Origin of the sequence: Pseudomonas fluorescens (assembly GCF_902497775.2) — a bacterium.
Taxonomy (GTDB): Bacteria; Pseudomonadota; Gammaproteobacteria; order Pseudomonadales; family Pseudomonadaceae; genus Aquipseudomonas; species Aquipseudomonas putida_F.
This window is the reverse complement of record NZ_OZ024668.1, coordinates 612,263-727,605: the sequence shown is the minus strand read 5'-3', so window position 1 is coordinate 727,605 and position 115,343 is coordinate 612,263. Positions and strand designations below refer to the sequence as shown.

The 115,343-nt window shown below is 61.6% G+C and carries 99 protein-coding genes, 1 tRNA gene and 1 pseudogene (2 of these 101 running past the window's edge); 54 read left to right on the top strand and 47 right to left on the bottom strand.

The genetic code is table 11. The features are described from left to right. The 4 genes from F8N82_RS03450 to F8N82_RS03435 form a co-directional block, all read left to right on the top strand. Positions 1-470, top strand: partial view of an RnfABCDGE type electron transport complex subunit G gene (locus F8N82_RS03450; RefSeq protein WP_038999122.1) — the 3' portion only. The gene continues 148 nt to the left of window position 1, outside the view; the window shows 470 of its 618 coding nt (coding positions 149-618); its start codon lies beyond the left edge, outside the window; the stop codon is at positions 468-470. Continuing rightward, positions 463-987: an Rnf-Nqr domain containing protein gene (locus F8N82_RS03445; protein ID WP_038999121.1), complete on the top strand. Its 525-nt coding sequence runs from the start codon at positions 463-465 to the stop codon at positions 985-987. The genes F8N82_RS03450 and F8N82_RS03445 overlap by 8 nt, the downstream gene beginning before the upstream one ends. A 4-nt stretch (positions 988-991) precedes the next feature. Further along, positions 992-1,630, top strand: a complete 639-nt coding sequence (gene nth / locus F8N82_RS03440) for an endonuclease III (RefSeq protein WP_038999119.1) — start codon at positions 992-994, stop codon at positions 1,628-1,630. Positions 1,631-1,735: 105 nt separating this feature from the next. After that, a complete protein-coding gene (locus tag F8N82_RS03435; protein ID WP_038999118.1) occupies positions 1,736-1,912 on the top strand; it encodes a PA3496 family putative envelope integrity protein in 177 nt (58 codons plus the stop codon). 62 nt (positions 1,913-1,974) lie between these two features. On the opposite strand, the gene F8N82_RS03430 is transcribed toward F8N82_RS03435, so the two are convergent. Next, the gene (locus tag F8N82_RS03430) at positions 1,975-2,601 is read right to left on the bottom strand and encodes a response regulator transcription factor (RefSeq protein WP_038999116.1); all 627 of its coding nucleotides are present in this window, start codon (positions 2,599-2,601) and stop codon (positions 1,975-1,977) included. A gap of 453 nt (positions 2,602-3,054) precedes the next feature. On the opposite strand from F8N82_RS03430, the gene F8N82_RS03425 reads away from it, so the two are divergent. Next, a complete protein-coding gene (locus F8N82_RS03425) occupies positions 3,055-3,582 on the top strand; it encodes a hypothetical protein (RefSeq protein WP_224793710.1) in 528 nt (175 codons plus the stop codon). Positions 3,583-3,650: 68 nt separating this feature from the next. On the opposite strand, the gene F8N82_RS03420 is transcribed toward F8N82_RS03425, so the two are convergent. Then, the gene (locus tag F8N82_RS03420; RefSeq protein WP_038999115.1) at positions 3,651-4,868 is read right to left on the bottom strand and encodes an argininosuccinate synthase; all 1,218 of its coding nucleotides are present in this window, start codon (positions 4,866-4,868) and stop codon (positions 3,651-3,653) included. A gap of 129 nt (positions 4,869-4,997) precedes the next feature. Further along, complete coding sequence (locus F8N82_RS03415; RefSeq protein WP_038999114.1) at positions 4,998-5,951, bottom strand: flagellar protein MotY; 954 nt, start codon at positions 5,949-5,951, stop codon at positions 4,998-5,000. Between the two features lie 130 nt (positions 5,952-6,081). Here F8N82_RS03415 and pyrC point away from each other — a divergent pair, with 130 nt between their 5' ends. After that, positions 6,082-7,125: a dihydroorotase gene (gene pyrC, locus F8N82_RS03410; RefSeq protein ID WP_038999113.1), complete on the top strand. Its 1,044-nt coding sequence runs from the start codon at positions 6,082-6,084 to the stop codon at positions 7,123-7,125. Positions 7,126-7,181: 56 nt separating this feature from the next. Further along, on the top strand, positions 7,182-7,793 hold the full coding sequence (rnt, locus tag F8N82_RS03405) for a ribonuclease T (RefSeq protein ID WP_267954172.1): 612 nt from the start codon (positions 7,182-7,184) through the stop codon (positions 7,791-7,793). 60 nt (positions 7,794-7,853) lie between these two features. On the opposite strand, the gene F8N82_RS03400 is transcribed toward rnt, so the two are convergent. Beyond that, entirely contained in the window at positions 7,854-8,456 is a 603-nt protein-coding gene (locus F8N82_RS03400) for a peroxiredoxin (RefSeq protein ID WP_010221038.1), read from the bottom strand. A gap of 234 nt (positions 8,457-8,690) precedes the next feature. Between F8N82_RS03400 and F8N82_RS03395 the strand changes: the two genes are divergently transcribed. After that, entirely contained in the window at positions 8,691-8,909 is a 219-nt protein-coding gene (locus tag F8N82_RS03395) for a bacterioferritin-associated ferredoxin (RefSeq protein WP_010221037.1), read from the top strand. Between the two features lie 198 nt (positions 8,910-9,107). Continuing rightward, the gene (gene bfr / locus F8N82_RS03390) at positions 9,108-9,578 is read left to right on the top strand and encodes a bacterioferritin (protein WP_010221036.1); all 471 of its coding nucleotides are present in this window, start codon (positions 9,108-9,110) and stop codon (positions 9,576-9,578) included. A 72-nt stretch (positions 9,579-9,650) separates the two neighbouring features. On the opposite strand, the gene grxD is transcribed toward bfr, so the two are convergent. Next, positions 9,651-9,986 (bottom strand): Grx4 family monothiol glutaredoxin, encoded by a 336-nt coding sequence (gene grxD / locus F8N82_RS03385; protein WP_038999109.1) that lies wholly within the window; start codon positions 9,984-9,986, stop codon positions 9,651-9,653. 92 nt (positions 9,987-10,078) lie between these two features. Then, complete coding sequence (locus tag F8N82_RS03380) at positions 10,079-12,187, bottom strand: molybdopterin oxidoreductase family protein (RefSeq protein WP_038999108.1); 2,109 nt, start codon at positions 12,185-12,187, stop codon at positions 10,079-10,081. Between the two features lie 378 nt (positions 12,188-12,565). Here F8N82_RS03380 and argF point away from each other — a divergent pair, with 378 nt between their 5' ends. Both argF and F8N82_RS03370 read left to right on the top strand, forming a co-directional pair. Beyond that, on the top strand, positions 12,566-13,486 hold the full coding sequence (gene argF, locus F8N82_RS03375; protein ID WP_038999106.1) for an ornithine carbamoyltransferase: 921 nt from the start codon (positions 12,566-12,568) through the stop codon (positions 13,484-13,486). Then, the gene (locus tag F8N82_RS03370) at positions 13,483-14,592 is read left to right on the top strand and encodes an ABC transporter ATP-binding protein (RefSeq protein WP_038999105.1); all 1,110 of its coding nucleotides are present in this window, start codon (positions 13,483-13,485) and stop codon (positions 14,590-14,592) included. Before argF ends, F8N82_RS03370 begins: the two co-directional genes overlap by 4 nt. Positions 14,593-14,694: 102 nt before the next feature. Here the strand turns inward: F8N82_RS03370 and F8N82_RS03365 are convergent, their stop codons facing one another. Both F8N82_RS03365 and ybaK read right to left on the bottom strand, forming a co-directional pair. Continuing rightward, complete coding sequence (locus tag F8N82_RS03365; protein ID WP_038999104.1) at positions 14,695-15,474, bottom strand: PhzF family phenazine biosynthesis protein; 780 nt, start codon at positions 15,472-15,474, stop codon at positions 14,695-14,697. A gap of 93 nt (positions 15,475-15,567) precedes the next feature. After that, entirely contained in the window at positions 15,568-16,038 is a 471-nt protein-coding gene (ybaK, locus tag F8N82_RS03360; protein ID WP_038999102.1) for a Cys-tRNA(Pro) deacylase, read from the bottom strand. 283 nt (positions 16,039-16,321) lie between these two features. On the opposite strand from ybaK, the gene F8N82_RS03355 reads away from it, so the two are divergent. The 11 genes from F8N82_RS03355 to F8N82_RS03305 all read left to right on the top strand — a co-directional run bounded on the left by F8N82_RS03355 (position 16,322) and on the right by F8N82_RS03305 (position 28,493). After that, positions 16,322-17,173, top strand: coding sequence for an MIP/aquaporin family protein (locus F8N82_RS03355; protein WP_038999100.1), 852 nt, complete (start codon positions 16,322-16,324; stop codon positions 17,171-17,173). 67 nt (positions 17,174-17,240) lie between these two features. Beyond that, positions 17,241-18,740 (top strand): glycerol kinase GlpK, encoded by a 1,500-nt coding sequence (gene glpK / locus F8N82_RS03350; RefSeq protein ID WP_038999099.1) that lies wholly within the window; start codon positions 17,241-17,243, stop codon positions 18,738-18,740. 126 nt (positions 18,741-18,866) lie between these two features. Then, complete coding sequence (locus F8N82_RS03345) at positions 18,867-19,622, top strand: DeoR/GlpR family transcriptional regulator (RefSeq protein ID WP_010221027.1); 756 nt, start codon at positions 18,867-18,869, stop codon at positions 19,620-19,622. 183 nt (positions 19,623-19,805) lie between these two features. Further along, complete coding sequence (glpD, locus tag F8N82_RS03340; RefSeq protein ID WP_038999098.1) at positions 19,806-21,344, top strand: glycerol-3-phosphate dehydrogenase; 1,539 nt, start codon at positions 19,806-19,808, stop codon at positions 21,342-21,344. Positions 21,345-21,663: 319 nt separating this feature from the next. Continuing rightward, positions 21,664-22,596: a glutamate/aspartate ABC transporter substrate-binding protein gene (locus tag F8N82_RS03335; RefSeq protein ID WP_038999097.1), complete on the top strand. Its 933-nt coding sequence runs from the start codon at positions 21,664-21,666 to the stop codon at positions 22,594-22,596. Positions 22,597-22,695: 99 nt separating this feature from the next. After that, complete coding sequence (locus F8N82_RS03330) at positions 22,696-23,442, top strand: amino acid ABC transporter permease (RefSeq protein ID WP_038999095.1); 747 nt, start codon at positions 22,696-22,698, stop codon at positions 23,440-23,442. Beyond that, a complete protein-coding gene (locus tag F8N82_RS03325) occupies positions 23,439-24,107 on the top strand; it encodes an ABC transporter permease subunit (RefSeq protein ID WP_167336616.1) in 669 nt (222 codons plus the stop codon). Before F8N82_RS03330 ends, F8N82_RS03325 begins: the two co-directional genes overlap by 4 nt. Then, the gene (locus F8N82_RS03320) at positions 24,104-24,838 is read left to right on the top strand and encodes an amino acid ABC transporter ATP-binding protein (protein ID WP_038999092.1); all 735 of its coding nucleotides are present in this window, start codon (positions 24,104-24,106) and stop codon (positions 24,836-24,838) included. The genes F8N82_RS03325 and F8N82_RS03320 overlap by 4 nt, the downstream gene beginning before the upstream one ends. A 65-nt stretch (positions 24,839-24,903) precedes the next feature. After that, complete coding sequence (locus F8N82_RS03315; RefSeq protein WP_038999091.1) at positions 24,904-26,811, top strand: sensor histidine kinase; 1,908 nt, start codon at positions 24,904-24,906, stop codon at positions 26,809-26,811. Continuing rightward, positions 26,808-28,133, top strand: a complete 1,326-nt coding sequence (locus F8N82_RS03310) for a sigma-54-dependent transcriptional regulator (RefSeq protein ID WP_038999090.1) — start codon at positions 26,808-26,810, stop codon at positions 28,131-28,133. Before F8N82_RS03315 ends, F8N82_RS03310 begins: the two co-directional genes overlap by 4 nt. A 33-nt stretch (positions 28,134-28,166) precedes the next feature. Further along, positions 28,167-28,493, top strand: coding sequence for a GlpM family protein (locus F8N82_RS03305; protein ID WP_162195932.1), 327 nt, complete (start codon positions 28,167-28,169; stop codon positions 28,491-28,493). Between the two features lie 44 nt (positions 28,494-28,537). Here the strand turns inward: F8N82_RS03305 and F8N82_RS03300 are convergent, their stop codons facing one another. Next, positions 28,538-29,530, bottom strand: a complete 993-nt coding sequence (locus tag F8N82_RS03300) for an alpha/beta fold hydrolase (RefSeq protein ID WP_038999087.1) — start codon at positions 29,528-29,530, stop codon at positions 28,538-28,540. A gap of 213 nt (positions 29,531-29,743) precedes the next feature. Between F8N82_RS03300 and F8N82_RS03295 the strand changes: the two genes are divergently transcribed. Then, entirely contained in the window at positions 29,744-35,236 is a 5,493-nt protein-coding gene (locus F8N82_RS03295; protein ID WP_150776761.1) for a dermonecrotic toxin domain-containing protein, read from the top strand. A gap of 43 nt (positions 35,237-35,279) precedes the next feature. Here F8N82_RS03295 and metE read toward each other — a convergent pair whose 3' ends face one another. Then, positions 35,280-37,589, bottom strand: coding sequence for a 5-methyltetrahydropteroyltriglutamate--homocysteine S-methyltransferase (gene metE, locus F8N82_RS03290; protein ID WP_038999083.1), 2,310 nt, complete (start codon positions 37,587-37,589; stop codon positions 35,280-35,282). A 111-nt stretch (positions 37,590-37,700) separates the two neighbouring features. Between metE and metR the strand changes: the two genes are divergently transcribed. Next, positions 37,701-38,618, top strand: a complete 918-nt coding sequence (metR, locus tag F8N82_RS03285) for a transcriptional regulator MetR (protein WP_038999082.1) — start codon at positions 37,701-37,703, stop codon at positions 38,616-38,618. A 3-nt stretch (positions 38,619-38,621) separates the two neighbouring features. Here metR and F8N82_RS03280 read toward each other — a convergent pair whose 3' ends face one another. Both F8N82_RS03280 and F8N82_RS03275 read right to left on the bottom strand, forming a co-directional pair. Further along, positions 38,622-39,260: a LysE family translocator gene (locus tag F8N82_RS03280; protein WP_038999081.1), complete on the bottom strand. Its 639-nt coding sequence runs from the start codon at positions 39,258-39,260 to the stop codon at positions 38,622-38,624. Positions 39,261-39,282: 22 nt separating this feature from the next. Further along, complete coding sequence (locus F8N82_RS03275) at positions 39,283-39,696, bottom strand: NUDIX hydrolase (RefSeq protein WP_038999080.1); 414 nt, start codon at positions 39,694-39,696, stop codon at positions 39,283-39,285. 138 nt (positions 39,697-39,834) lie between these two features. On the opposite strand from F8N82_RS03275, the pseudogene F8N82_RS27495 reads away from it, so the two are divergent. Together F8N82_RS27495 and F8N82_RS03265 are read left to right on the top strand one after the other, a co-directional pair. After that, positions 39,835-39,970 (top strand): annotated as a pseudogene (locus F8N82_RS27495) (hypothetical protein); the annotation flags it as partial. A gap of 452 nt (positions 39,971-40,422) precedes the next feature. Beyond that, complete coding sequence (locus F8N82_RS03265) at positions 40,423-42,042, top strand: FMN-binding glutamate synthase family protein (RefSeq protein ID WP_038999078.1); 1,620 nt, start codon at positions 40,423-40,425, stop codon at positions 42,040-42,042. Between the two features lie 12 nt (positions 42,043-42,054). Here F8N82_RS03265 and F8N82_RS03260 read toward each other — a convergent pair whose 3' ends face one another. The 3 genes from F8N82_RS03260 to F8N82_RS03250 all read right to left on the bottom strand — a co-directional run bounded on the left by F8N82_RS03260 (position 42,055) and on the right by F8N82_RS03250 (position 44,904). Further along, entirely contained in the window at positions 42,055-43,476 is a 1,422-nt protein-coding gene (locus F8N82_RS03260) for a glucosyltransferase domain-containing protein (protein WP_338918972.1), read from the bottom strand. 91 nt (positions 43,477-43,567) lie between these two features. After that, a complete protein-coding gene (locus F8N82_RS03255; protein WP_038999076.1) occupies positions 43,568-44,533 on the bottom strand; it encodes a glycosyltransferase family 2 protein in 966 nt (321 codons plus the stop codon). After that, positions 44,530-44,904, bottom strand: coding sequence for a GtrA family protein (locus F8N82_RS03250; protein ID WP_038999075.1), 375 nt, complete (start codon positions 44,902-44,904; stop codon positions 44,530-44,532). Before F8N82_RS03250 ends, F8N82_RS03255 begins: the two co-directional genes overlap by 4 nt. 261 nt (positions 44,905-45,165) lie before the next feature. Between F8N82_RS03250 and F8N82_RS03245 the strand changes: the two genes are divergently transcribed. Then, on the top strand, positions 45,166-46,290 hold the full coding sequence (locus F8N82_RS03245; protein WP_038999073.1) for an OpgC family protein: 1,125 nt from the start codon (positions 45,166-45,168) through the stop codon (positions 46,288-46,290). Between the two features lie 113 nt (positions 46,291-46,403). Here the strand turns inward: F8N82_RS03245 and F8N82_RS03240 are convergent, their stop codons facing one another. After that, positions 46,404-47,825 (bottom strand): amino acid permease, encoded by a 1,422-nt coding sequence (locus F8N82_RS03240; protein ID WP_038999072.1) that lies wholly within the window; start codon positions 47,823-47,825, stop codon positions 46,404-46,406. Between the two features lie 437 nt (positions 47,826-48,262). On the opposite strand from F8N82_RS03240, the gene F8N82_RS03235 reads away from it, so the two are divergent. Continuing rightward, positions 48,263-51,397: a transglycosylase domain-containing protein gene (locus F8N82_RS03235; protein ID WP_038999071.1), complete on the top strand. Its 3,135-nt coding sequence runs from the start codon at positions 48,263-48,265 to the stop codon at positions 51,395-51,397. Here F8N82_RS03235 and F8N82_RS03230 read toward each other — a convergent pair. Beyond that, entirely contained in the window at positions 51,394-51,894 is a 501-nt protein-coding gene (locus tag F8N82_RS03230; protein WP_038999069.1) for a C40 family peptidase, read from the bottom strand. The two genes, F8N82_RS03235 and F8N82_RS03230, sit on opposite strands and share 4 nt — an antisense overlap. A 224-nt stretch (positions 51,895-52,118) precedes the next feature. Here F8N82_RS03230 and F8N82_RS03225 point away from each other — a divergent pair, with 224 nt between their 5' ends. Both F8N82_RS03225 and F8N82_RS03220 read left to right on the top strand, forming a co-directional pair. Further along, a complete protein-coding gene (locus F8N82_RS03225) occupies positions 52,119-52,691 on the top strand; it encodes a PadR family transcriptional regulator (RefSeq protein WP_038999068.1) in 573 nt (190 codons plus the stop codon). Beyond that, entirely contained in the window at positions 52,688-53,458 is a 771-nt protein-coding gene (locus F8N82_RS03220; protein WP_038999066.1) for a siderophore-interacting protein, read from the top strand. The genes F8N82_RS03225 and F8N82_RS03220 overlap by 4 nt, the downstream gene beginning before the upstream one ends. A 9-nt stretch (positions 53,459-53,467) precedes the next feature. Here F8N82_RS03220 and F8N82_RS03215 read toward each other — a convergent pair whose 3' ends face one another. Together F8N82_RS03215 and F8N82_RS03210 are read right to left on the bottom strand one after the other, a co-directional pair. After that, on the bottom strand, positions 53,468-54,103 hold the full coding sequence (locus tag F8N82_RS03215) for a Pr6Pr family membrane protein (protein WP_224793711.1): 636 nt from the start codon (positions 54,101-54,103) through the stop codon (positions 53,468-53,470). 22 nt (positions 54,104-54,125) lie between these two features. After that, positions 54,126-54,347, bottom strand: coding sequence for a VF530 family DNA-binding protein (locus F8N82_RS03210; protein ID WP_010220998.1), 222 nt, complete (start codon positions 54,345-54,347; stop codon positions 54,126-54,128). Between the two features lie 197 nt (positions 54,348-54,544). On the opposite strand from F8N82_RS03210, the gene F8N82_RS03205 reads away from it, so the two are divergent. From F8N82_RS03205 to lon, 4 genes are all read left to right on the top strand, one after another. Beyond that, positions 54,545-56,605 carry a TonB-dependent receptor gene (locus F8N82_RS03205; protein WP_038999063.1) on the top strand — a complete coding sequence of 687 codons (2,061 nt, stop codon included), beginning with the start codon at positions 54,545-54,547 and terminating at the stop codon, positions 56,603-56,605. A gap of 341 nt (positions 56,606-56,946) precedes the next feature. Continuing rightward, the gene (locus tag F8N82_RS03200; protein ID WP_095162250.1) at positions 56,947-58,305 is read left to right on the top strand and encodes a carbohydrate porin; all 1,359 of its coding nucleotides are present in this window, start codon (positions 56,947-56,949) and stop codon (positions 58,303-58,305) included. 30 nt (positions 58,306-58,335) lie between these two features. Next, positions 58,336-60,744 carry a glucose/quinate/shikimate family membrane-bound PQQ-dependent dehydrogenase gene (locus F8N82_RS03195; protein ID WP_038999062.1) on the top strand — a complete coding sequence of 803 codons (2,409 nt, stop codon included), beginning with the start codon at positions 58,336-58,338 and terminating at the stop codon, positions 60,742-60,744. A 133-nt stretch (positions 60,745-60,877) separates the two neighbouring features. Continuing rightward, positions 60,878-63,301: an endopeptidase La gene (lon, locus tag F8N82_RS03190; protein ID WP_038999061.1), complete on the top strand. Its 2,424-nt coding sequence runs from the start codon at positions 60,878-60,880 to the stop codon at positions 63,299-63,301. Between the two features lie 63 nt (positions 63,302-63,364). On the opposite strand, the gene F8N82_RS03185 is transcribed toward lon, so the two are convergent. The 3 genes from F8N82_RS03185 to F8N82_RS03175 are packed head-to-tail and all read right to left on the bottom strand — an operon-like array spanning position 63,365 to position 66,585. Beyond that, positions 63,365-64,357: a hypothetical protein gene (locus F8N82_RS03185; RefSeq protein WP_141231053.1), complete on the bottom strand. Its 993-nt coding sequence runs from the start codon at positions 64,355-64,357 to the stop codon at positions 63,365-63,367. A 42-nt stretch (positions 64,358-64,399) separates the two neighbouring features. Next, on the bottom strand, positions 64,400-65,410 hold the full coding sequence (locus F8N82_RS03180; RefSeq protein WP_038999058.1) for an alpha-xenorhabdolysin family binary toxin subunit B: 1,011 nt from the start codon (positions 65,408-65,410) through the stop codon (positions 64,400-64,402). Positions 65,411-65,421: 11 nt separating this feature from the next. Beyond that, on the bottom strand, positions 65,422-66,585 hold the full coding sequence (locus F8N82_RS03175) for an alpha-xenorhabdolysin family binary toxin subunit A (protein ID WP_038999057.1): 1,164 nt from the start codon (positions 66,583-66,585) through the stop codon (positions 65,422-65,424). Positions 66,586-66,706: 121 nt separating this feature from the next. Here F8N82_RS03175 and F8N82_RS03170 point away from each other — a divergent pair, with 121 nt between their 5' ends. The 3 genes from F8N82_RS03170 (at position 66,707) to cmoB (ending at position 68,887) form a co-directional block, all read left to right on the top strand. Further along, the gene (locus tag F8N82_RS03170; protein WP_038999056.1) at positions 66,707-67,105 is read left to right on the top strand and encodes a protease inhibitor I42 family protein; all 399 of its coding nucleotides are present in this window, start codon (positions 66,707-66,709) and stop codon (positions 67,103-67,105) included. 85 nt (positions 67,106-67,190) lie between these two features. Beyond that, positions 67,191-67,934 carry a carboxy-S-adenosyl-L-methionine synthase CmoA gene (cmoA, locus tag F8N82_RS03165; protein WP_038999055.1) on the top strand — a complete coding sequence of 248 codons (744 nt, stop codon included), beginning with the start codon at positions 67,191-67,193 and terminating at the stop codon, positions 67,932-67,934. Beyond that, positions 67,931-68,887 (top strand): tRNA 5-methoxyuridine(34)/uridine 5-oxyacetic acid(34) synthase CmoB, encoded by a 957-nt coding sequence (cmoB, locus tag F8N82_RS03160; RefSeq protein WP_038999054.1) that lies wholly within the window; start codon positions 67,931-67,933, stop codon positions 68,885-68,887. The genes cmoA and cmoB overlap by 4 nt, the downstream gene beginning before the upstream one ends. A 72-nt stretch (positions 68,888-68,959) precedes the next feature. Here cmoB and F8N82_RS03155 read toward each other — a convergent pair whose 3' ends face one another. The 5 genes from F8N82_RS03155 to F8N82_RS03135 form a co-directional block, all read right to left on the bottom strand. Beyond that, positions 68,960-69,166, bottom strand: coding sequence for a hypothetical protein (locus F8N82_RS03155; RefSeq protein ID WP_038999053.1), 207 nt, complete (start codon positions 69,164-69,166; stop codon positions 68,960-68,962). Between the two features lie 98 nt (positions 69,167-69,264). Next, complete coding sequence (locus F8N82_RS03150) at positions 69,265-70,593, bottom strand: OprD family porin (protein WP_095162246.1); 1,329 nt, start codon at positions 70,591-70,593, stop codon at positions 69,265-69,267. Between the two features lie 100 nt (positions 70,594-70,693). Then, positions 70,694-73,858: a CusA/CzcA family heavy metal efflux RND transporter gene (locus F8N82_RS03145; RefSeq protein WP_038999052.1), complete on the bottom strand. Its 3,165-nt coding sequence runs from the start codon at positions 73,856-73,858 to the stop codon at positions 70,694-70,696. Positions 73,859-73,871: 13 nt separating this feature from the next. After that, the gene (locus F8N82_RS03140) at positions 73,872-75,086 is read right to left on the bottom strand and encodes an efflux RND transporter periplasmic adaptor subunit (RefSeq protein WP_038999051.1); all 1,215 of its coding nucleotides are present in this window, start codon (positions 75,084-75,086) and stop codon (positions 73,872-73,874) included. A 37-nt stretch (positions 75,087-75,123) separates the two neighbouring features. Next, a complete protein-coding gene (locus F8N82_RS03135) occupies positions 75,124-76,377 on the bottom strand; it encodes a TolC family protein (protein WP_052251638.1) in 1,254 nt (417 codons plus the stop codon). A 204-nt stretch (positions 76,378-76,581) separates the two neighbouring features. Here F8N82_RS03135 and F8N82_RS03130 point away from each other — a divergent pair, with 204 nt between their 5' ends. Then, entirely contained in the window at positions 76,582-77,256 is a 675-nt protein-coding gene (locus F8N82_RS03130) for a heavy metal response regulator transcription factor (RefSeq protein ID WP_038999049.1), read from the top strand. After that, entirely contained in the window at positions 77,253-78,644 is a 1,392-nt protein-coding gene (locus F8N82_RS03125; RefSeq protein WP_038999048.1) for a heavy metal sensor histidine kinase, read from the top strand. Before F8N82_RS03130 ends, F8N82_RS03125 begins: the two co-directional genes overlap by 4 nt. A 121-nt stretch (positions 78,645-78,765) precedes the next feature. Here the strand turns inward: F8N82_RS03125 and pdxJ are convergent, their stop codons facing one another. The 10 genes from pdxJ to rpoE form a co-directional block, all read right to left on the bottom strand. Continuing rightward, on the bottom strand, positions 78,766-79,491 hold the full coding sequence (gene pdxJ, locus F8N82_RS03120) for a pyridoxine 5'-phosphate synthase (protein WP_371857259.1): 726 nt from the start codon (positions 79,489-79,491) through the stop codon (positions 78,766-78,768). A gap of 63 nt (positions 79,492-79,554) precedes the next feature. Further along, positions 79,555-80,238, bottom strand: a complete 684-nt coding sequence (recO, locus tag F8N82_RS03115; protein WP_038999046.1) for a DNA repair protein RecO — start codon at positions 80,236-80,238, stop codon at positions 79,555-79,557. A gap of 57 nt (positions 80,239-80,295) precedes the next feature. After that, on the bottom strand, positions 80,296-81,198 hold the full coding sequence (gene era, locus F8N82_RS03110) for a GTPase Era (RefSeq protein WP_038999045.1): 903 nt from the start codon (positions 81,196-81,198) through the stop codon (positions 80,296-80,298). After that, entirely contained in the window at positions 81,191-81,880 is a 690-nt protein-coding gene (gene rnc / locus F8N82_RS03105; RefSeq protein ID WP_010220977.1) for a ribonuclease III, read from the bottom strand. The genes era and rnc overlap by 8 nt, the downstream gene beginning before the upstream one ends. A 247-nt stretch (positions 81,881-82,127) precedes the next feature. Continuing rightward, positions 82,128-82,982 carry a signal peptidase I gene (gene lepB / locus F8N82_RS03100; RefSeq protein WP_038999044.1) on the bottom strand — a complete coding sequence of 285 codons (855 nt, stop codon included), beginning with the start codon at positions 82,980-82,982 and terminating at the stop codon, positions 82,128-82,130. Positions 82,983-82,987: 5 nt separating this feature from the next. Then, entirely contained in the window at positions 82,988-84,787 is a 1,800-nt protein-coding gene (lepA, locus tag F8N82_RS03095; RefSeq protein ID WP_038999043.1) for a translation elongation factor 4, read from the bottom strand. A gap of 193 nt (positions 84,788-84,980) precedes the next feature. Continuing rightward, positions 84,981-86,411 (bottom strand): DegQ family serine endoprotease, encoded by a 1,431-nt coding sequence (locus F8N82_RS03090; RefSeq protein ID WP_038999042.1) that lies wholly within the window; start codon positions 86,409-86,411, stop codon positions 84,981-84,983. 171 nt (positions 86,412-86,582) lie between these two features. Next, positions 86,583-87,548 (bottom strand): MucB/RseB C-terminal domain-containing protein, encoded by a 966-nt coding sequence (locus tag F8N82_RS03085; RefSeq protein ID WP_038999041.1) that lies wholly within the window; start codon positions 87,546-87,548, stop codon positions 86,583-86,585. A gap of 12 nt (positions 87,549-87,560) precedes the next feature. Next, positions 87,561-88,151 carry an RseA family anti-sigma factor gene (locus F8N82_RS03080; protein ID WP_038999040.1) on the bottom strand — a complete coding sequence of 197 codons (591 nt, stop codon included), beginning with the start codon at positions 88,149-88,151 and terminating at the stop codon, positions 87,561-87,563. Positions 88,152-88,182: 31 nt separating this feature from the next. Beyond that, a complete protein-coding gene (rpoE, locus tag F8N82_RS03075) occupies positions 88,183-88,764 on the bottom strand; it encodes an RNA polymerase sigma factor RpoE (RefSeq protein ID WP_010220971.1) in 582 nt (193 codons plus the stop codon). A 432-nt stretch (positions 88,765-89,196) separates the two neighbouring features. Between rpoE and nadB the strand changes: the two genes are divergently transcribed. Next, a complete protein-coding gene (gene nadB / locus F8N82_RS03070) occupies positions 89,197-90,813 on the top strand; it encodes an L-aspartate oxidase (protein ID WP_038999039.1) in 1,617 nt (538 codons plus the stop codon). Here the strand turns inward: nadB and F8N82_RS03065 are convergent. Next, entirely contained in the window at positions 90,782-91,234 is a 453-nt protein-coding gene (locus tag F8N82_RS03065; RefSeq protein ID WP_095162241.1) for a protein YgfX, read from the bottom strand. The two genes, nadB and F8N82_RS03065, sit on opposite strands and share 32 nt — an antisense overlap. Continuing rightward, complete coding sequence (locus F8N82_RS03060; RefSeq protein ID WP_095162238.1) at positions 91,218-91,472, bottom strand: succinate dehydrogenase assembly factor 2; 255 nt, start codon at positions 91,470-91,472, stop codon at positions 91,218-91,220. Before F8N82_RS03060 ends, F8N82_RS03065 begins: the two co-directional genes overlap by 17 nt. Before the next feature lie 165 nt (positions 91,473-91,637). Here F8N82_RS03060 and F8N82_RS03055 point away from each other — a divergent pair, with 165 nt between their 5' ends. Continuing rightward, positions 91,638-92,579 carry a YgfZ/GcvT domain-containing protein gene (locus tag F8N82_RS03055; protein ID WP_038999037.1) on the top strand — a complete coding sequence of 314 codons (942 nt, stop codon included), beginning with the start codon at positions 91,638-91,640 and terminating at the stop codon, positions 92,577-92,579. Positions 92,580-92,634: 55 nt separating this feature from the next. After that, a complete protein-coding gene (locus F8N82_RS03050; protein ID WP_038999035.1) occupies positions 92,635-93,441 on the top strand; it encodes an HDOD domain-containing protein in 807 nt (268 codons plus the stop codon). On the opposite strand, the gene F8N82_RS03045 is transcribed toward F8N82_RS03050, so the two are convergent. Continuing rightward, the gene (locus F8N82_RS03045; protein ID WP_038999034.1) at positions 93,438-94,817 is read right to left on the bottom strand and encodes a sensor histidine kinase; all 1,380 of its coding nucleotides are present in this window, start codon (positions 94,815-94,817) and stop codon (positions 93,438-93,440) included. The genes F8N82_RS03050 and F8N82_RS03045 overlap by 4 nt on opposite strands. Next, entirely contained in the window at positions 94,810-95,481 is a 672-nt protein-coding gene (locus F8N82_RS03040; protein ID WP_038999032.1) for a response regulator, read from the bottom strand. The genes F8N82_RS03045 and F8N82_RS03040 overlap by 8 nt, the downstream gene beginning before the upstream one ends. 201 nt (positions 95,482-95,682) lie before the next feature. Here F8N82_RS03040 and F8N82_RS03035 point away from each other — a divergent pair, with 201 nt between their 5' ends. From F8N82_RS03035 to F8N82_RS03015, 5 genes are all read left to right on the top strand, one after another. Further along, positions 95,683-96,972 carry an OprD family porin gene (locus F8N82_RS03035; RefSeq protein ID WP_338918602.1) on the top strand — a complete coding sequence of 430 codons (1,290 nt, stop codon included), beginning with the start codon at positions 95,683-95,685 and terminating at the stop codon, positions 96,970-96,972. 34 nt (positions 96,973-97,006) lie between these two features. Beyond that, positions 97,007-97,987, top strand: a complete 981-nt coding sequence (locus F8N82_RS03030; RefSeq protein ID WP_038999028.1) for a Bug family tripartite tricarboxylate transporter substrate binding protein — start codon at positions 97,007-97,009, stop codon at positions 97,985-97,987. Positions 97,988-98,058: 71 nt separating this feature from the next. Beyond that, on the top strand, positions 98,059-98,517 hold the full coding sequence (locus tag F8N82_RS03025; RefSeq protein WP_038999026.1) for a tripartite tricarboxylate transporter TctB family protein: 459 nt from the start codon (positions 98,059-98,061) through the stop codon (positions 98,515-98,517). 1 nt (position 98,518) lies between these two features. Beyond that, entirely contained in the window at positions 98,519-100,033 is a 1,515-nt protein-coding gene (locus F8N82_RS03020; RefSeq protein WP_038999024.1) for a tripartite tricarboxylate transporter permease, read from the top strand. Further along, on the top strand, positions 100,026-101,057 hold the full coding sequence (locus F8N82_RS03015; RefSeq protein WP_038999023.1) for an AbrB family transcriptional regulator: 1,032 nt from the start codon (positions 100,026-100,028) through the stop codon (positions 101,055-101,057). The genes F8N82_RS03020 and F8N82_RS03015 overlap by 8 nt, the downstream gene beginning before the upstream one ends. Before the next feature lie 47 nt (positions 101,058-101,104). Here the strand turns inward: F8N82_RS03015 and F8N82_RS03010 are convergent, their stop codons facing one another. The 4 genes from F8N82_RS03010 to ung all read right to left on the bottom strand — a co-directional run bounded on the left by F8N82_RS03010 (position 101,105) and on the right by ung (position 108,212). Then, positions 101,105-103,213 carry an autotransporter outer membrane beta-barrel domain-containing protein gene (locus F8N82_RS03010; protein ID WP_150776764.1) on the bottom strand — a complete coding sequence of 703 codons (2,109 nt, stop codon included), beginning with the start codon at positions 103,211-103,213 and terminating at the stop codon, positions 101,105-101,107. Between the two features lie 197 nt (positions 103,214-103,410). Continuing rightward, positions 103,411-105,393: a hypothetical protein gene (locus F8N82_RS03005; protein ID WP_038999022.1), complete on the bottom strand. Its 1,983-nt coding sequence runs from the start codon at positions 105,391-105,393 to the stop codon at positions 103,411-103,413. A gap of 96 nt (positions 105,394-105,489) precedes the next feature. Further along, positions 105,490-107,415 (bottom strand): hypothetical protein, encoded by a 1,926-nt coding sequence (locus F8N82_RS03000; protein ID WP_150776765.1) that lies wholly within the window; start codon positions 107,413-107,415, stop codon positions 105,490-105,492. Positions 107,416-107,519: 104 nt separating this feature from the next. After that, on the bottom strand, positions 107,520-108,212 hold the full coding sequence (gene ung, locus F8N82_RS02995; protein WP_038999019.1) for a uracil-DNA glycosylase: 693 nt from the start codon (positions 108,210-108,212) through the stop codon (positions 107,520-107,522). Positions 108,213-108,338: 126 nt separating this feature from the next. Here ung and F8N82_RS02990 point away from each other — a divergent pair, with 126 nt between their 5' ends. Continuing rightward, complete coding sequence (locus F8N82_RS02990; RefSeq protein WP_038999018.1) at positions 108,339-109,448, top strand: enoyl-CoA hydratase/isomerase family protein; 1,110 nt, start codon at positions 108,339-108,341, stop codon at positions 109,446-109,448. Positions 109,449-109,456: 8 nt separating this feature from the next. On the opposite strand, the gene F8N82_RS02985 is transcribed toward F8N82_RS02990, so the two are convergent. Then, on the bottom strand, positions 109,457-109,810 hold the full coding sequence (locus F8N82_RS02985) for a hypothetical protein (protein WP_052251637.1): 354 nt from the start codon (positions 109,808-109,810) through the stop codon (positions 109,457-109,459). Between the two features lie 213 nt (positions 109,811-110,023). Between F8N82_RS02985 and F8N82_RS02980 the strand changes: the two genes are divergently transcribed. From F8N82_RS02980 to F8N82_RS02960, 5 genes are all read left to right on the top strand, one after another. Next, positions 110,024-111,502 carry a sensor domain-containing diguanylate cyclase gene (locus F8N82_RS02980; RefSeq protein WP_038999017.1) on the top strand — a complete coding sequence of 493 codons (1,479 nt, stop codon included), beginning with the start codon at positions 110,024-110,026 and terminating at the stop codon, positions 111,500-111,502. Between the two features lie 8 nt (positions 111,503-111,510). After that, a complete protein-coding gene (locus F8N82_RS02975; protein ID WP_038999016.1) occupies positions 111,511-111,732 on the top strand; it encodes a cysteine-rich CWC family protein in 222 nt (73 codons plus the stop codon). Between the two features lie 27 nt (positions 111,733-111,759). After that, complete coding sequence (locus F8N82_RS02970; RefSeq protein ID WP_038999015.1) at positions 111,760-112,452, top strand: pseudouridine synthase; 693 nt, start codon at positions 111,760-111,762, stop codon at positions 112,450-112,452. 323 nt (positions 112,453-112,775) lie between these two features. Beyond that, positions 112,776-113,660, top strand: a complete 885-nt coding sequence (locus F8N82_RS02965; protein ID WP_038999013.1) for an alpha/beta fold hydrolase — start codon at positions 112,776-112,778, stop codon at positions 113,658-113,660. Positions 113,661-113,817: 157 nt separating this feature from the next. Then, positions 113,818-113,891 (top strand) — tRNA-Gly (locus F8N82_RS02960). Positions 113,892-113,949: 58 nt separating this feature from the next. Here F8N82_RS02960 and F8N82_RS02955 read toward each other — a convergent pair. Beyond that, positions 113,950-114,354 carry a DUF2388 domain-containing protein gene (locus tag F8N82_RS02955; protein ID WP_052251636.1) on the bottom strand — a complete coding sequence of 135 codons (405 nt, stop codon included), beginning with the start codon at positions 114,352-114,354 and terminating at the stop codon, positions 113,950-113,952. A gap of 148 nt (positions 114,355-114,502) precedes the next feature. Between F8N82_RS02955 and F8N82_RS02950 the strand changes: the two genes are divergently transcribed. After that, positions 114,503-115,343, top strand: partial view of a SulP family inorganic anion transporter gene (locus F8N82_RS02950; RefSeq protein ID WP_052251635.1) — the beginning only. The gene runs 902 nt beyond the window's last position; 841 of the gene's 1,743 nt are visible here — the first part of the coding sequence; it begins with the start codon at positions 114,503-114,505; its stop codon lies off the right edge, out of view.

Genomic DNA, 115,343 nt, shown 5'->3' with positions numbered 1-115,343 from the left:
TGCCAGCACAGAGCTACGACAACCAACCGCTTCAGCAGCCCCTGCACCTGGGCGCCGCCGCCCTTGATCACAGTCGCCTGCTCGCAGGCTTTCTGGCGACCCTCAAGGGCCAACCCCACGCCGTTGTACTGCATAGCCAGACCCAGGGCTATGGCGGCCGGCTGGACCTGCTGATTGCCATTGATGGGGGTGGTCGCCTGATCGGCGTCAAGGTGTTGCAGCAACAAGAAACCCCAGGCCTGGGCGGCCAGCTGGTTGAGCCCGGCAATACCTGGCTGCAAGGTTTTGTCGGCAGCATCCGGCAAACCATGCCGGATGCGGCCTGGGCGCTCAAACGTGACAGCGGCCAGTTCGATCAACTGGCCGGCGCCAGCGTCACCTCCCGCGCAGTCATTCAGGCGACTCACGATGCCCTGCGCTATTTCGACGAGCATCGCCAACAGCTGCTCACTGGAGGCAACGATGAATAGGCAATGGCTCGCGGCCGTAAGCCTGGCGCCCCTGCTGGGAGCCACCCAGACATTGCTGCAGGCCAGTGCCATTGCGCTGCTGAGCGTGCTGATCATCGGCCTGCACCGGCTGTGCATGACACCGCTGCGCAAGCTGCTGAACACCAGCTACAGCCTGTTCGCCAGCGTGCTGCTGGCAGCCTTGCTGGTCACCTGCCTGGAGCTGGGCCTGCGCGCCTGGGCTTTGCCGCTGGCGTTGACCCTGAGCCCCTATCCGGCGTTGATCGCCGTACAATGCCTGGTATTCGAGTTAGCCCTGGGTCACGATGCCCGCTGGCGTAGCGCTGCAACCACACTGGCAGTATTTGCCTCGCTGTGCATTGCCATGGGGCTAACGCGCCAGTTGCTGGGCGAGTCAGCCAACCTGCGTCTGGCCAGCTTGTCGCCCGGCGCCCTGATTCTCCTGGGCCTGATACTGGCCCTGTATAACCGGGTTTGCCAACGGCGAGCCCCTTCACGTCGTCAAGGAAAGCTTTGACCCCATGAATGCCGCCAAACGCCTGGAAATCTTTCGCAGGCTGCATGAAGACAACCCCGAGCCGAAAACCGAGCTGGCCTACACCAACCCTTTCGAACTGTTGATTGCAGTCATCCTCTCGGCCCAGGCTACCGACGTCAGTGTGAACAAGGCCACGGCCAAACTGTACCCGGTCGCCAATACCCCGGAAGCGATCTACGCGCTGGGCGTTGAAGGTCTGTCGGCGTACATCAAGACCATCGGCCTGTACAACAGCAAGGCAAAAAACGTCATCGAAACCTGCCGCTTGCTGGTCGAACAGCATGGCAGCCAGGTACCGGAAACCCGCGAGGCGCTGGAAGCCCTGCCCGGGGTTGGCCGCAAGACCGCCAACGTGGTGCTTAACACTGCCTTCCGGCAAATGGCCATGGCCGTCGACACGCATATCTTCCGGGTCAGCAACCGCACCGGGATCGCGCCGGGCAAGACCGTTCTGGAGGTCGAAAAGGCCTTGATGAAGTTTGTGCCCAAGGCTTATCTGCTCGATGCCCACCACTGGCTGATCCTGCATGGGCGCTATGTATGCCAGGCGCGCAAACCCCGTTGCGGAAGTTGCCGGATCGAAGATTTGTGCGAGTACAAGCAGAAAACCTCGGACGATTGAGCGGATAGTGAAAACACGGCTCAGCCGATTGAAAAAATCTTTTTTACCCGGTCAAAATTTCTCGCTATAAGGTGCGCCAATGGCCCTCTTGGCTTGGAGTGACTTATGAGCACCGATAAAGAAGACCTGGATGTAGATGTAGTAGACGACATCGACCCGGTAGATGAGGAACCTCAGGTTGAAGTGGCGAAAACCAACCTGAGCAAACGCCGCACCATCGATAACCTGCTGGAAGAGCGTCGCCTGCAGAAACAGCTGGCTGACTACGACTTCGATCTCTAAAGGATCGATACCGATGAAGCACAAAAGCCTCCTAGCTGGAGGCTTTGTTGTTTCTGGGCATTTCAAACCAGGCCGTTGCGCTGGGCCAGTTCGATCAGGTCGACCAGCGAGCGAGCATTGAGCTTGAGCAACAGACGAGTTTTGTAAGTGCTGACCGTCTTGTTGCTGAGGAACATGCCGTCGGCGATTTCCTTGTTGGTCTTTCCCCGGGCAAGCTGCTGCAGAACCATCATCTCCCGACCCGACAGACGCTCGACCATGTCCGCCTCGCTCGAGCCGCCAAGGTTCGAGCGCACGGAATGCAATGCCTGATTGGGGAAATAGCTGTAGCCGCACAGCACCGCTTTTATGGCACTGAGCAATTCGGTGGGATTCTGCTGTTTACAGACGTAGCCCGCTGCACCCGTCTGCATGCAGCGCATGGAAAAATGCCCTGGTGCCTGGGTGGTCAGCACCAGCACCTTGATACAGGCATTGTTGGCGGTCAGCCTGGCCATCACTTCAAGGCCGTCAAGCTTGGGAATGCCGATGTCCAGAATGACGATATCGGGACCATGCTCGCGCGCGAGCTGCAATGCGTCCACACCGTTATCGGTTTCGGCAATGACTTCGTAACCATGCCGCTCCATCAATATACGTACAGCCAGGCGAATGACCGGATGATCATCCACGATCAGGACTTTATTCATGGGCAAAGTATTCATGGAAATCCATTTGTTCGCTGTTCTATTTTGAGTTCGCACAATAGCCTAGTTATACGACATATCGTATTGCGCTGCTAACAACCAGATGCACACAAGGACACCACCTACAAGCTTCAGGGAATTTTCCTACAAACCAGGCGAGCCATTAACTCTAGAAAAGTCATCCCCGACCGACATCTCAAGCCAGTTAAATGCGTCTTGAACAAAGGTAGCACTAGAAAAAGAAACCGCCTATGAAACCCGGCCTTAATATATGAAGGAAAAGTCCTATAGCGCTGTTTGATAAAAACACTAACATCCTGCAATGTAAAACTGTCTTACATGCTTCACGGGATACTTTACCAACCGGAGAAATGCGCCACGCTGCCTGCCCCCCAGACAGGCATGCTAAACCTGCAGCAATATAGAACCGGCGTCGCTGAGCGCAAGGGTAACTGCATGAGTAAAATCGAGCCGAAAAGCCCGCTGACGATCATTGCGATCTTTGCTGGCATCATCGAAGCGTCGGCGCTAGCCTCTCTGCCGTTTCTCGGGGAGGACAGCCAGGGTATTTACACGTGGTTTCTGGTGGGGTTCCCATTCTTCCTCACGGTATTGTTTTTTCTGACTTTGAACTTCAATTACAAATCCCTTTATTCTCCCGAAATCAGCGACTCATCTGCAGTCGACCTGCCTGCGCCTGCGCCGATAGCACTTCAGATTGAATCCCCTCCCAGCGACGTCGCCGACACGTGTTCGCCAAACACGCCTGTTGAAAGGGTTAATGCCTTACATGTGCTTCCAGATATTTCGGAGTTGAGCACGGTGACCATTGAATTTCGCGGTCCTGCTGCAAGCCAATTAATAGAATACTTCGCACTACAAGCAATTAAGCCCACGCGCTTGCCTTGCAACAAGTGGATCTTGAGCAACCTCGACACGGGCGCGCAAATCACCCTGACGAGGCAATCGATGAACAAGGCCTAACGCTACCTGCTGCCAATCGACAGGCAAAAAAAACCCCGGCAAGCCGGGGTTTCTTCGAACAACAAGCATCAGACCAGCTTGCGGCCCTTGTTGGCTGCAATACGCATGCGCAGGGCATTGAGCTTGATGAAGCCCGCTGCATCCGCCTGGTTGTACGCGCCGCCGTCCTCTTCGAAGGTGGCAATGTTGGCGTCGAACAGCGAATCGTCGGACTTGCGGCCAGTGACGATGACGTTGCCCTTGTACAGCTTCAGGCGCACGACGCCGTTCACGTTGACCTGCGAAGCGTCGATCATCTGTTGCAGCATCAGACGCTCCGGGCTCCACCAGTAGCCGGTGTAGATCAGGCTGGCGTACTTGACCATCAGCTCATCTTTCAGGTGAGCGACTTCGCGGTCCAGGGTGATCGACTCGATCGCCCGGTGGGCGCGCAGCATGATGGTACCGCCAGGGGTTTCGTAGCAGCCGCGGGACTTCATGCCGACGTAGCGGTTTTCAACGATGTCCAGGCGACCGATGCCGTTCTCGCCGCCAATGCGGTTGAGGGTGGCCAGTACGGTGGCCGGCGACATTTCAACGCCGTCCAGGGCAACGATGTCGCCGTTGCGGTAGGTCAGTTCCAGGTAGGTTGGAACGTCCGGGGCGGTTTCTGGCGACTTGGTCCAGCGCCACATGTCTTCTTCGTGCTCGGTCCAGGTATCCTCCAGCACGCCGCCTTCATAGGAGATGTGCAGCAGGTTGGCGTCCATCGAGTACGGCGACTTTTTCTTGCCGTGGCGCTCGATCGGAATACCGTGCTTCTCGGCGTAATCCATCAGCTTTTCACGGGACAGCAGGTCCCATTCACGCCATGGCGCAATGACCTTGACGCCTGGCTTGAGCGCGTAGGCGCCCAGCTCGAAACGGACCTGGTCGTTGCCTTTGCCGGTGGCGCCATGGGAAATGGCATCGGCGCCGGTTTCGTTGGCGATTTCGATCAGGCGCTTGGCGATCAGCGGACGAGCGATGGAAGTACCCAGCAGGTACTCGCCTTCGTAGACGGTGTTGGCACGGAACATCGGGAACACGAAGTCGCGTACGAACTCTTCGCGCAGGTCATCGATGTAGATTTCCTTGACGCCCATGGCCTGAGCCTTGGCGCGGGCCGGTTCGACCTCTTCGCCCTGTCCCAGGTCAGCGGTGAAGGTCACCACTTCACAGTTGTAGGTATCCTGCAGCCACTTGAGAATCACCGAAGTATCAAGGCCGCCGGAATACGCCAGTACGACCTTTTTTACGTCCGCCATGCCATCACTCCACGGGGTTGTACGGAAAGCCGTCGATTCTACCGGCCTTGCGACAAAATTTACAGTGGGGCGACAGCTTGTGACGACAAAGCGACAGGAACTGTCGAGAGCGCGACGGACGGTCGCACCTCAGGACTTGGTAGCGGGCTTCCCGGAGTCGGCTGCACCAGCAGGTGCGACCGGCGGTTTGGCTGCAGGTTCTGCGGGCTTTTCGGCCGGCTTTTCAACAGGCGTGACCCGATCGAGCTGAATGTTCACCCGGCGGTTGCGCGCGCGATTGGCTGCGCTGTTGTTGCGCGCCAGTGGATAACGCTCGCCGTGGAAGCGCACGGTGATCTGCTCTTCGCCAATGCCGTGGGCCTTGAGGTACTCCATCACCGCCAGCGCCCGGCGCCGCGACAGGTCGCGGTTGGTCAGGCGGTTGCCGCTGTTGTCGGAGTGGCCATCGAGCTCGATATGGTTGACGCTCGGATCGGCCTTGAGAAAGTCGAGGATCACGTCCAGCCTCGCCCGGGCATCGGCATCCAGGTCAATGCCACCGCCTGGAAAGCCGACCCGGGCCTGACGCACCTGGTCATAGTTCATCGGCAAGAGTTTTGCCGCACAGGCCTGGTAGTCGCCGTAGGCCTTGTTGAATTTGACCGGCAACACCCGCACTTCCATGGTCCGCCCGGCTTCACCGGCATAGTTGCGCACCACGGTGCTGCGGCCATCGAGCAAACCGTTGATCAGGCGGCTGGCCTGGCCCTGGGTGCTGGTAAAGAGTACGCCGCTGCGGGCCATGCGCACCGCACCGAGGTTGATGTCGCCACGCCCGGGCTGCCACGGCGCAGCCGCCGCCAGCAAGGTGGCGGAACCGGCACCCAGTACATTGCTGCTTGAGCGCAGCTGGAAAGTCGGCTGCTCGCCGGCGCGACGAACGAATTCGCCGCTGCCGAAATCGGCAATGGGTTGAACCAGCCGACATTCGAACTGATCGCCTTCAACCTTCCACTCGATGTTCTCCAGACGGGTCTGGAAGGTGAGTGCCATGGCGGGCATGCTGGCAAACACACTGAGCAGGGCTAGATAACGCTGGCGCACGGGCGGCTCCACAGATTTTCACGGTATACCTGCACGCTATCGGTCAAGCGCGGCAAAACTTGATAGCGAGTGCTCGCAACCGGCTTTTCCGGTAGCATTCACCTTGAGTTCGACCCGCCTGGAATCCCCAATGTCCGACCGCCTGACCCTCCTGCGTCCCGACGACTGGCACATCCATCTTCGTGATGGCGCTGTATTGCCGCATACCGTCGGCGACGTTGCGCGCACCTTTGCCCGCGCAATCATCATGCCCAACCTGGTACCACCGGTGCGCAACGCCGCCCAAGCCGGTGCCTACCGCGAGCGCATCCTGGCCGCACGCCCTGCCGGCAGCCGTTTCGAGCCGCTGATGGTGCTGTACCTCACCGACCTCACCCAGCCTGAGGAAATCCGCGCAGCCAAGGCCACCGGTTTTGTCCATGCCGCCAAGCTCTACCCGGCCGGCGCGACGACCAACTCCGATTCCGGCGTGACCAGTGTCGACAAGATCTTCCCGGTGCTCGAAGCCATGGCCGAGGTCGGCATGCCGCTGCTGGTGCACGGTGAAGTGACGCGCAGCGAGATCGACGTGTTCGACCGCGAGAAGCTGTTCATCGACGAGCACCTGCGCCGCGTGGTCGAGCGCTTCCCGACCCTCAAGGTCGTGTTCGAACACATCACCACCAGCGACGCCGTGCAGTTCGTCAACGAGGCCCCGGCCAACGTTGGCGCGACCATCACCGCCCAGCACCTGCTGTACAACCGCAACCACATGCTGGTGGGCGGTATTCGTCCGCACTTCTATTGCCTGCCGATCCTCAAGCGCAACACCCACCAGGTGGCCTTGCTGGACGCTGCCACCAGTGGCAGCAGCAAGTTCTTCCTCGGTACCGACTCGGCGCCCCATGCCCAGCACGCCAAGGAAGCCGCCTGTGGCTGTGCCGGCTGCTACACCGCCTATGCCGCGATCGAGCTGTACGCCGAGGCATTCGAGCAGCGTAACGCGCTGGACAAGCTCGAGGGCTTTGCCAGCAAGCACGGCCCGGACTTCTACGGCCTGCCGCGCAACACCGATACCATTACCCTGGTCCGCGACAGCTGGACCGCCCCAAGCAGCTTGCCGTTTGGCGAGCAGACCGTTATCCCGCTGCGCGCCGGTGAACAACTGCGCTGGCGCCTGGAGGAAACCGCGTGAGCGAAGATCAGTACGAAGACGACCAGGAAGGTCATGGCGGCGGTCCGCGCCATCCAATGGCTGAACGCTTTCGCGGTTACCTGCCGGTAGTGGTCGACGTTGAAACAGGCGGTTTCAACAGCGCTACCGACGCCCTGCTGGAGATCGCCGCAGTCACCATCGGCATGGACGAAAAAGGCTTCCTGTTCCCGGAACACACCTATTTCTTCCGCGTCGAGCCGTTCGAAGGCGCCAACATCGAGCAGGCCGCCCTGGAATTCACCGGGATCAAGCTCGACCACCCGCTGCGCATGGCCGTCAGCGAAGAGTCAGCCCTGACCGACATCTTCCGTGGCGTGCGCAAGGCGCTCAAGGCCAATGGCTGCAAACGGGCGATCCTGGTCGGCCATAACAGCAGCTTCGACCTGGGCTTCCTCAATGCCGCCGTGGCCCGCCACGACATGAAACGCAACCCGTTTCATCCGTTCTCCAGCTTCGACACCGCCACCCTGGCCGGCCTTGCCTATGGCCAGACCGTTCTGGCGCGGGCCTGCCAGAGCGCCGACATCGACTTCGATGGCCGTGAGGCGCACTCGGCGCGTTACGACACCGAGAAGACTGCCGAGCTGTTCTGCGGCATCGTCAACCGCTGGAAAGAAATGGGCGGCTGGCAGGACTTCAACGACTGAAGCCATACCGCGCGCATAAAAAAACCGGCCATCAAGGCCGGTTTTTTTATGCCTGTTACATTACAGCTTGCCAGCGTTCTCGCTCAGGTAAGCAGCAACGCCTTCTGGCGAAGCGGTCATGCCCTTGTCGCCTTTTTTCCAGTTGGCAGGGCAGACTTCGCCGTGCTCTTCGTGGAATTGCAGGGCGTCAACCAGACGCAGCAGCTCGTCCATGTTACGGCCCAGTGGCAGGTCGTTGACGATCTGCGAGCGGACAACGCCCTTGTCGTCGATCAGGAAGGCGCCACGGAAAGCCACGCCGCCTTCGGACTCTACGTCGTAGGCCTTGGCGATGTCGTGCTTCATGTCAGCAGCCATGATGTACTGGACCTGACCGATGCCGCCGGCATTGATCGGGGTGTTGCGCCAGGCGTTGTGGGTGAAGTGCGAGTCGATCGACACGGCGATCACTTCAACGTTGCGCGCCTTGAATTCAGCCATGCGGTGGTCCAGAGCGATCAGCTCGGACGGGCAGACGAAGGTGAAGTCCAGCGGGTAGAAGAACACCAGGCCATACTTACCTTTGATGGCCGAAGCCAGGTTGAAGCTGTCGACGATTTCGCCGTTGCCCAGAACAGCTGGAACGGTGAAGTCCGGGGCATTTTTGCCAACGAGTACGCTCATGCGATATCTCCTGATGGGGTGGAATCATCCTGCGCAGGCCAGCATGCAGCGGCCCGGCATCGAAATGGCCGACCATCATACACCGCCCGACGCTGCTCGCCGAGTTTCAGTCCGAATGCTCGACAAACTGCCGCCGGTCGCTCTAGCCCGGCCGTTGCAGAAAGAGTTTTGACAAGCATTCTCATTAACATTAAGCTTCTTCGCATTGAGCCTTAACCAGCGATGGTCAGCCCTATGTATGTGTGTCTTTGTGTTGGTGTGACCGACGGACAGATCCGCGATGCGATCTATGAAGGATGCTGCAGCTACAAGGAAGTCAGAAGCGCCACCAACGTGGCAAGCCAGTGTGGCAAATGTGCCTGCCTGGCCAAACAGGTAGTGCGTGAAACCCTCACCGAGCTTCAGGTCAGCCAGGCTGCCCTGCCCTATCCTGTAGAATTTACTGCAGCATAATTCAGCGAATTCCAAGAACCGGACCCAGTGTCCGGTTTTTTTATGCCTGTAATTCAAGTAGTTAGGGGATTAACGCGGAACACAAACATTCTTATTCCGATTAATTTTCATTTATTATTCAATAACTTAGGTTTGACAGTAGAAGTTGCGAGGCTCAGACTTGCCTTTATAGACACACTTATAGGGCAGGACCCCATCATGAAAGGCGACGTTAGCGTCATCCAGCATCTCAACAAGATCCTCGGAAACGAGCTGGTCGCAATCAACCAATACTTCCTGCATGCACGCATGTACGAGGACTGGGGTCTGGAGAAGCTCGGCAAGCACGAGTACAAAGAATCCATCGAAGAGATGAAACACGCTGACAAACTGATCAAGCGCATTCTGTTCCTCGAAGGCATCCCCAACGTCCAGGACCTGGGCAAGTTGCTGATCGGTGAACACACCAAGGAAATGCTCGAGTGCGACCTGAAGATCGAGCAAAAAGGCCTGGTCGACCTCAAGGCCGCCATTGCTCACTGCGAGACCGTTGGCGATTTCGGCAGCCGTGAGCTGCTCGAAGACATCCTCGAAGCCGAGGAAGAGCACATCGACTGGCTGGAAACCCAGCTGAGCCTGATCGACAAGATCACCCTGGAGAACTACCTGCAGTCGCAGATGGGCGAGTAAGTTCGCCCCCCCTGCCCTACAGGTACAAAAAAGCCCCGCATTGCGGGGCTTTTTTTTGACCAAACCTGGGAATCAGGCCTTGGCTGCCTCAGCCTTGGCTGCAGCATCCTTGATCAGGGTCTGCAGTTCGCCGTTGGCGAACATCTCAGCCATGATGTCGGAACCGCCAACCAGCTCACCGCCAACCCACAGTTGTGGGAAGGTCGGCCAGTTGGCGTACTTTGGCAGGTTGGCGCGGATTTCCGGATTCTGCAGGATATCCACGTAAGCGAATTTCTCGCCGCAACCCATCACGGCTTGCGCCGCCTTGGCCGAAAAACCGCACTGCGGGGCATTCGGCGAGCCTTTCATGTAAAGCAGAATGGTGTTGTTGGCAATCTGCTCTTTGATTGTTTCGATGATATCCATGAAGCACCTCGCGGCTGAACTTTCCGACCTGGTTGTCGGCACGGTGACGCATTGTATCGGAAAGCCGAGCTGGACGCTCGGCCTTGCCGATATCAGGCCGCAACGACCTGCACCGGCACGCCGTTGAGCGCCGCATTGCCCGACACCGCATCCAGCTGACGCTCATCGGTGAGGTCGTTGGCGCTGGCGCCGGGCTGGCCCTGGGCGATCTCCATGCGCACCCCGGCACGGGCATGGCCGAAACCATGGGGCAGGCTGACCACCCCCGGCATCATGTCGCTGCTGGCCTGCACCTCGACCTCGATTTCGCCGACCCGTGAGCTGACCCGCACGCGCTGGCCGTCCTGCAAATGGCGCCCGGCCAGATCGTCCGGATGCATCAGCAATTGATGCCGGGGTTTGCCTTTCACCAGGCGATGGTAGTTGTGCATCCAGGAGTTGTTGCTGCGCACATGGCGACGCCCGATCAGCAGCAGTTGATCCGCCGCCAGCGGCGACTGCCCGGCAAAACGCTGCAGGTCACCGAGGATCTCCTGCGGTGCGGCTTGAATCCGTTGGTTGGCGGTTTTCAGGCGCGCAGCAAGGTTGGGCTGCAGCGGCCCCAAGTCGATGCCATGGGGATGCTGGTCGAGGGTCTCAAGCGACAGTTTGAACGCCGAGGCGTCGCCGTAGCGACCCTGGCGCAGGCCGATATCGATCATCTGCGCGGGCGCCAAGGTTGGCTTCAACGGCTTGTCGCTGAGGGCGGCAAAGGCCTTGGCCAGGCCGACGAAAATTTCCCAGTCATGCAAGGCGCCTTCGGGTTTGGGCAGGATGGCCCGGTTGAAGCGACTGACATTGCGTACTGCGAACAGGTTGAAGGTGGTGTCGTAGTGATCGTTCTCCAGTGCCGACGTGGACGGCAGGATCAGGTCGGCGTAACGGGTGGTCTCGTTGATGTACAGGTCGATGCTGAGCATGAACTCAAGGCCGTCCAGGGCCCGCTCCAGTTGCCGACCGTTGGGCGTGGACAGCACCGGGTTACCGGCGACCGTCACCAGCGCGCGAACCTGCCCCTCCCCTTCCACCAGCATCTCTTCGGCCAGGGCCGCCACCGGCAGTTCGCCGCCGTACTCGGGCAGCCCGGAGACCCGGCTCTGCCAGACATTGAAATGCCCGCCTGAAGTACTCGCCACCAGATCCAGCGCAGGCTCGGTACACAGCGCGCCACCGACGCGGTCGAGGTTGCCGCTGACCAGATTGATCAATTGCACCAGCCAATGGCACAAGGTGCCGAAGGCCTGGGTCGAGACGCCCATGCGCCCGTAACAGACCGCCTTGTCGGCGGCGGCGAAATCCCGGGCCAGCTGGCGAATCACCTGGGCGTCGACGCCGCACAGCGGGCCCATGGCCTCGGCGCTCAAGGGTGCGATTGCCGCTTGCACCGCGTCCAGTCCGTCGACCGGCAGTGCCGATTGGCGGGTCAGGCCTTCGGCAAACAAGGTGTTGAGCAGGCCGCACAGCAGCGCCGCATCCCCGCCAGGACGGATGAACACATGCTGGTCGGCCATGGCTGCGGTCTCGCTGCGGCGCGGATCGACCACCACCAGTTTGCCGCCACGGGCCTGGATCGCCTTGAGGCGCTTCTCGACGTCCGGCACGGTCATGATGCTGCCGTTGGAGGCCAGCGGGTTGCCACCCAGGATCAGCATGAACTCGGTGTTGTCGATGTCCGGGATCGGCAGCAGCAGGCCATGACCGTACATCAGGTAGCTGGTCAGGTGATGCGGCAGCTGGTCTACCGAAGTGGCGGAGAAACGGTTACGGGTCTTGAGCAGGCCGAGGAAGTAGTTGCTGTGGGTCATCAGCCCGTAGTTGTGCACGCTCGGGTTGCCCTGGTAGACGGCCACGGCGTTCTGCCCGTGAGCCTGCTGCACAGCCCAGAGCTTGTGCGCGGCCAGTTCGAAGGCCTCTTCCCAACTGATCGCCTGCCAGCTGTCGCCGACGCGCTTGTGCGGCGCACGCAGGCGATCCGGGTCGCTCTGGATATCCTGCAAGGCCACCGCCTTGGGGCAGATATGGCCGCGGCTGAAGCTGTCCAGGGGGTCGCCCTTGATCGAGGTGATGCGCGGGGCGGCGTCGGGCTCGTGGGTGATTTCCAGGGTCAAGCCGCAGATGGCTTCACATAGATGACAGGCACGGTGATGCTGGGTCTTGTTCATGGCCACCTCTTGCTCGGGTGTCTGGGATCGACTGACTATGAGCCTGAGCCGGCCGGGCTACCAGTGAGGTTTGTCGCGTGAATCTTCGGGCATCAGGCGCAGCGATTCAGCCCAGACCCGCTGACCGGGTTTGCCAAGGCGCTGGCAGGCAGTGTAAAACCCTTGCGTAACGTATAAAAAAAGCTTCTGTCCAATGGGTTACGACACTGCCTGAAACATCGGCGACGAAACCCCCTCTTGGTATGACGCGACATTTAATTATAGTATTGCGTCTTCTCCTAATTCGTCGCCCCGTGCGGCTTTCGCCGCAGGTCACTTCCGTTGTTTTGAAAAACCGGTATGGCTGATCTGCGGTCTGTTGCAAAAAGGTAGTCAAAAATGAGCGCTAGGCACTTTCTCTCCCTGATGGATTTCACACCCGAAGAACTGCTCAGTGTGATCCGTCGAGGTATCGAGCTGAAGGACCTGCGTAACCGCGGCGTACTGTTCGAACCGCTGAAAAACCGCGTACTGGGGATGATCTTCGAAAAGTCCTCGACCCGCACCCGCCTGTCGTTCGAAGCCGGCATGATCCAGCTCGGCGGCCAGGCCATCTTCCTCTCGCCACGGGACACCCAGCTGGGCCGTGGCGAGCCGATCGGCGACTGCGCCATCGTCATGTCGCGCATGCTCGATGCGGTGATGATCCGCACCTTTGCCCACAGCACCCTGACCGAATTCGCCGCCAATTCGCGGGTGCCGGTAATCAACGGCCTGTCCGACGACCTGCACCCATGCCAGCTGCTGGCTGACATGCAGACCTTCCTCGAGCACCGCGGCGCCATCCAGGGCAAGACCGTGGCCTGGATCGGCGACGGCAACAACATGTGCAACAGCTATATAGAAGCGGCCATCCAGTTCGACTTCCAGCTGCGCATCGCCTGCCCGGCCGAATTCGAGCCCAATGCGCAGTTCCTGGCCCAGGCCGGTGACCGCGTGCAGATCTTCCGTGAACCCAAGGATGCGGTGCAGGGTGCCCACCTGGTGAGCACCGATGTCTGGACTTCCATGGGTCAGGAAGAGGAAACTGCACGGCGTCTGGCCTTGTTCGCGCCTTACCAGGTAACCCGCGAACTGCTCGACCTGGCAGCACCCGATGCCCTGTTCATGCACTGCCTGCCCGCTCATCGCGGCGAGGAAATCAGCCTGGACCTGCTCGACGACCCCCGTTCGGTCGCCTGGGACCAGGCCGAAAACCGCTTGCATGCACAGAAGGCGCTTCTCGAATTTCTTGTTGAACCGGCCTATCACCACGCATGAGTCAACCTTTACTGCTTAACCTGCGCGAGCTCGCCTGTGGCTATGGCGAGCAGCGCATCGTCCAGAACCTCAACCTGCACCTGAACGCCGGCGACATCGGTTGCCTGCTGGGCTCCTCAGGCTGCGGCAAGACCACCACCCTGCGCGCCATCGCCGGTTTCGAACCGGTGCACGAAGGCGAGATCCAGCTGGGCGGCGAAGTCATCTCCAAGGCCGGCTTCACCCTGGCCCCGGAGAAACGCCGGATCGGCATGGTGTTCCAGGACTACGCGCTGTTCCCACACCTGACCGTGGCCGAGAACATCGCCTTCGGTATCGGCAAGCACCCGCAACAGCGCCAGGTGGTCGAAGAGATGCTCGAGCTGGTCAAGCTCGGCGGCCTGGGCAAACGCTACCCTCACGAGCTTTCCGGTGGCCAGCAGCAACGTGTGGCCCTGGCTCGCGCGCTGGCACCCGAACCGCAACTGCTGCTGCTCGATGAACCGTTCTCCAACCTCGACGTCGAGCTGCGCCGGCGCCTGAGCCATGAAGTGCGCGATATCCTCAAAAGCCGGGGCACCAGTGCGATTCTGGTGACCCACGACCAGGAAGAAGCCTTCGCCGTCAGTGATCATGTCGGCGTGTTCAAGGAAGGTCGCCTGGAGCAGTGGGATACCCCCTACAACCTCTACCACGAGCCGCTGACGCCGTTTGTGGCCAGCTTCATCGGCCAGGGCTATTTCATTCGTGGCCAACTGACCACCCCGGAATCGGTACGCACCGAGCTCGGTGAGCTGCGCGGCAACCGTGCCTACACCCTGACGCCCGGCAGCGCCGTGGATGTGCTGCTGCGTCCGGACGACATCATCCATGCGCCGCACAGCGAGCTAAAAGCACTGATCGTCGGCAAGAGCTTCCTCGGTGCCTCGACCCTGTATCGCCTGCAACTGCCGACCGGCAGCCAGCTCGAAGCGATCTTCCCGAGCCACAATGACCATCAGGTCGGTAGCGAAGTGGGGATTGAAGTAGCAGCGGATCACCTGGTGGTGTTTGCGGTGCCTGGCAGTGTGGCGGCGCAACTGCCGGTGCCGGAGAACGGCGTTCGCCGGTACAGCTCGGCGGTATGAGGTAAGGTCAATCGCGGGTCAAGTCGAGTCGCCGCACCGCCGCTCCTACATTGACCTCTGCAGGAGCGGCGGTGCGGCGACTCGACTTGACCCGCGATGCTTCTAAATCATCAAAACCCCACTGGCGACAAGCCTGGCATGCCCGGCAATCTTCACCCGCTCGCCCTCCAGCCGGCAGAACAGCTCCCCGCCACGACTCGAACACTGGAATGCGCGTAGCTCGCTCTTGCCCAGGCGCTGCGCCCAATACGGGATCAGGCTGCAGTGGGTGGAGCCTGTCACCGGGTCTTCAGGGATGCCGATACCCGGCGCAAAGTAGCGCGACACAAAATCGTGCTCGATACCCGGCGCGGTGACGATCACCCCCAGCCCTGGTAGCTGCGCCAGCGCCGCCATGTCCGGCGTACAGGCACGCAATACCTGCTCGGATTCAACCCGCACCAGCAGCTCGCTGGTTTTCCACACCTCCAGCACCGGGCAGCCCAGGGCCTCGGCCACCGGCAGCGCTTCATGCAAGGGTTGCGGCTCGACCCGCGGGAAATCCAGCTGCAAGCGCTCGCCCTCACGGCTTACGCTCAGCGGGCCGGATTTGCTTTGGAACAGCAGCCGCTCACCCGGCACTTTATAGACCTCCAGCAGCACATGAGCGCTGGCCAGGGTCGCGTGACCACACAGCGGCACTTCGGTGCTCGGGGTGAACCAGCGGATCTGCCAGCCTTCGACATGGGGGACGACGAAGGCGGTCTCGGCGAGGTTGTGCTCGGCGGCGATCTGCTGCATCAGCTCATCGGTGAGCCAGCTGTCCAGGCGATAGACCATGGCCGGGTTGCCGGCAAAGGGACGGTCGCTGAAGGCATCGACCTGGTGGAATTCAAGCTGCATGGGGCGCATCTCTCAGTGGCAGGGCACAGAGCATGCCCGCCAGGCGGCAAAGGCCGACAGAGACAGAATCAAGCTATTTTCAGCATACAGATGTCAGACACGGCCAATGACGGCGAATTTGCCCTGGGTATGCTCGGCCAGCACCGCAGCGGCCAGCTCGACTTCCAGGCCCCGGCGGCCAGCGCTGACGAAAATTGTTTCAAAGGATTGGGCAGTTTCATCAATGAAGGTGCGCAGGCGTTTTTTCTGCCCTAGCGGGCTGATCCCGCCCAGCAGGTACCCGGTTGAGCGCTGAGCCGCCGCCGGATCGGCCATTTCGCACTTCTTAACCCCGGCAGCATGGGCCAGGCCCTTCAGATCCAGACTACCGACCACCGGCACTACCGCCACGAGCAACTCGCCCTTTTCGCTGCTGGCCAGCAAGGTCTTGAACACCCGCGCAGGCTCAAGGCTGAGCTTCTCCGCCGCTTCCAGGCCGTAGGACGCAGCCTTGGGATCATGTTCATAACTGTGGATGTGGTGTTCGGCGCGAACCTTTTTCAGCAGATCCAGGGCGGGGGTCATGCAGGACTCCAAGCAGAAGGGTGAATGCCATTTCGCGGGTTACTTTAGGGCAAAACCCCAAGTTCAACCAACGCCCATCACCGTCACCAATAGTCAGATTGTGAATGGTGGTTCACTTTCGACCTTTGACATAAGCGTTTCTTGTCTATATTTTTTCGATTCTGAATATAGCCATGCCCCGATAAGGTGCATTTTCTGCCGCCGCCCGACCGAAATGGGGATTTCTGTCGGGTTTTTGTCGAGCGCTCACTGCGCCTCACAACAACAAGAACCGAGGTAACGAATGACGACTGCTCTGCGACAACCAACACTATCAAGCCAGTGCATGGCCGAATTTCTCGGCACCGCGCTGCTGATCTTTTTCGGCACCGGTTGCGTCGCTGCGCTCAAGGTGGCGGGTGCCAGCTTTGGCCTGTGGGAAATCAGCATCATCTGGGGCGTTGGCGTGAGCATGGCGATCTACCTGACCGCCGGGGTTTCCGGCGCGCACCTGAACCCGGCTGTGAGCATCGCCCTGTGCCTGTTCGCCGGTTTCGAGAAGCACAAACTGGCGTTCTACATCGTTGCCCAGATCGCCGGCGCCTTCTGTGGCGCGGCGTTGGTTTACACGCTGTACAGCAACCTGTTCTTCGATTTCGAACAAGCCCACGAAATGATCCGCGGCAGCCAGGCCAGCCTGGAGCTGGCCTCGGTGTTCTCCACCTATCCGCACCCGGCGCTGTCCACCGGTCAGGCTTTCCTGGTCGAAGTGATCATCACCGCCGTGCTGATGGCGGTGATCATGGCCCTGACCGATGACAACAACGGCTTGCCGCGCGGCGCCATGGCGCCCCTGCTGATCGGCCTGCTGATTGCCGTGATCGGTAGCGCCATGGGGCCACTGACCGGCTTTGCGATGAACCCGGCGCGGGACTTCGGGCCCAAGCTGATGACTTTCCTCGCTGGCTGGGGCGAAGTTGCCTTTACCGGCGGTCGTGATATTCCCTATTTCCTGATTCCGATTTTTGCGCCGATCATAGGAGCGAGCCTTGGGGCCGCCCTGTACCGCGGTGTGATCGCCCGCAACCTGCCGGTTGCCGAGAGCGAAAGCGCCCAGACCGACGCCAACCCTCAGGGCAAGCCCCAGGCATCCTGATGCCTGCAGTGGCGAGCCCGGCTCGCCCCGCCCTGATCTCCACCCTATTTAGTGCAAGGCCAACGACATGACAGACACCCAGAACAAGAACTACATCATTGCCCTGGACCAGGGCACGACCAGTTCGCGGGCCATCATTTTCGACCGTGATGCCAACGTGGTTGGCACTTCGCAGCGCGAATTCGCACAGCATTACCCACAAGCCGGCTGGGTCGAGCACGACCCGATGGAAATCTTCGCCACCCAGAGCGCGACCATGGTCGAAGCGCTGGCCCAGGCCGGCCTGAGCCACGATCAGGTCGCCGCCATCGGTATCACCAACCAGCGTGAAACCACCGTGGTCTGGGACAAGGAAACCGGCCGTCCGGTGTACAACGCCATCGTCTGGCAATGCCGACGCAGCACCGAAATCTGCGAGCAGCTCAAGCGGGACGGCCTGCAGGAATACATTCGCGAAACCACGGGCCTTGTCACCGACCCGTACTTCTCCGGCACCAAGCTCAAGTGGATCCTCGACAACGTCGAAGGCGCCCGCGAACGTGCAGAGCGTGGCGATCTGCTGTTCGGTACCGTCGACAGCTGGCTGATCTGGAAATTCTCCGGCGCCAAGGTGCACGTCACCGACTACACCAACGCCTCGCGCACCATGCTCTTCAATATCCACACCTTGCAGTGGGACGAGAAGATGCTCAAGGTGCTGAACATCCCTCGGCAGATGCTTCCCGAGGTGCGCAGCTCCTCCGAAGTCTACGGTCGCACCAAGAGCGGCATCGCCATTGCCGGCATCGCTGGCGACCAGCAGGCCGCGCTGTTCGGCCAGATGTGCGTGGAGCCCGGCCAGGCCAAGAACACCTATGGCACCGGCTGCTTCCTGCTGATGAACACCGGCGACAAGGCAGTCAAATCCTCCCACGGCCTGCTCACCACCATCGCCTGCGGCCCGCGCGGCGAAGTGGCCTACGCCCTGGAAGGCGCGGTGTTCAACGGCGGTTCCACCGTGCAGTGGCTGCGTGACGAGTTGAAGATCGTCAATGACGCCCACGACACCGAGTACTTCGCCTGCAAGGTCAAGGACAGCAACGGCGTGTACCTGGTACCGGCCTTCACCGGCCTCGGCGCCCCGTACTGGGACCCGTACGCCCGTGGCGCGCTGTTCGGCCTGACCCGTGGGGTCAAGGTCGATCACATCATCCGCGCCGCGCTGGAGTCGATCGCCTACCAGACCCGTGACGTACTCGACGCCATGCAGCAGGACTGCGGCCAGCGCCTGAGCGAGCTGCGAGTCGATGGTGGCGCGGTTGCCAACAACTTCCTCATGCAGTTCCAGGCCGATATCCTTGGCACCTGCGTCGAGCGCCCACAGATGCGCGAAACCACCGCCCTCGGCGCCGCCTACCTGGCGGGCCTGGCCTGCGGCTTCTGGAGCAGCCTGGATGAACTGCGCGGCAAGGCAATCATCGAGCGCGAGTTCACCCCGCAGCTGGACGAAGTGCAAAAAGAGAAGCTGTACGCCGGCTGGCTGAAGGCAGTGGATCGCACCCGCGATTGGGAACCGCACGAAGAGTAAGCAGTAGAAGCAAGCTGTAAGCCGCAAGCTGCAAGTGCGTAAGACGCGAATCATCTTGTGGCTTGCAGCTTGTAGCTTGAGCTGTTTTCATGGCGCAATTTGCCCGGCTGCCCCAAAGGACCGCCCATGAATCTGCCCCCTCGCCAACAACAAATCCTCGAACTGGTTCGCGAACGCGGCTATGTCAGTATCGAAGAAATGGCGCAGTTGTTCGTCGTCACTCCGCAAACCATCCGCCGTGATATCAACCAGCTGGCGGAGGTCAACCTGCTACGCCGCTACCACGGTGGCGCGGCCTACGACTCCAGTATCGAAAACACCGCCTACGCCATGCGCGCCGACCAGATGCGCGATGAAAAGCAGCGTATTGCCGAGGCGATTGCCGCGCAGATTCCCGACCACGCCTCGCTGTTCATCAACATCGGCACCACTACCGAATCCATTGCCCGCGCCCTGCTCAACCATAACCACCTGAAAATCATCACCAACAACCTGCACGTGGCGTCGATCCTCAGTGCCAAGGATGATTTCGAAGTGCTGCTGGCCGGCGGCAATGTGCGCCGTGACGGCGGCGTGGTGGGTCAGGCCAGTGTCGACTTCATCAACCAGTTCAAGGTCGACTTCGCCCTGGTCGGCATCAGTGGTATCGATGAAGACGGCAGCCTGCTGGATTTCGACTACCAGGAAGTACGGGTATCCCAGGCGATCATCGCCAATGCCCGCCAGGTGATCCTGGCCGCCGACTCGAGCAAGTTCGGCCGTAACGCCATGGTGCGCCTGGGCTCGATCAGCCTGATCGACTGCCTGGTGACCGACCAGGCGCCGGTACCGGCCCTCACCCAGTTGCTCAATCAGTACAAGATTCGCCTCGAAGTGGTCTGAGCCGGCGCAAGCTGCCATCGCAACGGTGGCAGCTCGAATGTTCGTTATTTTTCATTTATTTGTCATCTGATCAGTATTTTCTACGGGAAGTGACTGGCGAGCGGCATTTTGTTGCGCTAGTATTTTCGAAAGTGAACATTAATGTTCAGATTCGATGTCGGAAAGACCTTCAGGAGGCCACCCGTGTCCCAATCCAGCTTGCCATCGCCCGCCCTTGCCGAAATCTATGACCTCGCCGTAATCGGCGGCGGCATCAACGGTGTGGGGATTGCCGCCGATGCAGCCGGACGCGGTCTTTCAGTGTTCCTTTGCGAAAAGGACGACCTGGCCAGCCACACCTCCTCGGCCAGCAGCAAGCTGATCCACGGTGGCCTGCGCTACCTCGAACATTACGAATTCCGCTTGGTGCGCGAAGCCCTGGCTGAGCGCGAAGTGCTGCTGGCCAAGGCGCCACATATCGTCAAGCCTATGCGCTTCGTGCTGCCGCATCGCCCGCACCTGCGCCCGGCCTGGATGATCCGCGCCGGCCTGTTCCTTTACGATCACCTGGGCAAGCGCAAGCAGCTCGGCGCCTCCAACAGCCTGCGTTTCGGCCCGGGCAACCCGCTCAAGCCTGCGATCACCCGCGGTTTCGAATACGCCGACTGCGCCGTGGACGACGCCCGCCTGGTGGTGCTCAACGCCATGGCCGCCCGTGAAAAAGGCGCCGATATTCGTACCCGCACGCGCTGCATCAGCGCCTGCCGGGTCGATGGGGTGTGGAACGTGCAGCTGGAAAACGCCGACGGCAGCCAACAGTCGATCCAGGCCCGCGCCCTGGTCAATGCGGCAGGCCCATGGGTAGCCAAGTTCATCCAGGACGATCTCAAACTCGACGCACCGTACGGTATCCGCCTGATTCAGGGCAGCCACCTGATCGTGCCGAAGCTGTATGACGGCGAACATGCCTACATCCTGCAGAACGAAGACCAACGCATCGTCTTCGCCATTCCGTACCTGGAACGCTTTACCCTGATCGGCACCACCGACCGCGAATACACCGGCGACCCGGCCAAAGTGGCAATCACCGAGGGCGAGACCGATTACCTGCTCAAAGTGGTCAACGAGCATTTCAATCACCAGCTCAGCCGTGCCGATATCCTCCACACCTACTCCGGTGTTCGCCCGCTGTGCAACGACGAATCGGACAACCCGTCGGCCGTCACCCGCGATTACACCCTGGCACTGTCGGCCAGCACCGGCGAAGCGCCGCTGCTGTCGGTGTTCGGCGGCAAACTGACTACCTACCGCAAACTGGCCGAGTCGGCCATGGCGGAACTGGCGCCGTTCTTCACCCAGATGCGCGGCAGCTGGACTGCCACCGCGCCACTGCCGGGCGGTGAAGACATGAGTACCCCACAGGCGCTGGTCGATGCCCTCCTGGCCCGCTGTGGCTGGTTGCCGGCCGAAATCGCCAAGCGTTGGGCACGCACCTACGGCAGCCGCGTCTGGCGCCTGCTGGAAGGCGTACAGGGCCCGGAAGACCTGGGCGAAGCCATTGGTGGCGGCTTGTTCACCCGTGAAGTGGACTACCTGTGCAGCGAGGAATGGGCGGTGAATGCCGACGATATCCTCTGGCGCCGCAGCAAGCTGGGCCTGTTCACCACCCCAGCTGAGCAACAGGCATTGCAGGAGTACCTTCAACGCCTGGAACTGAACCGCACACGCGTGCAGGCTGCCTAGTAGCCGACAAGCATCGCGGGGCAGGCCCGCTCCTACAAATAGGGTAGGAGTGGGCTTGCCCCACGACGAGCGCAATTAGTCGGTTTTCCGAACGAAAAGCCCCGCCTCATTCGGCCACCCGGACGAACCCTACCTTCCGCACATCGTCAAAAAAAATTAATCCCCCGGTTTTTCATGGCGTTATGATCGAAATCAGGGCTTGGCACGAGTCATGCTCTACACTCAGTACCCGAATGCGCAAACCGCTTCATTGCAGTGTTCGCTGAACGAAAGAGCCCGCCAACGGCTCCATAAAAAAAACAACGTCGAGGAAATTTTGATGCGTATCGTTCCCCATCTGTTGGGCGCCGCTGTTGCGGCCGCTTTGATCAGCACGCCAGCCTTCGCTGCCGAACTGACCGGCACCCTGAAAAAGATCAACGAGTCGGGCACCATTACCCTGGGGCACCGCGACGCTTCCATTCCGTTCTCCTACATCGCCGACGCTTCGGGCAAACCCGTCGGTTACTCCCATGACATCCAACTGGCAATCGTCGAGGCCCTGAAAAAGGACCTGAACAAGCCAGACCTGAAGGTCAAATACAACCTCGTCACTTCCCAGACCCGTATCCCGCTGGTACAGAACGGCACCGTTGACGTCGAGTGTGGCTCGACCACCAACAACGTCGAGCGTCAGCAGCAGGTTGCCTTCTCGGTCGGCATCTTCGAAGTCGGTACCCGCCTGCTGACCAAAGCAGAAGACGGCAAGCCGGAAAACGCCAAGTACAAGGACTTCGCGGATCTGGCCGGCAAGAACGTGGTCACCACCGCCGGTACCACCTCCGAGCGCATCCTCAAGGCCATGAACGCCGACAAGCAGATGAAGATGAACGTCATCTCTGCCAAGGACCATGGCGAGTCGTTCCAGATGCTTGAGTCCGGCCGTGCCGTGGCATTCATGATGGACGACGCCCTGCTCGCCGGTGAAATGGCCAAGGCCAAGAACCCCAAAGGCTGGGCCATCGTCGGCACCCCGCAGTCCTATGAAATCTATGGCTGCATGGTCCGCAAAGACGACCCGGCGTTCAAGGCAGCGGTCGACAAGGCCATTGTCGGCCTCTACAAGTCGGGCGAGATCAACAAGATCTACGACAAGTGGTTCAACCAGCCTGTCCCACCTAAAGGCCTGAACCTGCAGTTCCCGATGAGCGACGAGCTCAAGGCGTTGATCGCCAATCCTACCGACAAAGCTGCAGACGAAAAGAAGTCCTGATCCCCAGCTAGTTAGTGTCTAACCTTTCATCCGAGGGCGCCTTGCGCCCCCGGATGCTCGAAGGTGCCCGTGAAACAACTGATCTGAGGGGAGATCCCGATGAATTACAACTGGGACTGGGGCGTATTCTTCAAGTCCACTGGCGTGGGCAGCGAAACCTATCTGGACTGGTATATCACCGGCCTGGGCTGGACCATCGCCATTGCCATCGCCGCCTGGATCATCGCATTGCTGCTGGGTTCGGTACTCGGCGTCATGCGTACTGTCCCGAACCGTCTGGTATCGGGGATAGCCACCGCTTATGTGGAACTCTTTCGTAACGTACCGCTGCTGGTGCAGCTGTTCATCTGGTACTTCCTGGTGCCCGACCTGCTGCCAGAGAACCTGCAGGAGTGGTACAAGCAAGATCTCAACCCGACCACCTCGGCGCTGATCAGCGTGATCGTCTGCCTGGGCCTGTTCACCGCGGCGCGGGTCTGCGAACAGGTGCGTACCGGTATCCAGGCACTGCCGCGCGGCCAGGAAGCCGCCGCCCGCGCCATGGGCTTCAGCCTGCCGCAGGTGTACTGGAACGTGCTGCTGCCGCAAGCCTACCGGATCATTATTCCGCCGCTTACTTCGGAATTCTTGAACGTATTCAAGAACTCCTCGGTGGCCTCGCTGATCGGTCTGATGGAGTTGCTGGCGCAAACCAAACAGACCGCCGAGTTCTCGGCCAACCTGTTTGAAGCCTTCACCCTGGCAACCCTGATCTACTTCACCCTGAACATGGGCCTGATGTTGCTGATGCGCCTGGTCGAGAAGAAAGTCGCCGTGCCCGGCCTGATCTCCGTGGGAGGTAAATAATGGACTTCAGTGGAATCATCCCTGCCCTGCCGGGCCTGTGGAATGGCATGGTCATGACCCTGCAGCTGATGGTCATGGGTGTTGTCGGCGGTATCGTGCTTGGCACCATCCTGGCGCTGATGCGCCTGTCGTCAAGCAAGCTGCTGGCGAATGTGGCCGGCGCCTACGTCAACTACTTCCGTTCCATCCCGCTGCTGCTGGTGATCACCTGGTTCTACCTGGCGGTGCCATTCGTGCTGCGCTGGATCACCGGCGAAGACACCCCGATCGGGGCGTTCACCTCCTGCGTCGTGGCGTTCATGATGTTCGAGGCGGCGTATTTCTGTGAAATCGTCCGCGCCGGCGTGCAGTCGATCTCCAAGGGCCAGATGGGCGCCGCCCAGGCCCTGGGCATGACCTACGGCCAGACCATGCGCCTGATCATCCTGCCCCAGGCCTTTCGCAAGATGACTCCGCTGCTGCTGCAGCAGAGCATCATCCTGTTCCAGGACACCTCGCTGGTCTACACCGTCGGCCTGGTCGACTTCCTCAACTCGGCACGGGCCAGTGGCGACATCATCGGGCGCTCCAACGAGTTCCTGGTATTTGCCGGCGCCGTGTACTTCGTCATCAGCTTCTCCGCTTCCTTCCTGGTCAAGCGTCTGCAGAAAAGGATAACCGTATGATCTCCATCAAGAACGTCAACAAGTGGTACGGGGACTTCCAGGTTCTGACCGACTGCAACACCGAGGTCAAGAAAGGCGAAGTGGTTGTCGTCTGCGGCCCGTCGGGCTCGGGCAAATCGACCCTGATCAAGTGCGTCAACGCTCTGGAACCCTTCCAGAAGGGTGACATCATCGTCGACGGCACCTCGATTGCCGACCCCAAGACCAACCTGCCCAAGCTGCGCTCGCGGGTCGGCATGGTGTTCCAGCACTTCGAACTGTTCCCGCACCTGACCATCACCGAGAACCTGACCATTGCCCAGCGCAAGGTATTGGGCCGCAGCGAAGCCGAAGCGACCAAGAAGGGCCTGGCCCTGCTTGAGCGCGTCGGTCTCAGCGCCCACGCCAAGAAGCACCCGGGGCAACTGTCCGGTGGTCAGCAACAGCGTGTGGCGATTGCCCGCGCCCTGGCCATGGACCCGATCGTCATGCTGTTCGACGAACCGACCTCGGCACTGGACCCGGAAATGGTCAGCGAAGTGCTGGATGTCATGGTCCAGCTGGCCAACGAAGGCATGACCATGATGTGCGTAACCCATGAAATGGGCTTCGCCCGCAAGGTTGCCAACCGGGTAATCTTCATGGACAAGGGCAACATCATCGAAGACTGCACCAAAGAAGAGTTCTTTGGTGACCAGAGCGTGCGCGACGAGCGTACCCAGCACTTCCTCAGCAAGATCCTGCAACACTGAGGTCACAGCGCTGCTTGTCCGGTGTATGCCGGGCAGGCAGCGCTGTTAGTTACCGGGCTACTGTGATGAAATGCGACCCTACGCTCTTTCGCCCTACCAAGCCTGCCCTTGCCGTGAAACCCCGTCTGATCCGCCAACTGCTGTTACCGCCACTGATCATCCTGCTGATGATCGGCCTGGGCGTGGCCGGCTTCATGATCAGCGAACACAACGGCATCCGCACCTTGAGCGAGAACGGCGAGCGCCAGCTCGAGCTGCACGCGCGCGCGGTCGAGAGCGAGATCAGCAAGTACACCTACCTGCCGAGCTTGCTGGAGCTTGAAAACAGCGTTTCCAGCCTGCTCACCGAAGCCGATGGCGAACACCGCCAGGCGGTCAACGAATACCTTGAAGGCCTGAACCGGCGCAGTCGCAGCCGGGCGATCTTTGTCCTCGACACCACCGGCCGGGTCCAGGCCACCAGCAACTGGCGTGATGTCGACAGCTTCCTCGGCGAAGACCTGTCGTTCCGCGCCTATTTCCAGGACGCCGTGCGCGGTCAACCCGGGCGCTTCTACGGCATCGGCAGCACCACCGGCGAGCCGGGCTACTTCCTTGCCCACGGCCTGGAAGAACACGGCAAGATCATTGGCGTGGCGGTGATCAAGGTGCGCCTGGAAGCCATGGAGGAACGCTGGCAACGGGCCCGTCTCGAAGCGTTTGTCAGCGACGAGAACGGCATCATCATCCTCTCCAGCGACCCCGCGCGGCGGCTCAAGTCGGTGCGCCCGCTGACCCCGGAGATCAAGGAGCGTCTGGCGCGCAGCCTGCAGTATTACTGGTGGCCGCTGAATGAACTGGAGCCGCTGTCGCGGGAGAAAATCGCCGACGGTGTCGAGAAGCTGAGCTTTCCGGCCAATGCCGAGCTGGGCGATGGCCGCCGCGAAGTGGCGTATCTGGCGCAAACCCGGCGCCTGAGCGACACGCCCTGGCACTTCACCCTGCTCACGCCCTTGCAGGACCTGCGCCGCGAATCCATGGTCCAGGGCATCCTGGTCGGTGTGGCCTTTGCCTTGCTGGCGATCCTGCTGATCGCCTGGAACGAACGGCGCAAGGTGATTGCCACCCGCCTGGCCGCCCGTGAAGCGCTGGAAGAGGCCAACAGCCAGTTGGAGCGCAAGATCGCCGAGCGCACCGCCGACCTGCGTGCCAGCAACGAGCGCCTCAAGGGCCAGATCCGCGAGCGCCGGCATGCCGAACAGACCCTGCGCCACGCCCAGGACGAACTGGTCCAGGCCGGCAAACTGGCCGCCATCGGCCAGATGTCGACCAGCATCGCCCACGAACTGAACCAACCGCTGGCGGCCCTGCGCACTTTGTCGGGCAACAGCGTGCGCTTCCTCGAACGCGGCGCGCTGGAAACCGTCAGTACCAACCTGCGCACCATGAACGATCTGATCGACCGCATGGGCCGCATCACCGCCAGTCTGCGCTCCTTCGCCCGCCGCGGTGAAGACAGCGGCAAGGCCTCGCTGGCCAAGGCTGTCGAGGCCAGCCTGCAGGTGCTGGGCAACCGCATCGCCGGCTGTCACCTGCAGTTGCACAGCAACTACGAAGACCAGAAGCTGGCCATCGACCAGACCCGCCTGGAGCAGATCCTGGTCAACCTGATCGGCAACGCCCTCGATGCCATGGCCGCGCAACCCATGCCGCAATTGTGGCTGGAAGGCGAACTGCAGGGCGACAAGTACCGCCTGCGCGTACGCGACAACGGTCACGGCATCGATGACGAAGCGCGCAAGCACCTGTTCGAACCGTTTTTCACCACCAAACCAGGAGAGCACGGCCTGGGCCTGGGCCTGACCCTGTCTGCCAGCCTCGCCGCCGCCGCCAAGGGCAGCCTCAGCGTCGAACACCCCGCCACGGGCGGTACCGCGTTCGTGCTCAGCCTGCCGCTGGTCCATGCCCCCACAGAATCAGCCGAGTCCCTATGAACCAAGCGCCCCTTACCGTCCTGATCGTCGAAGACGACCCGCATGTGCTGCTCGGCTGCCAGCAGGCGCTGGCCCTGGAAGACATCGCCTGCGAAGGTGTCGGCAGCGCCGAAGAAGCCCTGCAGCGCATCGGCGATGACTTCGCCGGCATCGTCGTCAGCGATATCCGCCTGCCCGGCATCGATGGCCTGGAACTGCTCAGCCGCCTGAAAGCCCGCGACCGCAGCCTGCCAGTGGTGCTGATCACCGGCCACGGCGACATCGACATGGCGGTCGGTGCCATGCGCAACGGCGCCTACGACTTCATGGAAAAGCCCTTTGCCCCGGAACGCCTGGTCGAAGTGGTACGCCGCGCCCTGGAGCAACGCGGCCTGTCCCGCGAAGTGTTTGCCCTGCGCCGCCAACTGGCCGGGCAGAGCACGCTTGAGGGGCGGATCATCGGCCGCTCGCCGGCCATGCAGAATCTGCGCGAACTGATCGCCAACGTCGCCGATACCTCGGCCAACGTCCTGATCGAAGGCGAAACCGGTACCGGCAAGGAACTGGTCGCCCGTTGCCTGCACGATTTCAGCCGCCGCCAGGGCGCGCCATTTGTCGCGCTCAACTGCGGCGGCCTGCCGGAAAACCTGTTCGAAAGCGAAATCTTCGGCCACGAGGCCAACGCCTTTACCGGCGCCGGCAAGCGCCGGATCGGCAAGATCGAACACGCCAACGGCGGCACCCTGTTCCTCGACGAAGTCGAAAGCATGCCACTGAGCCTGCAGATCAAACTGCTGCGCGTGCTGCAGGAGCGGACCCTGGAGCGCCTGGGCTCAAACCAGAGCATTGCTGTCGATTGCCGGGTGATCGCCGCAACCAAGTCCGACCTCGACGCCCTGGGCCAGAGCGGGCAGTTCCGTAGCGACCTGTATTATCGCCTGAACGTGGTGACCCTGGAGCTGCCGCCGCTGCGCGAGCGCCGCGAAGACATCCTGCAACTGTTCGAGCACTTCCTGCAGCAGTCGTCATTGCGCTTCGACCGGGAGACCCCGCAACTGGACAGCCAGACCCTGTCGCGACTGATGGCCCACGACTGGCCAGGCAACGTGCGCGAACTGCGCAACGTCGCCGAGCGCTATGCCCTGGGTCTGCCCGCCTTCAAAAAGGCCGGGGCCAGCGCCAACCAGGGGCTGGGCTTTGCCGAAGCGGTCGAAGCGTTCGAGCGCAACTTGCTCAGCGATGCCCTGCAGCGCACCGGCGGCAATCTCAGCCAGGCCAGTCAGGAGCTGGGCATGGCCAAGACCACGCTGTTCGACAAAGTGAAAAAGTATGGCCTGGGCTGACCAGCCGCTGAAACGGGACAAGACGTGGACCTGATACTCAAAGCCTGCCTGGGTGCTGCCGTGGTGGTGATCCTTGCCGCCCTGGCGAAGACCCGCAACTACTACATTGCCGGCCTGGTGCCGTTGTTCCCGACCTTCGCGCTGATCGCCCACTACATTGTCGGCAAGGGCCGATCGCTCGATGACCTGAAGACCACCATCCTGTTCGGCATGTGGTCGATCATCCCCTACTTCGTCTACCTGGCAGCGCTGTACCTGCTGGTCGATCGCCTGCGCCTGGAAGCTTCGCTGGCCCTGGCGGCCGTGGCCTGGCTGGTGGCAGCGACGGTGTTGGTAAGTGTCTGGGTCAGGTTGCATTGACAGGCTGACTTCATCGCGGGGCAAGCCCGCCCCTACACCTGCGATCAGTACACCGCGACATGGGTGTCCGCCAGCCGTTGCGTCTTCAGATACGGCAACACCGCGCCCAGCAGCGGCCCCTTGAATTGCTCCTGAAAACGATGGGCCAGGCCCGGAATCAACCGCAGCTGGCTGCCCTTGATATGCGCTGCCAGGTGCACGCCATGCATCACCGGCAGCAGCGGGTCCGCGGTGCCATGCACCACCAGGGTCGGCAGGCGCAGGCTGTTGAGCAACTCGACCCGGCTCTGCTCAGCCAGGATCGCCATGATCTGGCGCTTGACCCCTTCGGGATTGAAGGCGCGGTCATAGGCAATCGCCGCCTGCTCGAGCAGCGCCTGGCGATCATCCTTGACCTCGGGGCTGCCGAGGGCGGCCAGCAGGTCGGCCTGCTGCTCAAGCGCCACCTCGCGATTCGGCGCACCGCGCCGGGCCAGCAACTGCACCAGCGCCGGGCTGGGCGCCGGCAAGCCCTGGGCACCGGAACTGGACATGATCAGGGTCAGGCTCTCGACCCGCTGTGGCGCCAGCGCGGCCAGGTGCTGGGCGATCATTCCGCCCATGCTCACCCCCAAGACATGAAAGCGCTGCACCTGTAGGGCATCCATCAGCCCCAGGCCGTCTTCGGCCATGTCGTTCAAGGTATATGGCGCGGCCACCGGCAGGCCGAGCTTGTAGCGCAGCAGCTCGAAGGTCAGGTTGGCGCTGTTGGGGGCCTGGTTCCAGCTGGACAGGCCGACATCACGGTTGTCGTAGCGGATCACCCGAAAGCCCTGCTGACACAAGGCAACTACCACTTCATCGGGCCAGTGGATCAGTTGCCCGCCCAGGCCCATGACCAGCAGCAAAGCCGGGTCCGAATCGCGGCCGATGCTCTGATAGGCCAGGCTGACCTGCGCCAGAGCAGCCCTTTCAATCGGCACATTGACGTCGCACCGTTCCCCGGCAAACGAAGTAGTTACGCATATCAGCGCCAGAAAAAATAAAAAAAACCGCATGAGCCAAACACCAGAATGCAAATCCCCAGTAGAGCGCGAGTCTGATGAAGTTCGTTCAAGCGCGCTGCCACAGTGGCATGACAGTTTGATGAACCCCGCCCAACGGTAGCCCCACCCTCCATAGATAAATAACACCCCCGCCATCGCCCGCCGGCTTCAAATCAATGCCCACGCGGGCACTCCGGCCTGCTGTTCGCCACAAGGAACCGTGCGATGACCGAAAATATCCCCCTTCACCTTCACGCCAGTAGGCTTGAGTTCAAACCTGTCTCTGCTCAGTATTTTTCCCAGAATGAAGCTCTTTTGCATGACGCCACGCAGCGCTGGAGAGACAGCCACGAACAACTGCAACAGCTACTGGCAGGTGTACCGGCCATTCGACCAACGATCAAAGACCTGATCACCCAGCGCTGGGCGCTTGACGGGGATGAGGCGGGGCTGCGCTTCACGACCGGCCACAGTGTCAGCCTGACCGAGGCCACTGCCTTCGTGTTGCAGTATCCGCAGCTCGACGTATCGCTCGATACCGAGGCCACAGTGTTCGGCATCAGTGCCAGCCATGCATGGGCCGGATCGACGCCCAGGCAGATTCTCGAACACCTCAAGACATTGGGCGTGAGCGACGCATTGGCCACGCAATGGGACGCTTACTGGGCTGCCAGAGCCAACGGCACAAAGCGCTCCCGGCGCGACCAGATCGACCGGGTGTACCGCGAGCACTTTCACGCGGCCGCGGACGCCGCACTCGCCAGCGGCACGCTCAATAGCGAGCAGATGAAGCTGGTCACGGCCACCCTCGATACCCCAGAAGGCATTGCCAAACTCGACAATGAAAGGGTGTACCTGGAAACCCTGAGCATACGCCTGATGGACCACACCACCCGGCTGATGCCCGGTGCGCTGGTACTGAGCTATGACAGCGACACCTTCACTGATCAGCTGCTCTACCTGCCTTCCCGCCAGCCAACCTTCCAGGCCTTTGCCGACCGCCAGAGCCTGGAACAGTACCTGATGGCGCAACGGCTCAACCTGTGGCCTTCGACCAGCGACCAGCCAGACCGCGGCCTGCTACCCGACTATCTGCTGCACGATGACGGGTTCACCACGCCCGTGTCCAAGCTGCTCGATCACTACCGCCTTGGCAGGCTTGAAGCCCTTGAGCCAGCGGGAGGCGACATCCTCGATGACATCGATGTCGCGCCTCTGGCCGGCGCTGATGCGTTCGACAGTCAACGTCGCGAATCGCTCACAGCCGCTACCCCTGCGCTGCCAAAGCTGGATGACTCACAAACCGAGCGCCTGCCCGCCACCTACGCCTTCGGTGCGTTGACCAATGATGTGCCGCTCGCCATCCGCCAGGCGGCAATCAGGCATCAACTCAAGCGCATGCAAGACCTGGCCGACCAGGAAAACCAGCACGATTACGAACAACTGGCAACAAAGCTTGAAACCCTGAGCAAGGCTCGGGAAAGTGCCTCCCAGGCCGCAACGTCCTACTTGCTTACGTCTGCACTGATCGCTGTACGTACACAACCTCAAGCGCTTTACGACACTCTGAAAACAGCCCGTCTGGACGCTTTACGAGCCGAAGCGTGCATACAGTTTCTGCTCAAGCAGATTACCGATGAGGAAAAAAACCTCATCGATGTCGTCATCGACACACCCATCGCCACACAACGTGACGACATCGATATCACCGTCTATGCCGTTGGCTTGAGCCTGACCGAAGAGTCCACCAACAGCCAGGTCATTCATCGTCAGGGGCTGGATGGCGTTCTACTGATAACCCGCGAACCACGCCTGGCATCAGCACAGCCCTCGTGGCTGCTCTACTGGCCAGGCCTCCAAGGCGGCCTGCAGCGTTTTGCCTCGCGCGCCGCAGTTGAGCGCGACATGTTCGCTATCGCAGCAGACGACAAAACGCTCGCCCTGACCCTGACCAAAGTGTCGGGAGATCCCTTCGAGTACGGCCTGCAGGAGCAACTGGCAAACTGCGAAAAACAGGCCCAGGCGCTGCATCAGCAATATCCTGGCGCGACAGCAAGCGAAGATCGTGCGCAGCATCTCGGACAACTGCGCCAGCAAACCCTTGATGCACTTTGCGTCCATGAGCATGCCGCCAGGAGCGCCGCCTACGAGCAAATGCTGGAAGAACAGCAGAGCCTTGGCCTGACACGCAACATCCCACAGTGGATGATGCGCCTTGATGTCACCCAGCGCCTGCAACTCAAGCCGCTGCTGCAAGGCTTCATGGTCGCTGCCCGGCGCTCGCAGACCTATCAGGATCTAGCCTTGCCCGCCCGCGAGGAGTTCTCTAAACCAAGGGTCGCCACCCGCCTTCGCGATGATTTTGAGCTGACGGGCAACGTCGAGGTCACCATTGACCTACCTGATTCGGTCTCAATGATCACTGAAATCATCGAAGGTTCTGGCGCACCTGGAGTGCCCCACAGACAGGTTCTACAAGCCAGCGAGGAACGCGGCAAGCAGTCGTTGCAAACCCTGGCATTGAACAATATCGATGATGACCTCAAAGCGCGCCTTGGCTTCATGCACGTTGAGGTGAGCGGTTCCGATCAGGCTGAGCGGGACAAGGTGATGGCCGGTATCAACGTGACCTATCTGACTTCGCTAGTCAGCGATCTGGACCTGAGCGGCAACTACGAAACACACATACTCAGCGCATTTCGCGGAGCATACCGCGAGGAAGCCTTTGCCCACGAATACCGTCTCGAATGTCTGTACGAGCCCCTTCGGCTGATGCTCGAAATCCATGCCTGGGCCGCACTGCATAGCGGCATGATCACCCCTCTGGGCAAGGCGATCTTCGACGTTGCCATCAACGCCGACTCGACCCAGGCATACTCGCCTGACGGCAAACAGATTACCCTGCTCCCTGCCCGTCTGGAGACGGGCGGCACTGGAACTCCCGGGTTGAGCGTGACCCTGTCAGGGGTGACCTTCATTCACGAGCAACACTCAGGCATCACGTTGCTGTATCTACCGGATAGCCCCGACGGCGTACTTGTTCGCCAATACTCGAGCCGTGAGCTAGCCCGTCAAGACCTGTTCAACCTCACCCTGAACGCCACATTCCGCAGCTACCTGGTGGGCCGTGCGATTCATGGCGACAGCGCTACACTCCTGAGCCGCCTGAACCAGGCCCATCTCAATCGCTTTGATGGCTTCGTTGGCATCGGCAGCGCCTGGCCGGCCACCACATCACTGAAAGCCCACCTGTGCGACGCGCACATGGGCCGGCTGATCGAAGCCAACCGCGCCACCTCCCGTTCCAATACAGACCTGTACCTGGAAACCGTCGCGCTGAAAAGCGGCATGATGTTCAACTACATCAAGATGGCGATAGGTTTCGTGCCTCTGATCGGCACCGTGGTGCCGTTGTATGACGCCTGGACCAGCGCCAACCTGGCGACCGCAGCTTTTCTGCGTGGCAGCGTTCAGCAGGGTATAGATGAATTGCAATCCACCGTGTATTCACTGGTCGATGTGTTCACCAGCGTCCTGACCGATACGGCGGAAATCGCCGGCCTGCGAGCCCTGGCACGCCAGCGGCAACTGAAAAGCCTGGCCCTGACACGCGACAACCCGCGTGTGGGCCGCAGGCTCGCGCAACAACCCCGCACTGCGGCACAACGCTTTGAAGGCTATGAGTATCAGGAGGCGCTCGACCTCCGCGCCATCGCCCCGGGTACGGGTATCTATCGCGGCGTCTATCGACATGCAAAAGGCGACTTCATCATCAGCCACGGGCGCAACTACCAGGTGCAGTTCGACACCGCACGCCATACCTGGCGGCTTGTCGGCAAAGGCTATAAACAGCCCATCGCGCTGGACTTCGTCGGGCGCTGGGATACCCATGGGGTTATCTATGGCACCAATATTGTCAGCCCGGTGGCTGGCGGGGGGGGCGTGATCGGGCGGCTGGCAAATACCGCCGATCCCTTCTTGCCGCAAGCCATGCGCAATCTATTGCCGGACTGGTGGAAAAACCATCGAACGAACCGCAGAAAGGACTTGCGGGATGCATCAACCAGTGCGTTCAACAAACTGGCCATCACCCACAACACTTTAGGCTCTCTCCAGGTAGCCGAGCTGTCGCCAACTCAACTGCTACCAACCAAGCAGTCCTACATTGACTTAATTGAAAACACCAAGCAAACGCTGAACGCGCTAAAAGCGACGTACTCACCAGAACTCGAATCCATCTACCCCGGCGAGCATATCAAAACCAAAAACGCCGCGATTGAAATCATCAGTCAGCGCACCTTCAACCTCCTTGATATCAACAACCGGCTGATCGCTAGAAACCAGAAGGCAATACGACGTCTGAATACCGCAATGGGCGCTGAGCAACGCGATGAGTTTCTGGCACTTGTCCGTGAAAACGTACAGTTTCTGAACGACAGAGAACTCGCAATCAACAACCTCTCGCCGTTGATCGCAGAACACTCCATCCCGAGAATTCGTAACAAGTACAACGACGTCTGCTCACGGGCCCTCACTGTCAACCACCACACCGTAAAATCCAACGAGCTATTGGGCCTGGTCTACATACCCCGCGAGGTGTCCGATACATCACACGCCATTTTTGCTAGCCGGTTGTCCGCCACAGAGCGCCAGTTCAGCAGGGCGCTGAGCAATCACTATCAACTGCATAAACTGACCCGTCCAGCCGATGTCTCTACCGCCCTGGATTCCATACTCAATGCATATCAACAGTTTCGTAGGCGACTCAGCGGTTGGGCCGAGTCCCATCCGCAGTACTTTGACCGCCGCTATATCGGACAGCTTGAGGACAGTATTGATGCGCTGATCCAACTCGGTCAGAGAAAACGCAAGCAGGTGTCAACCTCTGCACCCGGACACTCGGCTCCTTCAGGTTCCGAGCCGCGTACTGCACGGGTTTTTGAAACCGAAGACAACCAGACGCTCGTCGGGGTTGAGTCTGCCCGTACCAGCAGCCAACCTCGCCGTTTTACCGTGACCGGGCCTGGTGAGGTAGCAGAAACCTACATCGAGGGGCGTGGGGGTAAATGGAAACTGGAGTCGCCGCCGGCCAGCACTCCCGAGCCCGCGTTCAACCAACGGCAGTTGGAGGTAGAGGCACAGGAGGCGCTGACAACATTTGACAACACAGCGCGCAGGTTGAATCAGCAACTTCCCTCACATTGGCTGCCAGCCGACATCGAAGACATGCTGGTCGGCTTCGCCGACCAATTGGAAGGCCGTGCCCATGCTCTGGAACAAACGCCCCTTGCCACAACGCTCAGGCACAAAGCCCAGGCATTGCGCGACACCGGCCAACAATTGCGCATCCGGCAAACCCTGGCCAGTACTCAACCCAACGAGGGCCATTTGGCCTACCTCATTGAAAGGCAGGAAGTCAGGATTATCAAAGAGGCCACACGCGTTGAGTTGAAAAGGCGTGCCGATGGCTCGGCGGACTTTCTACAAGAGTACCGGATCGTTCGCGTTCACCCTGCCGAGACAACGCTGTGGTATGCGCACTTTCACTACACAAGCACGGAGGCTGCGTTCAAACGCTTTACCGCCGCCCACTTGAAGTTACCTGAATACCGATATCTGGGCCCGAAATGGCAACAGGCTCAAGCCGAGGCGACATCCATCTGGCGCGGCCCGATCAGCCTGCAAATTGCGACGGCACACTTCCGGCAGATCAGTTGATCTAACAACCGAGGGCGCTAAAGCGCCCTTGGCTCCTCTGAGCTCACGCCAGTTCGCTACGCAATTGCCTCGCTGCCGCAACCATGTTCACCAGCGCCGCCTCGGTCTCCGGCCAGGCGCGGGTCTTCAGGCCGCAGTCAGGATTCACCCACAAGCGTTCAGCGGGGATGCGCTTGACCGCCTTGCTCATCAGTTTGACCATCTCGGCGGTGTCCGGCACCCGCGGCGAGTGGATGTCGTAGACCCCCGGGCCGATGTCGTTGGGGTAGTCGAAGGCTTCGAAGGCTTCCAGCAGCTCCATGTCCGAACGCGAGGTTTCAATGGTGATGACGTCGGCGTCCATGGCCGCGATCGCTTCGATCACGTCGTTGAACTCGCTGTAGCACATGTGGGTGTGGATCTGGGTTTCATCGCGCACACCGCTGGAGCACAGGCGGAAGGCTTTGACCGCCCAATCCAGGTATTCCTGCCATTGCGCCCGGCGCAGCGGCAGGCCTTCGCGGAACGCGGCTTCGTCGATCTGCACGATCTTGATGCCGGCGGCTTCCAGGTCCTGCACTTCGTCACGAATAGCCAGGGCCAGTTGCTCGGCCTGGACCTTGCGCGACACATCTTCACGCGGGAATGACCACATCAGCATGGTCACAGGGCCGGTCAGCATGCCTTTCATGACCTTGCTGGTCAGGCGCTGGGCATACTCGATCCAGGCCACGGTCATGGCTTGCGGGCGGCTCAGGTCGCCGTAGATGATCGCCGGTTTGACGCATCGCGAGCCGTAGCTCTGCACCCAGCCGAAGCGGGTGAAGGCGTAGCCGTCCAGTTGCTCGGCAAAGTATTCGACCATGTCGTTGCGCTCGGCCTCACCGTGCACCAGCACATCCAGGCCCAGGCGCTCCTGCACCTGCACGGCATGGCGAATCTCGCTGTGCATGGCGTCGGTGTAGTCATTGGCCGACAGCTTGCCCTGCTTGTAGGCCTGACGCGCCAGGCGGATCGCCGAGGTCTGCGGGAAAGAGCCGATGGTGGTGGTCGGGAACGCCGGTAGTTGCAGGCGCTGGCGCTGGGCTTCGATCCGCAGGGCGAAGGCCGACTGGCGCTGGCTGTCGGCGGCGGTCACGGCGGCCAGACGGGCCTGGACCTGCGGCTTGTGAATGCGCGGCGACTCGGCACGGCTCTTTTGTATGGCGCGGCTGTTGCTCAGGGCGTTCTGCACCACAGGCAGGTGAGGGGTGTCGAGGGCCTTGGCCAGCACGGCAATTTCTTCGCATTTTTGCACCGCGAAGGCCAGCCAGCTTTTCAGTTCGGCATCAAGCTTGTCTTCCCGGCCGAGATCCACCGGGCTGTGCAGCAGCGAGCAGGAGCCGGCCACCCAGAGGTTGGCGCCGAAACGCTGCTGGGCTTGCTGCAGTTGCTCCAGGGCCTTGTCCAGGTCGCAGCGCCAGACGTTGCGACCGTTGACCACCCCCAACGACAGCACTTTGTAGGTGGGCAGGCGATCGAGCACCGCCGGCAGTTGTTCCGGCGCACGCACCAGGTCGATATGCAGGCCATCCACCGGCAGGCCGACGGCCAGGCCAAGGTTGTCTTCCAGACCGCTGAAGTAGGTGGCGACCAGCTTCTTCAGGGGCGAGTACTGCAAAATGTGGTAAGCCCGTTCGAAGGCATTCTTCCACTCCTGTGGCAGATCGAGGCCAAGGATCGGCTCGTCGATCTGCACCCACTCCACGCCCTGGCGCGATAGGCGGCTGAGGATTTCACCGTACACCGGCAGCAGGCGCTCCAGCAGGTCGAGCTTGTCGAACTCGCCGCCCTTGGCCTTGCCCAGCCACAGGTAGGTCAGCGGGCCGATCAACACCGGCTTGACCGCATGGCCGAGGGCCTGGGCTTCGGCGACTTCTTCGAACAGTTGCTCCCAACTGAGCAGAAAACGCTGGTCAGCGCTGAATTCCGGGACCAGGTAATGGTAGTTGGTGTCGAACCACTTGGTCAGCTCTTGGGCATATTGCGTCTGGCCGTGGCTACCGCCGCAGCAGGTGCTGGCGCCACGGGCCATGGCGAACAAAGTGTCGAGGGTTGGCAGGCCGTTGTCGCCCTTGACCTGGGCGAAGCGCTCGGGGATCGCACCGAAGGTCAGCGAGTGGGTCAGGACCTGGTCGTACCAGGCAAAGTCGCCGACCGGCAGCAGCTCGATACCGGCGTCTTTTTGCAGTTGCCAGTGACGGGCGCGCAGATCGCGGCCAACAGCCTCGAGGCCTGCCTGATCGAGGTCGCCTTTCCAGTAAGCTTCTTGTGCTTTTTTCAGTTCGCGGTCAGCGCCGATGCGCGGGAAACCAAGGTTGTGGGCCAATGCCATGAGAAAACGTCCTCCCTGTAAAAGATGACGCTATTGTCGACAGCCAGACCAACATGAGACAAACTCAATAAATTCGTGTTCATCTCAAAGTTTATTCATGGAGCCCCCTCGGTGCTGGAAATTCGTCACCTGAAAACCCTGCACGCCCTGCGTGAAGCCGACAGCCTGGTCGAGGCCGCCGAACGCCTGCACCTGACCCAGTCGGCGCTGTCCCATCAGTTCAAGGAGCTGGAAGAGCGCCTGGGGATGCAGTTGTTCATGCGCAAGACCAAACCGCTGCGCTTCACCAGCGCTGGCCTGCGCCTGCTGCAACTGGCCGATGCCACCCTGCCGCTGCTGCGCGGTGCCGAGCGCGACATCGCCCGCCTGGCCGGTGGCACCGCCGGGCGCTTGCACATGGCCATCGAATGCCACAGCTGTTTCCAGTGGCTGATGCCGACCATCGACCAGTTCCGCGATGCCTGGCCGGAAGTCGAGCTGGACCTGGCTTCGGGCTTTGCCTTTGCCCCTTTGCCGGCCCTGGCCCGCGCAGATCTGGACCTGGTGGTGACCTCCGACCCGCTGGAGCTCAGCGGCATCACCTATGTGCCGCTGTTCACCTACGAAGCCATGCTTGCCGTGGCCAACCAGCACCCGCTGGCGCACAAGGCGTACATGGTGCCGGAAGACCTGGCCACGCAAACCCTGATCACCTACCCGGTGGAGCGCGACCGCCTGGATATCTTCACCCGCTTCCTGGAACCGGCCGACGTGGAACCTGCGCAAGTGCGCACGGCCGAGCTGACGGTGATGATGATGCAACTGGTGGCCAGCGGCCGCGGGGTGTGCGGCATGCCGCACTGGGCCCTGCACGAGTACAGCTCGCGCGGTTACGTGAAGGCCAAGCGCCTGGGTGAGAAAGGCCTGTTTGCCACGCTGTACGCGGCGGTGCGCAGCGACATGCTCGATGCGCCGTACATGCGCGACTTTTTGCTGACCGCCAAGGACACATCCTTCTCCACCCTCGACGGCGTCAGCGCGGTGCGTTGAGCCTCACACCGTCCGGCGTTGCTCCTGCACCAGGCGCAGCGCCAAGCCGGCCAGGACGAAGCCCATCACGTAGCGCTGCAGCATCAGCCACAGCGGATAGCGCACGAACCAGCCGGAGATTCCGGCAGCGAACAGGGCAATCAGCAGGTTGACCGAGAAACTCACGGCGATCTGGGTCAGGCCCAGGGCCAGGCTCTGGACCAGCACCGAGCCGTTTTCCGGCGAGACGAACTGCGGCAGCACCGAGAGGTAGAACACCGCCACCTTGGGGTTCAGCACGCTGGTCAGAAAGCCCATCAATACCAGCTTGCGGGGCGAGTCCGGCGCCAGTTCACGGGGTTCGAACGGCGAGCGGGCACCGGGCTTGACCGCTTGCCAGGCCAGCCACAACAGGTAGCCGGCACCGGCCCACTTGAGCAGGTCGTAGGCCAGCGGCACGGCCATGAACAAGGCGGTCAGGCCAACGGCTGCGGCAGTCATGTGCACCAGAAAACCGCCGACCACCCCCAGCAGCGACGTTACCCCGGCCACGCGGCCCTGGCAGATCGAGCGGGAAATCAGGTAGATCATGTTCGGCCCCGGGGTCAGGACCATCAGCAGCGCGGCGCCGATAAACAGCAGCCATTCATGGGTGGGGATCATCGGCATTCCTTTGCAAGAGAGATCAGGCGGGAGCTGTAGTTAACTGCCGGTACAGGGGCAGAATCAAGTCCCGTGTGAGCGGGGCCAGCTCCAGGGTCAGTTGCTTGCGGGCCGAGACCCACACCACCTCTTCGATTTCCGCGGCGGGCTCGACCGCCATGGCGGTGTGCACTTTGAAAATCTCGGCCTGGACGACAAAACCCGGTTCGTTGGCGGCCGGGGCACTGAACTGGCCCAGATACTCGGCGTCTTGTGCCTCAATCGCCAGGCCCAGCTCTTCAAACAGCTCGCGGGCCAGGGCGCTAACCGGCTGCTCGTCGGCCTCAATTTTGCCGCCAGGCTGCATGAACGCCTGAGTACCGCGCTTGCGCACCAGCAGGGTACGGCCTTGCGGGTCAAGCAGGAGGGCGGCGGCGATGCGGATGGTTTTGCTCATGGGACGCTCGTGAACGGGAAAGCGCGCAAGGATCACATGTTGGCGGGGGCCTTTCAATCGTATCGAATGGTCGCAACGCCCACCGGCTCAAGCAAAACCCTTACGGCCTTCCTGGCGATTCTCGACGCGCTGTTCGAACAGGGCCTGGCCAGCGTGCACACGGTGATCGTCGACGACGATCCACGCACTGGCCGGCAACAAACGCGGCAGTCACTTGGCTCTGAGCCTGGAGCGCCTCGAGGCATTGTGCGGGCGGCCGCTGCGGCGCATCGGCCGGGCTACTGACATAACGAACCTAGCTTCTAAGATGAGCTCTGTCGGTGGGAAGGCTTCACATCAGCCGCTCATGGCCTGCTCCAGTGTGGTCTACTGGTCTTCCTGTATGGATGATTCGCGTACTCCAAATTGAAAACAACCCTCAGAACGGGAAAACCGGCCTTAAAATAGGTTGGACTTTAAGCGCCTACGACTGCTTGATCGCACCCACGATAGCTGGACGGAATTTTCTGGGGTTCCGGGTTTCATGGCCAAGCCTCTTGGGAAAATGAACGAAGATTTATTGATACTATATAACACGCCGATTAATCGAAAATACAAATGATTTTCGATTCCAAGATGAAGCTTGCAACCCTTGTGCGCTGCGGGCTGGCGCTTTAAACCCCAACCGGGCTAAGGTCGGGGTTTGTCCAGGCCCTGAGCCTGACCGTGCCATCGCAAGGAAACCGTATGAGCCTGTCACTTCTCAGCCGCTACGCCTTCTTCGCTGCCTGTGTGTTGTTCACCCTGGCCAGCCTGCCCTTCCTGCACCACGAATGGCTGTGGCCGTTCACCCTGGTGAGCGCCGTGCTCAGCCTGATTGGCTTGGGCGACCTGCTGCAAAGCCGCCACGCGGTGCGCCGCAATTACCCGATCCTCGGCAACATCCGCTATCTGGTCGAAGGCATTCGCCCGGAAATCCGTCAGTACCTGCTGGAGTCCGACAGCGATGCCCTGCCGTTTTCCCGGGCGCAGCGCTCGCTGGTGTATGCGCGAGCCAAGAACGAAGCCTCGGATAAACCCTTTGGCACCCTGATTGACGTGTACCAGTCCGGTTTCGAGTTCATCGGCCATTCCATGCGCCCGGCGCCGCTCAGCGACCCGTCGAGCTTTCGGGTAATCGTCGGTGGCCCGCAGTGCAAACAGCCGTACTCGGCTTCGGTGTTCAACATCTCGGCCATGAGCTTCGGTTCGCTCAGCGCCAACGCCATCCGCGCCCTGAACCAGGGCGCCAAGCTGGGCAATTTCGCCCATGACACCGGTGAAGGCAGCATCAGCCCGTATCACCGCGAGCACGGTGGCGATCTGACCTGGGAACTGGGCAGTGGCTATTTTGGCTGCCGCACCTCGGACGGGCGCTTCGACCCCGAGCGTTTCGCCGAACAGGCGCGCAACCCTCAGGTACGCATGATCGAGATCAAGATGAGCCAGGGCGCCAAACCCGGCCACGGCGGCATCTTGCCCAAGCACAAGGTGACCCGCGAGATTGCCGAGACCCGCGGCATTCTGATGGGCGAAGACTGCATCTCGCCGTCGCGCCACAGCGCGTTCTCCACCCCGGTCGAGCTGATGCAGTTCATCGCCCAGTTGCGTGAGCTGTCTGGCGGCAAGCCGGTCGGCTTCAAGTTCTGCCTCGGTCACCCGTGGGAGTTCATGGGCATTGCCAAAGCCATGCTGGAAACCGGCATCCTTCCCGACTTCATCGTCGTCGACGGCAAGGAAGGCGGCACGGGCGCGGCGCCTGTGGAGTTCACCGACCATATCGGCGTGCCGCTGCGCGAAGGCCTGCTGTTCGTGCACAACACCCTGGTGGGCTTGAACCTGCGCGACAAGATCAAGCTTGGTGCCAGCGGCAAGATCGTCAGCGCCTTCGACATCGCCAGCGTCCTGGCCATCGGTGCCGACTGGGCCAACTCGGCGCGCGGCTTCATGTTCGCTATCGGCTGCATCCAGTCGCAAAGCTGCCACACCAACAAATGCCCGACCGGCGTCGCCACCCAGGACCCGCTGCGCCAGCGCGCCCTGGTAGTGCCTGATAAAGCCGAGCGGGTATTCAACTTCCACCACAACACCCTCAAGGCCCTGGCCGAGATGCTTGCCGCCGCAGGTCTTGATCACCCTTCGCAGCTGGAAGCCAAGCACCTGGTACGGCGCATCTCCGCCACCGAGATCAAGCTGTTCTCGCAGATGCATGTGTTCCTCAAGCCGGGAGAACTGCTCAGCGGCGAGGTCAATGGCGAGTTCTACTCGCGCATGTGGCAGATGGCGCGGGCGGACAGCTTCGAGCCGCAAGAGGTGGCGGCGGCCTGAAGATCGGTAACGCTAGGGGACGCGGGGCCAGTTGTGATTGTAGTTTTCATCTTCCAGGATGGGCTTCATGACAATGAAGCCCTGCTCACCGGTGACGTAGATCGAATAGAACCGGTTGTCCACCAGCGGCGCGCCCACGCCCCCTGCCGCCACCAACCGCTCAAAGTCCGAGCGTTCACCGCCAATGACATTATTGATCCCCAGCCGGGGAAAAAACTGCGCATGCAACACTGAATTGGAGCCGCTGAGGATGTATCTCAGTAGCGGCATGTGGGTGATGGCGCCATGTCCTCTGGGCAACCAGTTACCGTCACCGGGTGCCCTCAGGTAGTTGTACCTGTTTACGTCGCGCAGCTCACTGCGTGATACCAGGTCATTGGCAATGTAGTGCGCCATGGCTGATTCAAGTTCTTTCTTGGCGATGATCACCTGGCCATAGGCATAGCTGAAGGCAAACATGAACAGCGTTGGCAAGATCAACAGCCAGCGCAATCCCGGCCAGACCCGCCCAAGCAACTCGTGACTGAACAACAACAGTAAAACCAGCACTGCCGAAAAGCCGATGAAGTTTCGAGCCTCAAGGTTGGGCTCGGCAAGAAACAGCATCATGCCCGGCACACTCCAGACCAGGGCCACCGGGCTGAGCAGGTACAGCAGCGCAACGCCAAACCTGGCGGACGGCCGCCCGTGCATCTGGCGAATGTTTCCCATGAGCAATACAAAACCGGCACCTGCCCCCAATAGCAGGGCAAGCGTCAGCACATTGCCCGCAGAGGCCATCAGCAAGCCCAGCATCTGCATTGAGACGCACAACTTCTGCCACACCACACCGAGCCACTGCTGATCAACGGGCAGGTGGCTGCCGCGGGTATCGACAGCCAGTGGGTAGGCGGTAAGAAAATACATGAGGCCACCGACTACCAGTTGCACAAGCCGCTCCACAAGCATCACCAGCAATGCCTGGAGCGCAACCTTGTCTCTTACCCCGCAGATGAACTCGACAATGCACAAGCCAATAAACAGGCTGATGCTCAGTTGATATAGACTCAGCGTTACGGCAATCAACAGGGCCGCCAGCAGCGTGCGAATAGTGCGATGTTCAACCCGGCAGGTTATTGCATAGATCACCGCGACCAGCGCCAGCACCATCCCCGGACCGTCGTATTGATAGGTCAGATTGCCGAGGAAAAACGGATTGCATAGCACTGGCAGGATCACCAGGCAGCTGGTAATACCGGGGCGAGGAAACAGCCACAACGTCAGGCGCGCCATGGCCATGGCCAGGGCAACAATGCTGATCAGCAAGGGCATCGGGAAGATATTGATCGTTGCCTGGCTGAAGGTCAGTACCTTGTACAGCCACTCGAGCAGAATTCTGCCTTGATTGCGCCAGGCGTCCTGGGCCTGCAGCAACGCCCGCCAGTTGTCATCCACATAGGCGTAGTCGGCATGAACAATGGGAAACACGTAAGCCAGGGACAGAACAATAAACAACAACAGCACCTGTTGGGGGCTTAACACCCGTTCACTCGCCAACACGCTTGGCCCCCTTTCGATAGCTCGTGCCATTGGCCCTGACGATCTCTTTGACCACATACCGGGGTCGATGCTTGGCCTCCATGTAGATACGGCCGATGTACTCCCCCAATATGCCGATACCGATCAGTTGCACCCCGCCCAGAAACAGTATCGCTGTCATCAATGACGGATATCCGGGCACCTCATTGCCGAACAGTAGCTTGTCCACTACCAGGTAACCGGCGTACAGCAACGCCAACAACGAGATGCATGCGCCGACGTAGCTCCACAAGCGCAAAGGCCAGGTGCTGAACGAAGTTATGCCGTCCAGCGCCAGGTTCCACAGCCGCCAGGCGTTGAACTTGCTGCGCCCCACCGCCCTCGGCGCGCGGTCGTATTCGACGATGGCGACGTTGAACCCCGCCCACGACAGCACCCCCTTCATGAACAACTGCTGCTCGGGCAAGGTCTTGATCACGTCCACCACCTTGCGGTCCATCAGGCGGAAATCGCCGACGTTTTCTTCAATATGGGTGTAGGCAATACGGTTAAGCAGACGATAGAACAGCGAGGCGCTGCCACGCTTCAGGTAACCATCGCTGGAGCGATCCCGACGCTTGGCCAGGACCACGTCGGCACCGTCGCGCCACGCGTCGATCAACTGCGCAACCACCGCTACCGGGTCTTGCAGGTCAACATCCATGGGCACCACGGCGTCACCGCTGGCGTACTCCAGGCCGGCGAACAGTGCCGGTTCCTTACCGAAGTTGCGCGAGAAGTTGATCAGCACCACGTCCCTGTCCGCTAGCGCGAGCGAACGGGCGACCTCGGCGGTGCGGTCGCTGCTGCCGTCGTTGATGAAGACGATTTCAATGCAGTGTGCCTGCAACGAGGGTTCTTGACGCACAGCCTGGTAAAACAGTCTGAGCGCCTGTTCTTCGTTGAACACCGGCACGATCAGCGAGACGTTCATGACTCGGCCCCGCGAAACACCAGCCATTTGGCCAGCAGGAAGCCGCAGGTCAGGCTGATCAGGGAAAAGCTCACCACCGTGATCATCCCGTGCAGCCGCCAGTGGTCGCCCAGCCAACCCACCGCCAGGCTGACCGTGCCCAGACACAGCATGAACAGCAGGTAGCGGCCGATCGAGGGCGGCACGGCGAAGGTGTAGAGCGCATTGACGTAGTAGGAAAGGCTCGCAGCAACACAAAACGCCAGCAGGTTGCTCAGGGCCTGGCTCAGGTCGAACTCGACCCGCAGGACGAAAAACAGCTGCCAATGAACCAGGGTATTGGCGATGCCAATTACGCTGTAGGTGGAAAATCCTTTCCATATGTTGGCCATTGCCTGTCACGCCTCGCTGACGGTTGCGCCTGGGCTCAGCAGGCCACGCCATTGGCGGTTCGTCTACTGATACTAATGACAGGAACGGACGATTTACGACCAACGGTCTGTTGCTCAAGGGACAATCGAGACATCCGGTAATACGCAACTTTTGCAATTCGCTGCCAATACCGCCACCCTGCCCCCCGCCCGACGTGCGGCGCGAGCGTTTGCCGTCGTCCGCCGGTCATTATTAAACCCACTGTTCAAGAGCCCGCTGCCATGCTTAACGGACGCGACCCTCGCATCGATTTTTTTCGCGGCCTGGCGTTGATCTTCATTTTCTGGGATCACGTCCCCCACAACCCTTTGGGCCAGATCACCCTGCGTAACATCGGTTTCAGCGATGCTGCGGAAATCTTCGTCTTCCTCGCCGGCTACGCTGCAGTCCTGGCCTATGGCAAGGTCCTGCAACGCGACGGCTACCTGATCGCCTGCGTGAAGATCCTGCGCCGTACCTGGGTGCTGTATGTGGTGCATATTTTTCTGCTGGCGATGCTGATGGGCATCGTGTTCTTTGCCAACAGCCATGTGCAGACCCGCGACCTGGTGCAGGAAATGGGCCTCACCCACTTCATCACCAACCCCCAGCAAGCCCTCACCGACGAGCTGCTGCTGCGCTTCAAACCCAACCTGATGGACCCGCTGCCGCTGTATATCGTGCTGCTGGCCGGGCTGCCGCTGGTACTGCCACTATTGATACGCAACACCCTGGCGGTGGTCGGCGTGTCGATGGCGGTGTATCTGGTGGCGCCGGGCCTGGGCTGGAACCTGGCGAATTTTTCCGACGGCGTTTGGTACTTCAACCCGGTCACCTGGCAGTTCCTCTTCGTGCTCGGCGGCGCTGCGGCGCTGTACGGGCAGCAGGCACGGCCGGCGCAAACCCGGCCGTTGCACCGTCAACCGCTGTTCCTCGCGGCAGCTGCCTACTCGCTAGTAGCCGGGATCATTACCCTGTCCTGGCGCTGGCCAGAGATTCACGATGCCTGGATGCCGGCCAGCCTCAACAATCTGTTGTACCCGATCAGCAAGACCGACCTGTCGCCGGTGCGCCTGCTGCACTTCCTGGCCCTGGCTTATGTCACGGCCAAACTGCTGCCGGGCAGCGGCTGGACGCAAAACTGGCTGGCGCAGCAAACCGGGCGCATGGGCCGTTACTCGCTTGAAGTGTTCTGCCTGGGGGTATTGCTGGCGCCCCTGGCGGACATGATCAATGCCATGGCCGACGATGCCTTTGCCATGCAGATATTTACTGCACTGGTGGGCGTGGCGATCATGGCCCTGCTCGGTGCCTGGCTGGACTTCAACAAGCGCCTGACCCAGCCGATGCGGGCGGTTGCTACCTGATTGTTGGGATGTTGAGGCTGCGAGCAAATGGATAAACTCACAGCCCCAAAGCCCACCCCAGAACCAAAAAAAGCCCGTATCCATGGATACGGGCTTTTTTGTCTACACCAGGATCAGGACGCCGAACTTGCAGCCCGCTGCTCCACAGGGCTTGGCGACAGCTTGAACACGTAATACAGCACGGTCAGCATCACCAGGAACGCCGGGCCGATGTACAGGGCCACGCGGGTCTCCTCGAAGTAGGCCATCAGGCCAACCACCAGGATCAGGAACGCCAGCGCCAGGTAGGAGCTCAGCGGCCACAGCCACATGCGGTATTTCAGTGCGTCACGCTCGGCATTGCTCAGGCCGGCGCGGAATTTCAGCTGGGCCAGGAGGATCATCACCCAGGTCCAGATCGCACCGAAGGTGGCAATGGCGGTGACCCAGACGAAGACTTTCTCCGGCACCAGGTAGTTGGCCAGCACGCCCAGCAGCAAGGCTGCGATCGATAGCAGCAGGGCATTGCGCGGCACGCCGTTGCTCGAGGTGCGGGCGAAGGTCGCCGGCGCCTGACCGTTCTGCGCCAGGCTATAGAGCATGCGCCCGGTGCTGAAGATGCCGCCGTTGCACGACGACAGCGCGGCGGTGATCACCACGAAGTTGATGATGCCGGCAGCGGTCTTGATGCCCAGACGCTCGAAGGTCATCACGAACGGGCTGCCCTGGCTACCGATTTCGTTCCACGGGTAGATCGACAGGATCACGAACAGTGCGCCGACGTAGAACAGCAGGATGCGCCAGAACACCGAGCCGATGGCCTGTGGAATGGTCTTTTGCGGGTTGCGTGCTTCACCGGCGGTCAGGCCGATCATCTCCACGCCCAGGTAGGCGAACATCACCATCTGCAGCGACATCAGCACGCCAGTCACGCCGTTGGGCATGAAACCGCCATTGCTCCAGAGGTTGGAGATGCCCATGGCCACGCCGTCGTTACCAAAACCAAAGGCGATGATACCGACGCCACCCAGGACCATGGCGATGATGGTGACGATCTTGATCAGGGCGAACCAGAACTCGAACTCACCGAAGGCCTTGACCGCGATCAGGTTGATCGCGCCCATGCTGCCCAGGGCCGCCAGGGCCCAGATCCAGCGCGGCACTTCCGGAAACCAGATGCCCATGTAGATGGCCACCGCGGTGATTTCCGCAACGCAGGTCACCAGCCACAGGAACCAGTAGTTCCAGCCGGTGAGAAATCCCGCCAGCGGGCCGAGGTAGTCTTGGGCGTAGCGGCTGAACGAGCCGGCTACCGGGTTGTGTACGGCCATCTCGCCGAGGGCGCGCATGATCACCAGGATCGCCAGGCCGCCAATGATGTAGGACAGCATGATCGCCGGCCCGGCCATTTCGATGGCCTTGGCCGAACCCAGGAACAGGCCGACACCGATACAGGCGCCCAGCGCCATCAGGCGAATGTGGCGTTCGCCGAGCTCTCGCTTGAGTGGGCCGCCCTGGGCGGTCTCACCTTGAGAAGGGTGGTTGCCGACTGGCATAGGAATACAACCTCATTTTGTTATTGGATATGACCATTCGTGCAGGCCTGGCATCGCCGATAGGCTGGATGCGTTGCCGCGCCGGGCACCACCTTTTGAGCGGGCCCGTCTGCCGGGTGTGCAACACCGGCAGAGCGAAAGGGGCGAGCAGTATAGAAAGGCCCCTGCAGGGTATTTCACTGTATAAAGCACGATATTTGGCGAGAACTCTCGGCAAAAACCGCTTCTACGGAGGGGCATTCCCCGTGCTTGAGCCTCTGCAGGAAACAGGGCGGCTAACATAGCACCAAAACGGGGCAATTCAAGCTCCACCAAAGGCGCATTTCTGACACGTTTTTAGGAAATACCCGGTAACTGACTACAAATTTTTCACCAAACCCGGCCACCGTCTAAGCTTCAGGCAAGCAAGACGAAAATACGTAGCCGAGCTGAAGACTATGGGCGCATTGTGGCAATCGGAACCAAGCAGTACGGACGCTCCCCCTGAACAACTCGAACCTTCGCCATCGCCGAAAAGCCCACGCCAGCGCCGTCTCTGGTGGCGGCTGTTCTGGTTGGTACTGTTGCTCGCCCTGATCGCCCTGGGGTACGCCGCCACTACCGAAATGCACACCTCGCGCCTGCAATCACGGGAATTCAGCCAGTTCGCCGCAACCCTCAGCTATTCCATGCAGCCCGGCCCCAGCGATGCCATCCGCTACCCGGGAGAAGGTCCGTTCGACAAGCGCCTGGGCTACAGCTCGCTGGGTGAGTTCCTACCGCGCCTGCTCAAGCGCGACTACGTAATCAACGAGCAGACGCGCTTTTCACCGGCGCTGATGGACTACGTCGATCACGGCTTTTTCGTGCCTTATGCCGAGAAGATCCAGGCTGGGCTGTCGATCACCGACTGCAAGGGCGACGCCCTGTATCAGTTTCATTACCCGCAGCACCTGTACCCCGACTTCGCCTCGATTCCCCCGGTCATCGTCCACAGCCTGCTGTTCATCGAGAACCGCGACCTGCTCGACCCCAATGACCCGCTGAACAACCCCGCCGTGGACTGGCCGCGCTTTGCCAAGGCGGCCTATACCCAGGTGGCCAAGTACCTGGCCCTGCCCGGTCAGTCGGCGGGCGGCAGTACCCTGGCGACCCAGCTGGAAAAGTACCGGCATTCGCCCGACGGCCTGACCGCCTCGGGCAGCGAGAAGATCCGCCAGATGATTTCCGCCAGCGTGCGCGCCTATCAAGGCGGCCCGCAGACCCTCCAAGCCCGCCAGCGCATCGTGCGCGATTACCTCAACAGCGTGCCGCTGTCGGCGGTACCCGGACATGGCGAAGTGCATGGCATGGCCGAAGGTTTGCGCGTGTGGTACGGCGCCGACTTTGCCCAGGTCAACCAGGCCCTGTCGTCCACCGACAATGCCCCCGCGAGCCTCGCCGCCCGTGGCCTGGCCTTGCGTCAGGTACTGTCGCTGATGATCGCCCAGCGCCGGCCCTCGCACTTTTTGTCCAAGGGCCGGGCGGAACTGGCGCTACTGACTGACAGCCACATCCGCGTCCTCTCGGCCAGCAACATCATCGACAAGCCGTTGGCTGACGCCGCCCTGGCCAGCAAGTCTATTTACCGTGACTGGGTCGCCCAGCCGACCATCCAGCCGATCGTCACCAACAAGGGCATCAGTGTTGCCCGCAGCCGGCTGTCTTCGGCCCTCGGTCGGCCACTGTACGACCTCGACCGCCTCGACCTGTCGGCTACCAGTACCCTGCAGTCGGATTTGCAGGGCCAGGTCAGCCAGTACCTCAAGGACCTCGCCAACCCGGCCTTTGCCGAAAAAATGGGCCTGTTCGGCGAACGCCTGCTGACCCCGACCAGCACCACCCAGGTGCGCTACAGCTTTACCCTGCTCGAGCGCACCGCCGACGGCTCCAGGGTGCGGGTGCAGACCGACAGCACCGACCAGCCGTTCGACATCAACGAAGGCAGCAAGCTGGAACTGGGCTCGACCGCCAAGCTGCGGGTGCTGACCAGCTACCTGGAAATCATCGGCGAACTGCACGACAAGTACGCCAACACCCCGGCCGCCGAGCTGAAGAAAGTCCAGGTGGCGGAGCTCGACTTCATCACCCGCTGGGCCATCGACTACCTGATCCAGAACAAGGACCGCGACCTCAGCGCCATGCTCAACGCCGCCCTTGAGCGCAAATACTCCGCCAGCCCCGGCGAAGCCTTCTTCACTGGTGGCGGCCTGCATGTGTTCAACAACTTTCGCAAGGAAGACAACGGCCGTATCCCCACCCTCAAGGACGCCCTGCGCGAGTCGATCAACCTGCCGTTCATTCGCCTGATGCGCGATCTGGTGCGCTACAGCACCTATCAGCAGCCGGGCAACAGCGCCAGCCTGCTCAAGGACGATGCCGAGCCGCGCCGCCAGGAATACCTGGCACGTTTTGCCGACAAGGAAGGCACCGACTACATGCGCAGGTTCTGGAAGAAGTACCAGCGCAAGACTTCGCAACAGCGCCTGGACACCTTCCTCGACAGTCTGCGGGTCACCCCGATCCGTCTGGCCGCAGTGCACCGTTACCTGTTTCCGGAGGCCGACCAGGCCACCTTCAACGCTTTCGTCCAGGCTCACCTGAAAAAGGACCGGGTCGAGAACAAACGCCCAGCCACCAAGCAGAACACCGTCACCGAGAAACGCCTGCAAGAGCTGTACGAAGCTTATCGGCCTGGGGCCTACGACCTACCCGACCAGGGCTTTATCGCCAAGGTGCACCCTCTGGACCTGTGGCTGCTCGGCTATCTGCTGCAACACCCCAGCGCCACCTTCCAGGAGGCAGCGCAGGCTGGTCATTTTGAACGCCAGGAAGTCTACGGCTGGCTGTTCAAAAGCCGCCACAAGGGCGCGCGCGACAGTCGCATCCGCACCCTGGTGGAAATCGAAGCCTTCCTCGATATTCATCAACGCTGGAAACGTGTCGGCTACCCGTTCGACCACCTGGTGCCGTCGCTGGCCACCGCCATCGGCAGTTCCGGCGACCGTCCGGCTGCCCTGGCCGAGTTGATCGGGATCATCCAGAACGACGGCGTGCGCCTGCCGGTGCTGCGCATCGACACCCTGCACTTTGCTGCCGATACGCCGTATGAAACCCGCCTGACCAGCGACCCTGACCTTGGCCAGCGGGTGCTCTCGGTAGAAGTCGCACGGGCCCTGCGCGGTGCCCTCTCGCAAGTGGTGGATGCCGGTACGGCGCGGCGGGTGTCGGGTAGCTTCAAACTGGCCGATGGCACGCCGCTGGTGATGGGTGGCAAGACCGGTACCGGCGACAACCGCATCGAAAGCTTCGGTGCCGGCGGGCGGCTGATCGGCTCACGCTCGCTTAACCGCACCGCCACCTTCGTGTTCTACCTTGGTGAAAACCACTTCGGCACCCTCACCGCCTTCGTTCCAGGCCGTGCGGCGGAATCCTTCCGCTTCACCTCGGCGCTGCCGGTGCAGGTGCTCAAGGGCATGGCGCCGATCCTGATGCCGTACCTGGAGCCGGGCAGCCACACCCTGTGCAAGCCACCGCGGATGGTGCAGCGCTAGCCGCCGTGAAAGCGCTTGGCGGTCATGTAGCTTTTGCTCCAGTAGCTGCTGCGCAGCGAATCGATACGGATGTTCTTGCCGGTACGAGGGGCGTGAATGAAACGCCCTTCACCGATGTACAGGCCAACGTGGCCAATCCGGCCCTGGCCATTGCGATTGAAGAACACCGCATCACCGCGCTTGAGCTGGTGCTGCTTGATGGTCCGGGCACCGGATTGGAGCATTGCCGCAGTAGTGCGCGGAATCCTGATATCGGCCTCATTGCGAAACAGGTAGACCAGCAGGCCACTGCAATCAAAACCTCCCTTAACGGTCATACCACCCCAGCGATACGGCACGCCGATCAGCTCGTGGGCACGCTCGACCAGGCGATCGAGGTTGGCTTCCAGTTCGTGCCGCAAGCTGGGCTCGCGGGCAATCTGGGTAACAGAAAAATTGGCCTGGGCAAAAAACGACAGGCCCCAGAGCAGCCCGATGAAAAAAAATGAACGCGCCACGGTGAAATACTCATAGATGAAGTAACCGTGGCGGATCTTAGGGACGATTTCCTCACCTGTAGATCAAGGCAATCCGAGGGTTTTGTAAGAAAAGCCTTAAGCCTTTGTACCCGATTCCGTGGATTGCGCTTTACTTCATGAGAAATATTCCTATTCTCCAGCTTGATTTAAGATATATCTTGAGTAATATCTAAAGATACATCTAACCCAACCGGAGATACCCAATGCGAGACCATCATTCCCATCACCGCGAGCATGGCGAGCGGCACGACGGCTTCGAGCGCCGTCATGGCCGCGAGCGTGGCGACCGCGGCCCCCGCGTATTTGCCCCTGGCGACCTGAAACTGCTGCTGCTGTCGATGCTGGCCGAACAGCCCTGCCACGGCTACGACCTGATCCGCCAAATCGAAAGCCTCTTCGATGGCAGCTACAGCCCCAGCCCCGGCGTGATCTACCCGACCCTTAATTTCCTCGAAGAAGCCGAGCTGATCAGCGGTAAAACCCAAGGCAGCAAGCGTCTTTATGGCATTACCCCGGCCGGGCAGAAGTCCCTGGCGGACCAGGCCATTGCCCTGGACGGCGTACGCATGCGCATCGAGGTCAGCAAACGCTCGCTGCGCGGCCACGACCGCCCGGCCGAAATTCACGAAGCCGTGCACAACCTGCGTCATGCCTTGCAAATGCATAGCGGGCGCTGGAACCCAAAGGAAATCGAGCGGGTCCGCACCCTGCTCAACGACACCGCCAAAGCCATCGTCGCAGGGCCTGCTGCGACTTCACCGGAGCAACCCGAATGACTGTTAGCGAAAACGCCACCATTCACCGCGTCAACCACGAGATCAAACACCGTCGCCTGAACGTGCTGCGGGTCACCGACCTGACTCCGCGCATGCGCCGCATCACCCTCGGCGGCCCGGAACTGCAGGGTTTTACCAGCGTCGGCAGCGACGACCACGTCAAGCTGATGTTCGCCTGCTCGCCGCAAGAGCAGGCGGTGCTCGACAACCTCGACTTCAGCCGCGACGGCCTGCGCCCGACCATGCGCGAATACACCCCACGGCGTATCGACCTGGCGGGCGGCGAGATGGACATCGACTTCGTCCTGCACGGTGATGGCCCTGCCTCGACCTGGGCGGCCCAGGCGCAGGTTGGCCAGGTGCTCAACATCGCCGGGCCGCGCGCCTCGATGGTGGTCCCGGACATCTTCGACAGCTACCTGCTGATCGGTGACGAAACCGCCATCCCGGCCATTGCCCGGCGCCTGGAAGAACTGCCGGCAGGCCGCAAGGTAGTGGCAGTGATCGAGATCGAAGATGCCCAGGAACAACAGCCACTGGCCAGCGCTGCGCAGGTCGAGGTGATCTGGGTGCAACGTCAGCAGCAGAACGTGCTGCAAGTGGTGAAAGACCTGCCCCTGCCAGCCGGCCAGTTGTATACCTGGGTCGCCCTGGAAAAGTCGCTGACACGCCAGGCCAAGCGTTTGCTGGTCGATGAAAAAGGCGTGAAGGAGGACCTGATCAAGGCTGTCGCCTACTGGCGCCTCGGCTCACACGACGACGAGTAACAGGCTACCTCAGGGTTGCGTCCTGGCCTTGGCCAGGCGCCCGCCCTGCCAGTGGTCAAGGCCGAGCAACACCAGGCTGATAGCGACGAAGCCACCGAGAATCGCCAGCGCATTGAGCAGCACCGGGCCATAGCCCAGATCGGCCACGTCAATGAACGGATAGGGATAGACACCTATCACCTGCCCGCGCAGCAGCGCGTAGGCAAAATACCCCGCCGGATACAGCAGCCAGGCCAGCAGATGCCTGAAGCGCAGGCTGCCCTTCTCTACGCAACACCACCAATACGCCACGAACAGCAGCGGCATGACGTCGTGCAACAGTTCGTCCGCCAGCCATTGCCAGCCTTGCGGATGCCACAGGTGACGCAGCAACAGGCTGTAGGCAAGTCCCACGAGGATGATGCTCGCGGCAATCCCGGAACTGACCCAGGGCGCGAGAAAAAAACGCCGCAGCGCCGACTCACGGCCGAATGCCGCGTGGCTCAGCACTACCGCAACCAGGGTGTTGCTGAGCACGGTGAAAAAACTGAACAAGGTCACCAGGCCGCCCAGCAGGCTGGCCTGCTCCTGCCAGCGGGCGAGCAACAGCAGGTACAGCTGGATCGCCAGCGCGCTCCAGCCCAGGCATGCCGCACTGGCAATCAAGAGCGTGCGCCGGCTCACAGGCTCAGCGGCCGCGTTGCATTTTCAGGTACAGACGCTCGACCTTCTCCCGGGCCCAGGGCGTCTTGCGCAAGAACGTCAGGCTCGACTTGATGCTCGGATCGCTCTTGAAGCAGCGGATGTCGATGCGCTGAGCCAGGCCGTCCCATTGGTAATGCGCTACCAGCGCGGTAAGGATCTGCTCCAGGGTCACGCCATGCAGCGGGTTTTGATTAGCGGCGGTCATGCCTGTGCTCCAGCCAACGAAAGGTGCGCACCATAGCCGAGGCACGGCTGCAAGTCTTCAGACTTTTCGCATCCAAGGTGCTGCTTACAGACATTCTAGTGTGGGCAAAGGCTCTAGCCAGCGCGTGGGCGTTTTATCTTTCACGGTAATGTTATATTGTATCAATACTATAACACTGCCAAGGACCCCTTCCCTCCATGCGTCACTTACCCCTGCACCTCTCCCCCCTCGCCGCTGCGCTCTGGCTCGCTTCGCCCTTGAGCCAGGCCGTCGAGCTGCAACCCCAGGTGATCACCGCCAACCCGCTGGGCAACAGCGAACTGGCTGCGCCCACCACTGTGCTCGACGGCGACGACCTGGCCCTGCAACAAAAAGGCAGCCTCGGCCAGACCCTCAACAACCAGCCCGGCGTGGCTTCGACCTGGTTCGGCCCGGGCGCCAGCCGCCCGGTGATCCGCGGCCTGGACGGCGACCGTATCCGCATCCTGCGCAATGGTGTCGGCGCCCTCGACGCCTCGTCGCTGTCCTATGACCACGCCGTGCCACTGGACCCGGCTACCGTTGAGCGCATCGAGATCGTCCGCGGCCCGGCCGCCCTGCTCTACGGCGGCAATGCCATCGGCGGGGTGGTCAATAGCTTCGACAACCGTATCCCGACTTCGCCCATCGACGGCATTCACGGTGCTGGCGAGTTGCGCTATGGTGGCGCCGACACCACCCGCAGCAGCGCCGGCAAGCTTGAAGCCGGTGACGGCCGCTTTGCCCTGCACCTGGACGCCAACAGCCGTCAGTTCAATGACCTGCGCATTCCCGGCTACGCCCGCAGTTCAAAAGTGCGCAACGCCGACGAACCGGGCAGCAAGCATCGCCTGGAAAACAGCGACGGTCGCCAGGACGGCGGTGCGCTGGGAGGTTCCTACCATTGGGATCACGGCTATGCCGGTCTTTCCTACAGCCGCTATGACTCCAACTACGGCTCAGTGGCCGAACCGGGCGTGCGCCTGGACATGCAGCAGGATCATTACGGCTTTGCCTCGGAACTGCGCGACCTCGACGGCCCGTTCAGCTCGGTGAAAGTCGACCTCGGCTACACCGACTACCAGCACCGCGAGCTGGAAAGTGGCGAGGTGCATACCACCTTCAAGAACAAGGGCTACGAGGCGCGGGTCGAGGCCCGGCATCAGCCGCTGGGGCCGATCGAAGGAGTGATTGGCGCGCAGGTCAGCCGCAACGAATTCTCCGCCCTGGGCGAAGAAGCCTTTGTACCGCACACCGACACCAACAGCCTGGCGCTGTTCATGCTTGAGCAATGGCAAGCCAGCGAACGCCTGAACCTGAGCCTCGGCGGGCGCCTGGAACACACCCGGGTCGAGCCCGACAGCAAGGGCAGCGAGCGCTTTGCCGAAGCCGATCGTTCGAGCAGCTTCACCGCTGCCAGCCTGTCGTCCGGCGCGGTGTACGAGCTGACCCCGGTCTGGTCCCTGGCCGCGACCCTGGGCTATACCGAACGTGCTCCGACCTTCTATGAGCTGTACGCCAACGGTGCCCACGTCGCCACCGGCACCTACGAGGTCGGCGATCCGAACCTGAGCAAGGAGAAAGCCATCTCCAGCGACCTGGCCCTGCGCTTCGACAATGGCATGCACAAGGGCAGCGTCGGCGTGTTCTACAGCCATTTCCGCAACTACATCGGGTTGCTGGCCAGCGGTAACCTGCGTGAAGGTCACGAGCATGACCATGATCACGGCGATGAAGACCACGATCACGACCATGAGCATGATCACGGCGGCGATGTGCCGGAATACCTCTACCACGGGGTTCGCGCACGCTTCTATGGCATCGAGGCCCAGGACCGCTGGCAACTGGCGCAGAACCGCTATGGCAGCTTCGCTCTGGAACTCTCCGGCGACTACACCCGGGCCAAGAACCTCGACACCGGCGAAGACCTGCCGCGCATCGCACCGCTGCGCCTGAACAGCGGCCTGCTGTGGGAACTGGATCGCTGGCAGGCGCGGGTGGACGTGCAACACGCCAGCGCCCAGCACAAAAAGCCGGCCAACGAGACCAGCACCGACGGCTACACCACCCTCGGCGCCAGCGTGGGTTACCGTTTCGATATCGGCCAGAGCCAGTGGCTGGCCTTTGTTCGCGGTGAGAACCTGACCGACCAGACCGTGCGTTATTCAAGCTCGATCCTGCGTGACATCGCCCCGGCGCCAGGGCGCAGTGTCGAAGTCGGCCTGCGTACCACCTTCTAAACCAACACCCATCTCTGTAGGAGCGGCGGTGCGACGCCTCGACTTGACCCGCGATGAGGCTTGTACAGCCAACACATCAGGCGTCGTCTGAATTACGACCGCTTCGCGCTCGATCGCGGGGCAAGCCCGCTCCTACCGTTTGCGCCTGTCTCAACTGCACTGTTACCGATCCGGCAACGGTGACTCTTGTTGAATTGACTTTTTTTCTTACAAGTTCAGCTATATCCTCCCCGCCGCAAGCTGAACCGCTTCAGTCTATTTCCCTGCAGCCTTATCGCCGATGATCCTCGGAACTCGGTGGCCTTGCCGTTTTTTCAATAATCAAAAGATAGCGCTATCTCATGCCTCAGAACGATCGTTTCCGCTTTTCCCCCACCACCCGGACACTGCTTTCGGGTCTGGCCATCGCCAGCCTCGCGCCTAGCGCCCAGGCCGCGGCGATGTTCGCCAGCGACTCGCCATGGATGCTTGGCGATTGGGGCGGCACCCGCACGGAGCTGGCTGAACGCGGCTACGACTTCACCCTCGGCTACACCGGCGAGATGGGCGCCAACCTGCACGGCGGCTATGACGACGACAAGACCGCGCGCTACAGCGACCAGTTCGCCCTCGGCACCCACCTGGACCTGCAGAAGATCCTTGGCTGGCACGATGCCGAGTTCCAGCTGACGGTCACCGAGCGTCACGGCAACAACATCAGCAACGACCGCATCAATGACCCGCGCGTCGGTGGCTTTACTTCTGCCCAGGAAGTCTGGGGCCGCGGCCAGACCTGGCGGCTGACCCAGATGTGGATCAAGCAGAAGTACTTCGACGGCGCGCTGGATGTGAAATTCGGCCGCTTCGGCCAGGGCGAAGACTTCAACAGCTTCCCTTGCGACTTCCAGAACCTGGCGTTCTGTGGCTCGCAGGTCGGCAACTGGGTCGGGGACATCTGGTACAACTGGCCGGTCAGCCAGTGGGCCCTGCGGGTCAAGTACAACCTGACCCCCGAGCTGTACGCGCAGATCGGCGCCTATGAACAGAACCCCTCCAACCTCGATCGCGGCAACGGCTTCAAGCTCAGCGGCAGCGGCACCCAGGGTGCGGTGATTCCGGTCGAACTGGTGTGGAGCCCGGCGGTCAATGGCCTGAAAGGGGAATATCGCGCCGGTTACTACTACAGTAATGCCAAGGCAAGCGATGTCTACAAGGACAGCAACGAACAACCGGCAGCACTGAGCGGCCAGGCTTACCGCAGCAGTTCGAGCAAGCACGGTTTCTGGCTCGGTGCCCAGCAACAGGTGACGTCGCTGGCATCTGACCATTCGCGTGGTTTGAGCGTATTCGCCAACGCCACGCTGCACGACAAGAAGACCAATGCCATCGACAACTATGTTCAGGCAGGTGTGGTGTACAAGGGGCCCTTCGATGCCCGCGCCAAGGACGACATCGGTTTCGCCCTGGCACGCGTGCACGTCAACCCTGCCTACCGCAAGAACGCCCAGGCCATCAATCAGGCCCGCGGTGTCAGCGACTACAACGATCCCCTGTTCCGTCCGATCCAGGACACCGAATACAGCGCCGAGCTGTATTACGGCATCCACCTGGCCGACTGGCTGACCGTGCGCCCGAACCTGCAGTACATCCGCCACCCCGGTGGCGTGAGCCAGGTCGATGACGCGCTGATCGGCGGGATCAAGATCCAGAGCAGTTTCTAACCACCCTTTTCACCTAACGGAGAACACACGATGAGCACTGATGGTGCCTTGAGTAGAACCCGCTGGCTGCCGCGACTGATCGGTGTGCTGTTGTTGCTGATGGGCCTGGCCCTGCTGGCTGGCGGTATCAAACTGAGCCAGTTGGGCGGTTCGCTGTATTACCTGATCGCCGGTATCGGCTTCGCTCTGTCCGGCATCCTGTTGCTGGCCCTGCGCCGCAACGCCCTGGGCCTGTATGGCCTGGTGCTGCTGGGCAGCACCCTGTGGGCCTTGTGGGAAGTGGGCCTGGACTGGTGGCAACTGGTGCCGCGCCTGGCCCTGTGGTTCGCCCTGGGTGTGGTGTTGCTGCTGCCGTGGGCGCGCCGCCCGCTGCTGGGCAACCCGTCCAAGGTCAACACCGGCCTGCTGAGCCTGGCGGTGGTGCTGTCGGGCGCCACTGCAGTGGCCAGCCAGTTCACTCACCCGGGTGAAATCAAGGGCGAGCTGGGCCGCGAAAGCGCCGAGATGAGCAGCACTGCGCCGCAGATGCCGGATGGCGAGTGGCAGGCCTATGGCCGCACCGAATTCGGCGACCGCTACTCGCCGCTGCGCCAGATCACCCCGCAGAACGTGCACAAGCTGCAGGAAGCCTGGCGTATCCGTACCGGTGACCTGCCGACCGACAACGATCCGGTCGAGCTGACCAACCAGAACACCCCGCTGAAGGTCAACGGCAAGCTGTATGCCTGCACCGCCCACAGCAAGGTGCTGGCCCTGGACCCGGACACCGGTGCACAAATCTGGCGTTTCGACCCGCAGATCAAGAGCCCAGTGGGCTTCAAGGGCTTCGCCCACATGACCTGCCGTGGCGTGTCGTATTACGACGAGAACAACTACGTCAATGTTGACGGCAGCCCGGCACCGAAAATCAGCGACGCCGGCCAGGCCGTTGCCGTCGCCTGCCCGCGCCGCCTCTACCTGCCGACCGCCGACGCCCGCCTGATCGCCCTGAACGCCGACACCGGCAAGGTCTGTGAAGGTTTCGGCAACCAGGGTGTGATCGACCTGACCACCGGCATCGGCCCGTTCACCGCCGGCGGTTACTACTCCACCTCCCCTGCTGCGATCACCCGCGACCTGGTGATCATCGGCGGCCATGTCACCGACAACGAGTCGACCAACGAGCCGTCCGGCGTAATCCGCGCCTACGACGTGCACGACGGCCGCCTGGTGTGGAACTGGGACAGCAACAACCCGGACGACACCGCGCCGCTGGCCCCGGGCAAGACTTACAGCCGCAACTCGGCGAACATGTGGTCGCTGGCCAGTGTCGACGAGAAACTGGGCATGGTCTTCCTGCCGCTGGGCAACCAGACTCCGGACCAGTGGGGCGCTGACCGCACCCCGGGCGCCGAGAAGTACAGCGCCGGTATCGTCGCCCTCGACCTTGCCAATGGCAAGGTACGCTGGAACTACCAGTTCACCCACCACGACCTGTGGGACATGGACGTCGGCAGCCAGCCGACCCTGCTGGACCTGAAAACCGCCGACGGCGTCAAACCTGCGCTGATCGCCCCGACCAAACAGGGCAGCCTGTACGTGCTCGACCGTCGCGACGGCACGCCGATCGTGCCGATCCGCGAGATCCCGGTGCCGCAAGGTGCAGTCGAAGGCGACCACACCGCGCCGACCCAGGCCCGTTCGGACCTCAACCTGCTCGGCCCGGACCTGACCGAACAGGCCATGTGGGGTGCCAGCCCGTTCGACCAGATGCTCTGCCGCATCCAGTTCCGCGAACTGCGCTACGAAGGCCAGTACACCCCGCCATCGGTGCAGGGCAGCCTGATCTACCCGGGCAACGTCGGTGTGTTCAACTGGGGCAGCGTCTCGGTTGACCCGGTCCGTCAGTTGCTGTTCACCAGCCCTAACTACATGGCCTTCGTGTCGAAGATGGTACCGCGCGCCGAAGTGGCCGCCGGCAGCAAGCGCGAGAGTGAAACCAGCGGCGTACAGCCGAACACCGGCGCGCCTTACGCGGTGATCATGCACCCGTTCATGTCGCCTCTGGGCGTACCGTGCCAGGCGCCAGCCTGGGGCTACGTGGCCGGTATCGACCTGACCACCAACCAAGTGGTGTGGAAGCACAAGAACGGCACCAGCCGCGACAGCTCGCCGGTTCCGATCGGCCTGCCGATTGGTGTGCCTAGCATGGGTGGCTCGATCGTCACCGCAGGCGGCCTGGGCTTCCTCAGTGGCACCCTGGACCAGTACCTGCGTGCCTATGACACCAACACCGGCAAAGAGCTGTGGAAATCGCGCCTGCCGGCCGGTGGCCAGGCCACGCCGATGACCTACACCGGCAAGGACGGCAAGCAGTACGTGCTGGTGACCGCCGGTGGTCACGGCTCGCTGGGTACCAAAATGGGCGATTACGTAATCGCTTACAAATTGGCTGAGTAGACCTTAGCTGCTAGCTGCAAGCCTCAAGCTGCAAGCACCGCTCCTCACTTGCGGCTTGTAGCTTGACGCTTGACGCTTGAATCTTTCCTCCACCCGCCCCATCTAAGCACCATAGTCATTGAACAGGTGCGCCATGAGCGATCAGCAGGATCTACCGGAACATCCCGAGGAAGATGCCGAAGTCGAGCATCTCGAAACCTCCGAACACAGCGGCCATAACCTTGCCTTGCCGGGCCAACAGCTGCCGGACAAGGTCTATATCATCCCGATCCACAATCGCCCGTTCTTCCCCGCGCAAGTGTTGCCGGTGATCGTCAACGAAGAACCCTGGGCCGAAACCCTGGATCTGGTCGCCAAGACCCCGCACCACTCCCTGGCCCTGTTCTTCATGGACGCGCCGCCAGAAGACCACCGTCATTTCGACACCTCGGCCCTGCCGCTATACGGCACACTGGTCAAGGTTCACCACGCCAGTCGCGAAAACGGCAAATTGCAGTTCGTCGCCCAGGGCCTGACCCGGGTACGCATCCGTACCTGGCTCAAGCACCATCGCCCGCCCTACCTGGTCGAAGTCGAATACCCGCATCAGCCCAGCGAGCCGACCGACGAGGTCAAGGCCTATGGCATGGCCCTGATCAACGCGATCAAGGAGCTGCTGCCGCTCAACCCGCTGTACAGCGAAGAGCTGAAGAACTACCTCAACCGCTTCAGCCCCAACGATCCGTCGCCCTTGACCGACTTTGCCGCCGCACTGACCTCGGCCACCGGCAACCAATTGCAGGAAGTGCTCGACTGCGTGCCCATGCTCAAACGCATGGAAAAGGTCCTGCCGATGCTGCGCAAGGAAGTCGAAGTCGCTCACCTGCAGAACGAGATCTCTGCCGAAGTGAACCGGCAGATCGGCGAGCACCAGCGCGAGTTCTTCCTCAAGGAGCAGCTCAAGGTCATCCAGCAGGAGCTGGGTTTGACCAAGGACGACCGCAGCGCCGACATCGAACAGTTCGAGCAGCGCCTGCAAGGCAAGACCCTGCCCGCTGCTGCGCAAAAGCGTATCGACGAAGAACTGGGCAAGTTGTCGATCCTCGAAACCGGCTCGCCCGAGTACGCCGTGACCCGCAACTACCTGGACTGGGCCACCGCCCTGCCCTGGGGCGTCTACGGCAAGGACAAGCTCGACCTCAAGCACGCGCGCAAGGTGCTCGACCAGCATCACGCCGGCCTTGATGACATCAAGGAACGCATCCTCGAATTCCTCGCCGTCGGTGCCTACAAAGGCGAGATCAGCGGCTCCATCGTACTGTTGGTGGGCCCTCCAGGCGTCGGCAAGACCAGCATCGGCAAGTCCATCGCCGAGTCCCTGGGCCGGCCGTTCTACCGTTTCAGCGTCGGCGGCATGCGCGACGAGGCCGAGATCAAGGGCCACCGCCGCACCTACATCGGCGCCCAGCCGGGCAAGCTGGTGCAGGCCCTCAAGGACGTCGAGGTGATGAACCCGGTCATCATGCTCGACGAGATCGACAAGATGGGCCAGAGCTACCAGGGCGATCCGGCCTCGGCACTGCTGGAAACCCTCGACCCGGAGCAGAACGTCGACTTCCTCGACCACTACCTGGACCTGCGCCTGGACCTGTCCAAGGTGCTGTTCGTGTGCACCGCCAACACCCTGGACTCGATCCCCGGACCGTTGCTCGACCGCATGGAAGTGATTCGCCTGTCCGGCTATATCACCGAAGAAAAACTGGCCATCGCCAAGCGCCACCTGTGGCCCAAACAGCTGCAAAAAGCCGGGGTGGCCAAGACCAGCCTGAGTATCAGCGACAGCGCCCTGCGCACGGTGATCGAGGGCTATGCCCGCGAAGCCGGTGTCCGCCAGCTGGAAAAGCAGCTGGGCAAACTGGTACGCAAGGCGGTGGTGCAACTGCTCGACGACCCGGAGAAAAAGATCAAGATCGGCCCCAAGGACCTCGAAGCATCACTGGGCATGCCGGTATTTCGCAGCGAACAGGTGCTGTCCGGTAAAGGCGTGATCACCGGCCTTGCCTGGACCAGCATGGGCGGCGCCACTTTGCCGATCGAGGCGACGCGCATCCACACCCTCAACCGCGGTTTCAAGCTCACCGGTCAGCTGGGTGAGGTAATGAAAGAGTCCGCTGAGATCGCCTACAGCTACGTCAGTGCCAATCTCAAGCAGTACGGTGGTGATCCAAGCTACTTCAACGAAGCCTTCATCCACCTGCATGTGCCCGAAGGCGCCACGCCCAAGGACGGCCCCAGCGCCGGGGTGACCATGGCCAGTGCCCTGCTGTCGCTGGCGCGCGACCAGGCGCCGAAGAAGGGCGTGGCCATGACCGGCGAACTGACCCTGACCGGCAAGGTTCTGCCCATTGGTGGGGTGCGGGAAAAGGTGATTGCGGCGCGGCGGCAGAAAATCTTCGAACTGATCCTGCCGGAAGCTAACCGCGGTGATTTCGAGGAATTGCCGGATTACCTCAAGGAGGGGCTGAGCGTGCATTTCGCCAAGCGTTTCGGTGATGTGGCCAAGGTGTTGTTCAACTAAGAGAACAGGCAGACGCGGCCTTTGAAAGGCCGCGCCTGCCTGGAATGGTAGCGGTGAAGGCACTCAGGGCCGATACTGGGCCAGCGTGCGATTCATCTGCAACGCGCTTTGCTCGATGGTCTTCCACAACCCCAGAAACCTGCCAAAGTAAATCACGAATCGAGCCAACTGCTGGCCTGTCGTAATCTGCTCAAGCTGTCCAGCCGACGCATCGATGTAAGCGGTCAGGCTTTGCCAGGCAGAATGAACATGCGAAGAACCGGTCAACACATCGCGGAGCAGTTTTTCCATCGTTTGCAGTTGTTTTGACAAGTCCAGAAAACGCGATTGCAAACCCAGAATGGCTATCGTCTTGGGACTGATATCTCGGCTCACGGGTGCTATGAGTTTCTCCACCTCCTGAAGCTTTCTGTTAGTGACTGGAATCACCTGCTCGCGTGTCTCGTCGCGAAACCAGGCACCCTCGATGCGCACACGCTCGACCTGCCGAGAGTAGGTGTTCAGTTGTTCCTTGAGCGCATTCATCTGGCTGGGCAAGGACGATAGTACCTCCCGCTCTGCCGGGCTGAGCGGCCCCCACTGACCGTCCTGAAGCGTATCCCAGGCTTCGCGTCGACCGCCCAACGCCTTGATTTGATCACAGACGTCGAGAATCAAGGACCCTGAACGATTTGTATTGTCGGCGGCTACGGCCAATACCTGTGTCAGCTGCAGGTTCTTCTCAAACAACACTTCCCAACTGCTGGCATGCCCTTTCACTTGACGAAAAAATGCCATCATTGCGTTGTTGTTGAGCTCAGGGTTCGCGGAAAATACCGCATTGGCGAGCAGCGTACCAATTATTCCACCGCCTGAACCTAACCAGGAGGACATCCCTGCCGGGGAGGCCGGCAAACCTCTTGCGTACCTTACATATTCGTTGAGGCCGGTGATATGGGCTGGCGTCAAACTAAGTGCGCCGCTATCCAGACCAGACTTCAATGCCTTGAGCAAATCGCCCGGAAGGCCTGTAGCTTGTTGTTGCCAGACGCGTTCTGAAATGACAGGTGTTTTCATCATGGAACTTCCCTGCGCAGTCTGTCTCCGCGCTCATGGCAATTAAAATGCCCGGCGAAACTGCTCGACAATGCTCTGGACATAGACAATCAGTTTTTTCAACAGCTGATTAAGCGCCTGCCCCTCCTCAAAACTGCTCAGCTTCACTCTGCGCAGTTGATTGCCCACGGTTTCTAATTGCACGCGAATCTGCTGATTTTCAGCCAGCCATTCCAGACGTTTTGGACTCAGCACTGCATACTCCGACAGTGCCTGCAGGTTGGCCGTCACTTGAGTTGCGCGTTGCTCCGTTTCGCGTTGTTCAGTGATCAATTCGTTGACCTCGGTGCGCAGCGCTCGACGCTGCTCCTGAAGTCGCGAATATTGCATTCCTTGTTGCACGCCCTCTATCAGCTTGCCCAGCGCCTCGATTGCCTTCTCGACCGCAGCGACAGCTACCCCCGGCGTTGCCCCGAGGGCGACCACCCCCTGGAGTTCCTCAACCGTTGGTAATTTGCCTTCGAACAGTTTTTCTATACCATTGGCATCAAGTACATCGATAGCTTTTTCCAGTTCGGCAAGGTTTTCGCGTTTACCGCTGAGCGTACTGCTGAGCCTTTCCAGGTTACTGGCCAAGCGCTCCGAAGATTCAAGATAACTGGCCTGGTCGCGGCTCGCATCATAGACCGGAATGCTGGCGATCGCCTTGGACGCGGTGACTGTCCCCGAGATCAGAACATCCAGTGCTGCGGCGATCTTGTTTTTTGAAATCTGCAGTTCCTCAAGGAAGAACTCCTCTTCTTCAGGATCCCCCTGAGCCTGCTGAAGATCATCAAGCAGCACCTCAAGTTTGTATGACTTGATGGTAACCGCAAGCACTTCTGCATGCTTCGCCAATCCCTCCACGTACTTTTGCATGCCTTTGTAATGCCGCTCAACAGATTCATGCAACAACGGCAGAAAGCCAAAGGTACGCTGTTCCCAGAACGTTGAGTACGCCGAAACCACCAAGAGCATCTTGTCCAGACTTGGCGTATTAAGCGCGGCACTCATGGCAATGATATTGTCATTCATCAAAAAATTCCTTATTTGGCAGCGGCGGCGTCATCAAACACGCGATTCATATGCTGGGCAAACTTTTCAATGTCTTTCCATTGACCAATGAAACGTTTGAAAAATATTGCGAACTTGAATAATTGCTGATTGGACTCAATACGCTGGAGGTGTTCAATCGAGGTATCGATGTAAACACCGATGAGCTGCCAGGCCGATTGCAGGTGAGAGGACGCGGTGACCACATCCCTGAGTCGGGTATCCAGTTGGCCCATCTGGGTGCCCAACTCTTCGATCACCCCCTCCAGCCTGACCAGCTCCTTGAGCTTCTGGCTTATGCTGCGACGCTGGTTCTGGAGCTTGTTACGTTCCTTGCGTACTTTCTCTGCCTTGCTGCCATAGATACCACCGGTTATGGCTGCGCCCAGCAGCCCGGCGGACAGGCCACTGAGTGCCGCCTGGACATACCGGTCATACTCGGCTTCAAGGCGTGCGATCTCTTTATCAAGCTCTGCCAGGTCTTCACGCAGTTGCTGCACCGCACCACTTGCCTGCTGGCGTTTGATTGCCTGGGTTTTCGTTGCCACCAACGGAATCAATTGTTCACGTGCGACATCACGAAACTGTTCGGTTTCCTCGCGTACGGCGTTCACACGCCGAGCGAAAAGGTCGACGTCATCGCGCAATACCTCCATGTAGTCAACCAGGTCCAGGACACTGCGCCTGTCCTCTGCACCCAGGCTTAGCGGCTTATCGAACTTGATGGTTTCCCAGGCATCCCTGTGCGTGCCCAGTGCGCGACTGTTTTCAAGGATTACCAATATGTCTTCGCCCGAGGTGTTGATGCCATTGGCACTGGCGGCCAACTCGAAGCCGAGTTTCTTGCTGTTGTCCGCAAGTACTGACCAGCTGCGCCCGTGTTTGTGCAACTGCTTGTGCATATCGACCATGCTATCCGGCATCAGGTCCGGCTCAGCGATGGTCGAATAGCCAAGCCAGCGGATCACGACGTCCTTGGCAATGGGAAGCTGGAAGGTATAGTTGGCATACTGATTGAGGGTGACGATGTGCTCGTGTGTCAGCGTCAGCCCCCCTTCTTCGGGGCCATCGCGTTCTGCCAATGCCTTAATGAGACTTCCAGGCAGAAGCTCGGCCTCTTTCTGCAATGTGTCAAAGTTGGATTGTGTACTGCTCATGCTTGCGTCCCTGTTCATAGGCCAAATCGGCGGGGACCTTCACACTAATGCCGCTGTGCATCGCCCTGCAGAGGGCAGGCTTTCCTGAAAGCCGCTGCCAGCCCGATTGACTGGACTGTCGATGAATATCAATTGCAAGCTGCTGATCCTGGGTCTGCCCCTTCTGACCGCATGTACCCAAACCCCAAGCAAACACGACAACGTCGTGCTGGAAAAAGTCACTCAGTGCCCTGTGCAATTGGAGACAGGCCAGACGCTCACCCTGACCCTGCCCAGCAACCCCAGCACCGGTTACCGCTGGCTGGTACAGAACCCGGCCACCGGCATCCTGCGCAGCCTGGGCCCAGAGGTTTACAGCCACCCGGAAGACGCCGGCGTGGTCGGCAGCGCCGGGCAGTCGGTGTGGCGCTTCCAGGCCCAGGCAGGCGGTGAAGGCCATCTGCTGCTGGTCTACCAGCAACCCTGGGCCCCGGAAGTGCGCCCGGTGCAGACCTTCGACTGTGCAATCACAGTGAAGTAAGCCGCGCTGGTCAGCGGGCCATGCATCCTGCCGCCAGTTTGGCTAAAATGCCGGCCCTTTACCGCCCAACGCCTGGATTGCCCCCGTGAGCAAAGAACCCGACCGCCTATTCGCCCAGCCCCTTGGCCAGGTGCCCGACTTCGCCTTCAACGAAGACGTGGTGCGGGTGTTCCCGGACATGATCAAGCGTTCGGTCCCCGGTTACCCGACCATCGTCGAGAACCTCGGCGTGCTCGCCGCCCGGTTTGCCCAGCCCAACACCGCCCTGTACGACCTGGGCAGTTCGCTCGGTGCCGTGACCCAGGCCCTGCGCCGGCATGTGCGCAGCGACGGCTGCCGGGTGATTGCCATCGACAACTCGGCGGCCATGGTCGAACGCTGCCGGCAGTACCTCAACGCCCAGGACTCGATGTTCCAGGAGCTGCTGCCGGTGGAGGTGATCGAGGGCGATATCCTTGCCCTGAAGTTCCAGCCGGCCTCAGTGGTGGCGATGAACTTCACCTTGCAGTTCATCGCCCCCGAACAACGCCTGGAACTGCTCACACGCATCCGCCAGTCTCTGCTGCCGGGCGGTGCGCTGATCCTCTCGGAGAAGCTGCGCTTCGTTAACGACGAGGAACACGCCCTGCTCACCGAGCTGCATGTGGCCTTCAAACGCGCCAATGGCTACAGCGAGCTGGAAATTGCCCAGAAGCGCAGCGCCATCGAGAACGTGATGAAGCCCGACAGCCTCGAAGAACACCGCCAACGCCTGCTGGCGGCCGGCTTCTCCAAAGTCGTGCCCTGGTTCCAATGCCTTAACTTTGCCTCGTTGATTGCCCTGCCATGATTGATCTGTCCCTCCTGGTCCGCCGCTTGGCGGGCACTCCCCTGGCGCAATGGGCACAAGGCCTGCAAGCGCAACTCGACGCCAAGATGGAAAAAGGTCATGGCGACCTGGAACGCTGGCAGGCTGCGCTGGATGCCTTGCCGGCGCTGGAGCCTACGCGCATTGACCTGCAAAACGGCCTCAAGCTGGATTGCGACTGCGATGACGACACCCGTACGCGCATGCAGCAGGCACTGATGGGCCTGTCGCCGTGGCGCAAGGGGCCGTTCGACTTGTTCGGCGTGCACGTCGACACCGAATGGCGCTCGGACTGGAAGTGGTCGCGCGTCGCCCCGCACCTGGACCTCAAGGGCAAGCGGGTCCTGGATGTCGGTTGCGGCAATGGTTACTACCAGTGGCGCATGCTCGGTGCCGGGGCCGACAGCGTCATCGGTGTCGACCCCAACTGGCTGTTCTTCTGCCAGTTCCAGGCGGTGCAACGCTACATGCCGCAACTGCCGGCCTGGCACCTGCCATTTGCCCTGGAAGACCTGCCGGCCAACCTCGAAGGCTTCGACACGGTGTTCTCCATGGGCGTGTTCTACCATCGCCGTTCGCCCATCGAGCACCTGCTCGCGCTCAAGGACTGCCTGGTCAAGGGCGGCGAGCTGGTGCTGGAAACCCTGGTGATCGAAGGCGACGAGAACCAGGTACTGGTACCGGAAGATCGCTACGCACAAATGCGTAACGTCTGGTTCCTGCCGTCGGTGCCGGCCCTGGAGCGCTGGTTGCGCCGTGCCGGTTTCAGCGATGTGCGCTGCGTCGATGTCAGCACCACCAGCGTCGAAGAACAGCGCAGCACCGAGTGGATGCGCTACCAGTCGCTTAGCGACTTCCTCGACCCCGACGACCATAGCCGCACCATCGAAGGCCTGCCAGCGCCACGCCGGGCCGTGCTGGTGGCGCGCAAATAAAACAGGCGCCCGTGGGGGCGCCGAAGATTCACCTTTTCCAAAGGAGCGGGGGAGCTTCTAAGGTGAATGGAGCTACTCCTTGGCGACCTGCCGGGTCGCCGTGTCAGGTTTTTGCGCGTCGGACTTGACCACTGCCTGGTCCTTCTTGCCGTGGATCTGTTCCTGGCTCAGGCGAAAGTTTTCCCAGAACTGCCTGGAACGCTCCGCCCCACCTTCGGCCAACGCCGCGCTACTGCCCAGGGCCAATACAGCCATCAGCACATACTTGTTCAGGCTCATGTTGCTCACCTCGTGATTGAATTTCAGGACAGTTCAATCTTATGGGGGGCAAGCTAACGCCAAGGTGAGGCGGACATTACAGTGCTGCAAGATTCGCCCTACAGCAGGGTCAGCGGATACTCGACAATCAGGCGCACCTCATCCAGGTCCGATTCAAAGGCCGTGGCCCGGGTCGTGGCCTGACGCACGCGCAGCGACAAATCCTTGAGGCTGCCCGACTGCACCACGTACTTGGCCTCGATATCACGCTCCCAGCGCTTCTGCCCGGTGAGCGGATTGCCGTCGGCATCGCGGCGCATGTACACGCCGTTGGCATCCGAATAATCGATGCCACTGCCACGCCCGTAGCGGCTCATGAACGACAGGCCTGGCACGCCATAGGTGGCCATGTCGAGATCGTAACGGAGCATCCACGAGCGCTCTTTCGGCGAGTTGAAGTCGCTGTACTGGATCGAGTTGTCGAGGTAGATCGAGTCGGACTGGCGCAGGTAGTCGAAGTCGTTGTCGCCCTGGTTGCGCTGGTGCGACAGGGCCAGAGTATGGGCGCCATAGCTGACGCCGACGCGGGCGCTCCAGATATCGTTGTCAAATTTGCCCAGCAGTTGCTGGCCCTCATCCTTGGCCTTGTAATAGTTGAAACTGGTGAAACCCGTGAGGTCGTCGGTGATCGGGTACTTGTAGCTGACACCGGCGTAGTACTGATCCCAGGCGTCCTTCAGACGGCTGCTGTACAGGCTCAGACTGAGGTTGTCGGTAGCCTGGTAATCGCCACCGAAATAGCCCAGCCAGGGCGAATCGACGGAGCCGCCATAGAAGGTCACGAAGCCATCGCGGTTGTTGCTCGACAGTGGCTGGCTCATGGCGTGCAAACGCCCGCCCTGCACTTTCAGGCCCGCCAGGCTGGTGTTCTCCAGGGTCCAGCCGGTGAAACTTTCCGGCAACAGCCGCGAGTCGCCGAAATGCACCACCGGCGTGGTCGGGAACACGTCGCCGAATTTAATCTCGGTGTCGAACAAGCGCGCCTTGATCGCGCCGCCCAGTTTGCTGAAGTTGCTGGCAGTGTCGCCGTTGCGGTCCACCGGCAACATATCGAACGAACTGCGCCCACCGCTGCGGCCATCGCCGCTGTCGAGCTTGAGCGCGAGCATGGCATGGGCATCCAGGCCAAACCCCACGGTGCCCTCGGTATAGCCCGACTCGAAGCGGGCGATAAAGGCCTGGGCCCAGGCTTCGGCATAGCCGGCCTTGCCGGTGGGCGACTGTTCACCGTTACGGTAGTCGCGGTTGAAATAGAAGTTACGGCTGAGCACCGTCAGGCTGCTGTCTTCGACAAAGCCCCCGCTTTGCGGCTGCAGGGCAGCATTGGCGGTTGCACAACTGGCCAGGGCCAGGGCGCCGGTAAAACAGGCTGTGGATTTGTTCCCCATCTTCAACTCCTGATTATTGGCAGAGATACCCATGGCGCCCGCAAGGCGGGCGCCATGGGTATCCTGACAAGCGCTGAATAACCCGAAGATGAGCGGCGAATTACAGTTTCGTCACCTCGGATGCGACCTCCTCCTCTTCGTCCTTGCGGTGCGCCCAGTAATACAGCGCCGGCAGTACCAGCAGGGTCAGTGCCGTGGACGAAAGGATGCCGCCAATCACCACGGTGGCCAGCGGCCGCTGCACTTCGGCGCCAGTGCCGGTGGCCAGGGCCATGGGGATAAAGCCCAGGGACGCCACCAGCGCGGTCATCAACACCGGCCGCAAGCGCGTCAGCGCGCCTTCGTCGATCGCCTGGTGCAGCGAACGCCCCTGCTCGCGCAGGCCGCGGATAAAGGCAATCATCACCAGGCCGTTGAGTACCGCGACTCCGGACAAGGCGATAAAGCCCACGCCGGCGGAAATCGACAGGGGGATATCCCGTAGCCACAGGGCAACCACCCCGCCGGTCAGGGCAAAGGGAATACCAGTGAACACCAGTAGCCCGTCCTTGAGGTTGTTGAACATCATGAACAACAGGCCAAAGACCAGCAGCAAGGCCACCGGCACCACCACCTGCAGCCGCTGCGCCGCCGACTGCAATTGCTCGAACTGGCCGCCCCAGCGGGTCCAGTAACCGGCCGGGATGCTCACCTGGCTGTCGATACGCGCCGCCGCCTCGTCAACGAACGAGCCGATATCCCGGCCGCGCACGTTGGCGCTGACCACCACCAGGCGCTTGCCGTCTTCACGGCTGACCTGGTTGGGGCCCTGGACCAGCTCAAGGTTGGCCACGTCGGCCAGCGTGATAAAGCCGATCTGGCCATTACCCGCGGCACTGGCCGGTACCGGCACCAGTAACTGGGAAAGGCCTTCGATGTCGGTGCGCAGGTCATCGGACAAGCGCACCACCATGTCGAAACGCCGATCGCCTTCATACAGGGTCCCGGCCTGGCGACCCCCCACGGCCACCGCAATGGTGTCCTGCACATCACCGACATTCAGGCCATAGCGCGCGGCCTTGTCGCGATCGACTTCAATGGTCAGCACCGGCAGCCCCGAAGTCTGCTCGACCTTCACTTCCGAGGCGCCTGGCACGGCCTGCAAGGTGCTGGCGATTTTCGTCGCGGTGCTATTGAGCACCGCCATGTCATCGCCGAAAACCTTGACCGCGACATCGCTGCGCACCCCGGATATCAACTCGTTGAAGCGCAACTGGATAGGCTGCGACAGCTCATAGTTGCTCCCCGGCACCCGCGCACTGGCACGCTGGATATCGGCGATCAGTTGCTCGCGGCTCTTGCTCGGGTCCGGCCATTGCGCCTGCGGCTTGAGCATCACATAGCTGTCAGAGATGTTCGGCGGCATCGGGTCCGAGGCGATTTCGGCAGTACCGGTGCGGCCGAACACCCGCTCGACCTCCGGTACCTGGCTCAGCACGCTCTGCTCCAGGCGCTGCTGCAACTGCACCGACTGGCTCAGGCTGGTGCCGGGCACACGCAAGGCTTGCAAGGCAAAGTCACCCTCGCTCAGGCTCGGCACGAACTCGCTGCCCATGCGACTGGCCAGCACGCCTGAGAGCAGCACGGTGATAGCAGCGAGGGAGAACGCCAGCGGACGATGGCTCATGACCCACTTGAGCAGCGGTGCATAACCGCGCTTGGCGCTGCGCATCAGCAGGTTTTCGTCTTCCTTGACCTTGCCGGTGACGAACAGGGCGATGGCCGCCGGCACGAAGGTCACCGACAGCAACATGGCGCCGAGCAAGGCGATTACCACGGTGAAGGCCATCGGGTGGAACATCTTGCCCTCGACCCCGCTCAGGGCAAAGATCGGCAGGTACACCACCATAATGATCAACTGGCCGAAAATCAGTGGCCGGCGCGCTTCGCGGGCGGCATTGAAGACTTCGTGCAGGCGCTCGGAACGGGTCAACAGGCGGCCGTGGTGCTGCTGGGCATGGGCCAGGCGCCTGATCGCGTTTTCCACGATCACCACCGCGCCATCGACGATGATGCCGAAGTCCAACGCGCCCAGGCTCATCAGGTTGGCACTGACCTTGTTGCTGAACATGCCGGTGAAGGTGAACAGCATCGACAGCGGAATGACCATCGCGGTGATCAGCGCCGCGCGGATGTTGCCGAGGAACAGGAACAGAATGACGATGACCAGGATCGCGCCTTCGATCAGGTTCTTCTTCACCGTGGCAATGGCCTTGTCGACCAGATTGGTGCGGTCGTAGACAGTGATCGCACTGACCCCTTGCGGCAGCGAGCGGTTGATCTCCACCAGCTTCTGCGCCACTGCCTGCGACACCGTGCGGCTGTTTTCACCGATCAGCATGAACACCGTGCCCAGCACCACTTCGCGGCCGTTCTCGGTCGCTGCGCCGCTGCGCAGTTCCCGGCCGATACCGACGTCGGCGACGTTGCGCACGCGGATTGGTGTGCCGTCGACGTTGGCCAGGACGATATTGGCAATGTCATCGATACCGGCCAGTTGCCCCGGCGCGCGGATCAGCAACTGCTCGCCACGGCGCTCGATATAGCCGGCGCCGACGTTGGCGTTGTTGCGTTCAAGGGCGGTGAGCAGGTCGCTGAGGGTCAGCTTGTAGGACGCCAGCCGTTTCGGGTCTGGTGCAATCTGGTATTCCTTGGCGAAACCGCCGATGGTGTTGATCTCCGCCACACCCCGCACGTTGCGCAGTTGCGGCTTGATGATCCAGTCCTGGATTTCGCGCAGGTCGGTCGGCGTGTACGCGCTGCCATCGGCCTTGCGCGCATCGTCGGCAGCTTCCACGGTCCACAGGAAGATTTCGCCAAGGCCGGTGGAAATTGGCCCCATGGCCGCTTCAACGCCTTCCGGCAATTGTTCACGCGCCTGCTGCAGGCGCTCGTTGACCAACTGCCGGGCAAAGAACAGGTCGGTGCCTTCTTGGAAAATCACCGTCACCTGCGACAGGCCTGAACGCGACAGCGACCGGGTCTGCTCCAGCCCCGGCAAGCCGGCCATGGCGGTTTCGATGGCGAAGGTGATGCGTTGCTCGGTTTCCAGCGGCGAAAAGCCCGCGGCCTGGGTGTTGATCTGCACCTGGACGTTGGTGATGTCCGGCACGGCATCGATCGGCAGTTTCTGATAGCTGGCAACCCCGAGCCCAGCCATCAGCAGCACCGCCAGCAGCACCATCAGGCGCTGCTCGATGGCAAATTGTATGAGGCGTTCGAACATGTGAGGTTCCCGGTCAGTGGGCGTGTTCGGCGCTGGCCTTACCCAGCTCCGACTTGAGGATGAAGCTGCCCTGCGCCGCCACTTGCTGGCCGGCTTGCAGGCCCTTGCGGATCTCGACAAAGCCGTTGGCACTGGCCCCTGGCTCAACCGCCTGGGCAATGAAGCCTTCGCCAGTGCGCACGAACACCGTGGGTTTTTCTTCCAGGGTCTGCAGGGCCTGGTCCGGGACACTCAGGGCGGCGGCATACTGCTCGGTGGGCACCTGCACGGCGACGAACAGGCCAGGGCGCCAGGCGCCTTGCGGGTTGTCGAGGGTAACGCGCACAGCGGCAGTACGAGTCTGCTCGCCGAGCAGGCTGCCAACATGGGTGACCGTGCCGTTGACCTGCTGGCCCAGCTCGCTGGCGACGATGGTCACCGGCATGCCGGCGCGCACCTTGGGCAGGTCGCGAGGCGCTACGCCGAAGGTCGCCCAGACCCGCGACAGGTCCGAAAGGGTGAAGGCAGCGCTGGTTTCGTTGACCACCTCGCCCGGCACCAGGTGCTTCTCGACAATCTGCCCGGCAAACGGCGCACGCAGCTCGTAGCGGTTGCCGCCGGCCAGGACCACACTGCCGCTCAGGGCGCTGATCTTCTGCCGGGCGTTGGCCTGGGCGATTTCCGCCTCCTGCAGGGCCTGGCGGGCCTGCTGGTAATCCTGCTCGGCGGAGATGCCCTCCTGCCACAGGTCCTTCTCGCGCTGGTAGCTGCTGCGCGCCAGTTCCAGGCGGCGCTGGCTGGCGGCCAGTTCACTGCGCTGCTCGGAAATCTGCGGGCTGGCGATCACCGCCAGCAGGTCACCGGCCTTGACCTGCTGGCCGAGTACCACAGCAACGGATTCCACCACCCCGGCTGCGCGCGGCACCAGGTGCGCGGTGCGGTCTTCGTCGAAACGGATTTCGCCGGGCAGCGACAGGCTGCGCTGCAGTTGCCGCGGGCCGACGGCCACCAGCTCGATTCCGGCCAGGTCGATCTGCTCCTGGCTGAGGGTCAGCGCGCCCTCTTCGGCGTGACCTTCTTCGGTTTTTTCCGCTGCGCCATGTTCTTCTTCCTCATGATCGCCTTCGGCATGGGCGTGAGCGGATGCAGGGGCGGCGGCAACCGGGCCGCCCTGGCGCGCCAGCAGCGCGCCCAGGCCCAGGCCGAGCAACAAGGCCGCGGCCAGCAGCAGGGTGGACTTCTTGTTCATGCAGATTCCTCAGCAAATTGTCAGGTGAAGGTCGCGCTCAGCGACTGGCGAGGCTCAAGTCGCCGAAGATCCGTTCCAGGCGAACCCGCGCCTCGCTGCTCTGGGCCTGGGCCTGCAGGTATTGCAGGCGCGCCGCCACCAGGGTGCGCTGGGCATCGAGCACATCGAGAAAGGCGAACTTGCCGCGCTCAAAGCCCCGGGTGGCGGCATCCAGCGCCTGCTGCGCCGAGGGCAGGATCGAGCGGTCGAAGGTCTGTACCTCCTGGGCCGCCGTGCTCCACTGGGCCAGGGCCTGGACCACTTCGCTACGCAGGCGCAGTTCGGCGCCATTGCGCTGGTCGCGGGCCTGATCGGCGCGCCGGGCGGCGGCGAGGACATTGCCCTGGTTGCGGTCAAACAAAGGAATCGGCACAGACAGACCGACCACGTTGATGCGCTCACGGTCGGTTTCGCTGTACTGACTGCCGACACTGACAGTCAGGTCGGGAATGCGCTTGCTGCGGGCCAGGCCCAAAGCGGCTTCGCGCTGGTCGATCTGCAGGCGGGCCAGACGCAAGTCGGCGGTCTGCTCCAGGCGATCGAGCAACAGCGTACGGCTGGGGATGGCGTTGTTCGCCTGCAGGCCGCCTTCGACCCGGTTGAACTGCACCACGGCGGCGCCAGTGATGGCGGCCAGTTGCTGGTAGGCGACCGTCAGGGCTTGCTCGGCACGGCCCTGTTCCAGACGCACCTCGGACAACTGCACCTGGGCCCGGGTCGCCTCCACCGGCGAGGCACTGCCGGCCCTGACCCGGCCCTGCACCACTTGCAGCGCCCGCTCGCTCAAGCGCAGCGACTGCTCGGCCAGTTGCAGACCTTCCTGAGCCTGAGCCGCGGCCTGGAAAGCGCCGATCACCTCGGCGCGCAAAACGTTGCGCTGACGCTCAAGTTCCAGTGCTGCCAGGTCGGCATCGCGGCCGGCAACGTCCAGGCGCGCCCCGCGTTTGCCGCCCAGCTCGAACATCTGGCTGACGCCAACGGTAGTGGTCTGCGAGCCTTTGCGGGTGTCCTCCACTTCCCAGCTCAGTTCCGGGTTGGGCAGCACCCCGGCCTGGCGTCGTTCGCCTTCGGCGATGTCGATACCCCAACGCGCCGCAGCCAGCTCGGGGTTATTGTCGCGGGCCACCTGCAGCGCCGACTCCAGGGTCAATACGCGCTCCTGCGTCAGGGCCAGCGACGGCAAGGCCAGTAACAGCAGGGCCAGCAATATTCGGCCAGGGCCTGTGCCTGGCCGTTCCCGGGTGCAAAACATGGCGGACTCCTGCGCCGTGATCGGAGCCCGCACTCTAGTAATCAGGGTTTATCGCCAGGATGACTCAAGTATTACAAATCTGTAATCCAGGCAAAGCGCATGCCCGGATGGCTTAGTATCCGCCGCTCGATGCATTTCACCGCTTGACCTTACAGTTACTACAGGGTTGAGAATCAGCGCCTTTCACTGCCAACGAGTCATTCCATGCGTCTACTGATTGTCGAGGACGAACTGCGCACCGCCGAATACCTGCAACAGGGCCTGCGCGAAAACGGCTACATCGTCGATTGCGCCCACACCGGCGCCGACGGCCTGCACCTGGCTCGCCAGCAGGCCTATGACCTGGTCATTCTCGACGTCAACCTGCCCGAGCTCGATGGCTGGACCGTGCTGCAGCGCCTGCGCGCCGAGTCCAGCACGCGGATCATGATGCTCACTGCCCACGGCCGCCTGGCCGATCGGGTCAAGGGCCTGGACCTGGGGGCCGACGACTACCTGCTCAAACCCTTCGAGTTCCCCGAACTGCTGGCGCGCATTCGTAGCCTGTTGCGGCGCAACGACCAGGCGCTGCAACCGAACACGCTCAAGGTTGCCGACCTGGAGCTGGACCCCAGCCGCCACCGCGCCTACCGCAGCGGCCAGCGCATCGACCTGACCGCCAAGGAGTTCGCCCTGCTGCACCTGCTGATGCGCCAGAGCGGTGAAGTACTGTCGCGTACGCAGATCATTTCGCTGGTCTGGGACATGAATTTCGACTGCGACACCAACGTCGTCGAAGTGTCGATCCGCCGCCTGCGGGCGAAAATCGACGACCCGTTCGACGACAAGCTGATCCACACCCTGCGCGGCGTCGGCTATGTACTTGAGGCCCGCGAATGAAACCTGCGCGCCTGTCGCTGCGCCTGGGCCTGAGTGTCAGCCTGATGGGCGCGGCGCTGGTGCTGCTGCTCGCCTGCCTGGCGGTGTTTGCCCTCGACCATGAACTGGACAGCCGGGCACGCAAGCACCTGGCCAACAAGATGGTGCAGATCGAACACAGCCTGACCATTGACCTTAAAGCCGCCGACCTCGGCGCGCCGGTGCATCCACTGCTGGATGTGGTCATGGGCCACGACAACCTGAGTCTGAGCGTCATCGCCCTGACCGGCCGCCATTCGGCCTTGCTGACCCTGGGCCCGGCCCTGGAGGCCAACGCCTTGCTGCAGATTGAAAGCGGCCCGCAACTGGCGTTCACCCCCTGGCGCGAGGAAAACGGCGAGCACCTGCTCACCGCCTCGCGGCTGATGCGCTTGCAGGACGGCACCCGCGTGCGGGTACTGCTGACAGTCAACCGCGCCGACGACCATGCCCTGCTCCAGGCCTACCTGGGCTCGACCCTGTGGGCCTTGCCGCTGCTGCTGGTGCTGATCGGCCTGGGCGCCTGGAAACTGGTCCAGCGCGGGCTGCTGCCGCTGCGCCGCTTTCGCCGGGTGGCCGAACAGGTCTCGGCGCAAACCCTCAGCCACCGGCTGCCGGAAACCGACCTGCCGCAGGAGCTGGGCGACCTGGCCGGCGGCATCAACATCATGCTCGACCGCCTGGACGACGGCGTGCAGCGGCTGTCGCAGTTTTCCGACGACCTTGCCCATGAACTGCGCACGCCCATCGGCAACCTGATGGGCAAGGCCCAGGTCACCCTGACCCGCGAGCGCTCCAACGACGAGTACCGTGAAGCGCTGGAAAACAGTATCGAAGAGCTGACTCGGCTGAACCGCATCATCAACGACATGCTGTTCCTTGCCCAGGTCAGCCAGCCGCAGGCGCAGGTGCCGCTAAAGCCAGTGGTGCTGGCCGACGAGGTGCAGCGGGTGTGCGAGCTGTTCGAGTGCAATGCCGAGCAAAAAGGCATCGCCTTGCACGTGCAGGGCTGGGGCACGGTCATGGCTGATCGCTTGATGGTGCAGCGGGCGCTGTCCAACCTGCTCAGCAATGCAATCCGCCATGGCTATGCGGGACAGCCGATCAATATAGGCATCGAACGCCGGGATGGGACGGTGTGGGTGTCGGTGGAAAATCGCGGGCTGGGGATTGCCCAGGCGCATCTGCCGCATCTGTTCGAACGTTTTTTTCGCGTCGGTTCGGGGCGCTCACGCCTGGAAGGCGGAACGGGCCTGGGGCTGGCGATCGTACGCTCGATCATGCAGGTGCATGGCGGGCGGGTTGAGGTACAGAGCGAGCTGGAGGGGCTGACGCGGTTCAGCCTGGTGTTTGTGGATACTGCCGAATAGGAGGGGCGCAGCAAATCGTGTGGGAGCTGGCTTGCCAGCGATGAGGCCAGTTGCCAATAAGGCGAGCGCTTCGCGCTCGATTGCTGGCAATCCAGCTCCCACAGGGTTGGCGTCGAATCTGTCAGTGCCGGCTGGCCGCGAGAATCAACGCTTTCATCTCCGTCACCGCCGACTTGAAGCCGACGAACAGCGCATGGGCCACCAGCGCATGGCCGATGTTCAGTTCATTGATGCCCTTGATCGCCGCCACCGCCTCAACGTTGTGGTAATGCAGGCCATGGCCGGCATTGACGATCAGGCCCTGGCCCAGGCCAAAGGCCACACCGTCGGCCACGCGCTTGAGCTCTTGCGCCACTTCGCTCGGAGTTTGTGCATCGGCATAACGGCCGGTGTGCAGCTCGATAGCCGGGGCGCCAACACGGCGCGAGGCTTCGATCTGGCGCTCGTCGGCATCGATGAACAGCGACACTTCCGAGCCCAGGCGCGAGAGGCGCTCGACCGCGGCTTTGATCCGCGCTTCCTGGCCGGCAACGTCCAGGCCACCTTCGGTGGTCAGTTCCTGACGGGTCTCCGGGACCAGGCAGATGTGCGCCGGGCGAATGCGTTCGGCAAACGCCATCATTTCTTCGGTAACGCCCATTTCGAAGTTCATGCGCGTCTGCAGCACGTCCTTGAGCAGCAGCACATCACGCTCCTGGATGTGCCGGCGGTCTTCGCGCAGGTGCACGGTGATGCCGTCGGCACCGGCCTCTTCGGCGTCCAGCGCGGCTTTGACCGGGTCCGGGTAGCGGGTGCCACGCGCCTGGCGCAGGGTCGCCACGTGGTCGATGTTCACGCCGAGCAGCATGCGGTTGCTTTGAGTCACGAAGAGGCTCTCCTGAAGATTGAGCCCCACAGCATACGACGTTGTTCAGCGCTTGCGAAACAGTTCGCGACTGACCAGCGGCCGCCCGCCCAGATGCACGGCCAGGGCCTGGCGCATCAGGCGCTTGGCGGCGCCCAGGGCGCCGGGAATTTCCCAGTCGGCATCAGCCATGGCCAACAGCTCGGCGCCGTTGAACAGCCCCGGCTGCAGCAGGTAGACCCGCTCAAGCCCGGCATCGACCTGCAAGCGGTACAGGCCATCGACGGCCAGCGGATCGCCGTTGACGTCATGGTCGAGGGCAAAGGCATAGCCAAGCTGGTCCAGCAGGCGCCACTCGAACGCGCGCAGCAGCGGCTCCAGCGGGCGACCGGCGGCCAGCGCCTGCAAGGTCGCGGCATAGTGCTCGAACACCAGCGGATGCGGGTCTTCAGCCGGTAGCAGGCGAATCAGCAGCTCGTTGAGGTAGAGCCCGCTGAACAGCGCATCGCCATGCAGCCAGGCCGCGATACCGACGGTATCCAGACGGCCGACATTCTTCAGCTCGCCACGACCGCGAAACTCGACTTCAAGGGGAACGAAAGGACGCACCTGGCTGCCGCCCTTGCCACGGGCACGGCGCATGACCGCGCGCAGGCGACCTTGCGGGGTGAGGAAATCCACCAGCGCGCTGGTTTCACGGTAGGCCCGGCTGTGCAGCACGTAGGCCGGTTGGCCAGTAGGCAGTTCCATGAGCGGCGCTTCAGAAGAGGTTTGACCCGGCGGCGGACGCTACCGGGCCTGGAACTATCAGATGTCGCCGTAGCCCAGCGAACGCAGGGCGCGTTCGTCGTCGGACCAGCCACCCTTGACCTTGACCCAGAGGTTGAGCATGACCTTGGCGTCGAACAGCACTTCCATGTCCTTGCGCGCCTCGGAGCCGATGCGTTTGATCCGCTCGCCCTTGTCGCCAATGATGATCTTCTTCTGGCCGTCACGTTCGACCAGGATCAGCGCATGGATGTGCAGGATCTTGCCCTGCTGCTTGAACTCTTCGATCTCGACGGTGATCTGGTACGGCAGCTCTGCGCCGAGCTGGCGCATGATTTTCTCGCGTACCAGTTCCGCGGCCAGGAAGCGGCTGCTGCGGTCGGTGATCTGGTCTTCCGGGAAGAAATGATCGTTTTCCGGCAGGTGCTTGGCGATCAGGCCTTCCAGCGCTTCCAGGTTATGCCCCTGCTGGGCCGAGATCGGCACGATTTCAGCGTTCGGCAGTTGCCCCTGCAGCCACTGCAGGTGCGGAATCAGGTCGGCTTTCTCTTCGATCCGGTCGGTCTTGTTGATCGCCAGGATTACCGGGCCCTGCACGTACTGCACGCGCTCGAGCACCAGTTGGTCTTCGTCGGTCCACTTGGTGCGGTCAACGACGAAGATCACCACGTCGACGTCCTTGAGGGCGGCCGAGGCGGTTTTGTTCATGTAGCGGTTGAGCGCCTTTTCGTTGCTCTTGTGCATGCCTGGGGTATCGACGTAGATCGCCTGGACATCACCCTCGGTCTTGATCCCGAGCATGTTGTGACGGGTGGTCTGCGGCTTGCGCGAGGTGATCGCAAGCTTTTGCCCGAGGATGTGGTTGAGCAGGGTCGACTTGCCCACGTTCGGGCGGCCGACAATGGCGACATAGCCGCAGCGGGTAGTGTTGGTATCAGTCATTGCCATTCTCCACGCCCAGGGCGATCAGTGCTGCGGCGGCCGCGACTTGCTCGGCGATACGCCGGCTGACGCCTTGCCCTCGGCTTTTTTCAGTCAAAAGGGTCACTTCGCATTCGACGAAAAACGTCCGGCAATGAGGTTCACCTTGAATATCCACCACTTCGTAGCGCGGCAGTTCACAGGCCCGCGACTGCAAGAATTCCTGCAGACGGGTTTTCGGGTCCTTGTTGGTATCGACCAGGGTCAGGCTTTCGAATTCGCCTGCCAGCCATGCCAGCACCCGCTCGCGGGCGGTTTGCATGTCCGAGTCCAGGTAGATGGCGCCAATCAGCGCCTCCAGGGCATCGGCAAGGATCGACTCGCGGCGAAAACCACCGCTTTTCAGCTCGCCCGAGCCCAGGCGCAGGTATTCGCCCAGGTCAAAGCCACGGGCCAGTACCGCCAGGGTCTCGCCCTTGACCAGACGCGCACGCAGGCGCGACAGCTGGCCTTCGCGGGCCTGGGGGAAGCGCTCGAACAGCGCTTCACCGGCGACGAAGTTGAGGATCGCATCGCCGAGGAACTCGAGGCGTTCGTTGTTGCGCCCGGCAAAACTGCGGTGCGTCAGGGCCAGCAGCATCAGCTCCTGGTTCTTGAAGGTGTAGCCGAGCTGACGCTCGAGGCGGCTCAAGGAAACGCTCACAGTGTACCCACGTGCAGTTCGTGGTCGAAATTCAGCCGGCACGCCTGGGCGTGAGGCTCACACTTTGCAACTCGGTACGCCGCCATCGGGGCTACCGTCGGATTTAACGCATTGTTCAAATCAACATCCTGAAAGACTGTTTGGCTCATGCTCGCTGGCCGGGTGATCGGTTGAATCCAGGGTTCCCTGAACACAGCCTATGCCAGAAACGCATTCGGCGCTGTCCCAGGACAGCGCCGTTGTGGTGTTACTTGATCAGGCCGACCCGCGACAGGTTCGGGAAGTGGCTCAGTTTAGGCTCTGGCCAGCTCATCCAGACCGCGAAGGCCTTGCCGACGATGTTCTTGTCCGGAACCATGCCGTGCAGTTCCTTGGGAATGTTGGGGTCATCCCAGTAACGGCTGTCGTTGGAGTTGTCGCGGTTGTCGCCCATCATGAAGTAATGGCCGGCCGGGACCGTCCATTGCTGGTCAGGCGGCATGCGGTAGCGGCTCATTTCCTTGCGGATCAGGTGCTCGGCTTCGCCGAGTTTTTCCTTGTACAGCTCGGCGCTGCCCAAGGTACCCGGCTCGGTGCCGACCAACTGTTCAGCGATCGCCTGACCGTTGACGAACAGCTTCTTGTCGCTGGTGTAGCTAATCTTGTCGCCCGGCAGGCCCACCACACGCTTGATGTAGTTGACGTTCGGGTCGCTCGGATAGCGGAACACCATGACATCGCCACGCTGTGGGTCACCGACCTCGATGACCTTCTTGTCGACCACCGGCAGACGAATCCCGTAGGAGAACTTGTTCACCAGGATGAAATCGCCCACTTCCAGGGTCGGCTTCATCGACCCCGAAGGGATCTGGAACGGCTCGATCAGAAACGAACGCAGCACCAGGACAATGAACAGCACCGGGAAGAACGATTTACCGTACTCGACCAGCAACGGTTCCTTGTTCAGGCGCTCGACCACTGCCATTTCTGGCTGGCTGACGCTGCCCTGATAATTGGCGATTGCCAAACGCCGGCGCGGAGCCAGGAACAGCAGATCGACCAGGGCCAACAGACCGCAGACGGCGACGGCGATGACAAGCAACAGCGGGAAATTTAGCGACATAAGACCTAACTATCCAACCTGAGCACGGCGAGGAAGGCTTCTTGTGGGATTTCCACGTTGCCGACCTGTTTCATGCGTTTCTTACCGGCCTTCTGCTTCTCCAACAGCTTGCGCTTACGGCTAACGTCACCACCGTAGCATTTGGCCAGTACGTTCTTTCTGAGCGCCTTGACAGTCGTACGCGCAACAATCTGCCCGCCAATGGCGGCCTGGATTGCCACATCGAACATCTGCCGAGGAATCAGTTCCTTCATCTTCTCGGTCAATGCGCGGCCCTTGTAGTGCGCATTGTCGCGGTGCACGATCAGCGCCAGGGCGTCGACCTTGTCACCGTTGATCAGTACGTCAAGCTTGACCAGGTTAGCCGATTGGTAGCGGTCGAAATGGTAGTCCAGCGAGGCATAGCCGCGGCTGGTGGACTTCAGGCGGTCGAAGAAGTCCAGTACCACTTCGTTCATTGGCAGATCGTAGCGTACTTGCACTTGCGAGCCGAGGAACTGCATGTCGCGCTGGACGCCACGCTTCTCGATGCACAAGGTAATGACGTTACCCAGGTGCTCCTGAGGCACCAGGATGGTGGCCGACACGATCGGCTCACGGAAGTCTTCGACCGCGGATACATCCGGCAGCTTCGACGGGTTGTCGACGTAGATGGTTTCGCCGGTCTTGAGCTTGACCTCGAAGATTACGCTTGGCGCGGTGGTGATCAGGTCCAGGTCGTATTCGCGCTCCAGGCGCTCCTGGATGATCTCCATGTGCAGCATGCCGAGGAAGCCGCAACGGAAACCGAAGCCCAAGGCATCGGAGCTTTCCGGCAGGTACTGCAGCGACGAGTCGTTCAGGGTCAGTTTTTGCAGCGCATCACGAAAATCTTCGAAATCTTCGGAACTGACGGGGAACAGGCCGGCATAAACCTGCGGCTGAATGCGTTTGAAACCTGGCAGCACCTCGACCTCGGGGGTCGTGCTCAGGGTCAGGGTGTCACCTACTGGCGCACCGTGAATGTCCTTGATGCTGGCAATGATGAAGCCTACTTCACCGGCTTTGAGGTCAGCGGTCTGGGTGTGCTTGGGATTGAACACACCGACGCTGTCGACCAGGTGGATCTTGCCGGTGGACTTGACCAGGATCTTGTCGCCCTTCTTCACCCGGCCATGACGTACACGCACCAGGGAGACGACGCCCAGGTAGTTGTCGAACCAGGAGTCGATGATCAGGGCCTGCAGGGGCGCCTCGATGTCACCGGTAGGCGCCGGAATGGTTTGCACCAGGCGCTCGAGCACTTCGTCGACGCCCATGCCGCTCTTGGCGCTACAGGCCACGGCGTCGGTGGCGTCGATACCGATGATCTTCTCGATCTCGTCCTTGACCTTGTCCGGGTCGGCCTGGGGCAGGTCCATCTTGTTCAGCACCGGCATGACCTCAAGGCCCTGCTCGATGGCGGTGTAGCAGTTGGCGACCGACTGGGCTTCTACGCCCTGGCCGGCATCGACCACCAGCAAGGCACCTTCACAGGCTGCCAGCGAGCGGCTGACTTCGTAGGTGAAGTCAACGTGGCCGGGGGTGTCGATGAAGTTCAGCTGGTAGGTTTTGCCGTCCTGCGCCTTGTAGTGCAGGGTGACGCTGTGGGCTTTGATGGTGATACCGCGTTCACGCTCCAGGTCCATGGAATCGAGTACCTGGGCCTCCATTTCACGCGCAGTCAGGCCACCGCACATCTGAATGAAGCGGTCGGCCAGGGTCGACTTGCCATGGTCAATGTGGGCGATGATGGAGAAATTGCGGATATGACTCAAATCACTCACGGGTCAACACTCAAAAAGGCTGCGGGCCGGACGCCCACCGAAAAATAGCCGGGAATTGTACCTGAAGCTTGACGTTGGCGTCACGTGAACTGTGGGCACCCGGGCTGTGGGATTTGTTTGCATGGCCTGGGAAACCTGAGTGAGCGCCCAGCAAAAAGGGCAGCCGAAGCTGCCCTTTTCTGCTCAACCCGGCTTATTCAGCCAGTTTGAAGGTGATGAAGCTGGCGCGACCCTGACGCAGGACACGCATCGACACTGAACGGTTCTTCGGCAGTTCCTTGGCGATTTCGGTGAACTGCTTGGCCGAGAGGATCGCCTGGTTGTTCAGGTGACTGATGACATCGCCCGGACGCAGGCCGATCAGCGCCGCCGGACCATCCTGGACTTCCTTGATCACCACGCCGCCCTTGAGCTCAAGGGCTTTCTTCTGCTCGGCGGTCAGGTCGGAGACCGAAACGCCCAGGCGGTTGCTGCTGCGCTCGACGCCGCCATTGGGGTTGGTGGTGATATCGGCATCTTCATCCGGCAGTGCGCCGATGGTGATGTCCAGCGCCTGGCGCTTGCCGTTGCGGATGATGTCCAGCTTGGCCTTGGCGCCATCCTTGAGGCCACCGACCAGATGCGGCAGGTCGGCGGACATAACGATCGGCTGACCGTTCATGCTCAGGATCACATCACCAACCTGCAGGCCACCTTTAGCAGCAGGGCCGTCTTCCAGGACCTGGGCGACCAGGGCACCGGCCGGCTTGTCGAGGCCGAAGGATTCAGCCAGGTCCTTGTTGACCTCCTGAATCACCACGCCCAACCAGCCGCGGCTGACCTTGCCGTCTTTCTTCAGCTGGTTGGAAACATCCAGCGCCACATCGATCGGGATGGCGAACGACAGGCCCATGAAGCCGCCGGAACGGGTGAAGATCTGCGAGTTGATACCCACCACTTCGCCGTTCATGTTGAACAGCGGGCCACCGGAGTTACCCGGGTTGATGGCAACGTCGGTCTGGATGAACGGCACGTAGGTGTCGTTGGGCAGGGTACGGCCCTTGGCACTGACGATACCTTTGGTCACCGAGTGGTCGAAACCGAACGGCGAACCGATGGCCAGCACCCACTCACCGACCTTGAGCTTCTCGGAGTCACCCAGCTTGACGGTCGGCAGGTCCTTGCCTTCGACCTTGAGCAGGGCCACGTCGGTGCGCGGGTCGGTGCCGACCAGCTTGGCCTGCAACTCGCTGCGGTCCGACAGGCGGACGATGATCTCGTCGGCATCGGCGACCACGTGGTTATTGGTCAGCACATAACCGTCGCTGGAGATGATGAAGCCCGAACCCAACGATTGCGCCTCACGCTGGCGATCGCCGCGCGGCGAGCGCGGGGTCTGCGGCATGTTGCGTTCGAAGAATTCGCGGAACATCGGCGGCAAGCCTTCGAGGTCAGGCACTTGACCTGCGGCGTACTTGCGGTCCGGCAGTTTCTGCTTGGTACTGATGTTCACCACCGCAGGCGAAGCCTGTTCGACCAGGGTGGTGAAGTCCGGCAGGGCTTCGGCCTGGGCGGTGAGCGCCTGACCGAGCATGAACACGGCAGCGACCATCGATAGGTAGGTTTTCAAGCGTGGTATTGACATACGGCTCCCGTCACAACGAGCGTGGTTAGCAGTAGGGACCTGCAGAAGCAGGAAAGGCCAGACCCCGAAAGGACTGACCTATAGAAAAATTCTGGAGATTTTGCAAACTGCAAAGCTTGCCAATCATGTCAGCCAAGCAATCCTCGACCTGTCAGCCTCATTGCTTGCGCCTCATTTTTTTGCCTGGGCATCCTGGGCGCGCATGGACAGCGCGATACGCTCGGCGGTACCGATGGGGATCTCGCCCACCACCGTGACCATCATTTCGCCCTGGGGCGTGGTCAGGCGCCGCGAGACGGCGACGGTCGGGCCCAGTTGCGTGCGAATATCGGCGGCAGTGCCTTTATCGAGGGCTTCGACGAACACTGAAAAGCGCGCCAGGCCATCGTCATACATCAGGCTGCTGACCGCGTTCTTGCTCTGCGGATCCTTGCGCACGGAACTGGTGATCAGCTCGAAACCAGGCGGCAACCAGTCTGAACGCCAGCCAGTGACCGGTTGGGCTGCCTGCGCAGTTACCTGGGCGACCGGCTTGCAGATACCACTGGCCTTGAGCTCTTCGTCGGATGGCGCATCGGCGGTATCCAGACGGGTGAACTGGAAGCGCTCCAGCAAACGCCCACTGTCGTCGAGCATCAACGACTTGAGCGCCAGCCCGGTCTGGCGATCCAGGTGCAACTCGAAGGCATAACGGTGTTGATCACGCGGGGTCAGGGTGACAATCACCGCTTCACGGTCTGCCACCCTGGATTTGCCGGCGACCCCGAGGTCGTACCAGCTCATCAGTTTCAAAGGATCAAGCACGCGCGCCGCAGACTCCGGCGTGTTGGCCACCCCCGGCACCAAGGCCCCGCTTACGCACTGGGTCTGCCCATCGACACGCACGACTTCCTGAGCCGAGCCATCGAGCTGCAATAGCCGCTCGCTGACTTTGCCATTCTGGACGCGATGCCAGATATCGTGGGTGGAGAAGCTACCGTTACGCTCGTAAACGAAAGTACCCTGATAACTCTGCTGTTGCTCGGCCTGGGCCAGACGCTTGAGCCAGTCACTTGCCTGCGCAGAGGAGTTGGCGGCAAGGGCCGGTAGCGTCAACCAGCCACTAAGCAGCAGCGGTATGAGAGGTAGCGCGCGCATGATCCTCCTTACTTAGCGATTTTCCAGGCTGGCCGCACGTGCATACGGCAAAGCGCTCTCGGTACCCTTGAGGGCTGCTTCCTGAGCATGCTGACGCAGGTAGCCAGGCAGACGCTGGTCGTGCCAGCCGGTTTGCCCTTGCAGCACGCCGTTGGCCATCGGGCCTGGCTGTTCTGCACTTTCACTATAGCCTGCCAGTACGGCCGGGCCTTGTGCTTGTGGCAAGCTCAGACCTTGCTGTGCCGGTTGCTGGGCAGCCAGCTGGGCTCCGCTGATTTCGTCCTGGTTGTACAGGCGTACACCGGCCAGTACCGCGACGGTCACCGAAGCGGCGACGGCCAGGCGGCCCAGGCTGCGCCATGGTCCACGGGAGACCTTGGCGGGAGCGGCTTCATCGGCCAGCGCGGCGGATACGGCCGAAGCGATATCCAGCTGTGGCAGTACCAGCTCCTTGTGCATGGCTGCACGAGCTACCTGGTAACGCGACCAGGTGGCACGGGTTTCGGGATCATCGACGGCGTTCAATACCCGACGTAATTCCAGTTCGTCCGCTTCGTTATCCATCACCGCGGACAGCGATTCCTGCAAAGCTTCACGACTCATGGCGGTTCCTCTCTTGGCTGTCGCCGCTGTCTCAGGTTTCCTGCAACAACGGCTGCAGGGCTTTGTCTATGGCCTCCCGAGCGCGGAAGATTCGAGAGCGCACGGTACCCACCGGACACTGCATGACGCTCGCAATGTCCTCGTAACTCAGACCATCGAATTCACGTAAAGTTAACGCCGTACGTAAATCTTCTGGCAGTTGCTGGATGGTCCGATGGACGGTGCCTTCGATCTCATCTCGCAACAACGCGCGCTCGGGGGACTCCAGATCCTTGAGGCCGTGATCGCCGTCGTAAAATTCCGCATCCTCGGAACTTACATCGCTGTCCGGTGGCCGCCGACCGCGGGACACCAGATAGTTTTTTGCCGTGTTGATGGCAATGCGGTACAGCCAGGTATAAAAGGCGCTGTCACCGCGAAAATTACCAAGCGCCCGGTAAGCCTTGATGAAAGCTTCCTGCGCCACATCCTGGGCTTCATGGGTGTCGTGTACAAAACGCACGATCAACCCGAGAATCTTGTGCTGATACTTCAGCACCAACAGATCGAACGCTCGCCTGTCGCCACGCTGCACGCGCTCGACAAGCTGCTGATCCTCTTCCTGGGTTAGCATGAACACTCCTCAGTGAACTCGAAGGAGCGTTGCACCAGCCATCGTTCAGGCTTGCAACCATAGACTCGGGCTTTGCGCAAAAGTTCTCCCCTCCAAGCAAGTTTCCTGCGGCCCTTGGTCGGCTCGCACGAAAAACGCAGCGCGGTCACGGCCGGCTGCGTCGATAATCGGATCTCGAATACGCAAACAGTGCCTTCAAGGGGCGCCTGCCATACGTCGCCGCGGCATTGTGGCGTGCGGGCATCCTTCTATGGATATCCGTGTACCACGGAAAGTTCCCACAAAAGGCCGCCTGGACTGCGCAAGCGCCATTGGAAATCAGGGCCTTGGGGCTGCTATAAAGGCAGCCGGTCCAGATTCACGATAGTTTCACAATGCCATAAGCGCCTGACTATTGTGCCGATCCCCCTCTTCAGATACTAGTGTCCTGACATGAGCCAACAATTCCAACATGATGTTCTCGTGATCGGCAGCGGCGCCGCCGGCCTCAGCCTGGCCCTGACCCTCCCCGGTCACCTGCGCGTCGCCGTGCTCAGCAAGGGCGACCTCGCCAATGGCTCGACCTTCTGGGCCCAGGGCGGCGTGGCTGCGGTGCTGGACGACACCGACACGGTGCAATCCCACGTCGAAGACACCCTCAATGCCGGTGGCGGCCTGTGCCATGAAGACGCCGTGCGCTTCACTGTTGAGCATAGCCGTGAAGCGATCCAGTGGCTGATCGACCAAGGCGTACCGTTTACCCGCGACGAACACGCCGGTGATGAAGAAAGCGGCTTTGAGTTCCACCTGACCCGCGAAGGCGGCCACAGCCATCGGCGCATCATCCACGCCGCCGACGCCACGGGGGCGGCGATCTTTACCACTTTGCTGGCCCAAGCGCGGCTGCGCCCGAACATCGAGTTGCTGGAGCAGCGCGTGGCGGTCGACCTGATCACCGAGCGGCGCCTGGGCCAGGACGGCGATCGCTGCCTGGGAGCTTATGTCCTGGACCGCAATAGCGGCGAAGTCGACACCTTCGGCGCCCGCTTTACCGTGCTGGCGACCGGCGGCGCGGCCAAGGTCTACCTGTACACCAGCAACCCCGACGGCGCCTGCGGCGATGGCATTGCCATGGCCTGGCGCGCCGGTTGCCGGGTGGCCAACCTTGAGTTCAACCAGTTCCACCCGACTTGCCTGTACCACCCGCAGGCCAAGAGTTTTTTGATCACCGAAGCCCTGCGCGGCGAAGGCGGCCTGCTCAAGCTGCCCAATGGCGAGCGTTTCATGCCGCGCTTCGACCCACGTGAAGAACTGGCCCCGCGCGACATCGTCGCCCGCGCCATCGACCATGAAATGAAGCGCCTGGGGGTGGACTGCGTCTACCTGGACATCAGCCACAAGCCGGCCGAATTCATCAAAAGCCACTTCCCCACCGTTTACGAACGCTGCCTGACCTTCGGCATCGACATCACCCGCCAGCCGATCCCGGTGGTGCCGGCCGCCCACTACACCTGCGGTGGGGTCATGGTCGACGAGCAAGGCCTGACCGACGTGCCGAGCCTGTACGCCATCGGCGAAACCAGCTTTACCGGCCTGCACGGCGCCAATCGCATGGCCAGCAATTCGCTGCTCGAATGCTTCGTCTACGGCCGCTCGGCCGCCAACGATATCGTCGCCCGCCTCGACCAGGTCGACATGCCCCAGGCGCTGCCCTGCTGGGATGCCAGCCAAGTGACCGATTCGGACGAAGACGTGATCATCGCGCACAACTGGGACGAACTGCGGCGCTTCATGTGGGACTACGTGGGCATCGTGCGTACCAACAAGCGCCTGCAACGTGCCGAACATCGGGTGCGCCTGCTGCTCGATGAAATCGACGAGTTCTACAGCAACTACAAGGTCAGCCGCGACCTGATCGAATTGCGCAACCTGGCCCAGGTTGCCGAATTGATGATCCGCTCGGCCATGCAGCGCAAGGAAAGCCGCGGCCTGCACTACACCCTGGACTACCCAGGCATGCTCGATGAAGCCCGCGACACTATCCTGCAGCCACCCACCTACGCCGACTGAACTTCAGGCGCAAGCGCAGGCGCCGGTGTTGCACCGGCTCCAGCGCGTCGAACGCGATGCACTGCCCCTCACTGAAACGCCGCCCGGCCCTGCGAAAACGCAGCACCACCCAGCCGGGCAAGGCCAGGCTATCGGGCTTGAGCTGCACGGCCTGCCAGCCCTGGGCGCGGCTGAACAACTGCCAGCCGTGAGCATCGCGGCGCAGTGCGGTAATGGCGTCAGGATGGGTCAGCAGAATGCGCCGGGGGACGATCCAGGCGCCGTGCAGCAGGCACAAGGCAATGGCCGTCAGGCGCATCCACAGGGGAACCTGCAGCAGGCTCAGGGCCAGCAAAGCCAGCAGCAAGCTGGCCAGGTAGGCCGCCAGCAGGACCCTGGAGCCCTGCCAGCGACATTCGAAGCGCTCACTTGGGCTGGACACGGTCCAGGATGATGCGAACCATGCGTTGCAGCTCCGGGTCTTCGGATTCGCTGCGCTCCATGAACCAGCCGAACATGTCCTGGTCTTCGCAGCCGAGCAAGCGCCAGTAGAGCTGCCGATCTTCCAGGCTCAGGGTTGGATAAACGTCCTGGCTGAAAGGAACCAGCAACACGTCCAGCTCGAGCATGCCGCGGCGGCTGTGCCAAAAGAGCTTGTTGAGTTCAATTTGTTCGACCATGAAGCCCTCCAAAAATAGGCCGCCAGTATACAGAGCCCACGCCGGAGGGACACGCGACGTTGGTCCGGACATGTGAGCAAATAATGACAGAGGCCCGCACTCAACTACCTATTTTGCCGACAGCGCTCTATCATGGGCCCCAGTCCTATCACCTTGCGATAAACCATGGCCGATTCCGCTTTTTTCTGCACACTTTCCCACGAAGGCGTTCTCGCCGTCCGCGGCTCGGACGCCGGCAAGTTCCTGCAAGGCCAGTTGACCTGCAACATCAGTTATCTCAACGAGCATACCGCCAGCCTCGGCGCCCGCTGCATGGTCAAGGGCCGCATGCAGTCGAGCTTTCGCATCCTCCCCGAGGGCGACGGCTACCTGCTGGCGATGACCCGCGAGCTGCTCGAGCCGCAACTGGCCGACCTGAAGAAGTACGCGGTGTTCTCCAAGGCCAAGCTGACCGACGACAGCGCCGCCTGGGTGCGCTTTGGCCTGCACAACGGTGACACCGCCCTGCAGGCCCTGGGCCTGCAAGTACCGGCGCAGACCGACGCGGTAACCCGTCACAACGGCCTGATCGCCATTGCCGTCTCGGCCGGGCGTGTGGAGTTGTGGGTTCCTGCCGAACAGGCCCCAGCGGTGCAAGGGCAACTGGCGGCACAGCTGGCCACGGCCGAGCTCAACGACTGGCTGCTCGGCCAGATCCGCGCCGGCATCGGCCAGGTCATGCTGCAAACCCGCGAGCTGTTCATCCCGCAGATGATCAACCTGCAGGCGGTCGGTGGCGTGAGCTTCAAGAAGGGCTGCTACACCGGCCAGGAAATCGTCGCGCGCATGCAGTACCTGGGTAAGCTCAAACGCCGCCAGTACCGCGTAGCCCTGGCCGAGAGCGACCTGCCGGAGCCTGGCACCGAAGTGTTCTCGCCCACGCACAATTCCTCTGTCGGTGAAGTGGTGCTGGCCGCCCGCAGCGAACAGGGCAGCGAACTGCTGGCCGTGCTGACCGCCGATGCCGTGCAAGACAACAACCTGCACCTGGGCAGCCCCGAAGGCCCGCGCCTGGCGCTGCTGACGCTTCCTTACGAGCTGGACCGTGATCGCGAAATCCAGCGCTGAGCCTGCTCCCGCCCTGCACGGGCGGGGCACTCGTCAATTGCGGTAGAGAATCACCATGAACAAGATGGCCGAGATGATCCAGGCCCACCTGCTGAGCGCCATCGACAACGATGACCTGGTGCTGCCGACCCTGCCGGAAGTGGCCTTGAGCATTCGCGAAGCCGCCGAAGACAGCGAGATCACTGTCAGCACCCTGAGCAAGGTGATCGGCCGCGATGCAGCGCTGTCGGCCCGCCTGATCAAGGTGGTCAACAGCCCCCTGCTGCGCGCCGCCAGCGAAGTCACCGACCTGCACACAGCCATCACCCGCCTGGGCATCAACTACAGCTGCAACCTGGCGATCGGCCTGGTGATCGAGCAGATCTTCCATGCCCGCTCCGATGTCGTTGAGCAAAAGATGCGTGATATCTGGGCGAAAAGCCTGGAAGTGGCGGGCATCAGCTATGAGCTGTGCTTGCGCTTCACTCAGCTCAAGCCGGACCAGGCAGCACTGGCCGGGCTGGTTCATCAGATTGGTGCGCTGCCGATCCTGCTGTATGCCGAAGAACACAACGAGCTGCTGTCCGACCCGGTCAGCCTGAACTACGTGATCGAGCAGATACACCCGGCATTGGGCGACAAGATCCTCAGCGTCTGGGAGTTCCCCGAGCAACTGGTGCACCTGCCCGGGCTGATCCAGGATCTGGACCGCGGCACCGACAAGGTCGACTACGTCGATATCGTGCAGATCGCCCAGGTGCTCAGCAGCAACAGCAAGGAACGGCCGCTGGCCGCCCTGCCCGCCTACCGCCACCTGGGCCTGCCCACCGGCACCGAACTGCAGGCCAGCGACCTGCTCAATGCCAAGGCGATGTTCCGTTAGTCGGCGCTGAAGCTGACCCGCACTTTCAAGCCGCCGCCCTCGCCATCATGCAAACTGATCTGCGCCAGGTGCGCGCGGCAGATCTCGCCGACAATCGCCAGGCCCAGGCCAGTGCCTTGGGCGCTGCGCCGGTAGAAGCGTTCGAAGACCTTTTCCCGCTCGTTTTCAGGAATGCCGGGGCCGTCGTCTTCGACTTCGAGAATACCCGGTTCACTGACCCGCAGAATCACGTTGCCACCCTGAGGCGTATGGGCCAGGGCGTTATCCACCAGATTGCTCAGCAGTTCATTGAGCAACGTCGGCTCGCCGCGCACCCACACCGGCACCTCGGCCTCCAGCGCCAGGGCAACGCCGCGCGCGTGTGCCAGCGGCGCCATGGCCATGCCCAGTTCACGAGCCAGCTGGCTGAGGTCGAGCAGTTGCGCGCCGCCTTCGGCAATCGCCCGGGCGCCGTTCTCGACTCGCGCCAGCGACAGCAACTGGTTGGCCAGGTGCGTCAGGCGGTCAGTGCCTTGCGCCGCAGACTCCAGGGTTTCGCGCCAGACCTGCGGCTCGTTCGAGCGTAACCCCAACTCGACCCGCGCCTTGAGCGCCGCCAGAGGCGTGCGCAGCTCATGGGCGGCCTCGGCAATGAACTGCGCCTGGCGTTCGAACTGGCCGCGCAGGCGTTCGGTGAAATGGTTCAGGGCCCGCACCAACGGGCTCAGCTCACGCTGCACCTGCACCACCGGCAAGGCCCGCAGGTCATCCGGCTGGCGTTCTTCCACAGCGCTGCGCAAGCGCTCCAGCGGGCGCAAGGCAGCGCTGACGGCAAACCACACCAGCATCAGCGCCCCCAGGGCGAGCATGCCCAAGCGCAGCAGGGTATCGGCCATCAGGCTGCGGGCCATGCGTACCCGCGCCTCTTCGGTTTCGGCCACACGAATTTCGGCCATGCCGTTCATGTTCGGCTCGCTGACCGCCTTGAGCAGGCTGACCACGCGCACGTCCTGGCCCAGGTAACGGGCGTTGTAGAAGCGTGCCAGGGCCGGATAATCGTCAGTGCGCGGGGTGTTGGGCGGCGGTGCCGGGAGGTTTTCGTAGCCGGAGATCAGCCGTTGGTGAATGTCATTGACCTGGTAGTAGATACGCCCGGCGCTGTCGTAGGCGAAGGTGTCCAGCGCCACATAAGGCACGTCGGCGCTGAGGGTGCCGTCGCGCTGCGATAGGCCGGCGGCAATAGTCCGCGCCGAGGCCAGCAAGGTACGGTCGTAGGCGGTGTCGGCGGCTTCGCGGCCGTTCCAGTAGGCGCTCAGGCCGCTGGCCAGCATCAGCACCACCAGCAGGATCGCCAGGTTCCACAGCAGCCGGCCGCGCAGGCTGTCGCTGTTACGCATCTTTGTGCTCGAGCAGGTAGCCGAGCCCCCTGAAGGTGACGATGACCACGGCATGGCCATCGAGCTTCTTGCGCAGGCGGTGCACATAGATCTCGATAGCGTCGGCACTGGCTTCTTCATCCAGGCCGAACACCTGGGCGGCCAGTTGCTCCTTGCTCATCACCCGCCCGGGCCGGGCGATCAATGCTTCGAGCACCGCCTGTTCGCGGGAGGTCAGGGTCAGCAGCTCTTCGCCGAGGGTGAAGCGCCGGGTATCAAGGTCATAGACCAACGGCCCGCAGCGCTGCTGGCGTTCACCACCGAGCACGCTACGGCGCAGCAGGGCCTTGACCCGCGCTTCCAGCTCGGTCAGTTCGAAGGGCTTGGCCAGATAATCGTCGGCGCCCAGATTGAGGCCATGGACCCGGTCCTTGACGTCGCTGCGCGCGGTCAGCATCAACACCGGCACGGTCTTGCCGCGGGCCCGCAGGCGCGCCAGCACCTCGAAACCGTCCATGCGCGGCAGGCCGACATCGAGCACCGCCACGGCATATTCCTCGCTGGCCAGGGCCAGGTCGGCGGCCACGCCATCATGCAGCACATCCACGGTCAGGCCAGTGCTTTTCAGGGCCTGGGCCACGCTTTCGGCCAGTTGCAGATGGTCTTCGACGAGCAGCACACGCATCGATTTCTCCCCTTTGCGTCGCGTTCAATGGCGCGGAGTGTACAGCCGACAGCCCGCCTGTGAAGCCTTCGCCTCAATCAAAAGCTGCTGAAAGGTTAGCGAAAGGTTCACGCCCTAGCATCCTCTCACGGCTCACTCTGCTTGCCGTAAAACCGGACCCAAGGTCCGAACTAATAAGAACAATAACGGAGTCACTCCACGATGCTGTCCATGCAGCCGCAGGCGTACGCGCCTACCCGACGTCTACCTTCCCGCCAGACCGCAGTTGCCAGCGCCCTCGCCCTTGCCGGCGTCGCCCCGTTGAGCCAGGCCGCCTTCTTCGATGACAGCAAGGCGAGCTTCGAAACCCGCAACATGTACTTCAACCGCGACTTTCGCGATGGCACCAGCGCCCAGCAATCCAAGCGTGACGAGTGGGCCCAGGGTTTCATGCTCAACTTCGAGTCGGGCTATACCGACGGCACCGTAGGTTTCGGCCTGGATGCCCTGGGGATGCTCGGGATCAAGCTCGACTCCAGCCCCGACCGCACCGGCACCGGCCTGCTGCCCACCCACGACGATGGCCGCGCCGCCGACGAATATTCCAAGCTCGGCCTGACCGGCAAGGTGAAAATCTCCGCGACCGAACTGAAGATCGGTACCCTGATCCCGGAGCTGCCGACCCTGCAGCCCAACGACGGACGCATCCTGCCGCAGACCTTCGAGGGCGGCCTGCTGACCTCGGGCGAGATCAACAACCTGACCTTTACCGGTGGGCGCCTGGAAAAAGCCCGTGACCGCGACAGCACCAACAACGAGGATATCGCCCTCAACAACAAGAACAGCCGCTTTCTCGGCACCGTGGCCGGCAACCATTTCGACATGGCCGGCCTGGACTACACGTTCACCGACAAAATCACCGGTAGCTACCACTGGGCCCAGCTCGATGATGTCTACCGCCAGCACTTCGTCGGCATGATCGCCTCCCAGCCGTGGGGCCCGGGCACCTTCGGCGCCGACCTGCGCATGGCCTTCAGTGACGACCAGGGCCAGGCCCGCGGCGGCAACATCGACAACACCGCACTCAACGGCATGCTCAGCTACGGCCTCAACGGCCACAAGCTCAGCGCCGGCTACCAGCACCTGTCCGGCGATACTGCCTTCCCCTATGTCGATGGCGCCGACCCGTACCTGGTCAACTTCGTGCAGATCAACGACTTCGCCGGCGCCGATGAGCGTTCCTGGCAAGCCCGTTACGACTACGACTTCACCAAGCTTGGCATCCCCGGCCTGACCTTCATGACCCGCTACATCAGCGGCGATAATGTCAGCCTGGCCGATGGCGGCGAGGGCAAGGAGTGGGAACGCAACACCGAGTTCAAGTACGTGGTGCAAAGTGGCGCCCTGAAAAACGTCGCCGTGCGCCTGCGCAACGCCACCTTCCGTTCCAACTTCGCCCGCGATGCCGACGAAGTGCGACTGCTGGTGAGTTACAGCCTTGCGCTGTGGTAATCCCTGACAACAATAACGTTCACGGAGAGAAACGATGACTTTTTCACTGCGCCGCATTGCCCTCGCCACCAGTTGCCTGCTGCTTGCCGGCAACGTTCTGGCGGGCGAACCAAAACGTCCTGAATGCATTGCCCCGGCCTCGCCCGGCGGCGGTTTCGACCTGACCTGCAAGCTGGTGCAAAGCGCCCTGGTCAACGAGAAAATCCTCAGTAAACCGATGCGCGTCACCTACATGCCCGGCGGTGTCGGCGCGGTGGCCTATAACGCGGTAGTCGCCCAGCGCCCGGCCGATGCCGGCACCCTGGTGGCCTGGTCGAGTGGTTCGCTGCTGAACCTGGCCCAAGGCAAGTTCGGCCGTTTCGACGAGAACGCCGTGCGCTGGCTGGCGGCGGTGGGTACCAGCTACGGTGCCATCGCAGTGAAAAACGATTCACCCTACAAAACCCTCGACGACCTGGTCGCGGCGCTGAAAAAAGACCCGAGCAAAGTGGTGATCGGCTCCGGCGGCACCGTCGGCAGCCAGGACTGGATGCAGACCGCACTGATTGCCAAGGCCGCCGGGATCAACCCGCGCGACCTGCGCTATGTCGCCCTGGAAGGCGGCGGCGAAATTGCCACGGCGTTGCTCGGCGGGCATATCCAGGTCGGCAGTACCGACATCTCCGACTCCATGCCGCACATCCAGAGCGGCGACATGCGCCTGCTCGCGGTGTTTGCCGAAAACCGCCTGGACGAGCCGGAAATGAAGGACATCCCCACCGCCAAGGAACAGGGCTATGACATCGTCTGGCCGGTGGTGCGCGGCTTCTACCTCGGGCCGAAAGTGACCGATGAAGAGTACGACTGGTGGAAAGCCTCGTTCGACAAGCTGCTGGCCTCCGAAGAGTTCGCCAAGCTGCGCGACCAGCGCGAGCTGTTCCCCTTCGCCATGACCGGCCAGGAGCTGGACACCTACGTGAAGAAGCAGGTGGCTGACTACAAGGCCCTGGCCAAGGAATTTGGCTTGATTCAGTAAGCCTCCAACCTTTCGGACTGCATCGCGGGGCAAGCCCGCTCCCACTTGCCCCGCGAAAAGAGGATTCCCCAATGATCCTGCAACGCCTCTTCGCCCTGTTTTTACTGGCGCTGTGCGCCGCCCTGGCCGTCATGGCCTGGCCCTACCAGGCAGCCTTTTCCTACGAACCGGTCGGGCCACGCGCCTATCCCTTGCTGATGCTCGGCCTGATGGCTGCGGGCCTTGTGTACCTGGCCTTTCGCCCCACGGCCATCGTGCACAAGGACGACGAGCCCGAACTGGACCGCGAAACCCTGATCAAGATCGGCCTCTGCGTCGCCTTGCTGCTGGTCTTCGCCGCCACCTTCGAGCCGCTGGGCTTCATTGTCAGCAGCATCCTCATCGGCGTGCCGATGGCGCGCCTGTATGGCGGGCGCTGGTTGCCCAGCGGGGTGATCATCGGCCTGATGAGCATCGCCCTGTACTGGCTGTTCGACCGCGTCATGGACGTGCCCCTGCCCCTCGGCCTGCTCGACGTTCTGGAGAACTGATATGGATACGCTTGGCTATCTCGGCCAGGGCTTCGGCGTCGCCCTGAGCCCCTACAACCTGGTTACCGCCCTGTGCGGCACGCTGATTGGCACTGTGGTCGGCCTGCTGCCGGGCCTGGGCCCGATCAACGGCGTGGCGTTGCTGATCCCGATTGCCTTCGCCCTCGGCCTGCCACCGGAGTCGGCGCTGATCCTGCTGGCAGCGGTGTACCTGGGCTGCGAATACGGCGGGCGGATCAGCTCGATCCTGCTCAACATCCCCGGCGAAGCCTCGACGGTGATGACCACCCTCGACGGCTACCCCATGGCCCGCCAGGGCCTGGCCGGCGTAGCGCTGTCGCTGTCGGCCTGGAGCTCGTTCATCGGTGCCTTTATCGCCACCTGCGGCATGGTGCTGTTCGCGCCGCTGTTGGCGAAGTGGGCGATCGCCTTCGGCCCGGCGGAGTATTTCGTGTTGATGGTGTTCGCCATCGTCTGTCTCGGTGGCATGGCCGGTGACCGACCATTGAAAACCTTCATCGCGGCGCTGATCGGGCTGTTTCTCTCCAGCATTGGCATCGACGCCAACAGCGGCGTCTACCGCTTTACCGGCGACAGCGTGCACCTGGCCGACGGCATCCAGTTTGTCGTGCTGGTCCTGGGGCTGTTCTCCATCAGCGAGATCCTCCTGCTGCTGGAAAAAACCCACCACGGCCACGAAGCGGTGAAAGCCACCGGGCGCATGCTGTTCAACGTCAAGGAAGCGGCCTCGGTATTCTTCGTCAACATTCGCTGCGGCCTGCTCGGTTTCATCATGGGCGTGCTGCCCGGTGCCGGCGCCACCCTGGCCAGCGCCGTGGCCTACATGACCGAGAAACGCATCGCCGGTGCCAGCGGCACCTTCGGCAAGGGCGACAAACGCGGCCTGGCCGCCCCGGAAACCGCGATCGGCGCCTCCTGCTGCGGCGCCCTGGTGCCGATGCTGACCCTCGGCGTCCCAGGTTCTGGCACCACTGCCGTGATGATCGGCGCCCTGACCCTGTACAACATCACCCCGGGCCCAATGCTGTTCGAACAGCAGCCGGACATCGTCTGGGGCCTGATCGCGTCGTTGTTCATCGCCAACATCATGCTGGTGATCCTCAACATCCCGATGATCCGCATCTTCACCCGCATCCTCGCCGTGCCGAACTGGGCGCTGGTGCCGGTGATCGCGATCATCACCGCGATCGGTGTGTACGCCGTGCATGCCACCACCTTCGACCTGTTCCTGATGATCGGCATCGGCATCTTCGGCTATATCCTGCGCAAGCTGGACTTCCCGCTGTCGCCGATCCTCCTGGGGTTCATCCTCGGCGGGCTGATGGAGCAGAACCTGCGTCGTGCGCTGTCGATCTCCAACGGCGCGCTGGACATCCTCTGGTCGAGCCCGATCAGCATGAGCGTCTGGGCCCTGACCATTGCCATGATGCTCCTGCCGCTACTGCGCATCTGGCGCAAGCGCAGCCTTCAGCGCCGTGCCCTGGCCGATGTCTGATGGCCGGCTGAAACTGTACTGGGCCACCGGCCTGGTCGGCCTGGTTGGCGGTTACCTCGCAAGCAGGGTCGGCTGGCCACTGCCCTGGATGGTCGGCTCGTTGCTGGCGATCATCCTGGTGCGTTGCCTGACGCCCTGGCAACTGAGCGAGATCCCCGGAGGGCGCAAGTGCGGGCAGTGGATCATCGGCATCGGTATCGGCCTGCACTTCACCCCGGCGGTGGTCGAGCAGGTGGCGAGCAACTTCGGTTTGATCTTCTGCGGGGCGCTGATCACCAGTGTTTCCAGCGTGGTCGGGGTGTGGTTGCTCAGGCGTACCGGCGAAGACCGCGCCACGGCGTTCTTTTCCAGCATGCCGGGCGGCTCCGGGGAGATGGTCAACCTCGGCGCCCGTAACGGTGCGGTGCTCAGCCAGGTGGCGGCAGCGCAAAGTTTGCGGGTGCTGGCGGTGGTGTTGTGCGTGCCGGCGCTGTTCAAGTTCCTGCTCGGCAATGGCGTACCGCTGACCCACACCGGCAGCGTCCACTGGGGCTGGCTGGCGCTGATCTGCCCGCTGGGGGTGTTGCTGGCCCTGGGCTGGCAACGCTTGAAGCAACCCAACCCCTGGCTGTTCGGGCCGTTGCTGGTGGCGGCGGTGGTCAGTGTCAGCGCCAACCTGCAGGTTGCCCTGCCCGATGGTGCCAGCCAGATCGGCCAATGGCTGATCGGCAGCGGCCTGGGGTGTCACTTCAACCGCGCGTTCTTTCGCCGCGCACCGTCGTTTCTCGGCCGAACGTTGATCGCCACGGCCTTGACCATGCTGATCGCTGGCGCTGCCGCCTGCGTGCTCAGCGTCATGACCAACCTCGACCTGCGCTCGCTGACCCTGGGCATGATGCCCGGCGGCATCGCTGAAATGAGCCTGACCGCCGAAACCCTGCAGCTGTCGGTACCGCTGGTGACGGCACTGCAAGTGATGCGTTTGCTGTTCGTGCTGTTTCTGGCCGAGCCCTTGTTCAGGCATTGGGACAAACGCTGCGACTGAAGCAAAAAAAGAGGAAGCCAAGGCTTCCTCTTTTTCATTGCGCTGTCCTACCAGGTGAAGCGCACCCCGACGTTGGCACCGAACGGCTTCTCGATCTTGTCGCCGTTGCTGTAGTCGATATCGGCATGCAGCTGCAGGCGCTCGGACAGCGACACGGCGATACCGGCACCGACCTCGGCACGCGAACCGGACAGGTCATTGTTGAACACGTTGTCGTTGACCTTGACCTTGTTGTGCTTGGCGAACTCATGCACTGCGGCAGCGCGCAGGTACGGCTGGACAAAACGGCCCTCGCCCAGGTCAAAGTTGCGACCCACCGTGGCACCGGCCTTACCTAGTACCGACAGGGTCCGGTCGCCCTCAGCCTTCAGACCGCTGTCCAGGTCGTAGGACGCGCCCTGGATGCTTACCGCCGACACTTGGGCGAAGGGCTCAACGAAGTAGCCGTCATCAAGCTTGATGTGGCGACCGAATTCGGCCGAGGCCCCCACGCCATTGGTTTTGTAGTCGCCTTTGGCCTGGCTACCGTCGCTCATCGCCACCTTGGACTTGTTGTCGAAGCGGTTGACCTTGGCCACCGCGTCGAAGTAGTAACCGCTGTCCTGGTCGAGCCAGGTGGTGTAGGCACCGGCGTAGTAACTGTCGACGGTACCGGTGGTACCGCGGCTCAGGTCCAGGTCCGACTTGCTATGACCGGCCAGCACACCCACCAGCCACTGGCTGTCGCCCAACTGCGCATCGGCACCCAGGGTGAAGCCTTGCTGGGTTTGCTTGTAGGCGGTGCCAGACGACTCGGCAACGTTGTACTTGCTGCCATAAGCCCGGCCCCAGGCGCCGCTTTTACCTTCGTTGTAGCGCAGCTCGCCCATGCGGGTGCGCAGCGACGACAGCTCGCCGTACCACACGGTCGGGGCGGTGTTGAACAGCGCCAGGACCGAACGGGTGCCAGGGCTGATGACCTTCTTCTCGGTGTCCAGGTGCCAGTCGTTACCTTCCTTGACCAGGTCGTAGGAAAACGCCCCAAAATCCACAGGACCGTTCACCAGGCTGAACTCGGCATCACCACCACCGGTTGTGACGACGGTAACCCGGTCCACAGGATCAAGCTCATGACCGCTGGCCTTGATCGCCAGGCCGAATTCGCCGTTGGCCTGGCCGCTGACATTCAGGCGGTCGCCTTCGCCGCTGGCGAAGTCGGCGGCCATCTGGAAGGTGCCGTTGCCCAACAGTTCGTTGACGTCCAGGCGGTAGAACTGCTCTGCGCTGCCGAAGCTGACGGTTGCGCCGCTCAATGCCAGCTCGCCGACCTGGCTGTTGCCGGTCAGGGTCCACTGGCTGCCGGCATCGGCGCTCAGGCTGGAAACATTGCCCAGGCGCCCGACCAGTTGCGAGCCATGCTGCAACTGCACATCGGCCTTGCCATCAGCGGCAACCAGAATGTCACCGTTGAGCTGCGAGTCAGACATCGCCAGGGTCACACCACTGCCACTGTCTACTTGAATGTTGCCGCTCAGCGCGCTACGCGTAACCTGAACATCGGCAGTCGAACCCTGCTTTATTTCCAGCATGTTGCCATTGCCGCCAATCAGCTGCGAGCCGTCGCTGACGGTGATTTTTGCCTGGGTACGAGCATCGACCACCACCGCCGCGCCGCGCTCGCCAATCACTTTGGCGCCGCTCATCAGGTGCAGTTCGGGGATTTCACTGTTCGGCTCGAAGCCCAGCGTTTCATGGGCCAGGAACGCACCGTTGAGCCCGCCCTGGATAACGCTTTGATCAGCCGCGAAGACCCGGCCACCATAGCTGCGCACACCAATGCTGTTAGCCCCGGTCGCGATCAAATGCGACTGGTTGGCCAGGTTAAGCTGGCTGAAGGCGGTAAGGCTGGCGCCGCCGGTGATGGCAGTAAGCCGGGTGTTGTTCAGGGTCAGGTTGGAGCCGCGATACCGGCCATCGATGTAGCGACCCAAGGAAATTGCCTGCCTGGTGGTGGCTTGCTCTTTGTCATTGACGGTAAGGGTTTGCCCTATCAGCTGATAGAGCGTCTTGTTGCTGGTGTCTGCCATCAGTTGACTGGCGGACATGCTCAGAGGGGCGGCCAGGATAAAAGGCAGCACACGGGAAAACGGAGCAGAAGACAAATAAATACGGGACATGATGAGTCACACTCTCGAACGCTGTTAGTCAGAATGAAAAACAGAGCTGACACAACAAGGCTCCGTTTTCAGGCTTGCAGCGTACAGAGGTACTCCGTAAGACTATGTAGGAATATTCCACAATAACAATCAGGTAATTCTACAGCGCATCGCGTTTAAACAATGGCCGGCAGCAATGCCACCGGCCGTTGTTCACTTTACAACTTTCCTACTCGTACAGGCTTACGACGTTTCGCAAAAGAGGGCACGCAAGTAATCGTTCCCACCACCGTACTGTAGTGATACAGCCGCTCCTCAGATTCCCCGACAGGAATACCATCGCGGATCACGCTCCAGCGAACGCGGATCTCTGCCAGGGGAGGTGCCGGCTGCATGTAACTCCAGAGCACCGAAATCGGCAGGCCAAAATCAATATGATTTTGGCCGGAAACTTCACCTGGCAGCGAAACGACAGTGCCCTCAACTGGATCAGAGCCTCTCAATGGATACATGCTCCAATGTACAGTGACATTATCACCCAACTGCAACTTGTTCGGATCGCTGACCAGTACGGTCAGTCCATTCCACGGTGCGTGGTCACACGTAACACGGGGTATACTGTCAGGCGGGATAGGAACGCCTGTGATAACAGGCAATGCCAGGTCTGCCAGTTGCACAATGACAGCGCGCACCAGCGTAGGCCCTGACTCCTGAAAGTTCGTGGCAGTTTCATTCTTGTAGATGCGGTAGAACAATGGCTGCTCCAAACCGTTACCGACCTCAATAACATCAGCAGCGCTGATGGTCATTTCAATGTCGGAACCAGCTTCCTCATCGTCTATGACCCGGGTATCAACCAGTTTCGCCTCAGGGCCATAGAACAGACGGATGACTTCACCGGGATTGACCGGGTCATAGACTTGTACGGTGACGGTGACGTCTTCGTCCTTGTCTTCAGGCGTCAGCTCGTTCTCAAGGCCGCTGACCGGGCCGATCAGCAGCGCAGGTTCCAGATTCGGGTTGACCGGCTCGGGGTCATCCGGGTTGGGCGGGCCGACCCTGCTCGTGTCGACCTCGACCTCTGCGACCAGTGAGGGATAGGTACGGCCGCGAGTAACAATGTACTTAACCTTGGCCGTATAGGGTTCGGGCTGGTCAACGATTTCAAAGCGGGCATAAGCCGGTAAAGGCCAAACATCCAGGTCGTTGGTTGTGAATGCGCCGATTACCGTTTCACCCCAGTAAACATGGACCATATCGCCAGATCGCCAGTTTGTGTACGCTGGCACTTCAACAAGAACCCTATTTCGTGCTTCTTGCAGGTCAATCGGGGCATCGGGCACCACCGGCGGCTCCAGGTCAGCCGGTCCTGGCTCAAGCGACAGGACCATGCCTTGCGGATTGGAGAACTGGCTCTCGTTACCGGCTCGGTCGGTCACCTTGATCCATAACTCGACATAACCCGGTGACAATGTCTGCAATTCCTCCGTGGTAACCTCGATAGTGAAGTAAGCTCTCCCGCCACTGTCATCCCCCACCACGTTACCGACTTTCTGTGCCGAACTTTGCGACCACAGGTACAGGGCCCAGCGATCGCCTGGCTTGGGGTCGGGATAGCGCGGCACATCCAGTGTCAGTACATCACCGTGATCGGCCAGGTACTGCGGTGTGATCTCAATGCCGGCCAGGTCTTCTGGCAGCAGCGGTTTAGGCGGTGGGTTATTGAGGGCCGGATCGAGTGTATCGACAATTACACGTCGGGGCAGTGACTCGGCAATGTTATCGTTTTTTACGGTAAAGGTAATGTGTCGGACACCGTCGCCACCGAGTTGCTCTCGACTCAACGCTTGATAAACTGGAAAGGTTCCAGGCGGATGATCAGCGGGAATCTGTATGCCTTCGATCTGCGCAGTATCATTCACATAAATGGTAATTTCATCAAATTCGCTGAAGCCCTGAAGCTGGTACTCGCTGATCATCAGCGTCAAGCCGTTCGGCAGATCCCTGGTCAAAATCAGTCCGTCAGGCTGAATAGGATCAGCGCCAGGCGCGGGAAGCGAGGCATTCAGGTTGCGCTTTGAAGGGCGCCGGCGCGGGGCCGCAGTGGATGAACTTACAGCGGCCGTCGCCTGCTTGGTGGCTGGCTTGTCCGCAACTTTGGGCTTCTTGCTGGTCTTGGGCAAAACTTCCTGCTTAGTCATGATTGTCTACTCTTGCAAACATCAGATAAACCCAGCGACGGCGCTCTGCTGGATGCCGTGTTACAAAACGCACCTGCCTTTACCTACTCGAAAAAATCAGGACTCGATCGGGTCGCCGTTGTCGCAATAGACTTCGCTAGCCGGTTCGCGGACCGACAGCCGTACCAGCTTGTTTGACGAGTTGCCAACCCCTCCCCCGTTCGCTGCCGCTTTGACCAGCCGATAGCTGACAATCGCCCCTCCCGTGCGCGCGGGTACCCGCGCAGCGGCCTGGATATGCCGCTCGTAAGGCACTACGACAATGTCAAAACCATCCTGGGCATCCTCAGCACTCAAGAGATGACCAAACTCACCTTCCGTGCCTTCAATCGGGTCCACCCCTATTTGGGTCCGATAGGCCTGCCAGAAGACCGTGACCCGATCTCCTTCACCCAGTCGCTCGGAATCCCCCGGCACCCTGACAGTCACTCCGTTTTCCCAGGGTTTGTGCGAGCAATTGATCCACTCCCCTGACGCAGCGCCAGGGAAACTGACCGGTTGTAGATTTTCAATAATCCGAAGCTGCACATCGACCAGTTTGGTCGGAGAGTGCTGGGTGTTGATCCCGTTGAAAGTGCTGTAATAAACAGGCAGCTCGGGATTGCTGCCAACATCGTTGATAATGGCCCAGGGCACGATGAATGGGATGGTTGCACCGCCGCGGTCGTCAGCTCCAATCAGATAGGTCGCTGCAGGCTCGACACGACTCCCCCAGTAAAGCTGCAGCACCTGCCCCTGCTGCGGATTGGCGTACAGCACCAGCTCCACCCGGGCATCGTGATCGACATCCTCGGCACCGAGCTCGTCATCGTTAGTGCGGCCCTTGACCACCACGACGTTAAGCCTTGGGTTGACCGGATCGGGGGTTTGCGGATCGGGCCCCGCCACCGTCAGGTTCAGCGCCACCGACAGGCTAGGCGATGGTCTGGAGCGCCAGGTGTAATGCACCGGATCGTTGCGTTCGACAAAGCCTGCGGCTGTCAGCACTTCCCACCTTACCGGGAAGTCAAGCGGCCACAGCAAAGGGGCGACCAGTACGACATCGCCAACCGGCAACCCGCGCCAATAGCCGACCACCCGATCGCCAGGCCGGGCGTCGACGATTTCATTGATGATCAGCGTGACGCCAGTACGCGCCCGGGCCAGGTCGACCAGCCCTGCAGGATCGACCTCAGGCAGTGGCAAAGGGCTCGGCGAGCCGTCCAGTTCGACGTTGATTTCGTTGACATGGGAAATGGGCCCGCGATTGGCGCTACGGTCCTCCCAGTCGTAACACAGGTAACGCAAACCATCGCCACTGTTGCGAATGGAGTCGGCGGGCACCCTGAGTTCGACAGGTGCGGCCCGGTCACGGACCACGAACTCGTCCACGGCCTCCAGCGGATCGTCCACGCGGGAAAAGCTGCGCCAGTACAGGCGCACCGTATCGCCCAGGCGCAGGTCGCCCCATGGCGCGAGCCGAATGTTCACGCCCTGGTGTGCGGCCAGGTAGTCCTCGTTCAAGCCCTCCGGCCCGATGGGCGGAACCGGCTCAGGCCTGGTACCTGCCTCGCCAAAGTTGGGTGCGGTCTGGTCAATGTTTAGCAGGACCTCATAGGACAGCGCGGGGTTGCCCATGTCGATACGGTAACTGACCCGGTGAGCGCCCGGGGTGCCCAGGTAGATCTGCGGTACGTGAAGACTCAGCGGAATGACCTCGTCTTTGTCGTAGGGCCAAACCAGCGTTTGTCCATCTACCCGCAAACCATCCCAGAGCAGATCGACACGGGTGATATCGTCGTCAAAGCCCTCATGATAAGGCCAGATTTCATCGATGGTCACCTGCAGATCCTGGACCCGGTCGTCCTTGTGAATCAGGTGATGGTCTTGATCATCCGGTTCAAGCTCCATGGCCGCCCAGACCACGGGCGCTTTGTGATTACCCGTTTGGGGCGGTGTAGAGGATGCGCTCTGCTCAAGCGGTGATGGAGTGAACCTGGACATGAAACCCCTCCCTGGCCAGGGGTTGCCTGGCGTTACGTACAGGGAGGTTATTTAATGCCCTATTTTTGCCGGGCGAAACTGACAAAAATGCTAGGTACCCAGCATTAAGCCGGCGGCAAGCGCCAGTCGATCGGGGTCAGCCCGCGCTGTTCAAGGAAGCGGTTGGCCTGGCTGAAATGACCGCAACCGAGAAAGCCCCGGTAGGCCGACAACGGCGATGGGTGCACCGACTTGAGCACCAGGTGCTTGGTGGCATCGATCAGCTTCTGCTTGCCCTGGGCATGGGCGCCCCAGAGCAGGAACACGCTGTTGGGCTGGTGTTCGCTGACCACTTCGATGATGCGGTCGGTGAAGAACTGCCAGCCCTTGTTGGCGTGGGAGGCGGCATTGGCGCGCTCGACGGTCATGGTGGTGTTGAGCAGCAATACGCCCTGCTCGGCCCAGGACTGCAGGCAGCCGTGCTTGGGCATCTCGATGTTCAGGTCACGCTGCAACTCTTTGTAGATATTCACCAGCGACGGCGGCGTCGCGACCCCTGGTTGCACCGAGAAGCACAGGCCATGGGCCTGGCCCGGGCCGTGGTACGGGTCCTGGCCGAGAATCACCACCTTGACCTGGTCCAGCGGCGTGGAGTTGAGGGCGTTGAAAATCAGCGGGCCTGGCGGGTAGATCTCTTTGCCGGCAGCGTGCTCCTCACGGAGGAACTCGCGCAGCTGGTGCATGTAGGGTTGGTCGAATTCGGCGCGCAGGGCCTCTTTCCAGCTCGGTTCAAGTTTGATGCGATCGTCGTCAGTCATGGTCGGGTCCGTAAAACAATGGCGCGACACTAGGAAAGCTGCCTGCGCTTGTCAATCGATCCGACCGGCGACCGCCGAAATCGCCAGCAGCGACCATACTTGTGCGGATCAAACGAGAGGTCGCCCATGGCTGCTGTACAGTGCGAAGAACTCACCGGCGTCGATGGCGCCCGCATCGGCGTCGCCACCCTCAATGCGCCGCAAACCCTCAATGCCTTGTCGCTGCCGATGATCGAGGTGCTCGACGAACAGCTCAAGGCCTGGGCCGATGACCCGGACATCGTCTGTGTGTTGCTGCGCGGCAGTGGTGCCAAGGCCTTCTGCGCCGGTGGCGAGGTGCGCAGCCTGGCCCAGGCCTGCCTTGACCATCCCGGCCGGGTACCGCCCCTGGCGGCGCAGTTCTTTGCCGCCGAATACCGCTTCGACTACCGCCTGCATACCTACCCCAAACCGCTGATCTGCTGGGGCCATGGCCATGTGCTGGGTGGTGGCATGGGCCTGCTGCAGGGCGCCAATGTGCGCGTGGTCACCCCCAGCAGCCGACTGGCCATGCCGGAGATCAGCATCGGCCTCTACCCGGATGTCGGCGGCAGTTGGTTTTTGTCGCGATTGCCCGGCAAGCTGGGCTTGTTCCTGGGCCTGACCGGGGCGCCGATCAACGCCACCGACGCCCTTGATCTGGGCCTGGCCGACCGCTTGCTCGGTGAGAGCCAGCAAGAAGAGCTGCTCGACGACCTGCTGCAACTGAACTGGCAGGAGCAGACCGCCCTGCAGCTCAACAGCCTGCTCAAGGCCCAGCAGCACGGGGCCCAGGCGCAACGCCCGCAAGCCCAGTGGTTGCCCAGGCGCCAGCAGATCGATGCGCTGCTCGATGTCGCCGACCCGGTGTGCGCCTGGCGCGCCATCGGCCAGTGGCGCAACCACGCCGACCCGCTGCTGGCCAAGGCCGCGCAGACCCTGCTCGAAGGCTGCCCGCTGACCGCGCACCTGGTCTGGCAGCAGATCCAGCGCGCCCGCCACCTGTCGCTGGCCCAGGTGTTCCAGATGGAATACACCATGAGCCTCAATTGCTGCCAGCATCCGGAATTTAGCGAAGGGGTACGCGCGCGGCTGATCGACAAGGACCAAAAGCCGCGCTGGCACTGGGCAGATATTGCCCAGGTGCCAACAGCGGTGGTCGATGCGCATTTCAGCAAAGCGTGGGAAGGTCGTCACCCGTTGGCAGACCTGGCCTGAACGACGCTTCAGCGGCGCCAGTTGCGATCCGGCCAGCCGTCACGGTTGCGCTCGTGGCGTGACGAGCCCTGGCGGTAGCGGTCGTAGCCGCGGCCCGGGTAAGGCTTGTAATAGTTATGCGGCGTTTCCCGGTAGTAGCCATGGGGCGCCGGGCGGTAGTAATGCGGTGGCGGTGCATAGTAACGCGGTGGTGGCGCTACGTAGTAGCCGCGGCTGTAGGGATAGGACGGCCGGTAGTAACCCGGATAGCCATAGCGATCGGCGGTGTAGACCTCAGTGCGGTAGTAACCGTTACCTCCATAGGGGACACAGGCGGTTGTCAGCAAACCCAGCACTACAATCAGCAAAAGTCGGCGATACATGGCGGCCTCCTGGACCGCGAAACTGCCCATCCCAGCGGCGCTGGTCGGCGTCGATCGGCAAGTGTTCATCGACATTGAATAAGACTGTCAAAAACAGCTCCGGTGCCATTGCTGCAATAAATTGAAACAAGGCCGATACCCTTAAAAATCGTAAAGTTATTTTTCCGTCACACCACTAGAATGAAGGCCATTGGCCCACAGACCGGGAATGTCATGCCGCCTCGTTCCGCCCTGTTTTCGCAGCGCTCGCTGATCCTGACATTACTGCTATTGCTCGCCTGCGGCTTTTTGGCGACCTCCCTGCTCAGCTACTTCGCCTCACGCAGTTCGATCCGCGACAACATCGTCAATACCGAGCTGCCGCTGACCTCCGATACGGTCTATTCGGAAATCCAGAAGGACCTGGTACGACCGATCCTGATCTCATCGATGATGGCCCACGACACCTTCCTGCGCGACTGGGCCCTGGGCGGCGAGCGCGACACCGCCCAGGTCACCCGCTACCTGGCCGAGATCATGCGCCAGTACCACGCCTACACGGCGTTCTTCGTTTCCAGCAACACCGGTATTTACTACCAGACCAAGGGCGTATTGAAGAAGATCGACCCGCAAGCGCCGCGCGATGCCTGGTACCAGCGGGTGCTGAAAATGAACACGCCCTACGAGATCAACGTCGACTTCGACATGGCCAATCAGGACCGCCTCACGGTGTTCATCAACTACCGGGTGTTCGACTACGACGGCAAGTTCATTGGTGTTGCCGGTATCGGCCTGACCGTCGAAGCGGTGATCCGCCTGATCGACGACTACCAGCAGCGCTACCAGCGCCAGGTATTCTTCGTCGACCCGCAAGGGCGCGTCGTGCTGACCGGTTCGAACGGCGGGCCTCATGGCGCCAGGACCGGGCAGCCCCTGGCCGAACTGGACGGGTTCGGGCACATGCCCCAACCGCTCAGTGGCAGCCACGAATACAGCAGCAGCGACGGCCACAGCCATTTTCTCAACGTGCGCCTGGTGCCGGAGCTGAACTGGTACCTGTTCGTCGACAAGCGCGAAGACGGCGCCATGGACGCCATTCGCCAATCGCTGTACCTGAACCTGGCGATCTGCGCGATGATCACCCTGGTGGTGCTGTCGCTGCTCAATGCCATGGTCAAGCGCCACCAGGACAACATCGAAGCCCTCGCCACACTCGACAGCCTGACCGGCCTGCCCAACCGCCGTGGCTTCGACCTGCTGGCCGCGCAAGCCCTGCAAGAAGCCCAGCGCGAACCCAAGCCGCTGATCGCCCTGCTGATCGACCTCGACCACTTCAAGGCGCTCAACGACACCCATGGCCATCTGGCCGGCGACGAAGTGCTGCGCCAGTTCGCCCAGGTGCTGCAAGAGTGCCTGCGTCATGCTGATATCATCTGCCGCTGGGGCGGTGAGGAATTCATCGTGCTGCTCAAGGACACCGACAGCCAGAGCGCCCTGGCGGTGGCCGAGAAGATTCGCAGCAAGACCGCGGCCCTGGCCTTTACCTATGCCGGGCAGCCGATCCACCTGACCGCCAGCATTGGCTTGAGCAACCTGCAGGCCGACGATACCCTGCACAGCCTGATCGCCCGTGCCGATCATGCCCTTTACCGGGCCAAACAGAGTGGACGCAACCGCGTCTGTAGCGAGATGCCCCGACCTGACCATGAATAGCCGTAACCATGAATGACACCCGCCGCTGCCCCGCCTGTGGCGCCAGCAACGACTGCAGCCTGGCCGACCCGCGCACGGCCGCCCAGGCGTGCTGGTGCTACGGCGTGAGCATTGACCCCAAGGTGCTCGAAGCCCTGCCCGCCGAGCTGCGCGACAAGGCCTGCCTGTGCCCGCGTTGCGCCGAGGTCGAGGCGCAATTGCAGGCAGCCAAGGCCACACCCGCCGGTTAAACTGTCGCGCCCTGTACCTGGTTTTGTATGCGTCTCGATCGATTCCTCAGCAACCTGCCCTGCTTCAGCCGCCAGCAAGTCCGCCTGCTGCTGGTCGAGCGGCGCGTACGCGTGGATGGCCAGTGCGTCAGCGATCCGCGCCTGGAGGTGCGCGAATTCAGCCGCATCGAGGTCGACGAGCAACTGCTGCAGGCCGGACGCCCGCTGCGCTACCTGATGCTGCACAAGCCCCAGGGCTGTGTGAGTGCCACCCAGGACCCGCAGCACCCCACGGTGATCGAGCTGATCGACGAGCCCGACCGCGACGATCTGCACATTGCCGGGCGCCTGGACTTCAACACCACCGGGCTGATGCTGCTGACCAACGATGGCTTGTGGTCGCGGCGCCTGACCCAGCCGCAGACCAAACTGCCCAAGGTCTACTACGTCCAGACCGAGCAGGAAATCGGCGAACACTACATCGACAAGTTCCGCCAGGGTTTCTACTTCGCCTTCGAAGACCTCACCACCCAGCCTGCCGAACTGACCCTGCTGGGCCCGCGCAGCGCCCGCCTGAGCATCGTCGAGGGCCGCTACCACCAGGTCAAGCGCATGTTCGGCCACTTCGACAACAAGGTCGTGCGCCTGCACCGCGAATGCATGGGCCCGCTGCAACTGGACGCAAACCTGCAACCAGGCCAGTACCGCGCGCTCTGCCCGGAAGAAATCCAGGCGATCTGAACCTGCGACCGCCTGGCGGAAAATTTTCGTCAAATGTCTCAACGGCACTTGCGGGTTGGCCGGGTGCCTGCTTGAATCCAATCGTCGGTCTGCATGTGACTCACCGGTCACACCCGTAGTCCAAGACACCTTTTTGCCAGCGACCAGTGCCACGAAGCACCGGCGTCCGGCAGATTGCCCTCCTAGAACAATACCGGTCGACCAACGTGCCTCGCGGATCGACCAGGGCCCTCAGCTTCACTTCAAGGCGTATGCCTACCTGTCATAAAGAACGCGCATCCTTGCATGTGCGAACACCCTTTTTTGCGCCAGGAGTCGACGACATGAGGCCAGAAATCGCTGTGCTTGATATACAAGGTCAGTATCGGGTTTACACGGAGTTCTATCGCGCAGACGCCGCTGAGAAGACGATCATCCTGATCAATGGCTCGCTGGCCACGACGGCCTCCTTTGCCCAGACGGTGCGCAACCTGCACCCGCAATTCAACGTGGTGCTGTACGACCAGCCCTACGCCGGCAAGTCCAAACCGCACAATCGCAACGAGCATTTGCTGACCAAGGAAACCGAAGGGCAGATTCTCCTGGAACTGATCGACCACTTTGGCGCCGATCACCTCATGTCCTTCTCCTGGGGCGGCGCCTGCACCCTGCTGGCCCTGGCGCACAAGCCGCGGCGCATCGAAAAAGCGGTGGTCAGCTCGTTCTCGCCGGTGATCAACGAACCGATGCGCGACTACCTCGAACGCGGCTGCCAGTACCTGAGCGCCTGCGATCGCTACCGGGTCGGCAACCTGGTCAACGACACCATCGGCAAGCACCTGCCGTCGCTGTTCAAGCGCTTCAACTACCGGCATGTCAGCAGCCTGGACAACCACGAATACGCGCAGATGCACTTTCACATCAACCAGGTGCTCGACCACGACCTGGGCAATGCCCTGCGGGCGGCGCGGGTCATCGACATTCCGGTACTGTTCATGAATGGCGAATGGGACGAATACACCACCACCGAGGATGCCCGCCAGTTCGGACAGCACGTGCGCAACAGCCACTTTCGCGAGATTCGCGCCACCGGCCACTTCCTCGACATGGAACACAAGGCAGCCTGCCGCGACACCCGTGAAGTGCTGCTGGGTTTCCTCAAACCTGCACTGAAGGAATCGCGCCCGCGTTACCGCTACACCCAGGAGCACCATGCACTGGCTATCTGAGCGACACGGTCGCTGGTAGCGCAGCCTCCTGCATCAAAGGCCGTAAAGGCTGGCAAGAAGATGCACGACCTCGCGCTACTGGCCACCGGCAGGTGGCTGTGCAGCAACATAGGGCTTCAAATCGCCGCGAAGTTCTGGTACAAAGTCAGCCCTGAAAGCGGGTGTCGTATAATGGCATTACTCCAGCTTCCCAAGCTGATAACGAGGGTTCGATTCCCTTCACCCGCTCCAGTTTCTTTCAGGTTTCAGCGCAGCTGAGGCCTTGGCCACCGCCCTGGTGGCTGTTTCGCTAAATCCCCTTCGCCTCAACTGCTGCCAGCACCAGTATTCCCTGGGCCAGCTCGCGGTCTGTTGCACCTGCTCCACGCCCTTCGCTGCGCAACCAATGCAGCGCCGACTGCAGATATACACCCCGGTGAGCCCCATCGCTGGCAATGAACGCCGCCGCATCATCGCGGGCTTGCGCCAGCACCTGCTTGCCATCGCGACTGGAAGTCGCCTCGGAAGCCATGGTGGGCCCGTAGGTGGTGGCGCCGGTGAGCATGAAAGGCACGTACACCGTGGCCCCCAGGGTCAGCATGCCGTTGACGTCGCCGCCGCTGCCAAAGATGTCGCCCTGGCCGTGGGCGGTGCAGCACCAGGCCAGGCTCAGCAGGATTGCGGGCTTTTTCCAGCTATTGATCTTGCGTTCCATCGATTTCCGTTCACTGTCCCTGTAATCGGCCGGCATTCTCCATGGCTTGGGCCAGACTTAACAGCGCTGTCTTTGATTTGACGCCCTGCCCAGGCGCCGCGCGCTGCGCTTTAATAGCCCACCGCGAAACACTCGAAAGGATCCGTGCATGTTTCTCTCCCGCTGGCTGCCTGGCCTGGCCAATCTGTTGCAGTACCGCCGCGAATGGTTTCGCCATGACCTGCAGGCCGGTTTGTCGGTGGCCGCGATCCAGATCCCTATCGCCATTGCCTATGCGCAGATCGTTGGCCTGCCGCCGCAGTACGGGTTGTATGCGTGCATCCTGCCGATGATGGTCTACGCGCTGATCGGCAGTTCACGGCAGTTGATGGTCGGCCCGGATGCCGCCACCTGCGCCATGGTCGCCGGGGCGATTGCGCCGCTGGCCATGGGCGACCCGGCGCGGCTGGCGCAGTTGTCGGTGATTGTCACCATTCTGGTCGGCCTGATGCTGATCGGCGCCGGGCTGGCGCGGGCCGGGTTCATTGCCAGTTTTTTCTCGCGACCGATCCTCATCGGCTACCTCAACGGTATTGGCCTGAGCCTGTTGGCCGGGCAACTGGGCAAGGTGCTGGGGTTTCAGATCCACGGCGACGGTTTCATCCTCAGCCTGATCAACCTGTTGCAGCGCCTGGGCGAAATCCACTGGCTGACCCTGGTGATCGGCGTCGCCGGGCTGGGCTTGCTGATCTGGTTGCCGCGCCGCTACCCGCGCCTGCCTGCAGCGTTGGTCACGGTGGCCGTGGCGACCCTGGTGGTCGGGGTGTTTGGCCTCGACCGTTTTGGCGTGGCGATCCTCGGCCCGGTACCGGCCGGCATGCCGGAACTGGCCTGGCCGCAAACCAATCTGGAAGAAATGAAAAGCCTGCTGCGTGATGCCCTGGGTATCGCCACCGTGAGCTTTTGCAGCGCCATGCTCACCGCCCGCAGCTTTGCCGCCCGCCATGGCT

What these genes read in the sequence shown, in the direction of transcription:
- F8N82_RS03000 (WP_150776765.1), bottom strand. Translation starts at nt 107,415, where the DNA reads ATGTCCAGGTTCACTCCATCACCGCTTGAGCAGAGCGCATCCTCTACA.
- F8N82_RS03300 (WP_038999087.1), bottom strand. Translation starts at nt 29,530, where the DNA reads ATGCGGTTTTTTTTATTTTTTCTGGCGCTGATATGCGTAACTACTTCG.
- F8N82_RS03355 (WP_038999100.1), top strand. Translation starts at nt 16,322, where the DNA reads ATGACGACTGCTCTGCGACAACCAACACTATCAAGCCAGTGCATGGCC.
- F8N82_RS03330 (WP_038999095.1), top strand. Translation starts at nt 22,696, where the DNA reads ATGAATTACAACTGGGACTGGGGCGTATTCTTCAAGTCCACTGGCGTG.
- F8N82_RS02970 (WP_038999015.1), top strand. Translation starts at nt 111,760, where the DNA reads ATGCGTCTCGATCGATTCCTCAGCAACCTGCCCTGCTTCAGCCGCCAG.
- F8N82_RS03240 (WP_038999072.1), bottom strand. Translation starts at nt 47,825, where the DNA reads ATGCCAGTCGGCAACCACCCTTCTCAAGGTGAGACCGCCCAGGGCGGC.
- F8N82_RS03370 (WP_038999105.1), top strand. Translation starts at nt 13,483, where the DNA reads ATGAGTCAACCTTTACTGCTTAACCTGCGCGAGCTCGCCTGTGGCTAT.
- pdxJ (WP_371857259.1), bottom strand. Translation starts at nt 79,491, where the DNA reads ATGCTGCTCGGCGTGAACATCGACCACGTGGCGACCCTGCGCCAGGCG.
- F8N82_RS03315 (WP_038999091.1), top strand. Translation starts at nt 24,904, where the DNA reads ATGAAATGCGACCCTACGCTCTTTCGCCCTACCAAGCCTGCCCTTGCC.
- F8N82_RS03395 (WP_010221037.1), top strand. Translation starts at nt 8,691, where the DNA reads ATGTATGTGTGTCTTTGTGTTGGTGTGACCGACGGACAGATCCGCGAT.
- F8N82_RS03220 (WP_038999066.1), top strand. Translation starts at nt 52,688, where the DNA reads ATGACTGTTAGCGAAAACGCCACCATTCACCGCGTCAACCACGAGATC.
- nadB (WP_038999039.1), top strand. Translation starts at nt 89,197, where the DNA reads ATGAGCCAACAATTCCAACATGATGTTCTCGTGATCGGCAGCGGCGCC.
- F8N82_RS03090 (WP_038999042.1), bottom strand. Translation starts at nt 86,411, where the DNA reads ATGTCAATACCACGCTTGAAAACCTACCTATCGATGGTCGCTGCCGTG.
- F8N82_RS03335 (WP_038999097.1), top strand. Translation starts at nt 21,664, where the DNA reads ATGCGTATCGTTCCCCATCTGTTGGGCGCCGCTGTTGCGGCCGCTTTG.
- pyrC (WP_038999113.1), top strand. Translation starts at nt 6,082, where the DNA reads ATGTCCGACCGCCTGACCCTCCTGCGTCCCGACGACTGGCACATCCAT.
- grxD (WP_038999109.1), bottom strand. Translation starts at nt 9,986, where the DNA reads ATGGATATCATCGAAACAATCAAAGAGCAGATTGCCAACAACACCATT.
- F8N82_RS03135 (WP_052251638.1), bottom strand. Translation starts at nt 76,377, where the DNA reads ATGTTTTGCACCCGGGAACGGCCAGGCACAGGCCCTGGCCGAATATTG.
- F8N82_RS03195 (WP_038999062.1), top strand. Translation starts at nt 58,336, where the DNA reads ATGAGCACTGATGGTGCCTTGAGTAGAACCCGCTGGCTGCCGCGACTG.
- F8N82_RS02990 (WP_038999018.1), top strand. Translation starts at nt 108,339, where the DNA reads ATGGCTGCTGTACAGTGCGAAGAACTCACCGGCGTCGATGGCGCCCGC.
- F8N82_RS03130 (WP_038999049.1), top strand. Translation starts at nt 76,582, where the DNA reads ATGCGTCTACTGATTGTCGAGGACGAACTGCGCACCGCCGAATACCTG.
- F8N82_RS02965 (WP_038999013.1), top strand. Translation starts at nt 112,776, where the DNA reads ATGAGGCCAGAAATCGCTGTGCTTGATATACAAGGTCAGTATCGGGTT.
- nth (WP_038999119.1), top strand. Translation starts at nt 992, where the DNA reads ATGAATGCCGCCAAACGCCTGGAAATCTTTCGCAGGCTGCATGAAGAC.
- F8N82_RS03365 (WP_038999104.1), bottom strand. Translation starts at nt 15,474, where the DNA reads ATGCAGCTTGAATTCCACCAGGTCGATGCCTTCAGCGACCGTCCCTTT.
- metE (WP_038999083.1), bottom strand. Translation starts at nt 37,589, where the DNA reads ATGGCATTGGCCCACAACCTTGGTTTCCCGCGCATCGGCGCTGACCGC.
- F8N82_RS03175 (WP_038999057.1), bottom strand. Translation starts at nt 66,585, where the DNA reads ATGAGCAGTACACAATCCAACTTTGACACATTGCAGAAAGAGGCCGAG.
- F8N82_RS02975 (WP_038999016.1), top strand. Translation starts at nt 111,511, where the DNA reads ATGAATGACACCCGCCGCTGCCCCGCCTGTGGCGCCAGCAACGACTGC.
- F8N82_RS03185 (WP_141231053.1), bottom strand. Translation starts at nt 64,357, where the DNA reads ATGAAAACACCTGTCATTTCAGAACGCGTCTGGCAACAACAAGCTACA.
- F8N82_RS03080 (WP_038999040.1), bottom strand. Translation starts at nt 88,151, where the DNA reads ATGAGTCGTGAAGCTTTGCAGGAATCGCTGTCCGCGGTGATGGATAAC.
- F8N82_RS03265 (WP_038999078.1), top strand. Translation starts at nt 40,423, where the DNA reads ATGAGCCTGTCACTTCTCAGCCGCTACGCCTTCTTCGCTGCCTGTGTG.
- F8N82_RS03295 (WP_150776761.1), top strand. Translation starts at nt 29,744, where the DNA reads ATGACCGAAAATATCCCCCTTCACCTTCACGCCAGTAGGCTTGAGTTC.
- lepB (WP_038999044.1), bottom strand. Translation starts at nt 82,982, where the DNA reads ATGTCGCTAAATTTCCCGCTGTTGCTTGTCATCGCCGTCGCCGTCTGC.
- F8N82_RS03380 (WP_038999108.1), bottom strand. Translation starts at nt 12,187, where the DNA reads ATGAACAAGACCCAGCATCACCGTGCCTGTCATCTATGTGAAGCCATC.
- cmoB (WP_038999054.1), top strand. Translation starts at nt 67,931, where the DNA reads ATGATTGATCTGTCCCTCCTGGTCCGCCGCTTGGCGGGCACTCCCCTG.
- F8N82_RS03030 (WP_038999028.1), top strand. Translation starts at nt 97,007, where the DNA reads ATGACTTTTTCACTGCGCCGCATTGCCCTCGCCACCAGTTGCCTGCTG.
- recO (WP_038999046.1), bottom strand. Translation starts at nt 80,238, where the DNA reads ATGGAACTGCCTACTGGCCAACCGGCCTACGTGCTGCACAGCCGGGCC.
- F8N82_RS03040 (WP_038999032.1), bottom strand. Translation starts at nt 95,481, where the DNA reads ATGCGTGTGCTGCTCGTCGAAGACCATCTGCAACTGGCCGAAAGCGTG.
- F8N82_RS03210 (WP_010220998.1), bottom strand. Translation starts at nt 54,347, where the DNA reads ATGACCGCCGCTAATCAAAACCCGCTGCATGGCGTGACCCTGGAGCAG.
- F8N82_RS03400 (WP_010221038.1), bottom strand. Translation starts at nt 8,456, where the DNA reads ATGAGCGTACTCGTTGGCAAAAATGCCCCGGACTTCACCGTTCCAGCT.
- F8N82_RS03180 (WP_038999058.1), bottom strand. Translation starts at nt 65,410, where the DNA reads ATGAATGACAATATCATTGCCATGAGTGCCGCGCTTAATACGCCAAGT.
- F8N82_RS03170 (WP_038999056.1), top strand. Translation starts at nt 66,707, where the DNA reads ATGAATATCAATTGCAAGCTGCTGATCCTGGGTCTGCCCCTTCTGACC.
- F8N82_RS02985 (WP_052251637.1), bottom strand. Translation starts at nt 109,810, where the DNA reads ATGTATCGCCGACTTTTGCTGATTGTAGTGCTGGGTTTGCTGACAACC.
- bfr (WP_010221036.1), top strand. Translation starts at nt 9,108, where the DNA reads ATGAAAGGCGACGTTAGCGTCATCCAGCATCTCAACAAGATCCTCGGA.
- F8N82_RS03055 (WP_038999037.1), top strand. Translation starts at nt 91,638, where the DNA reads ATGGCCGATTCCGCTTTTTTCTGCACACTTTCCCACGAAGGCGTTCTC.
- F8N82_RS03310 (WP_038999090.1), top strand. Translation starts at nt 26,808, where the DNA reads ATGAACCAAGCGCCCCTTACCGTCCTGATCGTCGAAGACGACCCGCAT.
- ung (WP_038999019.1), bottom strand. Translation starts at nt 108,212, where the DNA reads ATGACTGACGACGATCGCATCAAACTTGAACCGAGCTGGAAAGAGGCC.
- F8N82_RS03060 (WP_095162238.1), bottom strand. Translation starts at nt 91,472, where the DNA reads ATGGTCGAACAAATTGAACTCAACAAGCTCTTTTGGCACAGCCGCCGC.
- F8N82_RS03205 (WP_038999063.1), top strand. Translation starts at nt 54,545, where the DNA reads ATGCGTCACTTACCCCTGCACCTCTCCCCCCTCGCCGCTGCGCTCTGG.
- F8N82_RS03235 (WP_038999071.1), top strand. Translation starts at nt 48,263, where the DNA reads ATGGGCGCATTGTGGCAATCGGAACCAAGCAGTACGGACGCTCCCCCT.
- F8N82_RS03320 (WP_038999092.1), top strand. Translation starts at nt 24,104, where the DNA reads ATGATCTCCATCAAGAACGTCAACAAGTGGTACGGGGACTTCCAGGTT.
- F8N82_RS03225 (WP_038999068.1), top strand. Translation starts at nt 52,119, where the DNA reads ATGCGAGACCATCATTCCCATCACCGCGAGCATGGCGAGCGGCACGAC.
- F8N82_RS03005 (WP_038999022.1), bottom strand. Translation starts at nt 105,393, where the DNA reads ATGACTAAGCAGGAAGTTTTGCCCAAGACCAGCAAGAAGCCCAAAGTT.
- rpoE (WP_010220971.1), bottom strand. Translation starts at nt 88,764, where the DNA reads ATGCTAACCCAGGAAGAGGATCAGCAGCTTGTCGAGCGCGTGCAGCGT.
- F8N82_RS03125 (WP_038999048.1), top strand. Translation starts at nt 77,253, where the DNA reads ATGAAACCTGCGCGCCTGTCGCTGCGCCTGGGCCTGAGTGTCAGCCTG.
- F8N82_RS03425 (WP_224793710.1), top strand. Translation starts at nt 3,055, where the DNA reads ATGAGTAAAATCGAGCCGAAAAGCCCGCTGACGATCATTGCGATCTTT.
- F8N82_RS03420 (WP_038999115.1), bottom strand. Translation starts at nt 4,868, where the DNA reads ATGGCGGACGTAAAAAAGGTCGTACTGGCGTATTCCGGCGGCCTTGAT.
- F8N82_RS03200 (WP_095162250.1), top strand. Translation starts at nt 56,947, where the DNA reads ATGCCTCAGAACGATCGTTTCCGCTTTTCCCCCACCACCCGGACACTG.
- F8N82_RS03145 (WP_038999052.1), bottom strand. Translation starts at nt 73,858, where the DNA reads ATGTTCGAACGCCTCATACAATTTGCCATCGAGCAGCGCCTGATGGTG.
- F8N82_RS03150 (WP_095162246.1), bottom strand. Translation starts at nt 70,593, where the DNA reads ATGGGGAACAAATCCACAGCCTGTTTTACCGGCGCCCTGGCCCTGGCC.
- F8N82_RS03275 (WP_038999080.1), bottom strand. Translation starts at nt 39,696, where the DNA reads ATGAGCAAAACCATCCGCATCGCCGCCGCCCTCCTGCTTGACCCGCAA.
- F8N82_RS03025 (WP_038999026.1), top strand. Translation starts at nt 98,059, where the DNA reads ATGATCCTGCAACGCCTCTTCGCCCTGTTTTTACTGGCGCTGTGCGCC.
- glpK (WP_038999099.1), top strand. Translation starts at nt 17,241, where the DNA reads ATGACAGACACCCAGAACAAGAACTACATCATTGCCCTGGACCAGGGC.
- lon (WP_038999061.1), top strand. Translation starts at nt 60,878, where the DNA reads ATGAGCGATCAGCAGGATCTACCGGAACATCCCGAGGAAGATGCCGAA.
- F8N82_RS03245 (WP_038999073.1), top strand. Translation starts at nt 45,166, where the DNA reads ATGCTTAACGGACGCGACCCTCGCATCGATTTTTTTCGCGGCCTGGCG.
- F8N82_RS03045 (WP_038999034.1), bottom strand. Translation starts at nt 94,817, where the DNA reads ATGCGTAACAGCGACAGCCTGCGCGGCCGGCTGCTGTGGAACCTGGCG.
- F8N82_RS02955 (WP_052251636.1), bottom strand. Translation starts at nt 114,354, where the DNA reads ATGGAACGCAAGATCAATAGCTGGAAAAAGCCCGCAATCCTGCTGAGC.
- F8N82_RS03010 (WP_150776764.1), bottom strand. Translation starts at nt 103,213, where the DNA reads ATGTCCCGTATTTATTTGTCTTCTGCTCCGTTTTCCCGTGTGCTGCCT.
- F8N82_RS03035 (WP_338918602.1), top strand. Translation starts at nt 95,683, where the DNA reads ATGCTGTCCATGCAGCCGCAGGCGTACGCGCCTACCCGACGTCTACCT.
- F8N82_RS03015 (WP_038999023.1), top strand. Translation starts at nt 100,026, where the DNA reads ATGTCTGATGGCCGGCTGAAACTGTACTGGGCCACCGGCCTGGTCGGC.
- ybaK (WP_038999102.1), bottom strand. Translation starts at nt 16,038, where the DNA reads ATGACCCCCGCCCTGGATCTGCTGAAAAAGGTTCGCGCCGAACACCAC.
- F8N82_RS03255 (WP_038999076.1), bottom strand. Translation starts at nt 44,533, where the DNA reads ATGAACGTCTCGCTGATCGTGCCGGTGTTCAACGAAGAACAGGCGCTC.
- F8N82_RS03430 (WP_038999116.1), bottom strand. Translation starts at nt 2,601, where the DNA reads ATGAATAAAGTCCTGATCGTGGATGATCATCCGGTCATTCGCCTGGCT.
- F8N82_RS03155 (WP_038999053.1), bottom strand. Translation starts at nt 69,166, where the DNA reads ATGAGCCTGAACAAGTATGTGCTGATGGCTGTATTGGCCCTGGGCAGT.
- F8N82_RS03085 (WP_038999041.1), bottom strand. Translation starts at nt 87,548, where the DNA reads ATGCGCGCGCTACCTCTCATACCGCTGCTGCTTAGTGGCTGGTTGACG.
- rnt (WP_267954172.1), top strand. Translation starts at nt 7,182, where the DNA reads ATGGCTGAACGCTTTCGCGGTTACCTGCCGGTAGTGGTCGACGTTGAA.
- F8N82_RS03345 (WP_010221027.1), top strand. Translation starts at nt 18,867, where the DNA reads ATGAATCTGCCCCCTCGCCAACAACAAATCCTCGAACTGGTTCGCGAA.
- F8N82_RS03445 (WP_038999121.1), top strand. Translation starts at nt 463, where the DNA reads ATGAATAGGCAATGGCTCGCGGCCGTAAGCCTGGCGCCCCTGCTGGGA.
- F8N82_RS03020 (WP_038999024.1), top strand. Translation starts at nt 98,519, where the DNA reads ATGGATACGCTTGGCTATCTCGGCCAGGGCTTCGGCGTCGCCCTGAGC.
- F8N82_RS03140 (WP_038999051.1), bottom strand. Translation starts at nt 75,086, where the DNA reads ATGAACAAGAAGTCCACCCTGCTGCTGGCCGCGGCCTTGTTGCTCGGC.
- F8N82_RS03250 (WP_038999075.1), bottom strand. Translation starts at nt 44,904, where the DNA reads ATGGCCAACATATGGAAAGGATTTTCCACCTACAGCGTAATTGGCATC.
- F8N82_RS02980 (WP_038999017.1), top strand. Translation starts at nt 110,024, where the DNA reads ATGCCGCCTCGTTCCGCCCTGTTTTCGCAGCGCTCGCTGATCCTGACA.
- argF (WP_038999106.1), top strand. Translation starts at nt 12,566, where the DNA reads ATGAGCGCTAGGCACTTTCTCTCCCTGATGGATTTCACACCCGAAGAA.
- F8N82_RS03050 (WP_038999035.1), top strand. Translation starts at nt 92,635, where the DNA reads ATGAACAAGATGGCCGAGATGATCCAGGCCCACCTGCTGAGCGCCATC.
- F8N82_RS03435 (WP_038999118.1), top strand. Translation starts at nt 1,736, where the DNA reads ATGAGCACCGATAAAGAAGACCTGGATGTAGATGTAGTAGACGACATC.
- era (WP_038999045.1), bottom strand. Translation starts at nt 81,198, where the DNA reads ATGACTGATACCAACACTACCCGCTGCGGCTATGTCGCCATTGTCGGC.
- F8N82_RS03280 (WP_038999081.1), bottom strand. Translation starts at nt 39,260, where the DNA reads ATGATCCCCACCCATGAATGGCTGCTGTTTATCGGCGCCGCGCTGCTG.